Source organism: Herbiconiux daphne (assembly GCF_024979295.1).
Taxonomy (GTDB): Bacteria; Actinomycetota; Actinomycetes; order Actinomycetales; family Microbacteriaceae; genus Herbiconiux; species Herbiconiux daphnes.
The window spans coordinates 1-95,320 of record NZ_JANLCJ010000011.1 but is presented as its reverse complement, the minus strand read 5'-3'; the positions used below and the strand labels follow the sequence as shown (position 1 = coordinate 95,320).

Here is a 95,320-nt window from a genome sequence, read left to right as displayed (position 1 = left end):
GAACATGACACAAGTCAAACACCCAACACTGACATTCACTCACTTTCACGCCGCAGGCCAACAGGCCAGCGCGCCAGCAGGCCAGAACAGCGCACCTTCCCCCACACCGTGTCCGCCGGTATCCTGATCGGCTGCCCACTGATGCGACAGCCCGAGAAACCGAAACAGAACCAGAAACAGAAACGGAGACCACGGTGAACGACTACCTCGACACCAACCGCGCGAACTGGAACGACCGCGCCTCCGTGCACGCCGCCCGCAACGGCCTCGGCTACGGCGTGCAGCGCTACATCGACGACCCCACCGCCCTCAGCGACGTCGTGCGCTTCGATCGTGAACGGCTCGGCGACATCCGGGGCCTGCGCGCCGTGCATCTGCAGTGCCACATCGGCACCGACACTCTCTCGCTCGCGCGCCTCGGCGCCCGCGTCACAGGCCTCGACTTCTCCCCCGTCGCCATCGACGAGGCCCGCATCCTGATCGCCGAATGCGGGCTGACGGATGCCGCCGACTTCGTGGTCTCCGACGTCTACGACTCCCCTTCCGTGCTCGAGCCCGGCACCTTCGACCTCGTCTACACCGGCATCGGCGCGCTCTGCTGGTTGCCGAAGGTCGACGAGTGGGCCCGGGTCGTCGCGGCCCTGTTGAAACCCGGAGGCCGCCTGTTCATTCGCGAGGGCCACCCCATCCTCTGGTCGATGGACGAGACCCTGAGCGACGACCTCCACCTGCGCTTCCCGTACTTCGAACAGCAGACGCCCCTGGAATGGGACGACGACAGCACCTACGTCGCCACCGATCGCCCACTCACCGCCACCAAGACCTACGAGTGGAATCACGGCCTCGGCGAGATCATGACCGCCCTGCTCGACGCCGGCCTCACCCTCACCATGCTCGTCGAGCACGACAGCGTGCCGTGGCAGGCCCTCCCGGGTCAGATGATCGAGCGCGCCGACGGCGAGTTCGCCCTCGACGAGCTCGCCGGCGTGGCGCCGCTGAGCTACACGATTCAGGCGGTCAAGACGCATTAGTGCAACCAAGGGTTGCGTTGGCGGCATCCGGGGTCTAGCGTGATGTGCAACCGATAGTTGCAGAAAGCGAGAAGGTCATGGAATTCGGAAAGCTCGAGCGCGAGATCCACGTGAATGCGTCGCCGGAGGTCGTCTTCGACGTCATCAGCCGGCCCGAGCACATCAGGGAGTGGTGGCCCGACGAGGCCGTCTTCGAACCCGTCGAAGGCGGCAGCGGGCACATCGTCTTTCGCAACGACGCCCCGGCCGACGACAAGGTCGAGCCGCTCACCGTGGTGGCCGTGGAGCCGCCGCACCGGTTCTCGTTCCGGTGGGTCTACCGCGACGGCGAGACGGCCGATCCGGGCAACTCGCTGCTCGTGACGTTCGAGCTCGAGCCCGCCGGCGACGGAACGCGCGTGACGATGGTCGAGACCGGTTTTCGCGAGCGCGGCTGGCAGGCGGCCGAGCTCGAAGCCGCCTACAACGACCACGTGCAGGGCTGGGACTACTTCATTCCCCGCCTCGGCGCCTACGTCGACCGGCTGGTGGCAGCCTGATGAGCGCCGCGACGAGCGCCGCGATCGACGACGACCTGTGGTCGGCGATCGGCGACCCGACCAGGCGACGGATGCTCGACCTGCTGCTCTCGGGCGACGGCACGGCCACGAGCCTCAGCGAACACCTGCCGGTGACCCGGCAGGCCGTCTCGAAGCACCTCGGCGTGCTCGACCGGGTCGGGCTCGTGCACGCGACATCCGCGGGTCGAGAGATGCGCTACCGCATCGACGACGAGCAGTTCGCGCGGGCGGTGGCCCAGCTCGCGGCCGTGGGCACGGCCTGGGATGCGCGGCTGCAGCGCATCAAGCGCCTCGCCGAGTCGATCGAGCGGGCGCAGCGTGCGGCCGGGACGGGAGACGCGTGATCATGGTCGACATTCTGCATCGGGTGGGCGTGCAGAACGCCGCGCCCGACGACGTCTACGACGCCCTCACCACGCTCGACGGCTTGCGCGGCTGGTGGGCTAGCGACACCTCGGGGTCGGTCGAGCTCGGCGGGGTGATCGAGTTCCGGTTCGGGCCGGGCGGCATCGACATGCGCGTCATCGAACTCGATCGGCCGAACCGTGTGGTCTGGGAGGTCGTCGGCGGCCCGGCCGAGTGGATCGGCACCACCGTCACCTGGCGACTCTCCACCGCGGGCGACTACACGATCGTGCTGTTCAGTCATGCCGGCTGGGCCGAACCGGTCGAGTTCATGTATCACTGCAGCACGAAGTGGGCCGTCTTTCTGCTCAGCCTGAAGGCGCTGGTGGAGACCGGGGCGGGCAGCCCCGACCCGCGCGACCTGCGGATCAGCGACTGGCATTGACCGGCGAGCTCGCGGCGCTGCGGTTCACAGCCGGAGTTCACCCGAGCGGGGCTCTGGCGTGGGACCATGCTCAACATGCCTACGCCAGAGTCCGAGCCCGAGCTCGATCGCGACGGATTCACTCCGGAGCAGAACGTCAACGACCCCGACGAGCGCCGCCTGGCCGAAGAGGCCCTCGAGCGCGACGAGAAGCCCCTGTTCCCCACGCCGACGGCGGGGTCGCGGCTCACCGCCGACCAGCTGGCGGAGGAGCTGCGCGACGAGTAGCCGCTCGGGCAGGTGGCGGCGTCACCGCGCGACCGCTTCACCGCGCGACCGCGTCACCGCTCACGGCGCGACCGCGTCACGGCGCGCACTCGTAGAGCGACGCACTGCCGACCGCCGGGTCGGTCACCACGGAGCAGCTCGCGGTGATCCACGAGCGGATGTCGGCGACATCCGTCGATCCCGACGAACCGGCGTTCTGCGCACCACCGCCCGCCCCTGGCGCGCTCGACATGAGCACGAAGCGGAGTTGCCCTGACGCGACGAGCTGGTGGAACGCGGCGAGAGTAGGCGCGGGATCCTGGCCGCTGAACCCGCCGATCGGCAGAACGGAATCGCCGTCGGTCGCGGTGATGTAGTACGACGCGCTCTGGGCGCCGAAGGTCGCGAGCAGGTAGCTCGCCGAGCCGCGATTCGCCTGCACGTAGCCGAGCACGCCCTGGTCGACGGTCGCTCCCGCGCCCGCGAAGCCGCCGCCGCCCGCGAGAGCGCCGCCGCCCGCGAAACCGCTGCCGAGGCCGGGCGCGGTCGCGCCGCCATCCGGCGTTCCCGGCTGAGCCACCGAACCTCCGCCGGTGCCGTCGGCGTTCGCTCCCCCGCCGTCGGTGCCGTTCAGCCCCGACGAGCCGGAGCCTCCCGTCGCAGCAGGCCCGCCGCCCGCCCGCCCATCTGTGCCAGGCCGCTGACCGCCGTTGTCTAGCGCGCCCGGTCCGCCGGCTCCGCCGCGACCGGCACCGCCGCCACCGCCCGCGCCGAACCCACCAGCACCAAACCCGCCCGCGCCGATGCCCGACACCTCCCCCGCGATCGGGTTGATCGCGCTCGCGTGATTCATCGCGTCGAGCGACCACGCCGCCGGCGTCAGCAGCAGCGCGCCAGCCGCCAGAACCGACACCCACCACGAGCGCGCGTGCCGCCATCCGGAGGCCGTCGTCTCTCGGCGCGGCGCCCAGGGAGCGCGCCACCCGCGCCGTCCCGCCACGAGCAGTGCGGCGACGCCCACCGCGAGCGCCGCCTGAACAACGGCCACCCACGGCAGATACGCCGGGTAGTAGAGCGCGATCAGCAGCGCCGACGCCGCCGCGGTGCCGATCAGCGCGAGTTGTGCCCACAGCATGTCGGCCGCCCGCGCCTTCGCGAAGGCGAGGCCCACGAGCAACCCCATCGGCAGCGCGAGCGACGCCGTGTAGAACTGGTGCATTCCGGCCACGGCCGAGAACATCACCAGGAACGTCACCAGCCAGCCCCCGACGAACACCAGCACGGGCCGCGAGAACCGCAGTAGCCACAGCACGACGATGGCCAGGAGCGCCGCCGGAATCATCCAGGCCACCTGCCCCGCGACCTCGTAGCCGAACAGCCGCAGAACTCCCGCCGACCCCGAGAACGGCGGCGTGAGCGACCGGTAGTCGGCAGAGTCGGCCGTGGCCGCGAACCGCCCCAGGCCGTTGTAGCCGAACACCATCTCGAACGGGTTGTTGCCGTAGGTTCCGCCCACGTAAGGACGAGCGGATGCCGGCACCAGCCATACCGCGAAGATCCAGGTGAGTGAGAGCGCGAGGCTCGCCGCCCCCGCGATCAGCACGTCGCGGAGCTTCGCGAACCACGGCTTCGCGACGCACAGGTAACCGGCGGCGAGCGCCGGCCACACCGCCCAGGCTTCGAGCATGTACATCTGGAATGCGAGCGCCACGAACGCCCCCGCCACCACGAGCCAGCCGAGCGACTTCTTCTGCACCGCGATCGTCGCCGCCCAGGCCACGAGGGCGAGCGCGAGCACGAAGAACGACTCGGGCTGGTTCGTGCGGGCGACCGCGGCGACGATCGGCGTGGCCGCCACCACCGCACCGGCGAGCAACCCGGCGGTCGGGTTGAGCAGGCGTCGCGCGGTGAGGGCCACGAGCACCACGGCCACCACGGTGGCGATGGCGTTGGGGGCGTCGACCGACCAGGTCGAGAACCCGAAGGCCTTCACGAACAGCGCGGGCACCCAGTAGGAGCCGGGGATCTTGTCGAGCGAGACCGTTCCGGCGGGGTCGACGGCGCCGAAGAAGAAGTTCGAGAGGTTCTGGCTCATCGAGAGGGCGATGGCGGCGTAGTACTCCGAGCGCTGACCGAGGTTCAGCGCCCACAGCGTCGTGAACGCCGACGCCGCCGCGAGCAGCACGAGGCCGGTGTGGAAGGGCCGCCATCGCCGGCGCAGCGACTGGGCGCGGGCGGCCGGGGTGGCGGAGCTCGCAGGGCCGGCAGGGCTGGCAGGGCTCGCGGCACCCACGGCGCGCGCGGCGCGGTCCGGCGTGGGGTCGTCGGCGGGAACGCCACCCGTCAATGCGGTCACGTCTCGCAGGCTAGGCACCGCGACTGGGCCTCGACTGCGGTGACGCTATGGGTTGGGTAAGTGCGGGCGCGGCATCCGGCCCCGCTAACCTTGAGGCGATGACAATCACCGCTTCCGCCGACGGCTCGGCCCTCGGCAACCCCGGACCAGCAGGCTGGGCCTGGTACATCGACGACAACACCTGGGGCGCCGGCGGCTGGCCGCACGGCACCAACAACATGGGTGAGCTGAAGGCGGTGCTCGAGCTGTTCCGGGCCACGGCGCACGTCGACGACGACCTGCACATTCTCTGCGACAGCCAATACGTCATCAACACGATCACCAAGTGGATGCCGGGCTGGAAGCGCAAGGGCTGGCGCAAGGGCGACGGCAAACCGGTGATGAACCTCGAGCTGATCAAAGAGATCGACGAGGCCATCGCGGGGCGGCGCTACCGGTTCGAGTGGGTCAAGGGGCACGTCGGCCACGAGTTGAACGAAGCGGCGGATGCCCGCGCCCGCGGCGCTGCCGAGGCTTTTCAGCAGGGGCGCGCGCCCGACGAGGGCCCGGGTTTTCCGGGCGGGGTGGCGCCGCTCGTCGAGCCGGCGCCGGTGGCGCGGGCCGACGACACGTTGTTCTGACCGAGCACTGATTTCATGGGCTTGCCGGCGCACCTGCCGGCGTTGCTTTCATGCGCCTGCCGGCGCGCCCGCCGTCGTTGCGGCTGCCGCCGCCGAGGTCGCGGTGACCGCCGAGACGCGCAGGAAGTCGAGCTTCGCCGCCGCCTCCGACCCCGACGCCGCGGTGTAGGCCACGATGCGCAGGTCGGTGCCCGCCACGCTGAACACGTCGCAGTCGAGAACGAGGTCGCCGACCAGGTCGTTGTGCACCGTCTTGCGCTCCGACTGGTGCTCGCCCACGACGCCGCTCTCCCACAGCTCGCGGAACGGCGGGCTCACCGACAACAGCTCCTCGACCAGCGCACGCACCCCGCGGTCGTCGGGGTAGCGGCCCTGCACCCGTCGCAGGTCGGCCACGAGCGACGCCCGAAAGGCCTCGTTGCTGCCCGACCGGCTGACCACCGGGTTGCCCCCCTCGCCGAGCGAGGTGCCGGTGAACAGGGCGCGCACGAGGTTCGGCCGGCCCGCCGCCGGCCGCCGCGGCTCGCCGATCAGCGCGGCCCACAGCGGACTCCAGCTGAGCAGATCCCACGACGCCGTGAACACGGCCAGCGGCGTCTCGCCGAGACGCGCCACCAACCGCTGCACCCCCGGCGGGATGTGGGCGGGCACGTCGCCCGGCGACGGGGGCAGCAGCCCCGCCACGACGTAGAGGTGGTCGCGCTCGGCATCCGTCAGCTGCAGAGCGCGGGCCAGTGCCGAGGCGACCTGAACCGACGGATGCCGCGCACGGCCCTGCTCGAGCCGCACGACGTAGTCGACGCTGAGGCCGGCGAGCATGGCGAGCTCTTCGCGGCGCAGGCCGGCGGCACGACGGGCGTCGCCGCCCGGGAGGCCGACGTCGAGCGGCGAGAGCCGATCGCGCCACGAGCGCAGCAGCGCGGCGAGGTCGCCATGGGCATGGGGCGCAGAAGCGGCGTTCGGCGAAGACTCCATGGCCCCAGTGTGACAGGGGCGCTCGGCAGGTGGGTGGTACTGCCGTTCCTCCCGTCGAGGCGGGCCTGGTTGCCTCGCCGCCACGCGCCGAGACTCGCATCATGACAACAGCAACAGCAACAGCAACAACCCCCACGACAACCACACTCATCACCGGCGGCAACAAGGGTCTCGGCTACGAGACCGCACGCCGGCTCATCGACGCCGGCCACACGGTCTGGATCGGCGCGCGCGACGAGACCCGCGGCCGTCAAGCGGCCGACGAGCTCGGCGCACGGTTCGTGCAGCTCGACGTGACCGACGACGCCTCCGTCGCGGCCGCCGCCGACACCCTCGCTGCCGCGGGCGGACTCGACGTGCTCATCAACAACGCCGGCATCGCCGGGCCCTTCGTTCCGGCCGAGCAGCAGACCGCCGCCGACGCCGAGCGAGTCTTCGCCACGAACGTCATCGGCATCGTGCGCACCACCACCGCGTTCGTGCCGCTGCTGCGCGCGTCGAGCGCGCCGACCATCGTGAACGTCTCGAGCGGCATGGGATCGTTCTCGAGCGTGCTCGACCCCGAGCGCATCGAGTCGGGCATCGTGGCGCCGCTCTACCAGTCGTCGAAGGCGGCGGTCACGATGCTGACCGTGCAGTACGCCAAGGCGTTCCCCGAGATGCGCGTCAATGCCGCCGATCCGGGCTACACCGCGACCGATCTCAACGGCAACAGCGGCCACCAGACCGTCACCGAGGGAACGGATGCCGTCGTCGACCTCGCCACCCGCGGCGGCGCGGGCCCCACGGGCACCTTCATCGACCGCGACGGCCTCGCCGCCTTCTAGCTCCCCTTGCGTCGAGTTGCGCCAAAGTGCCCGACCCCGGCGGGGTCGTGGGCACTTTGGCGCAACTCGACGAGAGGGACGAGAGGGGCGCGGGGCTAGAGGCTCTGGCCAATGTCCCAGAGGCGGTCGGTGCGGCCGTTGAGGGCCTCGGCCACGGCGATCGCCTGCCCGTCGCTGAGCGAGGCGACGTAGTCGATCACCCCGCGCCCGCGGCCGAGGCGCTGGAGGCTCGCGGCATCCGTGTCGGTCAGCAGGTGCGGGCGTTCGCGGGCCAGGCGCAGGTAGCCCATCGTGGCCAGGTCGACCATCTCGAGCATGCGCCGCGGCACGCGCTTGCGGTCGTCGTCGTCGTCGAGCCAGTCCGAGAACGCCGTCACCAGGGTGACCAGCACCTGGCTGAGGCCGCGCTGGTACATCGCGATGTCGGGGCGGTTCAGAATGAAGTGCTTGTGCACGAACTTCAGCACCTTCACCTCGTGCCAGGCCCGGCGGTCGAGCGTGATGATGCCCGTGCGCGGAGTGTCAGGCGGCGCGGCGACGACCGAGCGCTCGAAGTGCGCGATCCAGCGGCTGGTGAAGGTCGACAGCCGTCGTTCGGCCGAGATGGAGCCGTCGAACTGGGTCGAGAGCAGGCCCTCGACGAGGTCTTCCGACACCACGGCGACGGCATCGGCGAAGGCGTCGTCTTCGGCGATCCACGGGTCGTCGCGCAGGATGCGCCGGCGCAGCGACTCGAGGGCCGCACCCGGCACGTTCTCGGCGATGTCGACCCCGGGCGCCACGAGTTGGCGCAGGGCGCTGGAGTTCTCGGTCCAGCCGCGGAATTCCCGCGCCACCGCCACCTGACTCAGGATGCCGGCCCGATAGAAGTCGTCGACGTCGTGGATCGAGTAGGCGATGTCGTCGGCGATGTCCATCACCGAGCATTCGAGCGACTGCTCGTAGGGGCGCAGGGTGGGGGCCGACATCCGGGCCTCGGCGAGGTCGTCGTGTTCGAGGTAGTAGGCCGAGTACTTGCGCGCCACGAGTTCGCCGCCTGACGGCTTGATGCCGCGAGGAAGAGCGGATGCCGCCGACTCCGCCACGATCGTGGCGCGGCTGATGCCGTCGAGCTCGGGCGTCCAGGGGTATTTCGCCACGGCGGTGCGCACGGCGGCGGTGAGGTTGAGGCCGAGGGCGGCGCCGTCGCACACGTCGAGGGCCGCAATGATGCGGTAGGTCTGGGCGTTGCCCTCGAAGCCGTCGGCGAGTCCGAGCGGGCCGCGGGCGATCTTGTTCAGCACGTTTTCGCCGAGGTGGCCGAACGGCGGATGCCCGAGGTCGTGGGCGCTGGCGGCCGCCTGCACGACGACGGCGTCGCATCCGCCGGGCTGGGAGAGGGCCGGTGTCGTGCCGACGAGCGACTTCTCGACGGCGACGGCGATGGCACGGGCGACCGCGGTGACCTTGAGCGAGTGGGTCAGGCGGTTGTGGATGAGCGGGCTCGCGCCGGCCTGCGAGATGACCTGCGTGACCGCCGAGAGTCGAGAGAAGTAAGGCGAGAAGCGCACCCGCTCGAGATCGATGCGGTACTCGGGGTTGTCGTCGGCCGCCTGGATCTCGTCGAGCACCTCGGGTTCGCGGCGGTGCACTCGGGCGTCGTCGGTCACAGGGTCTCCTTCTCGTTCCCCCCATTCTGTGCCACGGGAGTACGGTGTGGCGCATGGCCGATGACGACAAGCTCTCCCGTGGCGATGAGGTCTCGTGGCACACCCACGGCACCGAGACCTCGGGCAGGGTCGAGAAGAAGATCACGAACGACACCGAGGCCGCCGGTCGCACCGTGCGGGCGTCAGACGACGACCCCCAGTTCCTCGTGAAGAGCGACAAGAGCGGTCGCGAGGCCGTGCACAAGCCCGAGGCGCTCAAGAAGAAGAAGTAGCTGAGTTTTCGTCACATATCCCCTGTTCGGGGGTATACCTGAAGGAAGGGATCACCGAAGATCCCGTTCCAAGGAGTGATCATGCGAACTCACCGTATCGCCACCTACCCCGCCGACACTCGCACGCTGACGTGGAGTGGATGTACGCCGCCATCCAGAACATCGATGACGTCTGCAACATCCTGCCGCTCAGCTACTGGGCCGGTCTCGGTTGCTCTGCCAATCCGACACTAGAGGATGCCGTGGCGCAGGCCCACTATCAAGGCAAACGCATCCGGGCACTCTTCTATCAGTGCAAGGAATTGAATTCTGCGAGCTACTACAGCTACGAAGTGATCTGACAGAGGAAGGCCCGATCATGAAATATCGCATCACATCGGCGCAGGGGAAAGTCGTCTACATCGTGTTCGGGTACTTCGCGGTGGTGGCCCTGGCGGCCCTGGCGGGAGCCGTGGGCGGAGGGGCCGTCGGGGCACCGGTCGCGGTGGGGCTGCTCTGGTTGTGGATCGTGCTCGGGGGCCGGATGTTCCGGGGCGAGGACGAGCCGGTGGCTCCTCCCCGGGCGTGGTGGCGCCTGACGAGCGGGCCGACCGCCGGGTTCGTGATCGCGGCACTGTTCGCCGTTCAGGCGATCGGATCGGGGGTCAGCGCGGGCGCCGCAGCAGGCGCTGGCGCGGGCGCCGCAGCTGCCGCAGGCGCTGCCGGCGTCACCGCCGCCGGCGGCGCCCCTCTGACCCTCGTCGCCGCGGGGGTGGCGAGCGCCGTGGCCGCGGTCGCCTACGTCAACTCGTCGATCAGGCTCTCGTCGCGCGCTCCGCGACGGGCCTGACGACAGCGCCGCTACAGCGCGCCGCTGGCCGCTCGCTCGGTGACGTGGGGCGTGCCGTCGAAGATCAGCAGCCGGTCGGCCAGCTTGTCGACGAAGAACCGGTCGTGCGACACCACGAGAACCGCGCCCGGAAAGTGCGTGAGCGCCCGCTCCATCACCTGGGTGCTCGTGATGTCGAGGTGGTTCGTCGGCTCGTCGAGCACGATCACCGCCGCTCCCGACAGCAGGCACTGCGCGATCGCGACCCGCGCCCGCTGCCCGCCCGAGAGGGTGCCGATCTTCTGCTGCAGGTCGGCCTCTGAGAACTGCAGCATCGCGAGGAACCGGCCGACGCTCTTCTTCGTGGCGCTGAAGGCGAGCGAATCGGGGTAGGCGTTCACCGCGTGACCCACCGAATCCGTCAGATCCAGCGACGCATACACCCGGTTGTACGACACGAAACGCGCGCCCTTCGCCCATCGCACCTGGCCGGCATCCGGTTCGGTGTCGCCCGTCAGCACGTCGAGCAGCGTCGACTTGCCCGAGCCGTTCGAGCCGAGCACAGCCACCCGATCGCCCCGGTGCAGGCTGAACGTGAGGTCGGCGAACAACGGATCGCCGCCGTCGAAGCTCTTGGTGAGCTTCACCACCTCGAGCAGGTCGTTGCTCACCCGCAAGCCGCCGTAGATGTCGGTGATGATCTGGTCGATCGGCCGCGGCGCCTGCCGCTTCTTGATGTCGGCGAGACGCCGGGCCACGGCGTTCGAGGGGTTCCGCGCGGCCTCGCGTCGCGCCGCCGAGGCCGCCTGCTCGTAGGCCAGCAGCTCCTCCTCGTGCGCGAACTGGCGCTCGAGCATCTTCAGCCGCGACTGCTTCGCGTGCACGTAGGCCGAGTAGTCGCCCTCGTACTCCTGCAGCCGGTAGTTCTCGATCTCCACGATGCGCGTCACCACGCCGTCGAGGAACTGCCGGTCGTGCGACACCACGAGCACGGCGCCCTGGTAGCGCGCGAGCCAGTTCTCGATCCACCGCACCCCGTCGAGGTCGAGGAAGTTGGTCGGCTCGTCGAGCAGCAGCACATCGGGCGACTGCACGAGAATCTGCGCCAGAGCGGCGCGGTTGCGCCATCCGCCCGACAACCGGTCGACCGGCAGCACCCGCAGCGACTCGTCGAACCCGAGACTCGTCAGCACGGTGTCGATGGTGTTCTCATACGACCAGCCGTTGATGGCGTCCATGCGCTCGAACAGCTCGCCCTGCTCGGTCAGCAGCGCGGTCATCTCGTCGTCGCCCATCGGCGAGGCCAGCAGTTCGCCGATGGCATCGAGCCGGGCCTGCGCCTCGTGCACCGCCGCGAAGTGATCGCTCAGGATGTCGCGGATGCTGCGTTGCCCGTCGAGCTCCGAGAACTGCGAGAAGTAGCCGATGGTGGTGCCGAGCGTCACGTCGACCGTGCCGGTGGTGGGCTGCTGCCGGCCGAGGATGAGCTCGAGGAAGGTGGTCTTGCCGGTGCCGTTCTTGCCGATCAGGCCGATGCGGTCGCCGGCGCGCAGCTTGAGGAACGCCTCCCGCACGACCGGCCGGCCGTCGAACTCGATGCTCACGTCGTTCAGGCGGATCAGGCTCACGGTGTCCTCAGGGCTGGTGGCGCCGGCCGAGCGGCCGACGGTCAAGCCTACCCGCGCGCATCCTGAGCCGTCCGCGCCAGGGGTCCGGGCTCGAGCACACCGCCTGGCGCTACTCCCTCATGAACTGGGGCAACGACCCTCTGGCCTGACGCTCGAGCGCGCGCACGGTGTGCGGGTAACCCACCAGCTCGTGACCCACCACCTCCACCACGACGCTGAGGGCCACCAGCCCGATCACCACCACGAGCGCGCCGAGGTCGCCCAGATGCTCCGGGTCGAACGGCGACCCCTCGCTCGCGATCGCCGCCACCACCACGGCTGCGGCCAGCGGCACGAGGGTCACCACCAGCAGGGGCAGGTGGGTCAGGTCCCACGAGCGCACCAGCACGCTCCACAGCACGAACACGAGCACGATCACCGACGCCACCGGCACCACCAGGGCGACCGCGATCTGCAGCAACGAGAGCTCGCCGCCCTCCAGCGCCTCGGCCGCGAGCCGCAGCCCGGCGCCGACCGCCGGGATGGCGGCGAACAGCGGCAGATGCGTGTACCGCCAGGCGAACACGCGCTCGGGCCACCGGCGCAGGATCACACCCGACGGCACCAGGTAGTAGGCCCACCACAGGCCCGCCGCCAGCACGAGACCGGATGCCGCGATCATCACGGCCGCCACCGACCACCCCTGCTCCTCGGTCAGCACGGCGACCGCCCGCACGGTCGCGGCGACCACCTCGCCGAGGCAGATCAGGGTGAGCAGCCCGAACCGCTCGGCGATGTGACTGGCGTTCCACGGCGTCCAGCCGAGCCCGTTCTCGATCACCACCCGGGCGGCCATCTCGGCGAGCACCAGGGCGATCAGGGCGAGCACCGCCACGAGCGCGGGCATCGGCACGATCGCGATCAGCAGCCATCCCGTCTGGGCGATCGCGATGGTGATCGCGTAGGCGATGGCGGATTTGCGGTGCTCTTCGTCGTGCCGGGCGGCCCGCAGCCACAGCAGCATGAGCGGCACCCTCATCACGACGTACCCCACGACCACCAGCAGGTTGTTCGGGCTCAGCCCCTCGGCGGCGTCGTGGAAGCTCTGCGGCAGCCCGAAGATCAGCACGACGACGCCGACCATCTGCACGATCGTGGCCACGCGGAACAGGGCGTCGTCGTTGCCGTAGGCCGACGTGTACCAGGTGAAGTTCAGCCAGGCCCACCCGACGGCGAAGATCGCGAACAGGTAGGCGCCGACTCCGGATGCCGCGTGCCCCTCGGCCACGGCGGCGGTGAGCTCCTCGGCCGCCGCCGCGAACGCGATCACGTAGGTGAGGTCGTAGAGCAGCTCGAGCGGGGTGACGGCTCGCTCCTGACCTCTCGGCACGATGCCGGTCAACGGGCGCAGTCGATGCCGCAACTCCTTTCGCAGGCTCGACTCGAGCTCGGCCTCGCCGTCGCCCGTCCCGTCTTCGCCCGTTCCGCCGTCGCCCGTTCCGCCGTCGCCCCTACTGCCGTCGCTCATGCCGCCTCCTCGCCGGGAGCTTCTGCAGAAATCAGAGCACATGGCCCACCGGATGTCGAGAGGCGCGTTCAGACCCATCGACCGTCGACCTCGTGATCGGCCCATATTAGCGTTCACATTCCCGCGCATCCGTTGATCTGATGCTGTTTCAGGCGTTATGCATCCGTTACTCGATTGCTAATTGTGAAGGCTCACAATTTGTGATTACTATGACCCATCAGCCCCGACGTGGCGGCTGCTCCCGGCACCATCACGCAGCACTCCCGTGGCCGGGTCGTTGAACAGAGAGGTTCGTACGATGAAGAAGATCTTCGGTCTCGCGACCGCAGGGGTCATCCTGCTTACGCTCGCCGGCTGCGCCAGCGGCGGCTCCGGCGGTGGCGACGCTGGTGCGGCCGCCGGCCCCAAGCCCACCGACGAACTCGTCGTCGGCTTCGCCCAGGTCGGCGCCGAGAGCGGCTGGCGAACCGCCAACACCACCGACATCCAGAACTCGTTCAAAGACGCCGGCATCGAGCTCAAGTTCTCCGACGCCCAGCAGAAGCAGGAGAACCAGATCAAGGCGATCCGCTCTTACATCCAGCAGGGCGTCGACGTCATCGCCTTCTCGCCCGTGGTCGAGACCGGGTGGGACGCCGTGCTCAACGAGGCCAAGGCGGCGAACATCCCCGTGGTGCTCACCGACCGCGCCGTCGACTCGCAAGACGACTCCCTCTACGTGTCGTTCCTCGGCTCCGACTTCATCGAAGAGGGCAAGAAGGCCGGCCAATGGGTCGTCGACGAATACGCCGACTCGACCGACCCGGTGAAGATCATCCAGCTCGAGGGCACCACGGGTGCGGCTCCGGCCATCGACCGCGCCGAGGGCTTCGCCGACGTCATCGGCGCCGACGACAAGTTCGAGATCGTCGCGAGCCAGACCGGCGACTTCACCCGGGCCGGCGGCAAGCAGGTCACCGAGGCCCTGCTGAAGGCCAACCCCGACGTCGACCTCATCTACGCCCACAACGACGACATGGGTCTCGGCGCCATCGAAGCGATCGAGGCGGCCGGGCTCGTTCCGGGCGAAGACATCAAGATCGTCACGGTCGACGCCGTGAAAGACGGCATGCAGGCTCTCGCCGACGGCAAGATCAACTTCATCGTCGAGTGCTCGCCGCTGCTCGGCAAGCAGCTGGTCGACATCGTCAACCAGATCAACGAGGGTGAGACGCCCGAGAAGCGCATCATCACCGAAGAGACCACCTTCACCCAGGAGCAGGCCGTCGAGGCCCTGCCCGACCGGCAGTACTGATAGAGCGGTACTGATAAAGCAGTACTGATAAAGCAGTACTGCTACAACAGGTGACGGATGCGCGGACTCACTCCGCGCATCCGTCACCGCCCCTCGAAGAAGAGAGAGCTCATGACCGAACCCGTGGTCGAGATGACCGACATCACGATCACCTTCCCGGGGGTGAAGGCGCTCGACAGTGTGAGCTTCCGCATGTTCCCGGGCGAGGTGCACTCGCTCATGGGCGAGAACGGCGCCGGAAAGTCCACCCTCATCAAGGCCCTCACGGGCGTCTACGCCATCGACGGCGGCACCATCCGGCTGGGCGGCGAGACCGTGTCGTTCTCGGGCCCCGCCCACGCGCAGGCGGCCGGCATCTCGACCGTCTACCAAGAGGTCAACCTGCTGCCGAACCTGTCGGTGGCCGAGAACATCCTGCTCGGGCGCGAGCCGCGCCGCTTCGGCTCCATCGACGGGCGCGCCATGCGCCGCCGTGCCGCCGAACTGCTCGACGGCCTCAATCTCGACATCGACCCGGGCTCGCTGCTCGGCTCGCACTCGCTCGCCGTGCAGCAGCTCGTGGCCATCGCCCGGGCCATCAACGTCAACGCGAAGGTGCTCATCCTCGACGAGCCGACGTCGAGCCTCGACGCCGACGAGGTGGCAGAGCTCTTCCGCGTCATCCGGTCGCTGCGCGATTCGGGCGTCGCGATCTTGTTCGTGTCGCACTTCCTCGACCAGATCTACGAGATCACCGACCGCCTGACCGTGTTGCGCAACGGCCAGCTCGTGGGCGAGTACCTCACCGAAGAACTGCTGCGCATCGACCTGGTGCACAAGATGATCGGCAAAGAGATCACCGCCCTCGACGAGATCGGCAAGCGAGCACACGCCGCCACCGGTGCGGCCGTGGCGGATGAACCCGGCCTGCCGGCCTTCGCCGCCACCCACGACTACGGCCGCAAGGGAGCCATCGAACCCTTCGACCTCACCATCGGCGAGGGCGAGGTGGTGGGCCTGGCCGGCCTTCTGGGCTCCGGCCGCACCGAGCTCGCGCGCATCCTGGGCGGAATCGACCGAGCGGATGCCGGCACCCTCCAGATCGAGGGAAAGCCCACCCGCCTGCGCACCCCTCGTCAGGCCATCTCGAAACGCATCGCCTACTCGTCGGAGAACCGGCGCAGCGAGGGCATCATCGACGACCTCACGGTGCGCGACAACATCGTGCTCGCGCTGCAGGCCGATCGGGGCTGGTTCCGGCCGATTCCGAAGAAGCGGCAGGAGGAGCTGACCCAGAGCTACATCCAGGCCCTCAACATCCGGCCCGCCAACCCCGACGCCCTCGTGCGCAACCTCTCAGGCGGCAACCAGCAGAAGGTGCTGCTGGCCCGGTGGCTCGCCATCGCGCCGCGACTGCTCATTCTCGACGAGCCCACCCGCGGCATCGACATCGGGGCGAAGGCCGAGATCCAGAAGCTCGTCTACACGCTCGCCGAGAACGGCATGAGCGTGGTGTTCATCTCGGCCGAGCTCGAGGAGGTGCTGCGGCTGTCGCACCGGGTCGCCGTGCTGCGCGACCGCCGTCTCGTGGCCGACATCGAGAACGACGGGCTGACGGTCGACGCCCTGCTCGCCCTGATCGCCGACGGGTCGGTGGCCGACGAGGCTCCGCCACCCGACGCCCACCCCTTCGGGCCCGCCTACGACGAGCCCGCCACCGAGTCCCTCACATCACCGGCAGGAGACCTCCGATGAGCGCCGCCCTCACCCGCATCGTGTCGAGCCGGCTGTTCTGGCCGGTCGTGATGCTGATCGCCCTGGTGGCGATCAACGTCATCGCCTTTCCGGGCTTTCTGACCATCACGGTCAAAGACGGGCACCTGTTCGGCTCGGTGATCGACATCCTACGCAACGGCGCGCCCACGCTCATCATCGCGGTCGGCATGACACTCGTCATCGCGACCCGGGGCATCGACCTCTCGGTCGGCGCCGTCGCGGCGATCTCGGGCGCGGTCGCGTGCTCGATCCTGCTGTCGTCGCCCGACCCGGGCAACCCCGGCACGGTGGCCGTGGCCGTCGGCGCCGCGCTGGTGATCGCTCTGGTGCTGGGCGTGTGGAACGGGTTCCTGGTGTCGGTGATCGGCATCCAGCCCATCATCGCCACCCTGATTCTGATGACCGCCGGGCGGGGCATGGCGATGCTGATCACCGAGGGGCAGATCCTCACGGTCGACAGTGCGCCGTTCAAGGCGCTGGGCTCCGGATTCCTGCTCGGGCTGCCGGTGGCGGTGCTGATCGGCGTGGTGATCTTCGCGGTCGCGGCGCTCATCACGCGCCGCACGGCCCTCGGCATGCTGATCGAGTCGGTGGGCATCAACCCCGAGGCAAGCCGTCAGGCCGGCGTTCGAGCGCGCGGGCTGCTCTTCACCGTCTACACGTTCTGCGCCTTCTCGGCCGGCATCGCCGGGCTCATCCTCACCGCCAACCAGACGGCGGCCGACGCCAACAACACGGGCCTCTTCATCGAGCTCGACGCCATCCTCGCCGTGGTGATCGGCGGCACCTCGCTCGCCGGCGGCCGCTACTCGCTCGCCGGCACCCTGGTGGGCGCCCTCGTCATCCAGACCCTGGTCACCACGGTCTACACCGTCGGCATCCCGCCGATCGTCACCATGGTGTTCAAGGCCGCCGTGGTCACCGCGGTGTGCCTGCTGCAATCACCGGCCACCAACGCCGCCTTCGGCCGGCTCCGCCACCGACTCACCGCGCGCACGAGCAAGGGGATCGCCGCATCATGACCGCCACTCTCGACACTCCGTCACCCCGCCCCCAAGCGCCCACACCCGCGCCGGCTCCGAGGGGTTCGCTGTTCGACCGGCTGCGCGACGTGCTCACCAGCCCGAAGTCGGGCCCGGTGCTCGTCACCGCGGTGCTCTTTGTGGTGGTGTTCGTCATCGGCGGCGTGCGCTACCCCGGGTTCTTCTCGGGTCAGGTGTTCCTCAACCTGTTCGTCGACAACTCCTACCTGATCGTGCTCGCCGTCGGCATGACCTTCGTGATCCTCACCGGCGGCATCGATCTGTCGGTCGGTGCCGTGGTGGCCGTGTCGACCATGATCGCGGCGAGCCTGCTGCAGACCGGCTGGTCGCCCGGTGTGGTGATCGCCCTCATCCTCGTGCTCACCTCGGTGCTCGGGCTGCTCGTGGGACTGATGATCCACGTGTTCAAGGTGCAGCCGTTCATCGCCACGCTCGCGGCCATGTTCCTCGCGCGCGGGCTCTGCTACGTCATCTCTAAGGACTCGATCTCGATCAGCGAGCCCACCTTCGTGGCCCTCGCGGTCACCCGCATCCCCCTCGGCCCGGGCCTCAGCATCACCCCGAGCGTCGTGATCGCCCTCGTGGTGGTGGTGATCGCCGTGTGGGTGCTCGGCTTCACCCGGTTCGGGCGCACGGTCTACGCCATCGGGGGCAGCGAGCAGTCGGGCATGCTGATGGGTCTGCCGGTGGCGCGCACGAAGGTGATCGTCTACGTGGTGAGCGGCTTCTGCTCGGGGCTCGCGGGCGTGCTGTTCTCGTTCTACACGCTCTCGGGCTATCCCCTGACCGCCGTCGGCACCGAGCTCGACGCGATCGCGGCGGTCGTGATCGGCGGCACCCTGCTCACCGGAGGCTATGGCTTCGTGCTCGGGTCGGTGCTCGGCGTGCTGGTGCTGGGGGTCATCCAGACCATCATCACCTTCGAGGGCACGCTCTCGTCGTGGTGGACCAAGATCTTCATCGGCGCCCTGCTGCTCGTGTTCATCATTCTGCAGAAGGTGCTGACCTCGCGCAGGAGGTAGCGACCCGGGCCCGCGATAATCAATACAAGCGCGCTCTCCGCGCCCGACGAGGATCGACAGTGACAGAAGAAGAGAAGGCGCGCACCGCGACGATCTTCGATGTCGCGCGTCTGGCCGGGGTGTCGCACCAGACCGTGTCACGGGTGTTGAACGACATGCCGAACGTGCGGCCCGCCACCCGCCTGCGGGTCGAGAACGCGATCAAGCAGCTGCGCTACGTGCCGTCGCCGGCGGCGAGGGCCATGGTCACCCGCCGATCGCGCACGATCGGCCTCATCACCACGGGCTCGGCCGACTTCGGGCCGGGCTCGACCGCCCTGCACTTCAACGAGACGGCCCGGGATGCCCGCTACGCCGTGATCACCGCGGGTCTGCTCGAGGCCGACGCCGCGAACGTGCGCGCGGCGGCGGAGCTGCTCGTGCGGCAGAACGTCGAGGCGATCGTGCTGATCGTGCAGCAGCGCTCGGCCGTCGAGGGGCTCGGCGGGTTCGATCTCGGTGTTCCGGTGGTGGCCATCGCCTCGGAAGACCGGGGCCCGGCCCATCGGGTGTGGCTCGATCAATACGGCGGGGCGCGAGCGGCAGTCGACCATCTGGTGTCGCTCGGGCACCGCGACATCCGTCACATCGCCGGCCCGCTGGAGTCGATGGATGCCTCGGAGCGCACCCGCGGCTGGTTCGGTGCTCTGGCGGCGCACGGCCTCGTGAGCCGCGAACCGCTGGTCGGCGACTGGACCCCCGCGAGCGGCTACGCTCACGGTCGCACGATCGCGGCCGACGGCGCGACGGCCGTGTTCGTGGCGAACGACCAGATGGCGCTCGGGCTCATGCGCGCTCTGGCCGAGGCGGGATTGACGGTGCCCGAGGACGTGAGCGTGGTGGGCTTCGACGACATTCCCGAGGCGGAATACTTCTCTCCGCCGCTCACCACGGTGCGGCAGGACTTCGTGCGCCTGGGCCGCGAGGCCATGGAATCGGTGCTCGCCGTGCTCGGCGAGAACGCCGCCACCGACAAGGCGGCGGGCGGCACCGAGCTCGTCGTGCGCGAGAGCACGGCACCCCCGCGCACTGCGTCGGCCCACCTCGCGGCACGGGTCGACCCATCCGAGGTGCGGAGGAGTACGAATGTTCCGTGAGCGCCGCGTCAGCGGCCGGAAGGGAACGAATCCTCCATGTCAGAGATCACTGCTCACCACGGCATCCTGAACGACACCGAACTGCACGTCGACGACACCGGCGGGTCGGGCCGGGCGGTCGTGCTGATCCACGGCTGGCCCCTCTCGGGCGAGTCGTGGAAGAACCAGGTGCCCGCCCTCGTCGACGCCGGCTACCGGGTGGTGACCTACGACCGCCGCGGCTTCGGGCGAAGCGACAAACCGCTGACGGGCTACGGGTACGACACCCTCACCGACGACCTCGAGGCCGTGCTCGACGCCCTCGACCTGCACGACGTGACGCTCGTCGGCTTCTCGATGGGAGGCGGCGAGGTGGCGCGCTACTTCTCGCGCTACGGCATCGGGCGGCTGCACAGCGTGGTGTTCGCCTCGGCGGTGCCACCCTATCTGCTGCACACGCCGGGCAACCCCGACGGCCCGCTGTCGGCGGCCGAGGCCGCGAAGATGACGGCCGCCCTCACCGCGAACAAAGACGCCTTCTTCGACGACTTCCTCACCCAGTTCTTCTCGGTCGACGGTCGCCTCGTCGTGACGGAGCAGCAGCGCCAGGAGGCGCTCGCCCTCGCCGAGCAGGCCTCGAAGCTCGCCGCACTCGAGGCGATGGCCTCCTTCGCCAACACCGACTTCCGCGACGACCTCGCGCTGGTGAGCGTGCCGGCACTGGTGATCCACGGCGACAGCGATGCCACCGTGCCGTTCGAGGGGTCGGGAGCGCGCACGCACGCGGCGATTCCGGGGTCGGAACTGCACGTGATCGCCGGCGGGCCCCACGGCGTGACCGTGAGCCATGCCGAGGAGTGGAACCGGGTGGTGCTCGAGTTCCTGGCGAAGTAGCCGGGCTCGACGTCGACGACCTCGAGCGGCCTACTGACCGCGGCCGGTGAGCTTCTGCAGCCGGTCGATGTGCTCCGAGGCCTCGGCCTTGGTGAGGGTGGCCGGCAGCTCTTCTCCGGCCTCGCGCAGCAGGGTGTCGAGGTAGCTCTTCTGCGGGCCGGTCATCGGCTCGTCGCCGGTCACCCAGTCCTCCGGGTCTTTGCTGGCCGAGCGGCTCGGGTCGGGGCCGGCCCCGCCGAGCATCTCGACGTCGTCGTCGCCCGCGGGCTCCGGCACGATCTGCTCGCTCTCGGCGAAGCTCTCGCGGGCGTCGGGGCCGTTCGGGTTGTCGGTGGCTGCGGAGTCGGGTGCGGTGTTGTCGGTGTCGCTCATGCGCAGGAGCGTACGCCGGGCGACCGACACCCGCCAACGGATGCCGCCGCGGCACACCCCCGCGCCGAAAAGCGTGTTCGGGTGCACACTGATCCGCATGGCACACCAGTCAGCCGAGGGCATCGACGAGCGCCTGGAGTCCGCCATCCTCGAGCTGCTCGCGCGCCGCGCTCCCACGTCGACGATCTGCCCGTCGGATGCCGCCCGCCACGTGGGCGACGACGACTGGCGCGCCCTGATGGAGCCCGCCCGCCAGGCCGCCCAGCGTCTGGTCGAGAGCGGCGAGGTCGAGATCACCCAGCACGGCGAGGTGGTCGACCTCGCCTCCGCGCGCGGCCCGATCCGCATCCGGCGCCGCACCCGCTGAAGGCCGCCGGCGCTCGGGCCCGCCCCAGCGCGCCAGCGCGCCCAGCCCGTCAGCGTTGGAGCCAGGCGAGCGCCTCGTCGCGGCCGTCGAGCGCGAACACCCGCACGTCGGCCTTGATGAACATCGAGGCGGTCTTCGCCAGGGTGGCGAGCCAGCCGGCATCCGTCAGCAGCGCCGCGCGGCGCACCTTCTTCTCGAGCCCGGCCGAGCGCAGGTCTTCCCAGAGCGCCTTGGGCTCGATCTTCGTGAGCTCGATGTCGTCGTAGACGGCCAGCAGGTCGGCGGGGTCGTTCTCGTCGAGGAAGGTCACGAGCTGATCGCGCACCGCCTCGAACTCGGCGGCATCGAGCGCCCCCGAGTAGTGGATCTCGAAGATGTGGGTGCCGGGCAGTTCGTGAGCGGTGAGCATGACCCCAGCATGCCGCTCCCGCAGCTGCAGCACCACCGGGCCGGCGCGACCACCACGATCAGCGCGACCCAGCGCCCCGGATGCTCAGGGCGAGCCGACCGCGGCCGCCGCCTGGGTGCGCGAGAGGGCGACGACGCCGAGCACCGCCACCGCGCCGGCCACGACGAGCACGAGAATCGCCCAGATCGGGGCGTTGCGCGCCTCGCCGAGAATGGTGATGCCGAGGATCACGGCCACGAACGGGTCGATGACGGTGAGCCCGGCCACCACCACCTCGGGCCGGCTCGAGGTGTGCGACGTCTGCACGAAGTAGATGGAGAGCAGGCCCGCCACGGCGATGCCGGCGAGGCAGCCGATGGTGAGCAGGTTGGCGGAGTCGAGCTCGAGGTCGTGCGAGGCCAGGGCGGTCTGCACCCGCAGGATGACCGTCTTGCCGAGCGTGGCGACGAACCCCGAGAAGATGCCGCCGAGCAGCACGAAGAGAATGGGCGGAACGCTCCGGCCCCGGCGCAGCAGCAGCACGGCGAGCGATGCGACCAGCACCACGGCCAGCACGATCAGCACCGCCACGAGCTGGGTCTCGCCGATCGCGCTCTGCGTGCTCACCACCGCGGCCACGGTAACGAACACCCCGACGCTCACGATGCACACGGCGATGGCGCCGACCTCGCGTCGCGCGGGCGCCGCCTTCGTCACGAACGCCGTCAGCAGCGCGGCGAACACCAGCGCCGTGACGCCTACCGGCTGCACCACGATCAGCGGCGCGAACGCGAGACTCGCCAGCTGCAGCAGGATGGCCACCACCAGGAAGGCACTGCCGATGAGCCAGGCCCGATTGCGCAGCAGGCGCAGGATCTCGCGCGCCCCGAGCCCCGACGACGGGCCCGTCGCCCCTGAGCTGACCCCGCGCGCCTGAAAGAAGTTGCCGACGGCCAGAACGGCCGCGGCGATGACCGCCAGCACGATGCCGGCCAGCGGGAAGGTCGCGAGTGTCACAGGCAGGCCCCCTCCGCGAACGTGTCCTTGTACGCTACCGGCCCTCGAGCGCGGCGTGCACGCCCGACCTCGCGAGTCTCGGCGCGTCGGCCAGCACGTGCAACCCCACGATGCGGTCGGCGACGATCTCGAAGGCCATGACCGACACCACCCGGCCCGCCATCGTCGCCGCCACCCCGGGCAGGCCGTCGATGAGCACCGGCGTCGAGTGAGCGGCGAGTCGCGCCGAGAGCACGGCCTGGGCCGCGATCTCGTCGGCGCCCTCGATGCGCTGCCGGTTCGTGCCGAAATCGGCCTCCAACACGGCGCCCTCGTCGAGCAGGCCGATCAGCGCGGTGAAGTCGCCACCGGATGCCGCCGCGAGCCAGGCCTCGACGAGGCGCCGGCCGGTGGCCCGATCGGTCCTCTCCGGCGCCGGAGCGCCGCGCACCCGCCGGCGCGCCCGCGAGGCGAGCTGCCGGGCGGCATCCGGTGACCGGTCGAGCACCTCGGCGATCTCGTCGAACGGCTGCCCGAACACGTCGTGCAGCACGAACGCGACCCGCTCGGCCGCGCTCAGGCGTTCGAGCACCACGAGCAGGGCGACGCCCACCCGATCGGCTTCGGCCGCGGCATCCGCAGGGTCGGGCTGCGTCACGACCGGTTCGTCGCGCCACGGCTCGACCTGCCAGGGCCGCTCGCGCGAGCGCCGCGGGGCGCGAAGCAGGTCGAGGCTCACCCGCGACACCACGGTCGTGAGCCACGCGTCGAGATTCCGGATGCCGCCCGCGTCGACCCGCTCGAGCCTCAACCACGCCTCCTGAACGGCGTCGTCGGCGTCGGCGCTCGATCCGAGCAGCTGGGCGGCGATGGCCCGCAGCCTCGGACGCTGCGCGTCGAACCGGCGGGCCAGGTCGTTCCGGTCGGTCATGTCACATCTCCTCGCAGTCGATCGTCATGCTCTCGACGATCGTGCGCACCTCACTGTGACACGGCGCGCGCCCTCTCGTCACGTCACGTCACGTCTCGTCTCGTCCGTCACGTCTCGTCACCTCACGACCGAAAGGAACTCAGACCATGAACGCACCCATTCTCGTCACGGGCGGCACCGGCACCATCGGCAGCCGGGTCGTGCCGCTGCTGGCCGGCGAGGGGCGGCGCATCCGGGTGCTCAGCCGGCATCCGGAGCGCGGCGACCAACCCGACGCCGGTAACGCCGGTGACGCCGGCGTCGGCGACCTCGTGCAGCACGTCGGCGGCGACACCGTTCGCGACCAGGGGCTGGCCGAGGCTATGGCAGGCGTCGACGTGGTGCTGCATCTCGCCGGAGGTGCGAAGGGCGACGACGTCGCCGCCCGCAACGTCGTGGCGGCGGCCCGACGGGCGGGAGTCGACCGGCTCGTGCTGATCTCGGTGATCGGCGCCGACCGCATGCCGATCGGCTACTTCCGGACCAAGGCCGCCGCCGAGCGCACCCTCGAGCGGTCGGGCCTGCCGTTCACCGTTCTGCGGGTGGCCCAGCTGCACGACTTCGTGCGGCCCGTCGTGCGGGCGATGGCGAGACTGCCGTTGCTGCCGGCGCCCGGTGGTCTGCGCTTCGAGCCGGTCGATCGCGACGAGGTCGCCGCGCGACTCGCGGCCCTCACGCTGGGTGCCGCCGCCAGCCGGGTGCCCGACCTGGCCGGCCCCGAGGTGCTCGATCTGCCGCGACTCGCCGCGCTCTATGCCGAGGCGAGCGGTCGCCGCCGGCACGCGCTGCTTCCGGTGCGGCTGCCCGGGGCCGTCGGGCGCGCCTACCGCGCGGGCGACAATCTCGCCGACGAGTCGGCCGATCGGGGCCGGCGCACCTGGGCCCAGTCGTTAAGCTTCTGGCATGGCAGAGGAGCCGGAGCGGCTGTCACCGGATGACGCGCGCATCCTCGCGCTCGAATCGTCGGTGCTGACCGGGCACACGATGAAGCTCCTGGTGCTGGAGCCCGGCCCACCGCTCGACCTCGACGAGTTGCGGCTCGCGGTCGCGGCGCGGCTGAGCGACGAGCCCCGCGCCCGGCAGCGCGTCGAGACCGGCGGCGCGGGCAGGGCGGCGAGCAGCGGCGCGGGCATGGCGGCGAGGGCGACCGGGGGCGACGGGCCACGCTGGGTGGCGGCATCCGGTTTCGACATCGCACACCACGTGCGCCGGCGTGCGGGCGCCGAGTGCGCCACCGAGGCCGATCTGCGGCGCGAGCTGAGTGCGCTCATGTCGGAGCACCTCGACCGCGATCGACCGCTCTGGACGCTCGACCTGCTCGGCCCACTCGCCGACGGCACCGAGGTGATCGCCGCGCGCCTGCATCACGCCATGGTCGACGGCATCGCGGGCCTGCGGTTTCTCGAGGGCATCCTGCTCGACCCGCACGACGCTCCGCCGGTCGACGTGCCGCCAAGCGACGCCCCGCCCCACCAGGCGGCTGTCGGCGCCTCGGGGCAAGCCGCCGAACGGTCGCCCGCCGACGAGTGGCGACGGATGCCGGCGGCGCTGCTGCGCGAGCTCGGGCATCCGGTTGCGCGGTCGCCGTTCGACCGGCCGCTCACCAGCGCCCGCGAGGTCGCGTTCGTGTCGGTGCCGTTGCAGGGGCTGAAAGACATCGGGGCGAGTCGTCCCGACCACGCCACCGTGAACGACGTGCTGCTCGCGGCGGTGGCCGGCGGTCTGCGGTCGTGGCTGGATGCCGCGCGCGACGGGCACGGATCGCGAAGCGACGTGCGGGCGCAGATTCCGGTGAGCCTGCACCATCGCGACGAGAGCGCGGCCTCGCTCGGCAACCGCGACTCCTTCATCAACGTCGACCTGTTCCTCGGCGAGGCCGACCCGTTGCGCCGGCTCGACCGCATCAGCGCGCACACCCGCACCGAGAAGCAGCTCGACGACGCCGCGCTGCTCTACGACCTCTTCCACGCGCTCGGGCGGCTCGGGGCCGCGGGCGAGCTCGCGCAGCGCGCGGCGGGCAGCGCGCACGAGTTCAGCGTCGCCGTCTCGAACGTGCCGGGGCCGCGGCATCCGGTGGCCGTGAGGCGACGACGGGTCGACCGGCTGTTCTCGTCGGCCGAACCCGGCGCCCATCACGTGTTGCGCATCGCCGCCATCTCGAACGCCGGCGAGGTCGGCATCGGCTTCTGCACCGACCCCACCGCGCTGCCCGGCATCGGCGGCCTCGCCGACGCGGTCGACGCGTCATACCGCGAGCTGCAGCGCGCGTCGGGCACCGGCGACTCGCTCAGGGCCTAGGCCGCGGCGTCGAGTCGCGCCGAGCCGCGCCGCATCGCGCCTACGTACGTAGGCAAACATTTCGCGCCAGTAACGATCGTAACTACGGTGTAATCTGGCCGAAACGAACGAACCCTACTGTCGATGGGAGTCCTGCTCCCTCATTCCCCGATGACGCCGGAATCGAAGAAAGGTTTACCGCCGATGAACGACAGCCCGTATTGGAACCCCAAGACCGAGACGATGTCGCGCAGCGACCTGAAGGCCCTTCAGTTCGCGAAGCTGCAGCGGGTGGTCGAGTGGGCCGAGGCGCGCAGTGTCTTCTACCAGAAGTCGTTCGCCCGGGCCGGGTTCCGCTCTGACCAGTTGAGGAGCTGGGACGACTACGACCGCATCCCCTTCCTGACCCGCGACGAGTGGATGCAGAGCCAGACGGAGTTCCCGCCCTACGGCGAGCTGCCCGTGGCAGGCCACGAGAACGCCATCCGGTTCCACACCACGAGCGGCACCTCGGGCAAGACACCTCTGCGGGCGCTCGACTCCCGCAAAGACTGGGCCTGGTCGGCCGAGATGTGGTCGTATGCCCTGTGGGGCATGGGAGTGCGGCCGGCCGACATCGGCTATGTGGCCTTCGGCTACGGCACGTTCATCGGGTTCTGGGGCCTGCACAACGGCCTGGAGAAGATCGGTGCCATGACCATCCCGGGCGGGGCGCAGACCACCGCGGCCCGCGTGAAGCAGATCGTCGACTTCGACGCGACCGTCGTGGCCTCGACGCCGACCTACGCCATCCGGCTCGCCCAGGAGGCGGAAGCGCTCGGCATCGACCTCGCGGCGTCGAAGGTGCACACGATCGTGCTGTCGGGCGAGCCCGCGGGATCGATCGCCGAGACCAAGGCACTGATCGAGAACCTCTGGGGCGCGAAGACCTACGACACGGCCGGCATGACCGAGATCTCGACCATCTTCATGTTCGAGCCGCACGACCAGCCGGGCGGCGCGCACATCATCGAAGACCAGTTCATCGAAAGGGTCATCGACCCCGAGTCGGGCGCCGAACGGCCCTACGGCGAGAGCGGCGAGCGCGTCACGACGTCGTTCGGCCGCAGCATGATCCCGCTGATCAAGTACCGCACCTCCGACCTGGTGGTGAAGGTGCCCTGGACCACGTCGACCAACGGCCGCACCTGGGACATCTACGAGGGCGGCATCCTGGGGCGGGTCGACGACATGAAGCTCGTGCGCGGCACGAACGTCTACCCCCGGGCGGTGGAGGCGATCATCCGCACCTTCCCGGTGATCGAGGAGTTCCAGGTGAAGATCACCCGCGAGGGCATCCGCGACGAGATCACCCTCATCGCCGAGCCCAAGGCCTCGGTCACCGACGACGAGTGGAGCGGCCTCGTCACGCGCCTCGGCACCGAGCTGGCCGACGGCCACGAGGGCCTGCGTTTCATCATCGAGCGGGCAGACGCCAACACTCTTCCGCGCTTCGAGTTGAAGGCCAAGCGCCTTCAGGACCTGCGCTGAGAACCGACGATAGAAGGAGCACGACATGCCAACGGATCTCATCGGCAACCCCCTCACCGAGCAGGAGACGATGCTGCTCGGCGTCTACGAGCAGCTGAAGACGCTCGAGGCGGCCGACCTGGCCCCCTCCTCGACCGCGAACGTGCGCGTCGCCCTCAGCGCGATCGGCATCGCCGTCGGCGACCTCGGGCTCGTCTACGAGCACCTCACCGATCGCAGCTGCTGAGATGCGGCTCGCTCGGGTGCGGGTGTCCGGCGGCATCCGCACCGCGGTGGTGACTGACGAGGCCGTGCTCGTGCTCGGCCCCGACGCTCCCACGATCGACGATCTCGTGCGGCTCGGCCTCGAGGCGGCGCTGCACCTGGTCGAGGTGCTGTCGCCGACCGCCGAGGCGGTCGACCGCGCCGAGGTCGAATGGCTCGCGCCGCTCACGCGCTTCAACCGCGACATCCTGTGCACCGGCTGGAACTACTCCGACCACTTCTTCGAATCGCTCGGCAAGGGCGGCGGCCAGGGCCCGGCCGAGCTGCCCGAGCATCCGACGTTCTTCACCAAGGGTCCCGGCGTCGTGATCGGGCCGCACGACCCGATCGCGTTCGACCCCGCCCTGTCGTCGGCGTGGGACTACGAGGCCGAGATCGCGCTCGTGATCGGCTCGCCCGGCCGCTCGCTGACCGCCGCCACCGCCGAGTCGCACGTCTTCGGCTACTTCGTGGCGAACGACGTCTCGCAGCGCGACCTGCAGCGCCGGCACGGCGGTCAGTGGCTGAAGGGCAAGAGCATCGACGGCACCATGCCGATCGGGCCCTGGATCACGACGAGCGACGAAGTGGATGTCGCCGCCCTCTCGGTGTCGCTCACCCTCAGCGGCGTCACCCTGCAGAACGCCCCCGCCACGGCGATGGCCTTCCCGGTGGGGGTGCTGCTCGAGGAGCTCAGTCTCGGCATGACCCTGCAGCCCGGTGACGTGCTGCTCACGGGCACCCCGAGCGGCATCGGAAGCGCGCGCGAACCGGCCGTCTACCTGGCCGCGGGCGACGAGCTGGTCACCCGGGTGCACGGCCTCGGTGAACTGCGCAACACGGTCGCCCTCACCGACCTCACTTCGACCACGACGAACGGAACCGACGCACGATGAGAATCGCCTGCATCGGCGCGGGCCCCGGCGGCCTCTACAGCGCCATCCTGCTCAAGCTCCAGAACCCGGCCCACGAGGTCACGGTCTTCGAGCGCAACTCCATCGACGAGACCTTCGGCTTCGGCGTCGTGTTCTCGGAGGAGACGCTCGGCGGACTGCGGGAGGCCGATCCGGTGAGCTTCGAGCGCATCGAACAGCTGTGGCGCAAGTGGAGCGCGATGGACGTCGACTTCAAGGGCTACCGGGAGCGCTCCGACGGCCACGCCTTCGCCGCCCTCAGCCGCAAGGAGCTGCTGCTGGTGCTGGCCGAACGGGCGCTCGAGCTGGGCGTGACGCTGCGCCACGACACGCAGGCCCCGGATGCCGCCGAGCTGAGTCTCACCCACGATCTCGTGATCGCCTCCGACGGCGTGAACAGCCGCACCCGCACCGCGATGGCCGCGGAGTTCGGCGAGAGCGTCGAGGTGCGCCCGTTCAAATACGCCTGGTTCGGCACCGACCGCCCGGTCGACTGCTTCACCTTCGTGTTCGTCGACACCCCCTACGGCATGTTCTGGGCGCACATCTACCCCTACGGCGAGTCGAGCTCGACCTTCCTCGTCGAGACCGACCCCGACACCTGGCGCCGAGCCGGGCTCGACCGATCGGCATCCGTTCCCGGGCAGACGGATGCCGCGGCCCTGGCCTTCTGCGAAGCCGTCTTCGCCGACTACCTGCAGGGTCACCGGCTGCAGGGCAACAACTCCAACTGGCTGAACTTCCGCGACGTCACGAACGAGCGGTGGCACAGCGGCAACGTCGTGATCATCGGCGACGCCGCGCACACGGCGCATTTCTCGATCGGCTCCGGCACCAAGCAGGCGCTGGAGGACGCGGTCGCGCTGGTCGGCGCGATCGGCGCCGAGCCCACCGTCGAAGCCGCCCTGGTGAGCTACGAGAACACACGCCGCCCGGTCGCCGCCTCGCTCCGCCGGTCGGCGATGACGAGCCTGGGCTGGTTCGAGAACATCCACCGCTACGTCAGCCTGCCCCCGCAGCAGTTCGTCTTCCAGCTGCTCACCCGCAGCCAGCGCATCACCTACGACAACCTGCGCGTGCGCGACCCGCTCTACATGGCGCGCGTCGACGAGTGGTTCACCGCCGACCAGGCCGAGCGCGGTTACGAAGCCGCCCCGGGCACTCCGCCGATGTTCTTCCCGTTCCGACTGCGCGGTCTCGAGGTGAAGAACCGCGTCGTGGTGTCGCCCACCGCCCAGTACTCGGCGGTCGACGGTGTTCCCACCGACTGGCACCTCGTGCACCTGGGCTCGCGTGCCGTCGGCGGCGCCGGGCTGGTCTTCACCGAGATGACCTGCGTGTCGCCCGAGGGGCGCATCACGCCCGGCTGCCCGGGCCTCTGGAACGACGAGCAGCAGCTCGCCTGGAAGCGCGTCGTCGACTTCGTGCACGAGAGCAGCTCGGCCAAGATCGGCCTGCAGATCGGCCACTCCGGCCGCAAGGGCAGCACGAAGCTCATGTGGGACGGCATCGACGAGCCGCTGGATGACGGCAACTGGCCGATCGTGGGCCCCTCGCCGATTCCCTACCTGCCCCACGGACAGGTTCCGCACGAGCTGACGCAGGCCGAGATCGCGCGGATCGTGGCCGAGCACGCCGACGCCGCCCGACGCGGCGACCGCGCCGGGTTCGACATCCTCGAACTGCACTTCGCGCACGGCTACCTGGTGTCGAGCTTTCTCTCGCCCCTGTCGAACAAACGCACCGACGAGTACGGCGGCAGTCGCGAGGGCCGCAACCGCCTGGCGCTCGAGGTCTTCGATGCCGTGCGGGAGGTCTGGCCAGACGACAAGCCCATCAGCGTGCGCATCAGCGCCACCGACTGGGTCGACGGCGGTTTCGACGGAGACGACGCCGTGGCCCTCGCTGAGGCGCTCAAGCAGCACGGCTGCGACATCATCGACGTCTCGACCGGGCAGACCAGCACCGAGGCCAAGCCTGAGTACGGGAGGCTTTACCAGACCCCGTTCAGCGACCGCATCCGGCTCGAGGTCGGCATCCCGACGATGACCGTGGGCGCGGTGAGCTCGATCGACGACGTCAACACCATCCTCGTGGCCGGCCGTGCCGATCTCTGTCTGCTGTCGCGACCGCATCTCGTCGATCCGTACTGGACGCTCAATGCCGCCCTCGACCTCGGCTACCGCGATCGCACGGTGCCCAAGCAATATCGCTCGGGGTTGCGGGCGCGACGGCGGGCCCAGACCCCGTGAGCGGTAGTCGCTCGCGCAAAAAGCTCACATTCGTTACGAGCGAAAAGAAAGTGTGTCGTCTATGCCGCGCCCTGCTAGCGTGGCCGAGGAGGTAATCATGACCGCAGAAGTCGTTCCGATCGTCACCCGAAGCGGCGAGGAGCACCGCGAGACCGGGCAGTCCGGGGGCGCCGTGCGCGTCTCGGGAGTGAGCATCCAGCACACGCCGGCCACGAAGCTGTGGTTCGGCCAGGTGAGCAACGAGCCCGGCTACCGCTCGCTGCCGCACCACCACGGCGAGGCCGAGACGGGCGGCTACGTGCTGCGCGGCACCGCCCGCATCTACTTCGGCGAGGGCTTCTCGGAGTGGCTCGACATGACCCAGGGCGACTGGGTCTTCGTGCCCCCGTTCATGCCGCACGTCGAAGCCAACATGAGCGTCGACGAAGAGCTGGTCTGGCTCACCACCCGCACGCCCGAAAACATCGTGGTGAACCTCGACGACGTCGACGACTCGACCCTCGAGGGCTTCCGCCGCGCATGACGACCAGCGCTCCGTTCCTCGCCGCCGTCGAGCTCACGGCCGAGCCCGATGACCGGTTCACCGCCCGCACGCAGTACTGCCCGTGGCCGAAGGCCTACGGCGGAGACATGGTGGCGCAGGCTCTCGCCTCGGCGATCGCGACCGCCGGGCCCGACCGCCGGGTCAACTCGATGCACGGCCATTTTCTGCGGCCCGTCGACGTCGACAGCGAGGTGGAGTACACGGTCGACCGGGTGCGCGACGGGCGCGGCTACTCGACCCGCACGGTGACCGGGCGCCAGAACGGAAAGACCGCGTTCCTCGCGACGGTCTCGTTCCAGGTGCCGGAGAACGGACCGGGTATCCAGATCGGCATGCCCGACGACGTGCCCGATCCGGAGTCCCTGCCCTCCTCGGCCGAGGTGCTCGCGGGCGTCGAGGGGGCCGCGGCCCGTTACTGGGCCGAGGGCCGCAGCTTCGACATGCGGCACGTGCCGTCGCCGGTCTATGTCGACGTCGAGGGCGCCGCCGTGGCGCACCAGGCCGTGTGGGTGAAGTCGTTCTCGCCGCTGCCCGACGACCTCGACCTGCATCGACTCGCCCTGGCGTACGTCTGCGACTACACGATCCTCGAGAGCGCCCTGCGATCGGTCTCCACGCCGTGGGCGGCCGCCGGGCTCTCCACCGCGAGCCTCGATCACGCGATGTGGTTCCACCGCGACGGCCGCGCCGACGAGTGGGTGCTCTACACGCAGCAGGCGCAGTCGATGCAGAGCAATCGCGCCCTGGTGTCGGGGTCGTTCTTCGACGCCCGAGGGCACCTGCTGGCCTCGGTGGCGCAAGAGGGCATGATCCGGCTTCCCCCCGGCGCGGCTGCCCACCCGGGCACCCCGGCCGACCCCAGCACTTCGACCGTCTCGACCGCCTCTGGAGGCACCACATGACCAAGCAGACGATCAACCCGCCGTCCCTGCCCAAACCGTCGGGCTACGCGCACGGCATCAAGGTCGGGTCGACCGTCTACCTCGGCGGGCAGACCGCCATGGGCGCCGACGGCACGATCGTCGAGGGTGGCATCGTGGAGCAGTTCCGCCAGGCCTTCTCGAACGTGCTGGCCACGCTCGAGCACGCCGGCGGATCGCCCGACGACCTGGTCGAGGTCACGATCTATCTCACCGACGTGCCCGACTACCAGGCGCACGGCCGTGAGATCGGCCGCATCTGGCGCGAGCTGGCGGGCTCGCATTACCCTGCCATGGCAGGCATCGGCATCACGGCGCTCTGGCAGCCCGAAGCGCTGATCGAGATCAAGGGCGTCGCGGTTCTGCCCTCCTGACCGGCCGGGCGTCGCCGCTCCCAGCGGGTCAGTCGGTGGCGGCGGTGGTGGTGGCCGCGGGCCACTGCGCGGCGGCGTACGCTAGCGCCCGACCCTCCAGCAGCGTCACCAGGCGCTCGAACAGCAGCCCGGCCGCCGGCGCCGGCCAGTCGGCGGCCAGCACCTCCCGCGGCAGACCGGGATCGCGGAACGGCAGCTTGCGCCACTCGTTGATCACCGTGATGTAGGCCACGAACGCCTGCTCGCCGTCGATGTCCCCGGAGCCGTCAGCGCCCGCTGAGCCGCTAGCGCCCCCTGAGCCATCAGCGCCCACCGCAGCCTCGATGCGGTCGGCCTCGCCGGCGTGGGCTTCGATGAACTCGCGATAGCGGCGGTCGATCTCGGCGAGGTCCCAGCCGCTCGAGAGCAGCGCATCGAGATCTTGACCGGCGACATAGTCGCCGACGAAGACGGCCGATTGCGCGGTGAGCTCGAGTTCGTCGATCGCGCGCTTGGCGGCGTCGAGCATGCGGGCCGGCGCGATCCACACGCCGGAGCCGATGTTGCCGAACCCGAGCGAGGCGAGGTGGGCACGCAGTTTGTGCCGCTTCGCCCGCGCCGACTCGGGCACCGAGAAGTTCACGATGCACCAGCCCTCGTCGAGGTCGGCCGCCTGACGGGCGTGCCAGACGATCTCGTCGCCGGCCGCCAGCGACTCGAGGGCGAGATCGGTGAGCAGGTAGCCTTTGGCGCGAGCCCGGGTCTCCGGCACCAGCCAGCCGCGCTGCTTGAGCCGGAAGATGGCGGTGCGCACGCTCGACTCGTCGAGACCGCAGCGGCCCATTAGGTCTACGGCGCCCGCGATCGGCATCCAGTTGCCCATCGTGCGCACGACCGAGCCGAGGAACCCGACGAGGATCGTGCGCGACATCCGCGCCCCCGCGCTGGCCGGCAGCCGCCCCGTCTCGCTCATCGAACCATCATGTCAGGCGCGGGGCGGGCCCTCGTGATCGAGGGCCCTCGCGTCAGCGGTTGAACAGGTCGCCGAGCCCCGGAATGCCGAACCGCTCGCCGAGCCCGCCGACCTGCTGGCCGAGGCCGGTCAGCTGCTCGCCGAAGCCGCCCACCTGCTCGCCGAGCCCGCCGAGGGCCTCGCCCGCTCCGCCGCTCAGGTCACCGAGACCCGCACCGAGTGCCTCCACGTCGATCGACGAGGCGAGGGCGTCGAAGTCGACACCGAGGTTCGCGGCCTCGGCCAGCAACGGTGCCGCCACCGAGCTGACGACGGCGCCGCCGGCCACCGCCGCGAGCACGCCGCCGGCCGCCAGGCCTGCCCCGGCAACAGCGCCACCGGCCGCGAGGCCCGCTCCGGCGCCGGCGCCGCGACCGGCTCCACCGCCGGCTCCACGACCCACCGGTGCGTGCGATCCCGCCCGAGCCAGCAGCCCGCGCAGGCGCCCCGGCCGGCCCATCTCGGCCCGGGTCGCGGTGCGCGCCAGATCGTCGACTCCGGCGGAGTGCGGCCGTTCGTGCTCGGGGAGCTCCTCGCGCATCCGTTGCTCCACCTGCTGGCGTTGTGCGGGGGTCAGCCGCGCGAACGCCTCGCGGTGCACGAGCTCGAGCTGGTGCGGGTCGGCGGTCTGCACGAGATAGTCGTAGCGCGCGATCGCGGCGCGGTCGGCCGCCGTCAGATCGGCACCGCTTCGGTCGGCACCGCGCTGGTCGGCACCGCGCTGGTCGGCACCACGCTGGTCGGCACCGCGCACCGGCGCACTGTAGCGGTCGGCCGCACGGGAGGTCGGATGCGCGCCGCCACCGCTCGCGCCGGCGCCGGACGCGTCGAGGGCCTTCTTCGCCAGGCCGAGAAGTCGGTTGATGGTGCTCACAGGGATCCTTTCGTCGAGGTGGTCTCCACGGGCTCGATCGCCCGCTTGCGTTCGTCTCCGCGGGTCTTCGCGAGGCTCGCGATCGTGGCCACGGCGATGGTCGCGCCGATGAAGGCGAGCGAGAACCAGATCGGGATCTCGGGCACCCAGAGCACCGGCTCGCCGCCATTCACGAACGGCAGCTCGTTCACGTGCAGCGCGTGGAACACGAGCTTCACGCCGATGAAGGCGAGGATCACGGCAAGGCCCTGCGACAGGTAGACCAGGCGTTCGAGCAGTCCACCGATCAAGAAGAACAGCTGCCGCAGCCCCATCAGCGCGAACGCGTTGGCCGTGAACACGATGTAGGCCTCGTTGGTGAGTCCGTAGATGGCGGGGATGGAGTCGACCGCGAAGACGAGGTCGATGAAGCCGATCGCGATGATGGTCAGCAGCATGGGCGTGACGAACCGCGTGCGGCCCTTCTTCACCGTCAGCTTGTCGCCGTGGTACTCGTCGGCCACCGGGAGGTGGCGCCGCACGAAGCCCATGAATCGCCCGTTCGCCGGGTCGGACTCATGGCTCGAGAACGCCTGTCGGTAGGCCAGGAAGAGCAGCAGTGCGCCGAACAGGTAGAAGATCCAGGAGAAGTTCTCGATCAGGGTCGAACCGGCGGCGATGAATCCGCCGCGCAGGATGAGCGCGATCACGATGCCGATCATCAGCACCTTCTGCTGGTAGATCTTCGGCACCGCGAAGCCCGTCATCACGAGCAGGAAGACGAACAGGTTGTCGATCGACAGCGCCTTCTCGGTGAGGTAGCCGGCGAAGTACTCGCCGCCGTAGGTCCACCCCGACACCACGCCGATACCCACGCCGAACAGCACCGCGAGCCCGATGTAGAACGCCGACCAGCGGGCCGACTCGGCGATCGTCGGCTCGTGCGGCTTCCGCACGTGGGCGAAGAACTCGTAGACGAAGAACAGGATCGTGACGGCGATGGTGACGATCCAGATCAGGGGTGTGACCTGCACGGGGGAACTCCAAAGGGCTCGGCGTAGCGAATGACGCCAAGGTCTCCTCCACCCGGCCGAAGCCGGACCGATGACCCGGGATGCTGCGGAGCATCCGTATTGACGAGCCGATCGCGGGTGGGAGTACTCCCCTTGATGGCTCTACTCTACAACACCCGCCGCGGCCGGCTTCCCAGCCTCAGCCCAGGCGCGGGTCGCCCTCGACGACCGGAGCCACGATGCCGGCGCTCAGATAGGCCACGAGATCGTCGATCAGCACGTCGACCTGCGCCGGCAGGTGCTCGCGTTTGCGCTGGGCCGACTGGTAGCGCGCCAGGGTGTGCACCGCGCTCGTGAGCGTGACCCACCATCTCTCGTCGAGAACCTTCTCGGGCACCTCGGGCACGATGCGGGTGAGAAGAGCGCGCAGTGTCACGACCGAGGCGCCCGCGTGCGTGCCCCGGTCTCCGAGCGCCTCGTAGCCGCCCTCTTCGGTGATGAAGCGCGAGAGGAATCCCAGATAGTGGTTGTCCTCCTGCAGGTGCATGGCCAGTGGGCGCACGAAGGCGCCGATGATGTCGGTCACGCCGGGCGGAGTGCCCGTGAACATGAGGTCGGCGACCATCGTGGCACGCCGCTCATCGCTCGCGCCGCCGCGGAACTCGACGATCTCCTGGATCAACTGCATGCGGTCACCGAAATGGTATTGCACCGCGGCGTGGTTGCGCTGACCGGCAGCCATGCCGATGTCCCGCAACGGCACGGCCTCGATGCCCCGTTCGGCGAAGAGCCGCTCCGCTTCACCGAGGATGCGTTGCCTCGTCGCCTCACCCCGGGCGTTGGGTCGCTCGCCGGGCACCCGGGTGACCGGGCGGCTGGGGGATGGCGCGGGCGGCGGGGTCATGAGTCATAACCTAATGGCTCCGCGCGGCCACGGCCCGTCAGCCCGAGGCCCCTCCGCGAGGATGACTCGCCGGAAAACCCACGAGTCCTGGGTCGAGCTGAAGCCCGAGCGAGTTGAAGGCGAGACAGTGCATGTCGTAGGTGGCCACCATGAAGACGAAATCGATCAACTGGGGCTTCGAGAAGTGCCGAGCCAGTTCGGCCCAGGTCGGGTCGGAGATCAGGCGGTCGCGCACGAGTTCGTCGATGGCCTCGATGGCCACGGCATCCGCGTCGGACCACTCCACCGGCTCCCCGTCGGAGAGCGCGTCGATCTCGGCGTCGGTCAGTCCGGCGCTCTTGCCGAGCCGCCGGTGCTGGGCCCACTCGTACTCCCCTCCGTCGAGCCAGGTGGTGCGGATGATCGCGATCTCGCGCACCCGGTCGGTGAGGCTCGAGTGCTTGAGGTAGCTCGAGAACGGCATCCACCCGGTGACGAACGGCGGATGGTTGGCGTAGATGCCGAGGATGTTCGAGCTCGGGCCGGGCGGCGTGCCGGGTTCCGGCCGCTTGGCGCCGATCACCGAGATGGCATCCCACATCTCGTCACTCCACTCCGCGGCGGGGATCGGCTGAATTCGGGCGTCGGTCACGTCTGGTCCTCTCATCGGGCTCGGTTCGTTCGGTCTGTCGGTCGGGCTCCCGAGCTCAGCCGATGAACGAGCCGCCGTTCACACTGATCGTCTGGCCGGTGACATACGAAGCGCCGTCGGAGACGAGGTAGGAGACCGCCGCGGCGATGTCTTCTCCCCGGCCCATCCGGCCCACCGGGATGTACTTCGCCATCGCCTCGGCCGACGGCATGGCGCCCGCCTCCTGCTTGCGCTGCACGCTGCGCGACTCCACCGACGACGGCACCACGCTGTTGACCGTGATGCCCACGCCGGCGAACTCGACGGCGAGCGCTTTGGTCATCGACAGCTGGCCGCCCTTCGAGGCGGCATAGTGCGCCATGCGAGGGGCTCCGCGCTGAGCACTCGACGACGAGATGAGCACGACCCTCCCCCAGCCGGCGTCGACAAGGTCGCCCAGCGCCGCCTGCACCGTGTTGAAGGTGCCGGTCAGGTTGATCGCGATCGTGGTGTCCCACTGCTCCTGAGTCATCTCGAGGAACGGATGCTGAGGGGCGATGGCCGCGTTGGCCACGATCACCGAGATCGGCCCCAGCTCGGAGCGCACGGCGGCGATCGCCGCGTCGACCTGGGCCCGGTCGCTGACGTCGGCGCGGTAGCCCCGCACCACCGCGCCATCCTCCGACAGCGTCGCGGCGGCCGTCTCCGCGCCGCCCTCACCGCTGCTGATCACGGCCACGCGGAAGCCGTCATCCGACAGGCGCTCGGCGATCGCATAACCGATGCCCGCCGATCCGCCCGTCACCAGGGCGACCCGCCCGTCGCCGCTCACAGCGACGCCTGACGTCGTGGTCGAGTAATATACGCCACAGCCATGGGGGGCGTCCTCGCTTCCTCATCGGTCACGGTGCGTGAGGAGCGTCGCGTGACAACGCGCAGTGCACTACCGTTTTCTAGAACGGAACAGGTGTTCTGTTACGTCGCGAATAAGAATGTCCGCACGGCTCGCGCTTGTCAAGGCGCCGTGCCCGCCGTCGAGAGGAAAGAGATACCCGATGAGCGAGACGAGAACGGATGCCGCCGACGACGTCGAGGCCGGACCGGATGCCATCGAGGCTCGGCGCCGCCAGCCCCTCGCGCGCGGCATCGAATTGCTCACCCTCATGGTGGACAGCGACCAGGACACGCACGGCGTGCGCGAACTGGCCGGCCGGCTGGGCATCAGCCCCAGCACCGTGCACCGGCTGATCACCGATCTCGAGAAGCTCGGGCTGGTCAGCCGCACGCCCGCGGGCGCCTACCGGCTGGGCCTGGAGTTCTTGCGACTGGCCTGGACGACCAGCAACCGGTTCCCGCTGCAGGAGCTGGCCTCCGACACCCTCGACGACCTCACCGAGCAGACCGGCGAGTCGTCGTTCTTCGGCGTCTACAACGAGCAGCGCCGGCAGATGATGTTCACGCTCACGGTGGAATCGCCCCATCCGCTCCGCTACACCCTGCCGGTGCGCGAGTGGCTGCCGTTGCACGCCGGAGCGAGTGGCATCGCCATCCTCGCGTTCGTGCCCGAGGCCGTGCAACAGGCGGTCATCACCGCCCCGCTCGCGGCTCAGACCGATCGCACCCTGGTCGACGCGGAGAGCCTGACGGCCCGCCTGGCGGCCGTGCGCGAGGAGGGATACGCCATCACGCACGGCGAGCGCATCGAAGGCGCGATCGCCATCGCCGCGCCGGTGTTCGGTCCGTCGGGCGTCGTCGGCGTCACCGGCGTCTCGCTTCCGGAGTCGCGCTTCAACGCCGCGCACTCGACCTCCCTCGCCACGCTCGTGCGCCAGTCGGCGGCACGGCTGTCGGGCTACATCAGCGGCACGAGGAACGGCGACAACGACGCGACCCACGCCTGATCCCGCCCGGCACCAGGCGTGTTGACAGTGATCCATGTCTCGGAACATACTGAGGTGTTGCGTTATAGCGCTCGCTCGTTCCGTTCAAAAGAACAGTGAGTTATAGCGTTCGCACACCTTGACGACGAAGTGAGGATTCGAACGATGAGCGGAGTCGACTCCCGGGGCCACGTGGTGGTGGTCGGAGCATCCCTGGCCGGCACCCGCACCGCGCTGGCCCTGCGCACGCTGGGCTACACCGCCCCCATCACGCTGATCGGCGCGGAAGACGAACTCCCCTACGACCGGCCACCGCTGTCGAAGGATCTGCTGAAGGGCGCCTGGAGCGACGAGGCGGTCGCCGCTCTTCGTCTGTCGTCGGCCGACGAGCTCGCCGAGCTCGACATCGACCTGCGTCTGGGGTCGGCCGCGGTCGCCCTCGACCCGGCCGGCAAGACGGTGAGCCTGGCCGACGGCACCACGGTCGTCTACGACACCCTGGTGATCGCGACCGGAGCCGTGGCCCGGCCGTCACCGTGGCAACCGGAATCCGGAGTCTACCAGCTCCGCACCCTCGCCGATTCCCGGGCCATCGCCGGCCGACTCGCCCTCGGTGAGCCGGTCGTGGTGGTGGGCGGGGGCTTCATCGGCACCGAGATCGCCGCGGCCGCGCGCAGCCACGGCTGCCCGGTGGTGGTGGTCGACCCGGTTCCCGAGCCGATGGCGCGCCTGGTCGGCCCCGAGATCGCCGACGTGCTCGTTGGCCTCCATCGGCGGAACGGCGCCGAGACCCGCTTCGGGGTCGGCGTGGCCGGCATCTCCGGCACCGCCGGCGACCTGACGATCACCCTCGCCGACGGCACCGAGCTCTCGGCCGGCACGGCGGTGGTGGGCATCGGATCGGTGCCCTGCGACGGCTGGCTGGCCGGCAGCGGCCTGGCCATCGACAACGGTGTGATCACCGACGGCTTCCTGCGCGCCGAAGGTGCGGACGACGTGTTCGCCATCGGCGACGTGGCGCGCTGGCCGCATCCGGGCCGGGGCGTCGACGTGCGCGCCGAGCACTGGACGAATGCCGGCGATCAGGCGCGCTACATCGCCGCGGCCATCTCCGGCGGCGGCGCGGACGCCCCCTATGCGCCCACCGACTACGTCTGGTCGGACCAGTACGACTGGAAGGTGAACTCCGTCGGCTGGCGCGACCCCGAGGGCGCCTCCTTCGTCGTCGGCGACCTGGCCGACGAGGGGCGGGTCGCCGTCATCCACGAGGATGCGCACGGCGTGGCCTGCGGTGCGGTCACGGTCAACTGGGTGAAAGCACTCAACCAGGCCCGTCGTCTGCTCGCCTCGGGTGGCCCTGCCGCAACCCTCGTCGATCAGCTCCGGCAGCTGGCATGACACTCATCGGCCCCGAGCGCTACGGAAGGAATCCTTCATGGTCTACGTCGTAACCGAAGCCTGCGTCGACGTGCAGGACAAGAGCTGCATCCCCGTCTGCCCGGCCGACTGCATCTTCGAGGGCGGCCGGATGACCTACATCAACCCGGATCTCTGCATCGACTGCGGAGCTTGCGTCGCGGCCTGCCCCGTCGACGCCATCTTCTACGACGCCGAGCTGCCGCCGGAACAAGAGAGCTTCATCGAGGTCAACGAGCAGTTCTTCGAGGAGGTCGACGCCCCCAAGAGTGGACGCAAGGCCGGCAAGATCGATCACGACGTGGCGGTCGTCGCCGCCCTGCCCGACCGGAGCGCCTGATGAGTGCTCTGCGCGTGGCCGTGGTCGGCTCCGGACCGTCGGGCGCCTATTGCGCCCAGCTCCTCACCGAGGAGGCCGGGTTCCCGGTCGAGGTCGACGTCTTCGAACGCCTGCCGGCTCCGTTCGGCCTCGTGCGCTACGGCGTGGCTCCCGATCATCCGCGCATCAAGTCGATCACCACGTCGTTCTCGGAGGTGTTCGAAGACAGTCCCGGCGTGCGGTTCCTCGGGAACGTCGAGGTGGGCCGTGACATCTCGCTCGAGGAGCTCCGCGAGCACTACCACGCCGTGGTGTTCGCGAGCGGCGCGCCCCTCGACCGCCGTCTCGGCGTGCCGGGCGAAGACCTCGACGGCGTGAGCGCCGTGCGCGAGTTCGTGTCGTGGTACCAGGGCCATCCCGATCTCGCTCCCGATGCCTTCACCCTCACGGGCGACCGGGCGATCGTGATCGGCGTCGGCAACGTGGCGCTCGACGCGGCGCGGATGCTGGTGCGGTCGACCGAGGAGCTGCGCCGCACCGACGTGCCCGAGCACATCGTCGACGCGTTCGCCGCGAGCACGATCCGCGAGGTCGTCGTCGTGGGCCGGCGCGGCCCGGCGTTCGCGAAGTTCACCAACAAGGAATTCATCGAGCTGCTCGAGGTCGAGACGGCCGACGTCATCGTCGACCCCGCCGACCTGCAGCTCGATCCGGTGCAGCAGGCTCACGCCGACGGCAGTCCGACGGCGCGCCGACTGCTCGCCAGCTTCCAGAAGGCCGCCGACCGCGCGCCCGAGGGACGCGACCGCACGATCCGCTTCGTGTTCGACCGGTCACCGGTGGAGTTCGTCGGAGATGCCGCGGTGTCGGCCGTGCGACTCGGCCGCACCAGCGACCCCGACGACGACGGGCCGCACGAGAGCGTCGAGGCCCAGCTCGTGCTGCGCTCGGTCGGCTACGCGGGCAAGGCGCTCGACGGCCTGCCGTTCGACGTGGTCACCGCGACCGTTCCTCATGTCGACTCGCGGGCCGTCGGCGTTCCGGGCGTCTACGTGGCCGGCTGGATCAAGCGCGGACCCACCGGCGTCGTGGGCACGAACCGGGGCTGCGCACTCGAAGCCGTCACATCGATCCTGGCCGACGCCGACGAGCTCCGGAGTGCCGGCACGGCGACATCCGCCACCGAGGTCGACGGCCTGCTCGACTCGCGCGGAGTGCGCGTGGTCGACTGGCTGTCCTGGCGGGCCATCGACGAGGCCGAGCGCGCCGCCGGCGAAGCCGTGGGCCGCGAACGGGTCAAGCTGCACGACCGCGACGAGCTCTTGCGCGCCGCCGGCCGCGCGGGCTGAGCGAGCAGCATGAGCACCTCCGTCGACGACCTGGTGGCCGCGGCCACCGCGGCAGCTGGCTCGGTCGTCGATCCGGAACTCCAGCGGTCGCTCGCCGAGCTCGACATGGTGCGCCAGGTGGAGGTGGCCGACGGCCGGGCCGTGATCGGCATCGCCCTGACCATCGTGGGCTGCCCCATGGCCGACCGCATCGAGCGCGAGGTGACGGCAGCGGCATCCGCCGTTCCCGGCATCGATCGGGTGCACGTCGAGCTCACCGTGATGTCGACGGGCGAACGCGAAGCGCTGCTCGCCCGGCTGCGATCGGGGCGCACCCGGTCGACCACGCCGTTCACACCCGGATCACTCACCCGGGTGATCGCCGTCACGAGCGGCAAAGGGGGAGTGGGCAAATCGACGGTCACCGCCAACCTCGCGGTGGCCACCGCCCGCCGCGGGCTGCGGGTGGGACTGGTCGACACCGACGTGCACGGGTTCTCGATTCCGGCGCTCCTCGGGCTCGTCGACGACAGCGGTTTCGCCGTGCGGCCGACCCGCATCGACGATCTCGTGCTGCCGCCGGTGGCCCACGGCGTGAAGGGCGTGTCGATCGGGATGTTCCTGCCCGAGGGGTCGGAGAACAGCGCGGTGTCGTGGCGCGGACCGCTCCTGCACCGCACGGTGGAGCAGTTCATCACCGAGGTCTACTTCGGCGACCTCGACGTGCTCTTCCTCGACCTGCCGCCCGGCACGGGAGACGTCGCCATCTCGGTCGGGCATCTGCTGCCGCACTCGGAGGTGCTCGTCGTGACGACGCCTCAGCGCGCGGCCTCGGGGGTCGCGGTGCGCAGCGGCCTGCTGGCCCGCACGCTCGAGCAGAAGGTGATCGGCATCGTCGAGACGATGGCGGCCGACAGTTCCGGGTTCGCACCGTTCGGCACGGGCGGCGGCGCAGCGGTGGCCGCACAGCTCTCGGCCGGCCACGACGAGGTGCCGTTGCTCGGGTCGATCCCGTTCAGCGTGCCGTTGCGCGAGGCCGGTGACGCCGGCCTGCCGATCGGCATCGCCGCGCCCTTCGATCCCGCGGCGCGCGCGTTCGACGACCTGGCACAACGCCTCACCACCCGGCCGCGAGGGCTGGCCGGCCGCCGGCTGTCGCTGTCGGTTCGCTGACCGGATGCCGCCGAGCCCATGGAATTGAGCAGCGCGGCTCGTCCTGTGCCCGCGCCGCCGTCGCGCACGCGGGTCGTGCTGCTGTTCGTCGCCCTCGGTTTCGTCACCCTGCTCGCGTCGCTGTCGCAGCACCTGTTCGTGCCGGCGCTGCCGCTCATGGTCGCCGAGCTCGATGCCGGATCATCGAGCTCGTGGGTCATCGTCGCGTTCATCCTGGCGTCGATTCCGATGATGCCGATCTTCGGAAAGCTGAGCGACGTCTTCGGGCGCCGGGCTCTGCTGCTCGTGGCGGTGGCGCTGTTCACCGCCGGGTCCCTGGTGGGCGCCTTCGCGCCCGACATGGGATGGCTCATCGTCGGCCGGGTGTTGCAGGGCGCCGGGAGCGGCGGCCTGGTCATCCTGCCTCAGGCGGCGATCGCCGACGTCGTGCCGGCCCGGCAACGCGGCCGCTATTCCGGCATCCTGAGCGCCGTGTTCGCCGCCTCGAGCGTGGCCGGACCGTTCGTCGGCGGGCTCCTGGCGCAGGGGCCCGGCTGGCGCTGGGGATTCTGGATCAACCTCCCCCTGGGCGTGCTCGCCGGCCTGGGGGTGCTCCTGCTGCTGCGCATCCCGCGGCCGGCATCGAGCCGACGCGTCGTCGTCGACATCGCCGGCATGGTGCTGATCTCGGTCATCACGGTGGCGCTCGCCCTCGTGACCACGTGGGGAGGCGTGGTGCATCCCTGGAACTCGCCGATCATCATCGGCATCGCCGCGGCCGGCCTGCTCGCCCTGATCGCGTTCCCTCTGGTGGAGCGGCGCGTTCCGAGCCCCGTGCTGCCGTTACTGCTCTTTCGCGACCGCACCTTCGTGGTCACCGGCCTCGCGTCGATGGGCATCGCCGTCGTGATGTTCAGCTTCTTGGGCTACCTGCCCACGTTCGTGCAGGCCCAGCTCGGAGCGAGTCCCTCGGCGGCCGGTCTCGCGATGATCCCGATGGCCATCGGCAGCCTGCTTGCCTCGACCGCGTCGGGCCAGATCGTGGCCCGCACGGGCCGCTACAAGCTCGTGCTGGTCATCAGTGCACTCGTGGTGGCCGTGGCGCCGGCCACCCTCGCCGCCCTGCCCGACGACCCGACGCTGACCACCGCGGCCGTGGCGGGCGGGGTGGTGGGCCTCGGACTCGGCGGATGCTTCAGCAACATCGTCATCGTGGTGCAGAACGCCTTCCCGCACGCGATCGTGGGCGTCGCGACGGCGGCCACCAGTCTGTTCCGGCAGGTGGGCGGCATGTTCGGCACCGCCCTCGTGGGGGCGCTGTTCCTGCAGGGGCTCTCGATGCAGTCGGCCTACCTGCTGATGGTGCCGGTCGCGCTCGCGGCGGCGGCGGCGCTGCTGCTCGTGCCCGCGGTGCCGCTCGGCGAGACCATCGAACCGTTGGCGCCCGAGCCCGTCTCGCCCGAGCCGGTTCCGCCCGAGCGCGCCCCGGTGCGGTGACCAGGAGTCAGGCGCGGGGCAGCTCGGACACGTAGTCGGCGTCGTGCTCGATCTTGCCCATCTTGCGCCCGCCCTTCACGGGGCCGAGAGCCTCGAAGAATTGAGCATTGATGTCTAAAAAGATCTCGTCTTCGCCCTCGACCTCTTCGTCGAAGCGGATCGCCTCGGTGGGGCACACGGGCTCGCACGCTCCGCAGTTGATGCACTGCTCCGGGTTGATGTACATCATCCGCTCGCCCTCGTAGAGGCAGTCAGCGGGGCAGACTTGGATGCAGCTGCGATCCTTGACGTCGATACACGCCTGGGTGACGACAAAAGCCATGTTTTTCTCTCCCGAACATCTTCGTGCGATGGAAATTGGTGCCTAGGTCTCGTCAAGTGCGCGGTGCGCGGCTAAACTGATTACTAAGCCATGTGGCCCAAAAACCTTACCACGACGTGGGTTGTTTCCCACCAGAGGGAGAGCCTTCAATGCTGAAGACAGACTTCGACGACGCCCGCACCGAGCCCTATGGGCCGCCCGAGCAGCACCGCGAACTGCAGTCGACCAATCCGGTCGCCCTGCTCGACTGGGCGGGCCGGGGGCGGGGCGTCTGGGCCATCACGAAGTACGACGACGTGCGGGCCGTGCTGAGCGACTTCCGCTTCAGCTCCGACCGCTCCAAGCCCGATCATCCGGCTCATGCCGCCTACTCCCCCGGCACCATCCAGGGGCAGATCATCGCGATGGACCCGCCTCGCCACAGCCTCATCCGCGGCCGGGTGATGGGCGAGTTCACGGTGAAGAAGGTGGCCGCGCTACGCCCGCGCATCGAGCAGATCGTCGACGAGGCGATCGACGCCATGCTGGCCGGCCCTCACGAGGGCGACCTGGTCGAGGCGCTCGCGCTGCCCCTGCCGTCGATGGTGATCGGCGAGCTGCTCGGCGTGCCCTACGAAGACCACCACTTCTTCCAGACCAACAGCGCCATCTACACCGATCAGCGAGCCACTCCCGAAGAACGCACGGCGGCCACGGCCGCCATCCGGGAGTACATCGCCACGCTGGTCGATGCCCGGCTCGACACCCCCGGTGTCGACATCCTGAGCCGTCAGCTCGCCGCCGGCGCCACCCGCGACGAGGCGATCGGCCTCGGGTTCCTGCTGCTGATCGCGGGCCACGAGACCACCAGCAACATGATCTCGCTCGCCGTGATGACCCTGCTCGACCAGCCCGAACTGCTGCAGCAGCTGCGCGACGACCCGGCCATCCTGCCGAAGGCGGTCGAGGAGCTGCTGCGCTACTTCACGATCGCCGAGGTGGGCGGCCTGCGTCTGGCCACCGAAGACCTCGACGTGCACGGGGTCACCATCCCCGCCGGCTCCACCGTGTGGGCGCTCACCAACACGGCCAACCGCGATCCCGAGGTGTTCCCCGAGCCCGACCGCATCGACTTCAGCCGCGGGGCGCGCAACCACGTCGCCTTCGGCTTCGGGCCGCACCAGTGCCTGGGCCAGAACGTGGCGCGGCTCGAGCTGGAGGTGGTGCTGCAGCGCATCATCGACCGGCTGCCGAACCTGAGGCTCACCGTCCCCGTGTCGCAACTGCGCTTCAAGGAGCACGGCAACTTCGGCCTCTACGAACTCCCCCTGGCGTGGTGAGCATGAAGATCATCGCCAGCCGCACGGTCTGCATCGGGGCGGGCCAGTGCGTCTTCTCCGCTCCCGAGTCATTCGATCAAGACGACGACGGCAAAGTCGTGGTGCTCGACGATTCACCCGAGCCCGGCGCCGCGCTCGCCGCGGTGCGGGAGGCCGTGGAGGTCTGCCCGAGCCGCGCGCTGTCACTCGTGGCGGACTGAGATCCCGCGGGGCACCGAGATCGTCAGCGGGGCGAGCTCGGTGCCGGCGGGGTAGACGCCACCGAACAACTCCACCGCCGTCTCGAGCAGCTCGGCCGGCACGCCCGCCCAGGCCAGGCCCTCGGCCGTCTGCACCGCGTCGACAGGCGGGGTCGCCGCAACGGGGATGATCGTGCCGTGGTCGTCGGTGCGCGCGAGCACGATGCCGCCGACCGCGCCGAGCACGAACTCCGGCTCCGCGATGCGGATGTCGAGCAACCCGTTGTGCGCCGTCAGGCGCACCGCACCACCGCACGACACCGCCCACTCGCCGTCGCCGCGCACCACCTCGCGCACCGGGAACGCGAACACGCCGTCATCGTCGACGGTCGCACCGCCGTCGACCGTGATGGTGCCGCGCGAGATCACGGTCACGTAGCGCTGCAGCGACTCGCGCACCGCCCAGCGGAGGAAACCCCCGGTCTCGTCCGACGCCATCGCGCTATCCCGGTTGGCCGACGCCCGCGGGCGCCGACGAGCGAGCGGGCGTCGACGTTCCGGCCGCCGCGACCACGCGATCGACGATCAGCGCGTCGACGTCGCTCGGGCTGAGCCCGAGATCGTGAACCAGGATGTCGACGGTGTGCTCACCGAGCAGCGGCGGATAGTGCGACTCCACCTCCGCGGTCGCGACGAAGCGGATGGGCGTCGCCACGTTCTCGAACTCGGCTCCGCCGGCGCCGCCGTTCCCGACGGTGATGATCGACCCGTCGTCCGCGGCGCGGGCATCGGTGAGCGCCTCGAGCACGTCTTTCACCGGGGCCACCGGCACCTGGACGGCCGAGAGACGTCTGACCCAGTCCGCGGCACTGGACTCGGCGAACCGGCCCTCGAGCAGCTCCCAGAGCGCTTCGCGATTGTGCAAGCGGCTCGCGGCATCCACGAACCGTTCATCGGTGATGAGGTCATCGAGCCCGAGCGTGCGGCACAGGGCCTGCCACATGCGCGGCGTGTTCGCCGTCACCACGAATTCGCGCCCGTCCGCCCCCTGGAAGGATCGGTAGGTGGCGATCGAGTCGTGCCCGGCGCCTTGCGGGCCCGGAGCGACCTGGTTGATGAACGTGTAGAGCGCCTGATACGAGAGCATCGCCAGCTGGCCGCCGAGCATCGAGACGTCGACGATGCGGCCGCGGCCCGTCTCGGAGCGGGCCCTGAGCGCCGACACCACTCCGATCACGGCGTAGAGTCCCGCGACCACGTCGCCGGCCGGGATGCCGAGTCGCGCTGCCGGCGCACCCGGATGCCCGGTGAGGCTCATCACACCGCTCAGCGCTTGCACCACCATGTCGTAGGCCGGCTTCTCCCGAAGCGGCCCCTGCTGGCCGAACCCGCTGATCGAGGCCCAGACTAGGGCCGGATGCTCGGCCGTGACGGCCTCAGGGTCGATGCCCAAGCGTGCGCAGACACCGGGGCGGAAGTTCTCGATCACGACGTCGGCGCCGGCGATCAGGCGCTTCATGATGTCGAGTCCCTGGGCCGACTTGAGGTCGATGGCGATGCTGCGCTTGTTGCGGTTGTTCGCCAGGAAGTAGGCGCTCTGACCCGCGACCTCGGGGCCGGCGATCGCGCGGCTCGAGTCGCCGTCGAGCGATTCCACCTTGATGACCTCGGCGCCGAGATCGCCGAGCAGCTGAGTGGCCGACGGGCCCGAGAGGAACGTCGTGAGGTCGACGATCCGCACCCCCTCCAGCGGCGGCCGCTCCGGGCCGGTCATGCCGCCTCGAAGATGTGGATGGTGCAGGCGCCGTGGTCGAGGCCGGCGGTGCCGCCCCCGGTGACGTGGGTGAGCGCCCAGCGGGCGTTCTCGATCTGGCGCGCACCGGCCTCGCCCGTGAGCTGCCAGAACGCCTCGGCCGCCTGGGCCACCCCGCTCGCTCCCACCGGATGCCCCTTGGCGAGGAGCCCACCGCTGGGGTTGACGACGACGTCGCCCCCGAACGTGGTGCGGCCGTCACGCAGCAGGTCGACGGCGTGACCGTGCTCGGCGAGACCGAGGGCTTCGTAGTAGACCAGTTCGGCGATCGAGAAGGCGTCGTGGCACTCGATCATGTCGAGGTCCTTGGGCTCGATGCCGGCCTCCGCGTAGGCGTCGCGCGCCGAGTCGTAGGTGATCTCGGGTTTCGTCATGTCGCGGAAGCCCTCCTCGACGTGCCCCGAGTGCAGAACGGATGCCGCCACCCGCATGGCGCTCGTCGCGCCGAGCTTGTGGCGCGCCCGCTCGGAGACGAGGATCACGACCGCCGCGCCGTCGCCGGTCGGGCAGCACATGAGCAGCGTGAGCGGGTCGGCCACCGCACGGGAATTCAGCACTTCGTCGAGAGTGACTTCCGTGCGGAACTGCGCGAAGGGGTTGAGCGCCCCATGGCGCCGCGCTTTGACGCTCACCAGGGCGAGGTCTTCGGACGTCGCCTCGAAGTCGTGCAGGTAGCGGGTGGCGCGCATCGCGTAAACCGCCGGCATGATGATGCCCTGCTTCACCTCACGGTCTTCGGGCGAGAGCGGCAGAGCCCCGCCGCCGAACTGGGTGAGCTTCTCGACGCCGATCACCACGGCCACATCGATCAAGCCCTCCGCGATCGCGGTCGTCGCCTCGTGGATGGCGGTCGCACCGCTCGAGCACGCGTTGTCGACGTTCACGGTCGGCACGGTGCCGAGACCGATCTCCTTGCAGATGCGCTGACCGGTCATCATGCCGCCGTAGGAGTGGCCCACGTAGACCGCATCCACGTCGCTCTTCTCGATGCCGGCGCCCTTCATCGCGTCGATCAGGGGCGGAACGGCGAGCCCCACATAGGAGGAACTGCGGTGCTTGCCGAAGGGGATCATCGCGGCTGCGATGACGAACACATCTGTGGACATGGGGCTTCTCTCTGTCACACGCCGGATGCCGGCGCGAAAAACCAGTCGTCGCCGTCGACGCCGAGTTCGACCCGCATGCCCGGAACCAAGGGCGAGGTCTCACGCAGATCGGTGAGCGTGCGCACGCCGACCCCGTCGAGGTCGACGTAGCCGAGCGGCCGGATGTCGCCGCCGCGGCCGTGCAGCCGGGTGAACGAATACAACTCGCCGGTGGTCGGCAGGGCGAGCGCCGACACCTCGCGGCTCACGCACGAACTGCAGACCACCCGGCTGCCGATCATGGTGACGCCGCAGACGTCGCAGCGGGTGCCGACCAGGCGGGGCCCCTCGGGGAACGCGGCGAGCGGGCTGTCGCTGTCGAGGTCGGGAACGGGCTCCGACACCAGAGCTTCGGTCGTGGTGGTCATGCGGATTCTCCTTGGCCGGCCGCAGCCCGGGCGATCGCGCGGGTCGGGCAGACGTCGATCGCCATCTGCACTTTGTCGTCGGGGTCGCCGTGCTCGTCGGTGACGTAGGCGATGCTCAGGTCGTCGAGGTCGAAGGTGTTCGGCGCATAGAACGTGCACTGGCCCGAGCCCATGCAGCGGTCGCCGTCGACCGTGAGGTGCTCGGCCATCACGGCTCCGCCGGGGTGTACTTCAGGTACAGGTGGGTGTGACCGCGGAACTTGTAGCTGCGCATGAGGTCCCACTCGCGCGCCCCGGCCGGGCCATGGTGCTCCTCGTCGATCGTGATGCTCGAGGTGCGCTCCAGGATGCGCCGGATCGAGAACACGGCCTCGGCGCGGGCCAGCGGTGCACCGGGGCAGGTGTGGATGCCGCGGCCGAAGGCGAGGTGCTGACGGGCGTTCGCGCGCTTCACGTCGAACTCCCCGGGGTTCTCGAAGAGCCGGGTGTCGCGGCCGGCCGCGCCGTGCAGCAGCATCACGTTGGTTCCGGGGGCGAGCTGCAGCCCGCCGAGCTCGGTCGCCCGCTTCACCAGCCGGAACGAGCCCTTGATCGGCGCCTCGATGCGCAGCGTCTCCTCGATGAAGGCCGAGATGAGGTTCGGCTGTTCGCGCAACAGCTGCTGCAGCTCCTGGTCGTCGGCGATGCGCTGCAGCGTGATGCCGAGCAGTTGCACCGTGGTCTCCTGCCCGGCGGCGAAGAGGTTCGAGGCGATGCGGGCCACCTCGATCGGCTCGGGCAGCGAGCCGTCGGGGAAGGTCGCGAGCGCCATGCCGGTCAGGATGTCGTCCTGCGGGTTCGCTCGGCGCTCGACGATCTTCGCCACGAAGTAGTCGTAGAGCCGCTCGAGGCCGTTGTGATGCGCCTTCTGCAGCTCGAGGTTGCCGAGCACCGGGCCCTGGCCCGATGCGAGCAGCTCGAGCAGCATCGGGTGGTCCTCCACCGGCACACCCAGCAGGTCGGCGACGGCGAGCACCGTGTATTTCTTGGCGTAGTCCCAGATGAAGTCGCAGTGCGCGAGCGGCAGCAGCTCGTCGAGATAGCGGTCGGCCAGGTCTTTCAGGAACTGCTCGTTCTCTTTCAGCCGCTTCGGCGTGATCAGCCCCATCAGGATGGAGCGGTGGTCGGTGTGCATCGGCGGGTCGAAGGTGACCAGCTGATCATTCGACGCGAAGTGCTCGCGGTGCTGCTCGAGGATATCGGTGAGATCGTCGCCGACGAGCTCGACCGGGATGTCGATGATCGGGCCACCGGTGCGGTTGATCGAGGAGTAGACCTCGGGCTGGTGGTAGACCTGCAGCGCCTCCTCGTAGCCGGTGATGATGACGACCCCGTACTTCGGCTCGCGGAAGACCGGAGCGGTGGCCAGCAGGTGGTCGAAGTAGGGCTCGGCCTCGGCCGCGACATCCGGATCGGTGAAGAAGTCGACCGTGGTCGGGTCGATGTCGATGGTGCTCATCGGGCGCCGCCGTTCTGCTCGCGGAAGCGGGTGGGGGTGTCGTTGAAGAGCACGGTCTTCGGCTCGACGTAGGGGCCCACGCCACGGGCACCGCCTTCGCGGCCATAGCCCGACTGCTTCACACCCCCGAAGCCCACCTGGCTGTCGGTCTTGAAGCCGTTGTGTCCGACGGTGCCGGCGCGCAACCGGCGGGCGACGTGCCACGCCCGGTCGACGTCGTTGGTGAAGACGGCGGAATTGAGGCCGAAGACCGTGCCGTTCGCGAGCTCGATCGCGTGCTCCTCGCTATCGGCCGGGATGATCGACACCACCGGGCCGAAGATCTCCTCCTGCGCGATGGTCGAGGCGTTGTCGACGTTGGCGAACACGGTGGGCTCGACGTAGTAGCCGCGGTCGAGATGGTCGGGCACTCCGCCCCCCGAGACGAGGGTCGCGCCGTCGGCGACGCCCTTCTTGATGTACTCCTGCACGCGGTCGCGTTGCCGACTCATGGCGAGCGGACCCATCTGCGAGTCGGGATCGAACGGGTCGCCCACGCGCACTGCACCGAAGGCCGACCCGAGGGCGTCGGCGAACTCGTCGTGGCGGTGCTTCAGCACGATCACCCGGGTCAGCGACGAGCAGTTCTGACCGGTGAGCGAGATCTCCTGACCCGTGATCGCCGCGGCTGCCGCAGCGATGTCGTAGTCGTCGAGCACCACCGCGGCGGACTTGCCGCCGAGTTCGAGCGTGTAGCGGGCGAGCCGCTCACCGCAGATGCTGGCGATCCGCGTGCCGACGGCACTCGACCCCGTGAAGGCGATCTTGTCGACACGGGCATCGCGCACGAGCTGTTCCGAGACCTCGCGCCCCGCGGTCACCACGTTGAGCACGCCCGGCGGCAGGCCGATCTCGGCAGCCACCTCGGCGAGCACGAGCAGTTCGCCGGGGGCCTCCGGGGGCAGCTTCAGCACCACGGTGCATCCGGAGATCAGCGCGGGCCCGAGTTTGTGCCCGGCCAGCGAGAGCGGCGTGTTCCACGGAACGATCGCGCCCACGACACCGATCGGCTCGGCCACGACGGCCGCGAACGAGGCCATCTGCGATTGCTCGGGAACGATCCAGGGGTAGGTGTCGGCCAGATCGGCGTAGGCCTCGAACGCGGCCGGCACCCGGCTGATCGACATCGACGACATGGCGAACAGCGGTCCGGCCTGCCGGGTCCAGTAGGTGGCGGCCTCGTCCGACCGCTCGCGCAGCCCGGCGGCGAGGCGGCGCAGGTAGACGGCTCGCTCGGCCGGCTCGAGAAGCGGCCAGTCGGTGTGGTCGAAGGCGTAGCGTGCGGCCGTGATGGCGGCATCCATGTCGGCCGGCCCGGCTTCCGCCACCCGGTAGAACGGCTGCTCGGTCGCGGAGTCGATGATGTCGAACCCGGATCCGCTCGTCGGCAGCACCCAGTCGCCACCGATGAAGAGGCGGTCGGCGTGCTGGAGTTTGACCGGGGTGTCGCGGATGGTGAGAACGTCAGTCACAGGATGGACCTTTCGTGTCGGTCGGAGGGTGTCGGGAAGAACCGCGGATGCGCGCCGCGGCTACGCGGGCTGGGCCGAGAGGGCGTCGCGCATGGTCCAGCGCAACCGGTCGGGTTTCAGCCCGGCGAGCTCGAGGGAGTTCATGCCGAAGTCGACCGAGAGATGGGCTCCCGACACGTAACCGGCCAGGTCGCTGCCGAGGAACGTGAGCACGCGCGCCATGTCGACGGCCTCGGCCAGCCGGCCGGCCGGGCCGATGCTCGACTCTTCGAGCTTGTCCATGCCGCCACGCATCTCGGCGAAGTCGCCGATCATGCCCGAGACCGTCATGGCCGGGAGCACGGCGTTGATGCGGATCTTGCGCAGGCCGGCGAGCGGCCCGGCCTGCTCCGCCACCAGCAGGTTGAGGGCGCGCTTCGAGAGGATGTAGCCGCGGAAGCCCGGCAGCTCTCCTCCGAACTCCGCATTGAAGTCCTCGGTCACGCCCACGAGCTCCGCCCAGCCGACGGTCTGGGTGAACGGCACGAGCTCTTCGCGCAGCCCGGGCAGCTCCCAGCGCAGCCCCCCGTTCGAGGTCACGAACGTGATCGAACCGCCCTCGGCCAGGCGATCGCCGAGGTAGGTGTCGGTGATGTACTTGTTGGCGATGTAGTTGACCGTCATGGTCTCGAGGAAGGTGTTGTGCACCCCGGCGACGCCGGCCACCCCGAAGAAGGCGCCGATGGTGTCGGGGAGCCCGGCGAAGACCTCGTCGATCGAGTCCTTGTCTCCGAGGTTCGCCACGATGGAGCGGGTGACGCCGGGGATGGGCGATTCGACGCGGTCGATCGCGTAGACCTTGGCACCGAAATCGACGAGGATCTCGGTGAGGGCCCTGCCCATGCCCGACGCGGCGCCGGTGACGACGCAGACCTTGTCTGCGTATCCGAGGTAGTCCGACATGAAAAGACTTCCTTGTCTTGAGGTGAATGTCTGATTGTGGATGTCCGTTGAGGATGTCCGGTTTCTGGTGTCTGCTGTTTCTTTCAAGCGAACAGCGAGTCGCTTCAATGAAACACCTCTGTGAGTTTCGCACACGCTTTCCGACGCTGTCAATGTTGCCGAATCGTGTGTTGACACGACCGAGTCGCGTACTGCACACTCCTACCACGAGCGTTATCACGAACTGTTGTTCCGTTCAAGAGAACGCTAGAACCGCGACGAAGGAGTCGATGTGCGCGTCGAACACAGGGCAGGCAGCCGTGCTGCGTAGCGCCCTCCGCAAGATCGGGTACGCCGCGCTCGTCGTGCTGGTCGTCACCTTCGGGGTGAGCCTCATGCTGAGCCTGGCTCCCGGGTCGGTCGCCGAGACCATTCTGGGCGAGAACGCGACCCCCGAGAACGTGGCGCTGTTGAACAAGGAACTCGGCTACGACCGGCCCTTCATCGTGCAGTACCTCGACTGGCTGTCGCACGCCGTGCGCGGCGACCTCGGTGTCTCGCCGATCACGCACCTCCCGGTGACCGAGGCCATCCTGCAGCGCCTCCCCGTAACCCTCGAGCTCGCCGTGCTCGCTCTCGTGCTGTCGCTCGTCATCGCCGTGCCGCTCGCCATCGTCTCCGCGGCCCGCGCCGGCAGCGCGCTCGATCGTGGCATCAGCGCCGCGACCTCGGTGTTCCTCTCGGTGCCGGCATTCGTGGCCGGGCCGGTGCTCATCTACTTCTTCGCGGTGCAGCTGAGGGTGTTCCCGGCCCTCGGCTGGGTGCCGATCGAAGACGGGCTCGGCGCGAACCTCGCCGCCGCGTTCCTGCCGGCGCTCGCCGCGGCCCTGGTCGAGATCGCGGCTTTCCATCGCGTGCTGCGGGCCGACCTCATCGGCACCCTGCGGGAGGACTTCGTGGCTGCCGCCCGAGCCAAGGGCCTGTCGCCCTCGTACGTCATGTTCCGGCATGCCTTCCGGCCGTCGTCGTTCTCGCTGCTGACCATCTCGGCGCTGAGTCTCGCCCGACTGATCGGCGGCACCATCATCGTCGAGACCCTGTTCGTGCTCCCGGGCATCGGCCAGCTGATCGCCAACGCCGTGCTGCAACGCGACGTCGTCACGGTGCAGGGAGTGGTGGCGTTCATCGCGGTCACCTTTGTGGTGGTCAACATGATCGTCGACGTGAGCTACGGCCTGATCGATCCCCGCCTTCGTCGTGCACCGGCAGCCCGCAAGATCGCGCGAGGCAGGTCTCGCACCGTGAAGCCCGTGCAGAAGAAGGAGCTGACCGCATGACCGCCTCGACAGCCCTCCGCACCCGCAAGGCCGGCGACCTGCCGGCGCCCGGCATCCAGATTCCCGCCGTCGCCGCCATCCGCAAGCCGCGCTCGGTGCTGGTGTGGTTCTCCTACTTCTGGATCGTGCTGATCGTGGCCCTGGCCGTGCTCGCGCCGGTACTGCCGATCGCAGGCTACGACGCGGTCGCGGGCCCCCCTCGGCAGCCGCCCCAGTTCGGGCCCATCGATCTGCTGCTCGGCACCGACCGGGTCGGCCGCTCCCTGCTCTCGCGGGTGATCTACGGAGCGCAGGTGTCCCTGGTGGTCGGAACCGCCGCCGCCCTCGGCGGAGTGGTGCTGGGCCTCGTGCTCGGACTCATCGCCGGCTACTTCCGCAAGGGCGCCGATACCGTCATCGTCTTCGTGGCCGACGTCATCCTGTCGTTCCCCGCCCTCGTGCTGCTGCTCGCCATCTCGGCGATCTTCGCCCCGAGCCTGTGGACGATCCTGGTCGGCCTCGCCATCACCAGCACGCCCTCCTTCATCCGTCTCTCCCGGGCGAACACCATGGCCTGGGCCGGCCGCGACTTCGTGAAGGCCGCGCGCAACATGGGGGCGAGCGACACCCGCGTGCTCCTGCGTGAGATCCTGCCGAACGTCGTGCCGGCGATCGCCGCCTACCTGCCCCTCGTCATCGCCGCCCTCATCGTGGCCGAGGGATCGCTGAGCTTCCTGGGCCTCGGCATCCCCCCGCCCACGCCGAGCTGGGGCGGCATGATCGCCGCCGGAGCCGCCGACCTGCGCACGGCGCCCTACATGGTGTTCGTGCCGGCCGCCGTGCTGTTCCTCACCGTCTTCGCCTTGAACCAGGCGGGAGAGCACCTCCGTCTCCGGTTCGACCGCACGCTGCAGGACTGACCCCGGCAGCATCACCCCCTCACCCATCCCGCACCACACCACACAGAGAAAGCAGTGCCCCGTGATTTCAAAGAAGAGATCTGCGCTCATCGCCCTGATGGCCGCAGGAACGCTCGCCCTCGCGGCGTGCTCCTCCAGCAGCGCGCCCAGCGAGCCCACCACCTCGGGAGACCCGGTCTCCGGCGGAACGCTCCGAGTTCTCGAACTCGCACCACCCATCGGCTTCGACCCCGCGCAGGTGTTCAGCTCGAACTCGATGCCCGTGACCTACACCGCCCTCTACGGGCAGTTCATGGTGGCCGACGAGACGACGGGCGAGTACGTCTGCGGACTGTGCGAGTCGTTCACGAGCAGCGACGGCGGAGCAACCTACGACGTGGTGATGCCCGAGGGCCTCACGTTCACCGACGGCACCCCGCTCGACGCCGAGGCCATCAAGTACAACTGGGACCGGCTGAAAGACCCGGCCCTCGGTTCCGCGAGCGCGGGCTACGCCAGCCAGATCGATCACATCGACGTCGTCGACGATCTGACGGCGAAGCTCACCCTCAAGTCGCCCAACCCCGGCTTCGTCGGCAACATGCCGGTCTACGCACTGCAGTGGATCGCCTCGCCGACCGCGCTGGCCAAAGGCACCGAGGAGTTCAACAAGAACCCCGTCGGAGCCGGCCCGTTCGTGCTCGACAGCTGGACGCCCAACGGCACGCTCAAGCTCACCAAGAATCCCGATTACTACGACGCACCGAAGCCCTACCTCGACGCGCTCGAGATCCAGGGCGTGCCCGACAACGCGCAGCGGCTCAACGCACTGCTGTCGGGCCAGGCCGACCTCATCATGAACAGCGAGGCCTCGGTCTTCGAGGAAGGCAAGTCGGCCGGGTTCGTCGAGACCCGATACACCTTCAACGGCGGCGTCGGCTTCATGTTCAACACCTCTGCGGCCCCCTTCGACGACCCGCGGGCCCGTCAGGCCATCGCCTACGCCCTCGATCTCGACGCGCTCTCCGACGCGGCGACGGCCGGATACCCGTCGGCGCCGAAGACCCTGTTCTCGAAGGACTCGCCCTACTACGAGGACATCCCGCTGCAGACCTACGACCCCGACAAGGCTCAGGAACTCTTCGACGAGCTCGCCGACGAGGGCAAGCCGCTGGAGTTCAGCTACGCGCTGTTCCCCGGCAACGGGCAGTCGGTGTTCGACGCCCTGCAGGCCCAGCTGTCGAGCTACGACAACGTCACCGTCACCGCCGACCAGCGCGACTCCTCCGAGCAGGGCGTCATCGGCACCACCGGCGACTACCAGGTGCTCTCGTCGTCGCTGGCGTTCAGCGATCCCTCGGCGCGGCTCTGGGGCGCGCTGTTCAGCACCGCCGGCGCCACGAACTACTCCCGGTTCAACGACCCGGTCACCGACGCCGCCTTGACCGCGGCCGGTGCGGCCACCGATGTCGATGCGAAGAAGGAGCAGTACAGCATCGTGCAGCAGCAGGTCGCCGAGCTCGACCCCTACATCCTGTTCCAGGGCTTCTACAACGGGGCGCTCTCGACCGAAAAGGTGAAGGGCATCGAGATCGACGGCTGGACCACCCCGCCCGCCGCCGAGCTGTGGCTTCAGCCGTGATCCGATGAGCGAAGGACTGCTGCTGGAGGTCGAGAACCTCCACGCGTACATCGGTTCCCCCCGCGGAGTGGTGAAGGCCGTCGACGGCGTGTCCTTCACCCTCGGCCGGGGGGAGGCCCTCGGCATCGTGGGCGAGTCGGGGTCGGGCAAGTCGGTGATGGCCCGTGCTGTCATGGGGCTCATGCCGCCCCGTTCGGGCCGCACGGGCACGCTCCGCTTCGACGGCCGCGACCTGCTCGGCCTCGGGCGCAAACAGCTCGAGCAGATCTGGGGCACCCAGATCGCCATGGTGTTCCAAGACCCGGGCCGGTCGCTCAGCCCGGTGGTGCGGGTCGAGCGCCAGCTGACCGAGGGCATGCGGCGCCACCTCGGCGTCTCGAAGTCCGAGGCGTCGTCCCGGGCGTTGCGGTTGCTCAACGAGGTGGGTGTGCCCGATCCGGAGCGCCGGTTGCGCGCCTACCCGCACGAACTCTCGGGCGGCATGCGCCAGAGGGTGATGATCGCCGTGGCACTGGCCTGCGAACCCGAGCTGCTGATCGCCGACGAGCCCACCACCGCTCTCGACGTCACCATCCAGCGGCAGGTGCTCGACCTGTTGCGGCGCATCCAGCGAGAACGCCGGATGTCGCTGATGCTCATCTCTCACGACCTCCACGTCGTAGCCGGCCAGACCGACCGGGTCGCCGTGATGTATGCCGGGCGCATGGCCGAGACGGGCGCGAGCCGCACCGTGTTCGACCACCCGCGCCACCGCTACTCGAACGCTCTACTCGCGGCGACGCCGTCGATCGAGCACGTGCGGCACGCCTCGCTCAACGTCATCCCGGGAGCGCTCCCGTCGCCGACCGACCCTCCCGAGGGCTGCCGGTTCGCGGCACGGTGCACGGCGGCCACCGTGGAATGCACCACGACGCAGCCCCCGATGGCCCCGATCGGCATCGACCACGAGGTCGCCTGCTTCCATCCTGTGCACGAGAAGGAAGGTGAGCTCGTTGGCCGGTAGCGGAAGCGCGCATCTCCGCGGCGACGCCGCGATCCTGTCCGTCGAAGACCTCGAAGTGGAGTACCACACCGCGGCCGGCGCCTTCAAGGCGGTGGCGGGGGTGAGCTTCGACCTGCTGCCCGGTGAGACGCTCGGCATCGTGGGCGAGTCGGGCTGCGGCAAGTCGACCACCGGTCGTGCGGTGCTGAGGCTCGATCCCATCGCCGGCGGCACGGTGCGCTACCGCGACGACTCGATCGACACCGCGTCGCCGAGACGCCTGCGCGAGCTGCGGCGCGACATGCAGATGATCTTCCAAGACCCGGTGTCGTCGCTCAACCCTCGGCGTTCGGTGAAAGACGTCGTCACCGAGGGTCTGGCCATCGACGGCCGCTCCAAGAAGGAACGCGACGAGCGGGCCCCCGCCGTGCTCGAGCAGGTGGGCCTGCCGAGCGAGCGCTTCGCCGGCATGCTTCCCCGCCAGCTCTCGGGCGGTCAGGCCCAACGCGTCGCCATCGGCCGCGCGCTGGCCCTCCAGCCGGGGCTGCTCATCTGCGACGAGCCCGTCTCGGCCCTCGACGTGTCGGTGCAGGCGCAGATCCTCAACCTGCTCGAGGACCTCAAGAAGAAATACGAGCTCACCATCGTCTTCATCGCCCACGACCTCGGCGTCGTGCGCAGCTTCAGCGACAACGTGCTCGTGATGTATCTCGGCAAGACGTGCGAGTTCGGCGACGCCGTCGAGGTCTACGACCGGCCGGCGCATCCGTACACGCGGGGGCTGCTCGACTCGGTGCCGCGACCGGATGCGGAGGGCGGCTTCGAAGGCCCGGCGCTGACCGGTGACCTCCCGTCGCCGCTCAATCCGCCCTCCGGATGCCGCTTCCGGGCTCGTTGCCCGATCGCACAAGACCGCTGCGCCACCGAAGAGCCGGTGATGCGCGAGATCCGGCCCGGCCAGTATGCCGCGTGCCACTTCCCCCTCGACTGACCGACCACCTCGACCGACCGACTCCCTCCACCGACCGACTACTCTGAACCATCACGCAAGGAGCACCCATGCCCGACGTCGCCCTCGACCCTGTTCTGCCGTTCCTCCGCGAGATCGGAGCCGAGCACGACGCCGCACGTCACCGCGACGGCGTGCAGTGCCGCGGATCCGTGGCTCTCATCGACGCGGCGGCGCGCCTTCGCGGCGCCGCCGCCGTGAGACTCGGCCGGGCCGTGTCGCTCGAGCGCGAGATCGAGACCCGGCCTGACCGGCTGGCGCTGCTCACCGAAGCCGCCGAGCGTGAGAAACGCCAGTGGCAGGAACTCGCCGTGATCGAGCTGCCCGACGGCCACGGCAGCGTCGAACTCGACGTGCGGGTCGGGGTGCACGGGCGTTCCGCCCACGGCGGCGACGTCATCACCTACGACGCCCACGGCATCCACAACACCCACATGGACGGCCTCGCGCACCTCGGGGCCGACGCCAGCTGGCACGGGCCCATTCCCGTGGCGGCCTCGGCGACCGACGAGGACACCATCGTGAACTGGGCCCAGCACGGCATCGCCACCCGCGGCGTGCTGCTCGACATCCCGTCGGTGCGCGGCGTCGACTGGGTCACCACCGAAGAACCCGTCACCGCCGACGACCTGGATGCCGCCCTGGCGGCCACCGGCGTCACCCTCGAACCGGGCGACGGCCTGATCATCTATCAGGGTCGTGATCGTTTCGAGGCGGCCGGCAACACCTACACGCCCGGAGCGGTACTGCAGCCGCGCCCGGGAATCGGGCAGTCGGGCGCGAGCTGGATCGCCGCTAACGACCCGGGGCTGGTGGCGTGGGACTTCCACGACGCCCGCAGCAACCCGCAGGCTGCCCTGGAGGTGCACGGGCTCATCTACGCCATCGGCCTGTGCCTCATCGACAACTGCCTTCTCGGCCCCGCCGCGGCCGCGCTCAAAGAGGCGGGCACGTCCGTCGGTCAGCTGATCGCCGCACCGGCCGCCATCCACCGCTCGACGGGCGTCATCATCAATCCGCTGCTGCTGTATTGAGGTTCGGGGAGCCTGCGCCCTCCGGCTCCTGCGTGGCAGGCTGCCTGAGGGCCCAGGCTCCCGGGCCCTCAGGCGCCCAAGTGGGCCATGAACTTCGATGTCCAGTCCTGCAGACTGGCCGGCGCGTAGTAGCCCTCCGGGTCGTTGATCTCGGCCCAGTTCTCCACCACGTCCTCGATCATGGGCGCGTTCTCGCCGTCGGCGAGCCACCCGGGGGTGACACCGAGGAACCAGCGCGCGAACCGTCGGGCTCCCGCCACCAGGATCTCGCCGTTCACCGCGCACGACTCGTGGGCGAGGTAGGCCACCATGGGTGACACGAGTGTGGTGTCGAGGGCCTGCAGACGGTCGGAATTCACCTGTGACGCCGTGACGATGTTGGGCTTCTTCGCCGACTCGCTGGGCCTCGTGACGGCGTTGGGCGCCACGCAGTTGACGAGGATGCCCTTCGGAGCGGCCGCGACCGCGAGGCTCCGGGTGAAGCCGATCAGGGCTCCCTTCGCCGTAGCGTAGGCGAGATTGTCGGGCAGGCCGAGCATGCCGGTCGACGTGGTGGTGATCACCCGGCCGTAACCCTGCTCCTCCATGTGCGGCCAGGCGGCGCGGGTGGTGTGCCAGGTTCCGCGCAGGTGCACGTCGAGCGTGCGCTCGAGGTTCTCGGAGTCGGCCTCGGGGAACGTCGCCCAGCGCGAGATGCCGGCGTTGTTCACCACGATGTCGATGCGGCCGAACTCGCGCACGGCCGTCGCCACGAGGGCGTGGCACTCCTCCTCGACGCCGACGTTGCCGGTGTCGACGACCGCGGTGCCGCCCGCAGCGCGGATCTCCTGCACGACGTCGTTCGCAGGGCCGCTGTCGCTGCCCTCCCCCTCTTTGGAACCGCCGAGGTCGTTCACCACGACCTTCGCGCCGCGCGACGCCAGCAGCAGGGCGTGGGCTCGGCCGAGGCCGCGGCCGGCTCCGGTGACTATGGCGACCCGGCCGTCGAAGCGGAGCTCTGGTCTGGCGTTCATCATTCTCCTTTGAAAGCGATCGTGGCCAGATTTCATCACATCTACTCAGTTTCTGCAATGCATCCGCTGGCTGCTTCCATTGTAGCTGCGTCCCTCCGTTGTCTTTTTTCAGCACATATGCTTAGCTATGGCGCGAGGCCGAAGCAGGCCCGCTACGGATGAGGAGCACGCCGGATGTCCGCTGAGTCGCACAACGATGTCGACGTCGAAGTACTCGTGATCGGGGCCGGGGTGGTGGGCATCTACGCCCTCTACCGGGCGATCGACGCGGGCTTCACCGCCCAGGCGCTGGAGGCCGGCGACGGCGTCGGCGGGGTCTGGTACTGGAACCGCTACCCGGCAGCCCGGTTCGACTCCGAGAGCTACACCTACGGTTACATCTTCTCGAAGGAGCTGTTCGACGAATGGCGCTGGAAGGAGGAGTTCGCGACCCAGCCCGAGATCGAGAGCTACCTGAACTTCGTGGTCGACCGGTTCGGCCTGCGTTCGAGCATCCGTACCGGCCAGCGGGTGGTCTCAGCGGCGTTCGACGACGACGCCGGCCACTGGGTCGTGACGACCGGAACAGGAGACGTCGTGCGGGCCCGATGGGTGATCTCGGCAACCGGCGGTCTCTCGGTTCCCCACTACCCCGAGATCGACGGACTCGAGACCTTCGAGGGTGAGGGCCACCACACGGGTGCCTGGCCGCACACCCCCATCGACTTCACCGGCAAGCGCGTCGCCATCATCGGCAACGGCCCGAGCGGCGCCCAGCTGTTGCCGGCCATCGTCGACGTGGTCGAGCAGGTCGACCTCTACCAGCGCACCCCCACCTGGACCACCCCGCTCAACAACGCGCCCCTCTCCGACGAGCGGTTCACCTGGCTGCAGCAGAACTTCGACGAGGTCGTGCGCATTCTGAGCACCTCGCCGTCGGGCTTCCTGCACACACCCGCCGGCAAGTTCTCGACCGACGACACCCCCGAGGAACGGCGCGAGTTCTACGAGAAGATCTGGACCAGTCCCGGGTTCGCCAAGCTCACCGCGAACTACTACGACATGACCACCAATCGCGAGGTGAACCTGGAGTTCTGCGAGTTCCTCGCCGAGAAGATCCGCGGCATCGTCGACGACCCGGTGACCGCCGAGCGGCTCATCCCGAAAGACCACCTGTTCGGCGCCAAGCGGCCGCCGTTCGTGAGCGGCTACTTCGAGTCGTTCAACAAGCCGAACGCCTCGCTCATCGCGCTGCGGGAGACCCCAATCCTGCGCATCGACGCGACCGGCATCGAGACCACCGAGGGGCATCGCGACTACGACATCATCGCCTACGCCACGGGCTTCGACTTCGGCACGGGCGCACTCACCCGCATGGGAGTCACGGGCCGTGAGGGCCTCGACCTCAGCACCGACTGGGAAGACGGGCCCACCGATTTCGGCGGCTTCAGCGCGCACCTGCTGCCCAACTTCTTCTTCCCCGGCGGGCCCCACGGCGCCGGCGGCGGCAACTACCCGCGCTACTCGCAAGACCAGATCGACTGGATCTTCGACACCCTCGACTACGCCCGCTCCAACGGCTACGACCGCTTCGAGCCGACGGCAGCGCAGCAGGAGGCCTGGATGACGATGATCGAGACCCTGGCCCCGCGCTCCATCTTCTCGGCCGAGCACAGTCACTACTACGGGGCGAACGTCGAGGGCAAGGTGCGCAAGTTCCTGCTCAATCCCGGCGGTCGCGCGAAGCTGCACGAGATGCTCGACGAGGTGTCGTCGACCGCCGACTACGGCGGAGCGTTCACGCCGGCCCGCGAGATCGTCGCGGCCGGTTTCACCACCGAATCGACCTCAGGAGACGCACGATGACCACTGCAGACCAGCCCGCGCGCGAAGTGCTGATCGGACTCGTCAACCCCGTGGAGGGCAAAGACGAGGAGTTCCGCACCTGGTACTGGCAGACGCACATCCCCGAGGTGCTGACGGTTCCCGGGTTCGTCGGCGCCCAGTGCTACCGGCTCGACGGCGAACCCGGCCAGGGAGCGCCCTACCGCTACGCCACGGTCTACGAGGTGGAGGGGTCGGCGGCCGAGGCGCGCGGCCGCCTCTACACCGCCGGACTCGGGTTCAGCGACCTGCTCGATCTGAACGACATGATCATGGCCCCGTTCGGCGCCCCGCTCTCCGTGAGCCCGTAGACGAAGAATCTCTCGACATCCGTCCCGGATTCGGACCATCTGCTCAGGGTTCGGTGAACCTATCGTTGGTGTGGACGCCCGAAAGGACCGAGGATGTCGACCACACCTGCTTCTCCGGCCAGCAGTCATCCCCTCGCCTCCGCCTGGGCGCCGATGGCGATCACGGCGTTCCGGGTGCTGTGGTTCGCGCAGCTCGGCAGCAACATCGGCACCTGGATGCAGACGGTCGGCGCCCAATGGTTCCTGGTCGAAGCGGCCGCGAGCGCGACCGTCATCGCTCTGGTGCAGACCGCGAGCCTCGCTCCCGCCATCCTTTTCTCGCTGCCGGCGGGCGTGCTCGCCGACTCGCTCGATCGCCGCAAGCTGCTCATCTGGGGTTCCGCAGTCAGCGCGGTGATCGCGGCCGCGCTGACGGTGATCGCCGCGGTCGACGGACTCACTCCCTGGACTCTGCTCGTCTTCACCTTCCTGCTCGGCGTCACCTCGACCCTCACGTCTCCGGCCTGGCAGGCCATCCAGCCGGAGCTCGTGCCCCGCGAGTTGATCGGGGCATCATCGGCGCTGGGCGGAGTGACGGTCAACGGGGCGCGGGCCATCGGGCCGGCCTTGGCCGGCGTGCTTCTCTCGTTGGCCGGGCCGTCGGTCGTCTTCGGCATCAACGCGCTCAGCTTCGTCGCAGCCGTCGTGGCACTGCTCTGGTGGAAACGGCCCGCGCAACCGGGACTGGACGACCGCGAGCCGTTCGGCGCGGCGCTCCGAGCGGGCGTGAGGTATGTGGCATCCGCGGGGCTGGTGCGCCGCATCCTGCTGAGGTCGACCCTGTTCGCTCTGCCGGCGAGCGCTCTCTGGGCCCTTCTGCCGGTCACCGCGCAGAGGCTCGCGCTCGATTCGACCGGGTACGGATTGCTGCTGGGTGCCCTGGGTCTCGGAGCGATCATCGGAGTCTTCGTATTGCCGCTCGCCCGCAAGCGGTTCCCCGACAACATGGTCATCGCCGCGAGCGCAGTGCTCTACGCGGCCGGAACCGCCGGCGCGGCGATTCTGCCGTTCGTGCCCGCGATCGCCCTGTTGGTGCTCGCGGGCCTGGCGTGGATCGGCACGCTGACCGTGCTCAACGCCGCTCTGCAGCTGACGTTGCCGCAGTGGGTGCGCTCCCGCGGCGCGGCGACCTACATCCTCGTGTTCATGGGCACGATGGCGATCGGTTCCTTCGCCTGGGGAATCGTGGCCCAGTCGGTCGGAACGCCCACGGCCCTCGCCGCCGCGGCTGCACTGCTCGTGCTCGTGGCCATCAGCGTGCGGGTTCTGCCGTTGCTGCCCGGCACCGGTTCCGTCGATCGCACGATCTCGCTCACCTGGGCGACTCCGATGCTCGTGTTCGAGCCGGCTCCGACCGATGGTCCGGTGCTCGTGCAGCTGACCTACGTGGTGCATCCGGCAGCGGTCGCGGAGTTCCTCTCGTCGATGCGACTGGTCGAGGGCTCACGCCGCCGCACGGGTGGCTACCGATGGCAACTGCTGCGCAACGGTGAGAACGAAGACACCTTCCTCGAGAGCTTCATGGTGCCGTCGTGGGGCGAATTCCAGCGTCAGCAGACGCAACGGCTGACCGGGCGCGACCGCGAGATGCGCGCCGATGCGCTGCGTCACGCCGAGGGACCCCCCGTCGAAGAGCACTACTTCCCGGCATCCGCACAGCCGCGCTCTGACGCCTGATCGGCTACGTGGTGGCGGGCTTCGTCGCCTTGCCGTCGAGCCAGAGCTCGGTCGACTCGTCGCGGTGCACGCCGTCGGTGCCGACGTGCTTCTCGCTGATCGTGCCGCCGTTCTTGATGACGTGCACGATCGCCATGGCGTGGCCGCGCCCGAGGCCGTAATCGGCCGCGAGCCACTCGACGATCGGCCCCGCCTTCACCGGCGTCGCGTCGAGACCGCGCTCGGCGGCGATCGCGACGAGCTCGCGCGGGGTGAGGCCGGTCTTCTCCTCGATGGTGTCGAGATAGGCCTGGAACGACATGGCGACTCCTTCGCTCGGGGTTAATATGCTCCCATGCCCGCGCGCCCGAGTCGATCGACGGGCGGGGCGGGTCGATGACCGCCTGGATCGGCACCTCGGGCTGGAGCTACGACCACTGGCAACCCGAGCTCTACCCGCCGGGGCTGCCGAGCGCGAGCCGGCTCGGCGCCTACACCGCACGCTTCGACACCGTCGAGCTCAACGCCTCGTTCTACCGCTGGCCGCGCGACAGCACGTTCGCGAGCTGGCACCGACGACTGCCCGACGGGTTCCGGATGTCGGTGAAAGCACCCCGAGGGCTCACTCACGCCAAACGGCTCTACGCTCCCGAGGTCTGGATCGACCGCATGACCGGCGCGCTGCACGAACTCGGCAGCAGTCGCGGGATGCTGCTCGTGCAGCTGCCACCCGCGATGGAACGTGACGACGCCCGCCTCGGCTACTTCTTGAGCCGCCTGCCCGGGTGGATGCGCGTGGCCGTCGAGCTGCGGCATCCGAGTTGGCACGATCCGGCGGTCTTCGACCTGCTCGAGCGGCACGGTGCGGCCTACTGCGTGATGAGCGGCGCCGCGCTGCCCTGCATCTTGCGCGCCACCGCCCACGAGGTGTTCGTGCGCCTGCACGGGCCCGATCACGGCTCGCTCTACGCCGGGTCGTACTCCGACGACGACCTGCGCTGGTGGGCCGACCGCATCCGCGAGTGGGAGCAGGCGGGCCATGAGGTCTACGCCTATTTCAACAACGACGGCGGCGCGAACGCCGTGCGCAACGCGTCGACGCTTCGCGCACTGCTCTCGACCTGACCGGCCACCTCATCGCCGGGCGGCCGCCCGCGCCCGCGCCGTCACGTCCGCACGCTCGAGTGCTCGCTGAGCCTCCTCGAGCGCCGGGAAGGTGCCGAGATCGCGACCGATCGACGTCGTGACCTGAAACCCCTCCGACCAGCGTTCGACGACGATGCCGGCAGGGCGCCCGTCGTCGCGGGTGGCGATCCACAGCCCGGCCTGGGCGCACCGCCAGCTGACCGCCTTCGTGGTGTTGTCGTGTTCTCGGAGCATCGTTCTCCGGCCTTCTCTCCTGCATCGGCCCGCCTCATTGCGTGACCTCGATCTCAGCAAATCCCGACCGGCCGAGGGCGTGCTGGGCTTGACTTCACAGCTTCGGCGGGATCCGGCACCGGCACGGCACCGGCATCGGCGCCTGCGCAATTGTGCATGCAGCGCAAGTCTGCGCTTGCGCAAACTTGCATAACGTGCAACAATGCATCTATGCAAGAAACGTACGGTACCGGCGGACTCCGCGAGCGCAAGCGCGCGCAGACCGCCGACGCCATCCACCTGGCCGCCGCGGGGCTCGTGCTCGAACGCGGCCTCGAGGCCACCACCATCGACGCCATCAGCGAGCGGGCGGATGTCTCGAACCGCACCTTCTTCAACTACTTCCCCTCGAAAGAAGACGCCGTGCTCGGCATCGACGAGCAGGCCGTGGCGGCCGAGCTCGACCGGGTGCGCGACAGCACCGGCGACCCGGTGCGCGCCACCTTCGACCTCATCTACGCGGTGTTCGAAGCCAGCGGCGGCCGGCACAAGAACGCCGCTCTCACCCGCGAGGTGCTGCAGAAGCATCCCTCGTTGATGACCCGGCAGATGGTGCGCGTGGCCGAACTCGAAGACCGGCTGAGCGCCATCGTCGCCGGCTGGCTCGGCGACGACCCCCGCTTCGCGGGCGACACCGAGTCGCAGCGGCTCGACGAAGCCCGCGTCATCCTCGGCATCTGCCTCGCCACCGTGCGGGTCAGCATGAAGAAGTGGGCGAGTCAGACCGACGGCGACCCCGGTGGCGCGGCATCCGCCCCCACCGACCCCCGCACAACGTACGAGCGCGCGATCACGACGCTCAGAACCGTATTGGAGAAACTCAGATGACGACCACCGTCGCCCCACCGCGAGAGACGCACACCGAGGCCAATCCCTCGACGCGCAGCGTTCTGCTCGTGTTCGCCGGTCTGATGGTGGCGATGCTGCTCGCATCGCTCGACCAGACCATCTTCAGCACCGCGCTGCCCACCATCGTGGGGCAGCTCGACGGCGTGGAGCACATGCTGTGGGTCACCACGGCCTACATCCTCGCCTCGACCATCGTCATGCCGGTCTACGGCAAGCTCGGCGACCTCATCGGCCGCAAGTGGCTCTTCATCGGCGCGATCTCGATCTTCCTGGTCGGCAGCGTCGTGGGCGGCCTGGCCGACTCGATGGGCACGCTCATCGCGGGCCGCGCCATCCAGGGTCTCGGCGGCGGCGGACTGATGATCCTGGCCCTCGCCATCATCGCCGACGTGGTGCCCGCCCGTCAGCGCGGCAAGTACTCCGGCATCATGGGCGCGGTGTTCGCCGTGTCGAGCGTCGCCGGTCCGTTGCTCGGCGGGTTCTTCACCGACGGCCCCGGCTGGCGCTGGGCGTTCTGGATGAACATCCCGCTCGGCATCCTGGCCATCGCCTCGGCCGTCTTCTTCCTCAAGCTGCCGAAGAAGGCGTTCGCCAAGCCCCGCATCGACTACCCGGGCATGATCGTGCTCGCCCTCGCCGCGACCAGCCTCGTGCTGTTCACCACCTGGGGCGGCAACACCTACGACTGGAACTCCCCCGTCATCATCGGCCTCATCGTCGCGACGGTCGCGTTCGCGGGCATGTTCGTCTTCATCGAGAGCCGCGCCGCCGAGCCGGTCATCCCGCTGAAGCTGTTCAAGAACCGCAACTTCAACCTCACCACCGGCGCCGGTCTCATCACCGGTGTGGCCATGTTCGGCGCACTCGCCTACATGCCCACCTACCTGCAGATGGTCACCGGGGTCGGAGCGACGGATGCCGGCCTGCTGATGATCCCCATGATGGGCGCCCTTCTCGTCGCCTCGGTGGGCTCCGGCCAGATCGTGTCGCGCACCGGGCGCTACAAGCTCATCCCGATCGTCGGCATGTTCGTCACCGCGCTCGGCCTGTTCCTGCTCTCGACCCTCACGGCCACCACAGCCCTCTGGATCGTCTGCGTGTTCCTGGCCGTCATGGGCCTCGGCCTCGGCCTGTCGATGCAGATCCTCGTGCTCGTCGTGCAGAACTCGTTCCCCCGGGCGATCGTCGGAACAGCCACGTCGTCGAACAACTTCTTCCGCCAGATCGGCTCCTCGCTCGGAGCCGCGATCGTCGGCAGCCTGTTCGTGTCGCGACTGACCGACATCCTGGCGTCGAACCTGCCCGCCGGTGGCACCGGAGACGCGGGCACCAACTCGCTCACCCCGGCCATCGTGAACGCGTTGCCCGACGCCGCTCGCACGATCATCGTCAACGCCTACAACGACGCCTTGACCCCGATCTTCCTGCTCATGGTGCCGCTCGTGCTGGTGGCCGCCGTGCTGCTGATGTTCGTGGTCGAGAAGCCGCTGGCGACGCAGATCGAGCGCACCGACGGCGAGCGCACCGACGGCGAGCCGTCTTTCAACGCCGAGGTGCTCGACGAGTCGCTCTCGGTCGGCGCCAACCCCACGGTGGAACCCGTGCTCTCGCAGCGAACGGGCTCGATCAGCCTGGTCGACGCCGACACCGCGGATGCCGCCACCGATGCCCCCCGGCGCCAGCCGGTGCGCTGACCGCACGCCCACAGAAGGGCCCGTTCTCCTCCCGGAGACCGGGCCCTTCTCGGCGTCGGGGCGGTGTGCGAGGGTTGCACCATGAAGAACGCCTCCACCGCCTATCTGCTGACCTGTGCCGTGCTGGGCGTCGCCGGGGGCCTGCTGCTCGCCCCGGCCAACTGGCTCTCCACGGTGCTGTTCGCCACCGTGCCCTTCGCGAGCGTCGCCCTGGCAGGGCTGTGGCTACTGCCCGCGGTGATCGCGTTGCGGCTGCTGCAGCGCCCGGGCGCCGGGCTCCTGGTGGGACTCATCTCGGGGCTCGTGCTCGTGCCGTTCTCGGGCTACGGCTTCTCGACCGTGCTCACCAACGTCTTCTGGGTGTTCTTCGCCGAGTTGGGCTTCCTCGTCGTCTTCTACCGCTATTGGACCCTCTGGCAGCACTATGCCGGTGCCGTGGTCGCGGGTGTGGCCTATCCCCTTCTCGCCTGGCAGGCCTACGACCTGGGTGCGTTCGCGCCCGGCCCGCGCGTGGCGTTCATCGCGCTCACCCTGGTGAGCTGTCTCGCCGGCACGGCGATCGGTGTGGGCGTGGCGGCGGCCCTCCGTCGCGCCGGCGTCGGTCGATCGGCCCGCCGGCCGTCGCCGACCGCCACACCCCTCCGCGCCCGCCCGTAGACAGGCGGAGTCGGGAATAAGTCCCTGCGGTGTTTAGTTGTTGCTACAAGTAATAGCCAATGACATCACCAGGAGGAACACCATGACGAACGTCACCATCTTCGGCACCGGCAACATGGGCAGCGCGATCGCGAGCATCGCCGCAGCCGGCGGCGCATCGGTCGAGCACCTCGGCAAGGAGCCGGGGGGCACCGTGACCGGCGACATCGTCGTGCTGGCCGTGCCCTACCCCTCGGTCGCCGACATCCTCGCGACCTACGGCGACCAGCTCGCCGGCAAGGTCGTGGTCGACATCACGAACCCGCTCGATTTCTCGACCTTCGACTCGCTGGTCGTGCCGGCCGACGGCTCGGCCGCCGCAGAGATCCAGAAGGCCCTGCCGACCGCCTCGGTGCTGAAGGCGTTCAACACGAACTTCGCCGCGACCCTGTCCACCAAGAAGATCGGCGACCTGGCGACCACGGTGCTGATCGCGGGCGACGACCAGGCCGCGAAAGACCAGCTCGCAGGCGTGCTGACCGCGGGAGGCCTGCTCACCATCGACGCCGGCTCGCTCAAGCGGGCGCGCGAGCTCGAGGCGATCGGCTTCCTTCAGCTCACCCTCGCCGCGGGCGAGCAGATCAGCTGGACCGGTGGCTTCGGCGTGGTGCGCTGACCCGCCCCCCCCCCCCCCCCCCCGCACGACGAAGGCCCCGGTCGATCGACCGGGGCCTTCGGGGTGTTCAGCGGGGCATCACGCCTCGCTCATCACAGCCTTCTCGGCCTGACCGCGCGCGGCGAGCGCAGCGGCACGGGCGGCGAGGCGACGGGTCTGCTCCGCCTGGCCGGCGTCGAGCACGTCCTGCTCCACCTCGAAGTTCTCGACGTGGCCCACGCCGTTGTACTTCTCGATGTAGGCGTCGAGCTCGGGGCCCGAGGTCCACGAGGTGATGAGGCAGTAGCGCGGGTCGGTGCCGTAGTGGGCGGCGGCGTGCCAGAGGCGCTGGGTGTCGACGATCAGCTGGGCGCCGGCGGGAAGGGCGATGCGCACCTCGCCGTCGGGGTCGGTGCGGTTGTCGCGCAGCACGAAGTAGCTCGTGGTGTCGTCGGTCAGGTTGAAGAACCCGCGCACGACCCAGCCGGTTCCGTCGGGGTTCAGGCGGTTGTTGTCGTCCTGGTGCAGGTTGTAGAGGGCGTCGGCGTAGGTGTTCGGCTGCAGCTCGATCACGCGGCACCGGCCGATGTTGGCACCCGGCTCCTGCGCGCGGCGCGTGAGGTTGGGGGCCTTCTCGACCTGCGACTCGATGAACACGCCGTCTTTGTCGGTGCGCGGCGGCTTGTGGTTCCAGAAACCGTTGCACTCGATCTCGCCGAAGGCGCTCGCGAGAGGCGCGAACCGGGTGTCGCCCGACGACTTCCAGTCGTTGTACTCGATGTCGAGCCATTCCTTGGGGTCGAGCTCCTGGTTGTAGCGGTCGAGTACGACGTAGCCGGTCTCTTCGAGCGCGGCAGATTTGATGTAACCCATGATGAAGATCATGCCCTTTCGTCTTGGACCAGCACGTTTTAACAGGTCCAGGTTAGGTCAGCCTAACATCCTGCCTCTGAGAGCTTCCTCCGGCAGGCCGACGCGACACGAACATCCCGTAAACTCGTCGCCTATGGTCACAGCTCTGGTCACTGCCACGAACGTCGACGCCACCGCGGTCAACACCATCGCGTGGCTCTCGGCCCCCGAGACCACCATCGTCGTTCCGGTCTACCAGCGCCAGTACCGGTGGGACATCGGCGGCTGCGAGCAGTTGCTCGGCGACATCCGGGCCGTCTCCGACCTGCACGACCGCCACACGCACTTCATCGGCTCGATCCTCTCGACGGCCGCCGACGACGAGACGGATGACTCCGAGCTCGTGCTCATCGACGGCCAGCAGCGCATCACCACCCTGATGCTGCTGGTCGCGGCGCTGCACCACACCGTGTCGGCCGACCCCGACGGCGATCCCGCTCTCGCCGCCGAGCTCGAGCGGGTGCTTGTGCGCCGTCAGCTGCCGGGATCGACGGATGCCACGCGCACCAAGCTGCGCCCGCACCGCGCCTGGGCCCAGGTGTTCGAGAGCGTCGTGCTCGACCGCCGCTCGCCCGACGACGTCTCGCGCGAGTCGCGCTTCGACGACAACTACGCCTTCTTCCGCAGCCAGGTGCGCCCCGACGAGGTGCCCCGCATCTGGCGCGGCCTGCAGAAGCTCGAGCACGTCGCCATCACCCTCGGCGCCGACGCCAACGCCCAGCAGATCTTCGAGAGCCTCAACTCCACCGGCGAGCCGCTGCGCGACCACGAACTCATCCACAACTACGTGCTGATGGGGCTGTCGCACACCGAGCAGAGCGAGGTCGAAGACGACTACTGGCTGCCGATCGAGCAGAACACCGGCGAGCAGATCGCGAGCTTCTGGCGGCACTACCTGGTCATGAAGACCGGCCGCGAGGTCGCCGTCGCCGGCGAGCGCGGCGTCTACGACGCCTTCCGCCAGCAGTTCCCGCGCCTCGACCTCGACACCCTGCGCACGCACGCCGCCGAGTGGCGCGCCTACTCCGAGGCCTACCGCGTGCTGCTCATGCCCGCCGACGCCCCCGACGCCGACGTCGCCCGGCAGCTCACCTACCTCAACACCTTCGGCCGCGGCATGTATCCGCTCGTCATGCGCGCCTATCACGACCACTCCGAGGGCACGGTCTCGCGCGACGAGCTCATCGCCGTGCTCGAGCACGTGCAGTCGCTGCTGCTGCGCCGCACCGTTTCGGGGCTCGGCAACGAGCGCCTGGTGGCCCGCCTCTGCCGCGCCCGCGACGACGGCCCCGAGAGCCTCGTGCTCGCGATCGCCCGCATCACCCCCTCTGACGAGCGGGTGCGGGTGGCGCTGAAGTACAGCGAGCTGCCCCACCCCGCCTACGTGCTCGGCCGCATCGCCGGGGTCGACGGCATCGACGAACTCGACCTCGAGCACATCTTTCCGGTGGCCCCGGCCGACTCGTGGACGGGCGACGGCGTGCGCGAGTGGGCCGACTACTCCGACGACGAGCAGAACAGCCACCGCGCCCTCGCTCAGACCCTCGGCAATCTCGCCCTGCTCGAGCAGCCCCTGTTCGAGCGCGCCCTCGACAAGTCGTTCCCCGAGAAGCGCGCCCTCTACGCCCAGAGCGCCGTGCCGACGACGGCGGATGTCGCCGCCACCCCGTCCTGGACCACCGCCGCCATCGCCGACCGCACCGTGCGCCTCACCGACGTCTTCCTGCGTGTCTGGGCCCGCCCCAGAACCGTCGGCATCGACGACGACGGCCTCACTCCCGTGCTCGACGCCGTCAAGCGCCGCGGCTGGCCGCGCGGCTGGGAGCGCGAGTTCGAATACGTCGAATACCGCGGCGAGCACTGGGAGGTCTACGACGTCAAATACCTGTTCAACCGCATCTTCAGGCGGCTGTGGGCCGACTCCCGCGAGGCGGTGGTGGCGTTCAGCGCGCGCCGCGGCGGCCCGATCTATGAGGCCCAGGCGTGGAACGGGCACTGGGATCAGCTCGACGAGGCCAACTACCTCTACATGGGCTGGGACTCGAAGTACATGCTCACCGCCGTGCAGGGCGTGCTCGAAGAGGCCGGCATCGCGGCCGAGGTGTTCGTGAAGTACTCCTACTTCGGCGCGGTGATGTAGCTCCTCCCAAAGGGAGGGCCTGCGGCATCCGCTGGTCAGACAACGACGAGCTGCGTGCGCAGGAAGGCCACCACCCGTTCGCGCGCGACGAGGGCCGGATGGCCCGGCACCTCGCGCACCTCGCTCGTGAGCACCGAGTGCGCGCGCTCCGAGAACCCGCCGGCGTTGCCCGGCGAGGAGTCGAGTTCGATCACCTCGAACGCCCCACCGAGTGCGCGCTCGATGGTCTCGAACCGGGCGCGCGGCGAGTTCGCGTCGGCCGAGAACCGCAGACCGAGGGCGCAGAAGTCGCTCGTCTGCGAGCGGCGGGCCACCTCGCCGAGTTCGGCCTGCGACATTCCGGGGTCTCGCCGCCGCGCGGCTCCCACCGGAAACGGCGCGGCCGGCTGGCTCACGACCGAGGCCGCCACCGCGTCGTCGACCGCGGCCGCGAGCGCGAAGCCGCCGGTGAAGCACATGCCGATCACGCCCACGCCGGCGCCGGGCGTCCGGGCGTTGAGGTCGGCGGCGAGCGCGCGCAGGAATGCGGTGATCGGCCGCTCGGCGTTCACGGCGAACGCCCGGAACTCGGCGCTGACGCAGATGCGCGCGACCGAGCGGAGCGTGTAGCCGACGGATGCCTCCTGCCCCGGTGTGCCGAACGGCGACGGCACCACGACCGTGAAGCCCTCGTCGACGAGGTGTTCGGCGAGCCCCAGCACCTGCGGGGTGATGCCGGGCAGCTCCGGAATGAGCACCACCCCGGGCCCCGATCCCTTCTCGAAGCAGTCGTGCGTGCGGCCGGCGGCCGAGAACGGCGACCGCACCCAGCCGTCGAGGGTGGCCCGGGGTGCGTCGCGCGTCATGTGCCCACTCTGCAACAGGCGCACAGCGACGACGCGGCGCCGCGCAGGGCGGGGCCCCATCCGCGGATGATACGGTGCCCAGGCGCGTGCAACACCGGCAAGTTCCCCGTCCTCGGTCACGATCCCACTCTCGGAGGCACGTAATTGGCAGCACAGATCGATCGCCGCGTTCTGCTCAAGGGCTCGTTCATCGTGGCCGCCGCCGGCGTTCTGGCGGCCTGCACCGCCGATGAGGCGCCGTCGTCGCCCACTCCCTCCGCGTCGAGGCCACCCGCGACGCCCACCCCGACACCCGAGCCCACGCGTTCGGGCGGCGCTCGTCCCGCGGCGGCCGTCTCGTTCGGTCCGAACGGCACCCACTACCCCGCCGAACTGCCCTGGTTGGGCGAGCAAGCGGCCACCGAGCTCGTCGCCGAATGCGACTGGGCCGACATCGCCGCCAAGATCGCGACCCTGGATGCCGCGACCACCGCTGCGGGTGCGATCATCCGGGTGAAACCGGGCGTGCTGCCGGGTGAGGGCTCGAAGTCGTCGTCGCCCGCCGCGCTGACCGAGGTCGGCGGAGCGGACTGGACCGTGCCGGTCGTGATCTGCCCCCTCGAGGGCTTCGGCTCGGTCACGGTCGCGGCCGAGGGCATCCGGCTCGACAAGTGCGCGGGGCTGGCCTTCTACGGTCTGCTCAGCACCGGCGCGTTCACCCTCACCCAGTGCTCGAACCTGCAGATCGGCTGGAGCCGGTTCGACGGCATGGGCATCACCCAGGGCGGCACCGCCATCGCGATGTACGAGCTGGTGCTCGGCTTCCGCCAGAACGAGACCGACACGGCGGCGGTGCGGCCCACCGAGGCCTACGCCATGACCGACATCTCGCGGCACGGCTGCGTCTTCGGCCCCTCGGTCAAGCCCGAGGGCAGCGAGGCCCACTGCGACACCATCCAGCTCGAGGGCACCGGGTCAGGCCCCTTCGGCCCCTTCACCTCGGTCGACTGCGTCGACTACGGCTCGTCGAACAGCGCCGAGCTGCTGAAGGACAACCTGATCTACGCCGACTACCAGCACTGCCTCATCCTGGGCGGCCTGCTGCCGTGGCTCGTGCAGCCGCTCAAGCCGGGCGACTACTCCGGTGAGCCGAACGCCTTCGCGGGCGGCTGCCGCGACGTGCGCCTCACCGACTCGGTGGTGTCGGGCGCGGTGGGCCGCATGGGCTTCACGACGGTCGAGAACACCACGTTGAGCTACGAGCCGGTGGCGAAGCAGCAGCCCAGCCAGTCGGGTTCGTGGACCTTCGACCCTGCCATCAAGGGCTGGACCCGCGACGACATCCTCGGCCTCCAGTCCGTGCCCGACTACGAGGTGGCCACCCTCACGAAGCTGTGGGCCTGGTAGAACCGGGTCACCAGTCGCTGTCGTCGCGCCAGGCGGCGACGTCGACCTCGTTACCCTCCGGGTCGGCGAGGGTCCACCACGCGGGGGCGTTGTCGTCATTCACGATGCTCCCGCCCGCTGCCAGCGCCGCCGCGATGCGTGCCGGAGCCTCGGAGCGCGGCACCGACAGATCGATGTGGATGCGGTTGCGCCCGGTGCGCGGAGGATCCATCTGCTGGAACCAGATGTTCGGGCCCCGGCCGAACGGATCGAGGAGGTCGTCGTCGCCGTGCCGGCGGTAGCCCGTGACGGCCTGCCAGAAGGGCAGCACCGTTGGGATGTCGGCGGCATCGATGGCGATCTGCACGGCGTGCAGCCCCACGACGTCGGCGGCGATCCCGAGGTCGGCGGCGGCCTGCGACACGGCCTGCGCGAGCGCAAGGTCGCGTTCGCTGATGTCGGTGATGTCGTGGCTGAACAGCCGCACGGTCACCGTCGCGTAGCGCAGGTCGACGTCGGGGTGGTGGCCGGCGGCATCGGCGAGCCGGGCGATCTCGGCAACGAAGGCGGCGCCCCGCTCGAACGACCCGGTCGCGAAGCGGGCGGTGGCGGCGTCGAAGAGCACGCCCCAGTCGGAGACGCCCTGCGCAGCGTGGAATCGGGCGGGTGAGATGCGGTCGTTCATGTCGGCTCCTCCTGATGGGGCTCGGCGGGGTGATGGGTCTCGGTGGGCCGACGGGTCTCGGTGGGCGTCTCGCTGGGCCCGTGGGGCTTCGCGGGCAGGCGGGGCTTCGCGGGGCGGTAGCTGCTGACAGTCGGGTCTCCGGCGATCCAGTAGCGCCACGGAAAGGCGACCGCGTCGCCGGCCGGGCCGCTCACGCCCACACGCGGGCCGGTGGCGATCGTGGGGCGGGCGGCATCCGGGCCCGCACCCGTCGGCACGAAGAACTGCCACGCGCTGCCGAAGAGGTCGTCGCCGTCGTCGGCCAGGGTCGCTCCGAGCGCTTGCGCCACGTTTCCCGGCCCACGCGCGAGTGCCCGGTCGGGCAGCGGCGAGCGCCGCCCGCCCGCCTCGCGCCGCCGCCGCGCGAGTTCCACACCCTCCACCACCCGGCCGGCGCGCACGAGGCATCCGTAGGGCTGGCCCACCCGGCCCGTCACGAGGTTGACGGCGTGGTGGAGTCCGTAGCTGAAGTAGCAGTAGACGTGCCCGGCGGGCCCGAACATGGTGGCATTGCGGGCGGTGCGGCCCCGGTAGGAGTGCGACCCCGGGTCGCGTTCGCCGGCGTAGGCCTCGACCTCGGTGATGCGCAGGGCGACGGTGCCCGCGGCATCCGTGCGGCGCAGCGCGCAGCCGAGCAGTTGCGGGGCGACGTCGAACACGTCGCGCGCGAAGAACGCGCGATCGGTGTCGGTGAACCCCACCGGAGCATCCACGGTGCCACCCTAGCGCGGCCGGGAAAGACGGGCCTCGGCGCGCGAGGCTTGTCGCGCCCCGGGCCCGGTGGCAGGGTGGCTGCATGGCGATCGAGGTGCGTGCGGCGACACGGTTCGCCGACGTGAAGACGATGGTCGGCCCCAAACGCCCCGATGCGAACGTGTGCTGGTGCCTCAGCTATCGCATCCCCTCGACGCAGAACAACGACCTGCACGGCACCGCGCGCGGCGATCTGGTGAAGAAGCTCGTGGCACAGAAACCACCGCCCGGGGTGCTCGCCTACGACGGCGACGAGGTGGTGGGCTGGGCCGGCGTGCACCCGCGCGCCGACACGACCTTCGCACGCAACCGCAGGATCCCGCACGTCGACGACCTCGATGTGTGGTCGGTGTGGTGCATACGGGTGCGCCCCGGGCACCGCGGCGAGGGCATCTCGCACCGGTTGCTCGCCGGTGCCGTCGACTTCGCCCGCGAGCACGGCGCCCCCGCGATCGAGGGCTACCCGGTCGACAACCGCGGCAAGAAGGTCGACCTCACCATGGCCTACGTCGGCACCCGCTCCCTGTTCGAAGCCGCGGGTTTCACCGAGGCGGCGGTCACCGACTCGGTGCTGAACGGGTTTCCCCGGTTGCTGATGCGGTTCGACCTGAACTGACCGCGTAGCCTGGGTGATCGTGGACATCGACCAGCTCCGGCACTTCCTCGCGGTCGCCGACGAGGGCGACTACTCGCGCGCCGCGAACGCCGCGCACGTCTCGCGGGCGACGATCCAGGCATCCGTCGCCGTCGTCGAAGCCGAGGTGGGCGACGCGCTGGTGGCCGACGACGAGCACGGTGTCAGCCTCACCCCGGCGGGCCTCGCGTTCCGGTCGGTGGCGCGGTCGCGCGTCGCCGCCGCACCCGCGACCCCGGCGAAGAAGGCGGGCGGCAAGGCCAAGGCCTCGAAGGGCAAGGGGCGGGCTCCCGTGGTGAAGGGCGAACCGAAGCCGTTCAAGAAGCGCCAGGGCCGGTGAGCGGCGAGGGTCCGAACGAGGCCGGCCGGCTGCTCGCGGCCTACGACGCGCAGCTGCGAACGGATGCCGAGACCCCGAGCGCCATCGCCGTGACCCGTCTCGGCCCGCTGCGGCTGGTGACGTTCGCGGGCGGGCGGGGGTTCGTCACCTATCGCGACCTGGGGGAGGCCGCAGCCGCCAGTCAGGCCACTGACGCCGCAGCCCCCGCGCCCGCCGACGAGGCCGCAGCCACCGCCGACGTCGCCGGTCTGGTCGCGGCCGCGCTCGCCCACTACCGCGCCGACCCGGCCATCACCCGGGTCGAGTGGAAGACCCGCGGTCACGACCGCGCGCCGGGGCTGCACGACGCCCTCGTCGCCGCGGGGTTCGCGCCCGACGAGACCGAGTCGATCATGATCGGCGAGGCCGCGGCGCTCGCGGTCGACGTCGCGCTCCCTGACGGGGTGCGCCTGCGCCGGGTCACGGCCGAGCACGACGTGCGCGCCATGAGCGCGATGCAAGACGAGGTGTTCGGCGACGAGCCCTCCGACGAGATGGCGAACGCGCTGCTGCGGCGGCTCGCGCTGGATGACGGCATGGAGTTGTGGGTGGCCGAGTCGGGCCGCGAGATCGTCAGCGCCGGTCGCCTCGAACCGGTCGCCGGCACCGACTTCGCGGGCATCTGGGGCGGCGCGACCCGGCCGGCGTGGCGTGGTCAGGGCATCTACCGGGCGCTCACCGCGGCTCGGGCGAGATCGGCGCTCGAGCGGGGCAAGACCCTCATCCACAGTGATTCGACCGAGTTCTCGCGGCCGATTCTCGAGCGGTCGGGGCTGCTGAAGGTGTCGACCACGACGCCCTACCGCTGGCGCCGCTGAGCCGAACGACCCAGCCTGCCGCACCCGTTCACGGCGCCGTGCACCGCGACGAACTCGTGATGGTCGCCTCGACGCCCTCCCCCGCCGTCGACGCCCCGGCGTCGGCCGAGGGCTGCACCACGATCGTGATCGGAATCAGGTTCTTCCCCACCACCTGCGCCTGCACGCCCCCGTCGGCCCCGCGCGGCGACACGCTGACGTTCCACTCGCGGGCCTCGTAGGCAGCCTTCACGATGTCGATCACCTCCGCCGGCCGCGCCGTGGCCGGCAGCAGCACGGTGCGCTCGAGGGTGAACTGCTCTCCGGCACCGCCGTCGGGGCACGGTGACACGCTCGTGGAGTCGCTCGGCGGCTCCACCGGGTCGCCGAGCAGTGTCGTCAGCGTGTCGGCCTCGCCGACCACCTCGGCCGTGACGCCCTCGAGCGTGGTCGGCGCGCTCGGCCTCGACACCGTCACCCCGATGCCGACCGCCACGATCAGCGCGGCGACGGCCGCCGCGGTCACCAGCGTGGCCGGCCGCAGTAACCCACTCCACTTCTCGCCTTTCGGAGGAAGTCTCGGGGGCTTCTTGGGCGGAAAGAACCGCCAGGTGCTCACGCCACGTCCCTCCTTCGGCGCTCACGCCACCGCCCGTACAGCACCGCCAGGGCGCCCAGGGCGACCAGCACGGCGGTCAGCCCCACGATGTACCCGACCACGCTTCCCCAGCCCGCCGTGCGCGGGTCGAGAAACGGGTAGGGATAGATGCTGCCACCGCTCGCCGCAGCCCGCGCGAAGGAGTACACCGCCCACGCCACCGGATAGATCGGCACCAGCCACAACGACCGCCACGGCAGCGCGGGTCGCCCCGGCGCCAGCAGCCAGTCGATCACGAGCAGCAACGGCACCCACACGTGCACGACCTCGTTCGGCCAGTCCAGCCCGGGGTAGCCGACGGGCGGGATGTTGCGCAGCAGCAGGTTGTAGACCGCGGCGGTGATCACCGCATAGGTGAGGGTCGACATCCGCACGGCTGTGAAGAGCACCGTGTCGCGGGGCAGCCTCAGCGCCAGGATGCCGCCCACCACCAGCACCACGATGTTGAACAGACTCGTCTCGATGGTGAAGTAGCTGAAGTACTGCCACGGATCGAACGCGTCGTTCGCCACCCGGTCGCCGATTTGAACGCCGATGGTGACCGCGAGCCCGACGCCCACGATCAACCGGAGGATGCCCGCGATTCGTCTGCCCATGAGAACTGTTCGTAGCCTAAGCCGAATCCGTTCATGGGGTGATTGATCGAGGCTTTCCGAAGTGCCGATTTATTTTGCTAGATTGTCTAGATAAATCTTCGCGCTTCCTCGTGTCGCCGCGGCCCGAAAGAGATGGTGACGAGTGGGAAAGTTCATCTACGGCCCCGATGGGCTCGAGATCGAGATGGACGACCGCACCCTCGCCCATGTCAAGCTCGCCATGTTCACGAAGCTCCGGCGCAACGAGTCGTTCTCGTTCTCATGGCAGGTCGGCCCCGACAGCGGCACCGGGCGGCACTCCATCTGGATCAGCCCTGCCTCGATGGTGCACTTCCATTTCTTCGACAGCCGCCCGGCCGCGCTCAACAAGGCCTGGCTGAAGCTCATGGTCGGCGCCGCGAACGACGGCGACCTGCGCCTCATGCAGGAGCCGCACGACGAGGGGCACTCAGGGCAGGATGCGCAGAGGCACGTCATCACCGAGGCACGCTAGCACTGAGGCCCGGCAGCACTGAGGCCCGGCAGCACTGAGGCCCGACAGCGCTGAGGGCTTCACACCCCCTCGAGCGTCCACTCCTCGATGCTGAACCCCCACGACGTCGTGCGGTCCATCGCCTCGATGGCGGCATCGCGCGACGCGAACACGCCGATCACATCACGCGTCCACTCGGTGACGTCCATCACGACCCAGACCTGCAACTGATCACCGACTTTCCGACGACGGGGTGCCTCGCCGGCCCCGCGCGCGATGGCGGCCGACGTGCCTCCGACCCTACGCTCGTGTTCCGGCGATCGGCAGGGCCCCGACTCGTCCGATGTCAGCCGGCCGCCGCCCGGATGGCGGAAGGGTCGTTCACCGCATATCGAGGCCGCTCTCCGCGCAGCACGCGGGCCGCCTCTTCATGGGCCTTTCGGCGGGTCTCCTGCCACGACTCCTGGCTGAAATGCGCGGCGTGCGGGCTGAGCAACACCCGGTCGAGCCCTCGCAGCGGGCTGCCGAGCTCCAGCGGCTCGTGCGCGAAGGCATCAAGCCCTGCACCCGCCAGGTGACCGCGAATGATCGCGTCAGCCAGCGCCCGTTCATCGACGAGGCCGCCTCGCGATACGTTGATCAAGATCGAACCGCTGGGCATGCGCTCCAGCACCGGACGGTCGATGATGTTCTGCGTGTCGCCGGTGAGCGGAACGTGCAGTGACAGGATGTCGGACACCTCCACCAGCTCGTCGAACCCGACGCTCTCCACTCCCGCCTCTTCGATCGCGCCGCTCGGCAGACCGGGGTCGAACGCCACCACCCGGTAACCGATCGCGGCCGCGATCTCAGCCACTCGGCGGCCTATCCGGCCGAGACCGAGCAGCCCGAACGTCTGATCGTCCGCGCGCCGCATTCCGGCGCCGATCGCGAACGTGCTCGCCCAGCCGTCGGCGTCGATCGCTCGGTCGAATTCCACCAATCGTCGGGCGAGTCCGAGGGCCATCGCCACCGCGTGGGTCGCGACCTCGCGATAGTTCGCATCGGGAACGTTGGTCACCCAGATGCCGCGCTCGGTGGCAGCGCCGATGTCGACGGTGTCCACCCCCACGCCGAGGCGTGTGATCGATCGGCACCGGCGGAGGTTCTCGATCACTCCGCGCGAAATGTGCTCAGCGAGCACGATCAGGGCGTCCGCGTCGGCGGTCTCCCGCCGCAACGCATCCGGATCGGTTCCGTCGACAGCACTCACCGCCACGTCGAGACCCCGGTATGCGTCCAGGTCACTCTCGCCGATCGGCACGGCGGTCGACGTCAGCACCACCTTCATCGAGCCACGGCCACCCGTCGAGCCGCGGCCGGTCATCGACCCACCGCCGGTCCGTCGCTGCCGACGAGCGTGTCGTGCGGTGCCCTCAAGGCCGCGACGTCAGCCCAGGCCTGGTCGGCGCCTGCGGTGATCGACCCGAGATCGGAGCCGACGAACAGCAGGCGTGCGCCCGCGTCGAGGTAGCGCCGGGTGTCGTCGGAGGTGAAGCTGAAAGCGCCTTTCGCCAGCCCGTTCTTCTCGGCAACCTGGAAGATGTGATCGATCGCCGCCCGGTGCTCGCCGCCCCCGACCTCGACCCCGAGCGCGAGCGCGAGGTCGAACGGGCCGATCACCACCGCGTCGAGTCCCGGCGTCGCGAGAATCTCGTCGACGCCCTCGAAACCGGCCCGGGTCTCGACCTGGATCGTGACGAGAACAGCCGCGTTCGCCGCCCTCACGTGCTCGGCGAGATCGGCGCCGTACCCCGAACCGCGACCAGGTCCGGCCCCTCGCGCACCCTCCGGTGCGTAGCGTGCCCGACGCACCACCTCGGCGGCCTCGGCGGCGCTGTCGATGCGCGGAACGACGATGCCCGCCGCGCCGCAATCGAGCACCCGGTTGATGTGCACGCCCACCTCGGGAACCCGCACGATCGCGGGCTTGCGGTGCACGTCGGCCGCCCGGATCATCTCTTCCACTCCGCCTATCCCCACCGGAGTGTGCTCGCTCTCGATCAGCAGGGCATCGAACTCCGAGCGACCGAGTGACTCGACGACCATCGGCGAAGGAATGAGAACGGATGTCGCGATCAGCGGTTCGCGGCGAATGCGGTGCCGAAGCTCGTGGAATGTCATCGGGGGCTCCTCTGTATCGATGGGCAGGCGGTGAACGGGCGCCCCTCGGCCGGGTGTCCGGTGGTCACGATCGCGGCTCGATTCCGGCGTAGGCGGGCGTCTCGGCTCGGTCCCGGGCCGAGATGAAGGGGCGACCGAGCAGGATGCCGGTCAGACTCAGCAATTGCGACACCACGATCAGACAGGCCACCAGCCAGGGCTGGCCGCCGAGCGCCGCCACCAGCGCGGTCGCGATGAACGGAGTGGGGCCGGCGATGATGGCGCCCTGCAGCTCCCGCGACGACGACAGACCCGACGACCGGTATTCCGCGCGGAACAACGCCGGCATGAGCACCGTGTGGCCCGCGGCGCCCGGGCTCCAGCCGAGCACCGTCATGATCACGCTCGCCAGCATCACCAGGGCGAGCTGGCCCGTCTGCAGGATCATGAAGTAGGGAAAGGCGAACAGGATGCTGCCGGCGATGCCGATGAACATCACTCGCTTGGCACCGATGCGGTCGGCCAGCAGGCCGAACGCCGCGCAGAACACGATGTTCGCGACCACGATGGCGAGATTCACGAACAACGCGTCGCTGCTGGTGAGCCCGATCTGATTCACGATGTAGGCGATACCGAATGAGAGCACCACGAATCCGGTCGCGTTGAGCCCGGTGGGCAGCAGGAACCCGGCCACGAAGTTGCGCGGGCTGGCACGGAACGCTCGCGCCATGGCGACGAGGGCGTTCGCCCGAGCGGGCGGCAGTTGCCCGGCCGCGCGCTCGGCCTGCACCCGTTCGAACTCGGGTGATTCCACCATCTTCCGCCGCAGCAGCAGTCCGATCACCGTGAGCACGGCGCTGAGCAGGAACGGCACGCGCCAGCCCCACTCGACGAACGTCTCGGGGGCGAGCGATGAGCTGATGACGGCGAACAGGATCGACGCGAGCAACGTGCCCCCCATTCCCGCACTCATGGCGATCGATGAGAAGAACCCCTTGCGCTTGTGGGTTGCGCTCTCGTTCATGATGGTGATCGCCCCGGCCAGTTCGGCGCCTGCCCCGAAGCCCTGGGTGAGCCGCAGCAGCACCAGAAGTGCCGGTGCCCAGACCCCGATGGTGGCGAACCCGGGGATGAGCCCCATCAAGGTCGTCGAGACTCCGATCATCAGGATCGACAAGATGAGCACCGGGCGCCGGCCGATCCGGTCGCCGAGCGCCCCGAGAACGATGCCGCCGATGGGCCGGGCGATGAATCCGACCGCGAAGGTGGCGAAGGCGGCGAGAACTCCGGTGAATCCGGTCGCCTGCGGAAAGAAGACCGGAGCGATCACCAAGCCGGCCACGAGGCCGTAGAGCCCGTAGTCGTACCACTCGATCACGGTGCCGATTCCGCCGGCGAGTGAGGTGCGGATGGATTGCTGCCGGGTAGGCCCGGAGGGCTGTCGGCGCTCCTCGAGCGGGATCTGTTCTGACGACGTGGACACGGGAGCTCCTTTGCTCTGATCATCTTTTCCGTTGTGGAGCGGATCTGCGAGGAGGCTATCAGCAATTCTGCATTCTGTCGATTGTCGACAGAATGCGATCAAGTACGATGGGGACGTGACTTCCTCGACTACGGGCTTCCAGGTCATCCGATCGGCGTCTTTGGTCGACGAGGCGTTCCGGCAGATCCGGGTCGGCATCCTCAACGGCGATCTTGCGGCCGGTTCACCCCTTCGCGACTCGGTGCTCGCGGAACAGATGGGAATCAGCCGTTCCCCGGTTCGGGAGGCGCTGCGTCTGCTCGAGCAGTCCGGTCTCGTCGAGAAGTCGGCGAATCGCTCGTACCGCATCTCCGATCTCGCCGCCGCCGACATCCCTGAGCTCGCCACCCTGCGGCTCGCCGACGAGATCGTCGCGGTGCGCACCATCGTGCAGCACAAGGTCGCGCTCGACCCGCTCGACGCCGCGCTCGAGCGACTCGGCAGCCCGGGCACCACGGCGCTTGAGATCGCGGCGGCCGATGCCGCGTTCCATGCCGCCGTGGTGGCGCTCGCCGGCATGCCGCGCCTGAACGCCCGCTACGCCGACCTCACCGACCAGATCCGCCTCGTGCTCCTCGCCGGCGACCTGGAGCAAACCGGGTCGAGCAGCGTTCTCGTCGAGCGGCACACCGCCCTCCGCGATGCGCTGCGCACGGCGATCGACTCCGGCGATCCGCTTCCGGCCATCCGCGCGTGGGAGGCCCACCTGCTTCAAGGCATGCAGGTGCCGGATCTGCTCGACCCGCTCTGAGCGTCATCCCTCCACGGGAACGTGCACGCTCTCGTCGGGCGACCGCCGCTGCCCGTTCAGCGAGCGCCGCCGTCGACCGAGCGCGACGAGCGGAAAGACCAGCACCGAGAGCATCCCCGCCCCCACCAGCGCCGACGCCGTGCCCGGTTGCAGAATGCCCTGGTCGAGACCGATGTCGGTCACGGCCACGATGATCGGCAGCCCGGTCGCGCTGAACAGCGCCACGGCCGCCCGATCGTTGCGCGACGCCCCCACGGGCGCGGCGAGCAGGCCGGGCAGCCCCCGCACCACGAGCAGCAGCACGAAGAACACCGGTAGCAGCAGAAGCGCGTTGGGCTGCGTGATGAGCGAGGTGAGGTCGAAGGTCACGCCCGTGTAGATGAAGAACACCGGCACCAGAAACCCGAACGCCACCGCCTCGAGCTTCGACTCGATGAACTCCATGTCGGGCTTCGAGGCCCCCGACAGCAGCACGCGATACAGGATGCCGGCCGCGAACGCCCCGAGCAGCATGTCGAGTCCCAGGGCGATGCTGAGGCACACCAGCGCCGCCACGATGAGCAGCACGAGCCGCACCGCGAACTGCCCGCTCGTGTGCAGCGTCGCGGTCACGATCGCGTGCAGCCGGGTGTTGGGCCCTCGCGACGCGAGCCAGATGCCGAGACCCGCGACCAGCGCGAACCCCACCAGCACGAGAGCCGCCACGAGCGGACTCCGGCCGCTGAGGAACAGCGAGATCGCCACCAGCGGCCCGAACTCGCCCACGGCGCCCACCGCGGTCACGGCGCGGCCGAACGGGGTCGACATCTCGCCGGCATCCCGCAGCATCGGCATGATCGTGCCGAGAGCGGTCGACGTCAGTGCGATGCCGATGAACACCCCCGCCTCGATCGAGGGGGCGAGCACGATGCCGATCACGAGGCCGAGGGCCAGCGAGATCAGCCAGCCGAGGCCCGCGCGGGCGAGCGGGCGGCCCCGGATGGCGGCGAAATCGATCTCGTTCCCGGCCATGAAGAACAGCATCGCGAGACCGAAGTTCGCCAGCAGGCTCGTGAAGTCGCTCTCGGGCACCCAGCCGAGCAGGCTGGGCCCCACGATCAGACCCAGCAGGATCTCGAACACCACGAGCGGCACCTTGGCCACCCGGCCCACCGCGGCGGCGACGATGGGAGCCACCACGGCGAGCAACGGCACGAGCACGACGGCCAGCAACGACGTCACCCGCCCCACCTCCCCGGTCAGGGCTCAGTCAACCCGACTTCACTCCAGATGCCGCTCCGGCACACCGTTGTAGAGGCTCAACGGGCGGATCAGCGCGTTCGACGCGAGCTGCTCCATGATGTGCGCGGTCCAGCCGGTGACCCGGCTGGCCACGAACAGGGGAGTGAACATCTCGGTGTCGAACCCGATCAGGCGGTAGGCCGGGCCCGACGGGTAGTCGAGATTCGGTTTGATCGCCTTGCGGTTCTGCATCGCGTCATCCAGGGCCGTGTAGAGCTCGCCGAGCTCGGGCGCGTCGTACTCCACGATCAGGGTGTCGAGCGCGGCCTTCATCGTGGGAACGCGCGAGTCGCCGTTCTTGTAGACGCGGTGGCCGAAGCCCATGATCTTGCGCTTCTCGGCGAGCGCGGCATCCAGCCATTCCTCGGCGCGGTCGGCCGAGCCGATCTCGTCGAAGATGTGCATCACGGCCTCGTTCGCGCCGCCGTGCAGCGGCCCCTTGAGGGCGCCGATCGCCGCCACCACGGCCGAGTAGAGGTCGGCGAGGGTCGACGTCACCACGCGTGCCGTGAAGGTCGAGGCGTTGAACGAGTGCTCGGCATAGAGGATCATCGACACGTCGAACGCGTCGACCACGACCTTCGACGGCACCTCGCCGAACGTCATCGCCAAGAAGTTGGCCGAGTAGCCGAGCTCCGCGTCGGGCTCGACGAGGTCGAGTCCGCGTCGCCGCCGCTGGTCGTAGGCCACGATCGCCGGCAGCTTGGCGAACAGCGACACCGACTTCGTGAGGTTGCCCTCGGGCGAGGCGTCCGCCCACGTGGGGTCGAGCGCGCCGATCACGCTGACGGCGGTGCGTACCACGTCCATCGGATGCGCCGTGAGGGGCAGTTCGTCGATTACGCGCTTCACGGCGTCGTCGAGCGAGCGCTGCGACCGCTCGTCGGCCGCGAACGCGGCGAGCTGCTCGGCGTTCGGCAGTTCGCCGTTCCAGAGCAGGTAGGCGACCTCCTCGAACGAGCACGACGCGGCGAGCTCCTGCACGGGGTAGCCGCGGTAGAGCAGCGAGTTGGTCTCGGGATTGACCTTCGAGATCGCGGTGTAGTCCACGACCACGCCGGCGAGCCCCTTGCGGATCTCTGGTTCGGTTGTCATTTCACTCCTTCGTGAGCGGGTGCTGCCGCGAGCGCTCAGCGAGCGGCCGGAACATCGAAGTTGAACACGGATGTGTCGAAGGCGTTGTACGCCTCGTAGTCAAGCAGTTCGTAGAGCCGGGCGCGCGTCTGCATCTGCGCGACTTCGCCCTTCAGCGATCCCTCGTCGACCAGGCGGTCGAGGCCGCGCTCGGCCGCACCCATGGCGATGCGCAGCAGCGACACCGGGTAGATCACGAGGTTGACGCCCACGTCGGCCAGCTGCTGATTGGTGAACAGCTCGCTCTTGCCGAATTCGGTCATGTTCGCGAGCAGGGGCACGTCGACGGCCGCCCGCACGGCCTCGAACTCGCCGAGGTCGGCCATCGCCTCGGGGAAGATCGCGTCTGCGCCGGCATCGACGAGCTGCTTGGCCCGATCGATCGCGGCACCCAGGCCGTCGACGCCCCGGATGTCGGTGCGCGCCATGATCAGCAGGTTCGGGTCGCGCCGCGCATCCGCCGCCGCCCGGATGCGCTTCACGGCCGTGTCGGCATCGACGACCGCTTTGCCGTCGAGGTGGCCGCAGCGCTTCGGATTCACCTGGTCCTCGATGTGCAACCCGGCGATGCCCGCGTCTTCGAGCGTCTGCACGGTGCGGGCCACGTTCATCGGCTCGCCGAACCCGGTGTCGGCGTCGATCAACGTCGGCAGGTTCGTCATGCGGGCGATCTGCGCACCGCGCCCGGCGACCTCGGAGAGGGTCGTCAGCCCGATGTCAGGAAAACCGAGATCGGCGGCGATCACCGCGCCCGAGATGTAGACGCCCTCGAAGCCCTTCTCCTCGATCAGTCGCGCCGAGAGCGGGTTGAACGCCCCCGGCATCCGCTGCAGCACGCCCGAGTTCAGGGCGGCGCGGAAGGCGGCGCGCTTCTCGGCGGCCGGAATGGTGGAATACAGCATCAGAACAATCCCTTCGGGGTGGGGAACGACTCGAGCAGGCCCGGTCGCGCGGTCACCGTGAGGCCGCCGAGCTCGTCGGCACGCAGCTCGGGCAGACGCTGCACGAGCTCGAGGAACCGGTCGATCTCGGCCTGCTCCACCACGCCCTCGGCGAGGGTCACGAACTTCTGCACGTAGTCGGCGCGGGCGAACGGACGCGCGCCGAGCGGGTGGGCGTCGGCCACCGCGATCTCGTCGACGATGGTGGTGCCGTCGGCGAGCACGATCTCGACCCGGCCGCCGAATGCCTTCTCGGCGGGGTCGTTCGAGTGGTAGCGGCGCGTCCACTCGGGGTCTTCGAGGGTGTGCACCTTGTTCCAGAGCTCGACCGTGTCGGGGCGGCCCGCGCGCTCGGGAGCGTAGGAGTCGACGTGGTGCCACCGGCCGTCCTGCAGCGCCACGGTGAAGATGTAGGGAATGGAGTGGTCGAGCGTCTCGCGCGAGGCCGTCGGGTCGTACTTCTGCGGGTCGTTCGCGCCCGAGCCGATCACGAAGTGGGTGTGGTGGCTGGTGTGGATGGTGACACTGCCGATGTTCGCCGGGTCGACGAGCTCCGGATGCTCGTGGTGCAGCTTGCGGGCCAGGTCGATCCAGGCCTGCGCCTGATATTCGGCCGAGTGCTCCTTCGTGTAGGTGTCGAGGATGCCGCGCTTCGCCTCTCCGGCCGCCGGCAACGGCACTTCGTAGCGTGCGTCGGGCCCGTCGAGCAGCCAGGCGATCACGCCATCCTCGCCCTCGTAGATCGGCGTCGGGCTGGTCTGCCCGCGCATCGCCCGGTCGACGGCCTCGACGGCCATCTTTCCGGCGAACGCCGGGGCGTACGCCTTCCAGGTCGAGATCTCGCCCTTGCGCGACTGCCGGGTGGCGGTGGTGGTGTGCAGCGCCTGCCCGATGGCCTGAAAGATCGTCTCCACGTCGAGACCGAGCAGCGTGCCGATGCCGGCGGCGGCCGACGGGCCGAGGTGCGCGACGTGGTCGATCTTGTGCTTGTGCAGGCTGATGGCCTTCACCAGGTCGACCTGCACCTCGTAGCCGGTGGCGATGCCCCGCACCAGATCGGCGCCCGAGCGACCCACGTGCTGGGCCACGGCGAGGATCGGCGGGATGTTGTCGCCCGGGTGGGAGTACTCCGCCGCGAGGAAGGTGTCGTGGTAGTCGAGCTCGCGCACGGCCACGCCGTTGGCCCACGCGGCCCACTCCGGGCCGAACCGGCCGTCGACCCCGAACACGGTCGAGCCCGGGCTGTAGGGGTGGTCGAGCGCCTGGGCGCGCGCCGCGATGGCGGGCGCGCGCGCGATCGACGCGGTCGCCACGGCGGCGTTGTCGATCAGGCGGTTGATCACCATCTCGGTGACCTCCTCGGTCACCTCGACGGGGTCGGCCGCCACCTCGGCGATCTTGTAGGCGAGCTGGTCTTCGCGGGCGAGGTTCTCGTCGCTTCGGTGCACGCGCACCTCATGCAGATTCATCGGGTCGTCGCATCCTTCGTTGTCGTGATGAGGGTGGGAATGGGGTGGTCGTCGTGCTCAACGTCGCTCTGCGCCACGAGCGAGCCGAGCGTCGATCGCAGGCTCCGGTAGAGGTGCACGCGCGTGGCGTCGGCCGCCAGACGAGGGTCTCCGTCGACGATGGCGTCGACGATCAGCAGGTGTTCGCGGGCCGCCTCGAGCAGGCGTGCCGGGTTGTCGTGCGACAGCCGACGGATGCGCACCAGATGGGTGCGCACGGCGTTCAGCGCCGACACGAGAAAGGGGTTCTGCACCGCCTGGTCGACGGCGTCGTCGAATCGGGCGACCAGGTCGTAATAGGCGTGCCGGCCGGGATCGGGGTCGGCGAGCAGCAGGGGCACCTCGCGGAACTCGTTCTGCAGCGCCACGAATCGCGCCGCATCACGCCGCTCGGCGGCCAGGGCCGCGGCCTGGGCCTCGAGCGCCTGCCGCAGCTCGAACAGCTCGGTGACGTTCTCGGCCGACACCGGCGACACCACCAGGCCGCGGCCGCCGAGCGGCTCGGCGAGACCGTCGCCGACGAGTCGGGCCAGAGCCTCGCGCACCGGTGTGCGCGAGATGCCCAGGCGGCTCGAGAGCTCGACCTCAGCGAGCACCGAGCCGGGCACGAGCTCCCACGAGAGAATCTCGGCGCGCAATGCCTCGTAGGCGATCTCGCTGGCGCGGGCCACTACGCCCTCACCCCTGATGTATACATTGATGCCAGCGTACGCTCCATCCCTCTCGAATTCAACGCCCCCACGGTCACTCTGTATACACAACGGATGCCGCCGCCGATGTGATTGAGTTTCACCATGCTCACCTCCACCACCCGACGCACCCTCGATCTCGCGGGGGAGTGGCTCTGGCGGGCCGACCCGCACGACCTCGGCGAGCACTACCCCGCCCAGCTCGCCTACACGCACGCGCACGATGCCCGCTGGCCCGAACCGCCCGCCGGCACCACGACCGGTTGGGCGGCGACGGCCGTTCCCGGCCGATGGCCGCGCCCTGAGGCCGACGGCGACGTCGTGTGGTTCCGGCGGTCGTTCGACGCCGGCGACGGGCTCGCGAACGCGGCGGCCGCCGATGCCTCGCTCCGCACCGTGCTGCGCTTCGAGGGCGTCAACTACCTCGCCGACGTGTGGCTCAACGGCCACTACCTGGGCAGTCACGAGGGCTACTTCGGCGCGTTCTCGTTCGAGGTCACGGGTGAGCTCCGGCCGGTCAACGACCTCGTGGTGCGGGTCGTGCGCGCCACCGACGTGCTCGGCGAAGAAGACCAGATGGGCCAGTTCAAACGGGACTTCGTCGGGGCGCTCGGCCGCTGGGACATGAACGACCCCGACCACAAACCCGCGGGCATCTGGGGCGCCGTCACTCTTGTGCGACTCGCCGCGGTCTCGGTCGACGACTGGTCCTCGGCCGGCGGCCCGCGCGTCGACTACTCCGTCGCCGCACTGTCGCCGTCGACCGACGGCGACGCTCTGGTCGAGGTGTCGGGCACCATCACGGCAACCCTCACGGCCGCCCGCACGGCAGCCCTCACCGCGGCCGACACCGCCGCCGTCATGAGCCCTCCTGGCGGGGTCACCCTGGCCTGGAGCATCGCTCCGTCGGGCTTCGACGCCCCCGCAGCATCCGGCAGCACCTCCGTCGTCGTGCACGGCGGCCGGCGCACCGCGACCGTCGACTTCACGATGCCGGCGCGCCTCTGGTACACCTGGGATCTCGGTGCCCCCCGCCTCTACGACGTGACCCTCACGGTCACCGACGCCGCCGGCACCGTTCTCGACGACGTGCGCTGGACCACCGGTTTCCGCAGCATCACCCGCGGCGCCGGCTGGTCGACCGAGCTCAACGGCCTTCCGTTCTACCAGCGCGGCGCGAACTACCTCTCCGACCTCGACCTCTCGTCGATGACGCCCGAGCGCTACGCCACCGACGTCACCTTGCTGCGAGAGGCCAACCTCAACGTCGCGCATCCGTTCTGCCACGTCGAGGCCGACGCGTTCTATGCCGAATGCGACCGGCAGGGCATCGCGGTCTACCAGGACTTCCCGGTCTGGCTCATGGCCGACACCTCGGGCGACACCGTTCGCCGCGCCCTCGGCCAGTTCGACCAGCTGCTCGACCGCCTGCACGAGCACCCGGGCGTCGTCATCTGGAACCTCGGCTCGCAGCCGAGCGAGGCGAACGCCGAGAAGCTCTGCGCCGCCCTGGTGCGGCGGGCGACGGATGCCGACCCCTCGCGCATCGCGAACCTCGGCAATGCCGCCATCTCCTACGAGCCGCACGACGACGTGCACCCCACCCGCTCGTTCTTCTGGAGCCGCGAGACTGCCGAACGACTCGAGCGGCGGAGCGACTGGCGGCGCGACACCCACATGTATCCCGGCTGGTACTTCGGAGGCCTCGACACGATCGCCGACCTCCCGCTCGACGACTTCCAGCTCGTCACCGAGTTCGGCGGCCAGTCGCTGCCCCGGCGCGAGCTGCTCGAGCGGTTCCTCGACTGCGACGCGCCGATCGACTGGGCCACGATCGCCCGCCGATGCGGGCAGCCGGCGTTGCTCCAGCGGCACAACCCCGAGGCCGCGACCGTCGACGAGTTGATCGAGTCGAGCCAGCGGCACCAGTCCGAGCTGGTGCGGCACCACGTGGAGTTCATCCGGGCGCGGAAGGGGGCGCCGGGGCACGGACTGCACCTGTTCGCGTTCAACGACTGCTGGCCGTCGATCACCTGGTCGGTCGTCGACCACGATCGGGTCACCAAACCCGCCTACGACGCGCTCCGCACGGCCATGGCGCCGGTGCAGGCGTTCCTCCTCGACCACGACGACGCCCTGCGGCCAGGCGCGCAGGCTGTCACGGTGCACGTCGTGAATGACACCGGCCGCGCACTGACGGATGCCGCCCTGCAGGTCACCCTCGACCCCGGCACCGACGCCGCCACCGTCCTCGCCGAGCACATCTACGCGACGCTGTCGCCCAGCGACGTCACGTCGACCGTCCTCGACATCGACCTCCCGGCGGCCGGTCTGCACGGCCGGCACGAAATCGAGCTCGGATTGGAATGGTCGAACGGGTCAACCCTCAACCGGTACACGTTAGTGTCAAGAGACAGATAGTCGCAAGAGAGGAACACCCATGGTGTACACGGTTATGGCGACACGAGGTCCGGGTGATGCGCGTGATGCGCTCTACCCCACGGTCGATGCACGGCTTTCGATCGCCAGTGAAGATCGCGACGGCGGCAGGGTGAAATGGCTTCCCGTCGCCGCCGTTCGGGTCGACGACAACGAGACCCCGATCGAACCGGCGCCCGCGGCCGCCGAGAGCGGCGACACCACGATCGCCGTGACGAACGCCCGCGTGCTGCTCCGCCGCCTCGGCACCGACGGCTCCAAGACCATCGCGGTGGGTCACCTCCGCTTCCCGTGGATCGAAGAGGTCGGGTTCCACAACTCCACCGGCCCTGACGACCCGGCGCTCGTGCGCTTCAGCACCCACCTCCGCGGCGACGACGGCTCCGTCGTGCACCGCGTGGTCACCATCGACGTCGGCCCCACCATCGACGCCCGCGACATCGCGCTGTCGGCCGCCGTCAAGGTCGCCGATTTCCGCCTCGCCACCATGCCGAACCTCAGCGACGACAAGCGCTGGACCCTCGCCAAGCTGCGCACCCCGAAGAAGCCGGCCCGCGAAGAGCCCGGCATCACCAGCATCCGCCTGCCCGGCTCGGTGCACGTCAGCGCCGAGACCGCGATTCCCGCCGAGGTCAGCTGAAGGTGACTCCGGCGAGGGTCTTCTTCCCTCGCCGCAGCACCGCGAACCCTCCGGCGAGCTCGGAGCCCTCGAGGGTCGCGGTGTCGTCGGCCACCTTCTCGTTGTTGAGGTAGACGCCGCCCTGCCCGATGGCGCGTCGCGCCTCACCGAGACTCGACACGAGCCCCGTGTCGAGCAGGGCTTGAACCACGGATGTCGCGGCGGTGGCCTTCGCCGACGGCAACTCCGCCACGGCCGCGCCCAGAGTCTCGGCGTCGAGCTCGGCGAGTTCACCCTGCCCGAACAGCGCTCCCGCCGCGGCGATGGCGGCCTCGGTCGCGGCCACACCGTGCACCAGAGAGGTCACCTCGAACGCGAGTGTTCGCTGGGCCTCCCGTCGGAACGGTTCCGCCTCCACCGCGCGCTCGAGTCGCTCGAGGTCATCACGGGTGAGGAACGTGAAGATCTTGAGACGCTCGACGACATCGGCGTCGTCGGTGTTGAGCCAGAACTGGTAGAAGGCGTAGGGGCTGGTCAGGGCCGGGTCGAGCCAGACGGCGTTGCCCTCGCTCTTGCCGAACTTCGTTCCGTCGGAGTTGGTGATGAGCGGGGTGCCGATGGCGTGAACGCTCGCGTGCTCTGCACGGTGGATCAGGTCGGTGCCGCTCGTGAGATTGCCCCACTGATCGCTGCCGCCGGTCTGCAGCACGCAGCCGTAGGTGCGGTAGAGCTCGAGAAAGTCCATACCCTGAAGAATCTGGTAGCTGAACTCGGTGTAGCTGATGCCGGCATCCGAGTTGAGGCGTGCCGACACGGCATCCTTCTTCAGCATCGTTCCGACCCGGAAGTACTTTCCGACGTCGCGCAGGAAGTCGATGGCCGAGAGCGGCGCCGTCCAGTCGAGGTTGTTGACCATGCGCGCGGCGTTGTCGCCCTCGAAGCTGAGGAAGCGGGCCACCTGGGCCGACAGGTAGCCCACCCATTCAGCCACGGTCTCCCGGGTGTTCAGCGTGCGCTCCGCCGTCGGGCGGGGGTCGCCGATGAGACCGGTCGAGCCGCCGACGAGGCCGAGCGGCTTGTGGCCGGCGAGCTGCAGGCGGCGCATGACGAGAATCTGCACCAGGTTGCCGAGGTGGAGGCTCGGGGCTGTGGGGTCGAAGCCGCAGTAGAAGGTGATCGGGGGGCCGGCCAGGAGCGTCTTGAGCTCCGCGGCATCCGTCGACACGTGCACGAGTCCCCGGTAGTTCAACTCTTCCCAGATGTCGGCGAACGACGGGTCGTTTTTCTGTTCCACGAGAGCCCAATCTACTAGGCGTGTTAAACCAAAAGAGGCCAGCCCTAGGGCTGGCCTCTTTCGAAAGAAGTCCGGCGGTGTCCTACTCTCCCACAAGGTCCCCCTTGCAGTACCATCGGCGCAGAGAGTC

At 69.5% G+C, this 95,320-nt stretch carries 99 protein-coding genes and 1 pseudogene; 57 read left to right on the top strand and 43 right to left on the bottom strand.

What is annotated here, in order from left to right; all coding sequences use genetic code 11:
* Nucleotides 1-194 precede the first annotated feature (194 nt).
* The 5 genes from N1032_RS20485 to N1032_RS20465 all read left to right on the top strand — a co-directional run bounded on the left by N1032_RS20485 (nucleotide 195) and on the right by N1032_RS20465 (nucleotide 2,648).
* Nucleotides 195-1,031, top strand: a complete 837-nt coding sequence (locus tag N1032_RS20485; RefSeq protein ID WP_259541877.1) for a class I SAM-dependent methyltransferase — start codon at nucleotides 195-197, stop codon at nucleotides 1,029-1,031.
* 77 nt (nucleotides 1,032-1,108) lie between these two features.
* Entirely contained in the window at nucleotides 1,109-1,570 is a 462-nt protein-coding gene (locus N1032_RS20480) for an SRPBCC family protein (RefSeq protein ID WP_259541876.1), read from the top strand.
* Nucleotides 1,570-1,935 (top strand): ArsR/SmtB family transcription factor, encoded by a 366-nt coding sequence (locus N1032_RS20475; RefSeq protein WP_259541875.1) that lies wholly within the window; start codon nucleotides 1,570-1,572, stop codon nucleotides 1,933-1,935. The genes N1032_RS20480 and N1032_RS20475 overlap by 1 nt, the downstream gene beginning before the upstream one ends.
* Nucleotides 1,936-1,937: 2 nt before the next feature.
* Entirely contained in the window at nucleotides 1,938-2,381 is a 444-nt protein-coding gene (locus N1032_RS20470) for an SRPBCC family protein (RefSeq protein WP_259541873.1), read from the top strand.
* A gap of 75 nt (nucleotides 2,382-2,456) precedes the next feature.
* Entirely contained in the window at nucleotides 2,457-2,648 is a 192-nt protein-coding gene (locus N1032_RS20465) for a hypothetical protein (protein ID WP_259541871.1), read from the top strand.
* Nucleotides 2,649-2,724: 76 nt separating this feature from the next.
* Here the strand turns inward: N1032_RS20465 and N1032_RS28330 are convergent, their stop codons facing one another.
* Nucleotides 2,725-4,983: an ArnT family glycosyltransferase gene (locus N1032_RS28330; protein WP_310795975.1), complete on the bottom strand. Its 2,259-nt coding sequence runs from the start codon at nucleotides 4,981-4,983 to the stop codon at nucleotides 2,725-2,727.
* 98 nt (nucleotides 4,984-5,081) lie between these two features.
* On the opposite strand from N1032_RS28330, the pseudogene N1032_RS20455 reads away from it, so the two are divergent.
* A pseudogene (locus N1032_RS20455) lies at nucleotides 5,082-5,555 on the top strand (RNase H family protein); the annotation flags it as partial.
* 96 nt (nucleotides 5,556-5,651) lie between these two features.
* Here N1032_RS20455 and N1032_RS20450 read toward each other — a convergent pair.
* Nucleotides 5,652-6,578, bottom strand: coding sequence for a helix-turn-helix transcriptional regulator (locus N1032_RS20450; RefSeq protein ID WP_259541870.1), 927 nt, complete (start codon nucleotides 6,576-6,578; stop codon nucleotides 5,652-5,654).
* A 101-nt stretch (nucleotides 6,579-6,679) separates the two neighbouring features.
* On the opposite strand from N1032_RS20450, the gene N1032_RS20445 reads away from it, so the two are divergent.
* Nucleotides 6,680-7,405, top strand: coding sequence for an SDR family NAD(P)-dependent oxidoreductase (locus N1032_RS20445; protein ID WP_259541869.1), 726 nt, complete (start codon nucleotides 6,680-6,682; stop codon nucleotides 7,403-7,405).
* A 95-nt stretch (nucleotides 7,406-7,500) separates the two neighbouring features.
* On the opposite strand, the gene dgt is transcribed toward N1032_RS20445, so the two are convergent.
* Complete coding sequence (gene dgt, locus N1032_RS20440; RefSeq protein ID WP_259541868.1) at nucleotides 7,501-9,054, bottom strand: dGTP triphosphohydrolase; 1,554 nt, start codon at nucleotides 9,052-9,054, stop codon at nucleotides 7,501-7,503.
* A 53-nt stretch (nucleotides 9,055-9,107) separates the two neighbouring features.
* On the opposite strand from dgt, the gene N1032_RS20435 reads away from it, so the two are divergent.
* The 3 genes from N1032_RS20435 to N1032_RS20425 all read left to right on the top strand — a co-directional run bounded on the left by N1032_RS20435 (nucleotide 9,108) and on the right by N1032_RS20425 (nucleotide 10,155).
* The gene (locus tag N1032_RS20435; protein WP_259541867.1) at nucleotides 9,108-9,326 is read left to right on the top strand and encodes a hypervirulence associated TUDOR domain-containing protein; all 219 of its coding nucleotides are present in this window, start codon (nucleotides 9,108-9,110) and stop codon (nucleotides 9,324-9,326) included.
* Between the two features lie 140 nt (nucleotides 9,327-9,466).
* Nucleotides 9,467-9,667, top strand: a complete 201-nt coding sequence (locus N1032_RS20430; protein WP_259541865.1) for a hypothetical protein — start codon at nucleotides 9,467-9,469, stop codon at nucleotides 9,665-9,667.
* A 17-nt stretch (nucleotides 9,668-9,684) separates the two neighbouring features.
* Nucleotides 9,685-10,155 (top strand): hypothetical protein, encoded by a 471-nt coding sequence (locus tag N1032_RS20425; RefSeq protein WP_259541864.1) that lies wholly within the window; start codon nucleotides 9,685-9,687, stop codon nucleotides 10,153-10,155.
* 11 nt (nucleotides 10,156-10,166) lie between these two features.
* On the opposite strand, the gene N1032_RS20420 is transcribed toward N1032_RS20425, so the two are convergent.
* Both N1032_RS20420 and N1032_RS20415 read right to left on the bottom strand, forming a co-directional pair.
* Nucleotides 10,167-11,807 carry an ABC-F family ATP-binding cassette domain-containing protein gene (locus N1032_RS20420; RefSeq protein WP_259541862.1) on the bottom strand — a complete coding sequence of 547 codons (1,641 nt, stop codon included), beginning with the start codon at nucleotides 11,805-11,807 and terminating at the stop codon, nucleotides 10,167-10,169.
* 64 nt (nucleotides 11,808-11,871) lie between these two features.
* The gene (locus tag N1032_RS20415; protein ID WP_259541861.1) at nucleotides 11,872-13,269 is read right to left on the bottom strand and encodes a low temperature requirement protein A; all 1,398 of its coding nucleotides are present in this window, start codon (nucleotides 13,267-13,269) and stop codon (nucleotides 11,872-11,874) included.
* Between the two features lie 298 nt (nucleotides 13,270-13,567).
* On the opposite strand from N1032_RS20415, the gene N1032_RS20410 reads away from it, so the two are divergent.
* From N1032_RS20410 to N1032_RS20385, 6 genes are all read left to right on the top strand, one after another.
* A complete protein-coding gene (locus N1032_RS20410) occupies nucleotides 13,568-14,563 on the top strand; it encodes an ABC transporter substrate-binding protein (protein WP_259541859.1) in 996 nt (331 codons plus the stop codon).
* Nucleotides 14,564-14,674: 111 nt separating this feature from the next.
* A complete protein-coding gene (locus N1032_RS20405) occupies nucleotides 14,675-16,297 on the top strand; it encodes a sugar ABC transporter ATP-binding protein (RefSeq protein WP_259541881.1) in 1,623 nt (540 codons plus the stop codon).
* Nucleotides 16,294-17,340: an ABC transporter permease gene (locus tag N1032_RS20400; RefSeq protein ID WP_259541858.1), complete on the top strand. Its 1,047-nt coding sequence runs from the start codon at nucleotides 16,294-16,296 to the stop codon at nucleotides 17,338-17,340. Before N1032_RS20405 ends, N1032_RS20400 begins: the two co-directional genes overlap by 4 nt.
* The gene (gene yjfF / locus N1032_RS20395) at nucleotides 17,337-18,383 is read left to right on the top strand and encodes a galactofuranose ABC transporter, permease protein YjfF (protein ID WP_259541857.1); all 1,047 of its coding nucleotides are present in this window, start codon (nucleotides 17,337-17,339) and stop codon (nucleotides 18,381-18,383) included. The genes N1032_RS20400 and yjfF overlap by 4 nt, the downstream gene beginning before the upstream one ends.
* A 59-nt stretch (nucleotides 18,384-18,442) precedes the next feature.
* On the top strand, nucleotides 18,443-19,519 hold the full coding sequence (locus N1032_RS20390; protein ID WP_259541856.1) for a LacI family DNA-binding transcriptional regulator: 1,077 nt from the start codon (nucleotides 18,443-18,445) through the stop codon (nucleotides 19,517-19,519).
* Between the two features lie 36 nt (nucleotides 19,520-19,555).
* Nucleotides 19,556-20,392 (top strand): alpha/beta fold hydrolase, encoded by an 837-nt coding sequence (locus tag N1032_RS20385; RefSeq protein ID WP_259541855.1) that lies wholly within the window; start codon nucleotides 19,556-19,558, stop codon nucleotides 20,390-20,392.
* Between the two features lie 30 nt (nucleotides 20,393-20,422).
* Here the strand turns inward: N1032_RS20385 and N1032_RS20380 are convergent, their stop codons facing one another.
* A complete protein-coding gene (locus N1032_RS20380; protein ID WP_259541879.1) occupies nucleotides 20,423-20,635 on the bottom strand; it encodes a DUF3072 domain-containing protein in 213 nt (70 codons plus the stop codon).
* A gap of 226 nt (nucleotides 20,636-20,861) precedes the next feature.
* On the opposite strand from N1032_RS20380, the gene N1032_RS20375 reads away from it, so the two are divergent.
* Nucleotides 20,862-21,131 carry a DUF3253 domain-containing protein gene (locus N1032_RS20375; RefSeq protein WP_259541854.1) on the top strand — a complete coding sequence of 90 codons (270 nt, stop codon included), beginning with the start codon at nucleotides 20,862-20,864 and terminating at the stop codon, nucleotides 21,129-21,131.
* Nucleotides 21,132-21,180: 49 nt separating this feature from the next.
* Here N1032_RS20375 and N1032_RS20370 read toward each other — a convergent pair whose 3' ends face one another.
* From N1032_RS20370 to N1032_RS20360, 3 genes are all read right to left on the bottom strand, one after another.
* The gene (locus tag N1032_RS20370; RefSeq protein ID WP_259541853.1) at nucleotides 21,181-21,540 is read right to left on the bottom strand and encodes a SpoIIAA family protein; all 360 of its coding nucleotides are present in this window, start codon (nucleotides 21,538-21,540) and stop codon (nucleotides 21,181-21,183) included.
* Between the two features lie 84 nt (nucleotides 21,541-21,624).
* Nucleotides 21,625-22,536, bottom strand: coding sequence for a DMT family transporter (locus N1032_RS20365; RefSeq protein ID WP_259541851.1), 912 nt, complete (start codon nucleotides 22,534-22,536; stop codon nucleotides 21,625-21,627).
* Between the two features lie 34 nt (nucleotides 22,537-22,570).
* Nucleotides 22,571-23,446, bottom strand: coding sequence for a sigma-70 family RNA polymerase sigma factor (locus N1032_RS20360; protein ID WP_259541849.1), 876 nt, complete (start codon nucleotides 23,444-23,446; stop codon nucleotides 22,571-22,573).
* A gap of 146 nt (nucleotides 23,447-23,592) precedes the next feature.
* Here N1032_RS20360 and N1032_RS20355 point away from each other — a divergent pair, with 146 nt between their 5' ends.
* The 9 genes from N1032_RS20355 to N1032_RS20315 all read left to right on the top strand — a co-directional run bounded on the left by N1032_RS20355 (nucleotide 23,593) and on the right by N1032_RS20315 (nucleotide 32,539).
* Nucleotides 23,593-24,423, top strand: a complete 831-nt coding sequence (locus N1032_RS20355; RefSeq protein WP_259541847.1) for an SDR family oxidoreductase — start codon at nucleotides 23,593-23,595, stop codon at nucleotides 24,421-24,423.
* On the top strand, nucleotides 24,389-25,783 hold the full coding sequence (locus N1032_RS20350) for a wax ester/triacylglycerol synthase domain-containing protein (RefSeq protein WP_259541845.1): 1,395 nt from the start codon (nucleotides 24,389-24,391) through the stop codon (nucleotides 25,781-25,783). The genes N1032_RS20355 and N1032_RS20350 overlap by 35 nt, the downstream gene beginning before the upstream one ends.
* A 183-nt stretch (nucleotides 25,784-25,966) precedes the next feature.
* Complete coding sequence (locus N1032_RS20345) at nucleotides 25,967-27,292, top strand: phenylacetate--CoA ligase family protein (protein WP_259541843.1); 1,326 nt, start codon at nucleotides 25,967-25,969, stop codon at nucleotides 27,290-27,292.
* A gap of 25 nt (nucleotides 27,293-27,317) precedes the next feature.
* Nucleotides 27,318-27,518, top strand: coding sequence for a hypothetical protein (locus N1032_RS20340; RefSeq protein ID WP_259541841.1), 201 nt, complete (start codon nucleotides 27,318-27,320; stop codon nucleotides 27,516-27,518).
* Between the two features lies 1 nt (nucleotide 27,519).
* Nucleotides 27,520-28,431 carry a fumarylacetoacetate hydrolase family protein gene (locus tag N1032_RS20335; protein ID WP_259541840.1) on the top strand — a complete coding sequence of 304 codons (912 nt, stop codon included), beginning with the start codon at nucleotides 27,520-27,522 and terminating at the stop codon, nucleotides 28,429-28,431.
* Complete coding sequence (locus tag N1032_RS20330) at nucleotides 28,428-30,701, top strand: bifunctional salicylyl-CoA 5-hydroxylase/oxidoreductase (RefSeq protein WP_259541838.1); 2,274 nt, start codon at nucleotides 28,428-28,430, stop codon at nucleotides 30,699-30,701. Before N1032_RS20335 ends, N1032_RS20330 begins: the two co-directional genes overlap by 4 nt.
* A gap of 97 nt (nucleotides 30,702-30,798) precedes the next feature.
* Nucleotides 30,799-31,224, top strand: a complete 426-nt coding sequence (locus N1032_RS20325) for a cupin domain-containing protein (protein ID WP_259541836.1) — start codon at nucleotides 30,799-30,801, stop codon at nucleotides 31,222-31,224.
* Nucleotides 31,221-32,147 carry an acyl-CoA thioesterase gene (locus N1032_RS20320; RefSeq protein WP_259541828.1) on the top strand — a complete coding sequence of 309 codons (927 nt, stop codon included), beginning with the start codon at nucleotides 31,221-31,223 and terminating at the stop codon, nucleotides 32,145-32,147. The genes N1032_RS20325 and N1032_RS20320 overlap by 4 nt, the downstream gene beginning before the upstream one ends.
* Nucleotides 32,144-32,539 carry a RidA family protein gene (locus N1032_RS20315; protein ID WP_259541826.1) on the top strand — a complete coding sequence of 132 codons (396 nt, stop codon included), beginning with the start codon at nucleotides 32,144-32,146 and terminating at the stop codon, nucleotides 32,537-32,539. Before N1032_RS20320 ends, N1032_RS20315 begins: the two co-directional genes overlap by 4 nt.
* A gap of 28 nt (nucleotides 32,540-32,567) precedes the next feature.
* Here N1032_RS20315 and N1032_RS20310 read toward each other — a convergent pair whose 3' ends face one another.
* From N1032_RS20310 to N1032_RS20285, 6 genes are all read right to left on the bottom strand, one after another.
* Nucleotides 32,568-33,491: a PaaX family transcriptional regulator gene (locus N1032_RS20310; protein ID WP_259541819.1), complete on the bottom strand. Its 924-nt coding sequence runs from the start codon at nucleotides 33,489-33,491 to the stop codon at nucleotides 32,568-32,570.
* A gap of 52 nt (nucleotides 33,492-33,543) precedes the next feature.
* The gene (locus tag N1032_RS20305) at nucleotides 33,544-34,404 is read right to left on the bottom strand and encodes a hypothetical protein (protein ID WP_259541817.1); all 861 of its coding nucleotides are present in this window, start codon (nucleotides 34,402-34,404) and stop codon (nucleotides 33,544-33,546) included.
* Nucleotides 34,401-35,417, bottom strand: a complete 1,017-nt coding sequence (locus N1032_RS20300) for a TerC family protein (RefSeq protein WP_259541815.1) — start codon at nucleotides 35,415-35,417, stop codon at nucleotides 34,401-34,403. Before N1032_RS20300 ends, N1032_RS20305 begins: the two co-directional genes overlap by 4 nt.
* A 178-nt stretch (nucleotides 35,418-35,595) precedes the next feature.
* Nucleotides 35,596-36,300 carry a TetR/AcrR family transcriptional regulator gene (locus N1032_RS20295; RefSeq protein ID WP_259541814.1) on the bottom strand — a complete coding sequence of 235 codons (705 nt, stop codon included), beginning with the start codon at nucleotides 36,298-36,300 and terminating at the stop codon, nucleotides 35,596-35,598.
* Nucleotides 36,301-36,337: 37 nt separating this feature from the next.
* Nucleotides 36,338-36,931 carry a carboxymuconolactone decarboxylase family protein gene (locus N1032_RS20290; protein ID WP_259541812.1) on the bottom strand — a complete coding sequence of 198 codons (594 nt, stop codon included), beginning with the start codon at nucleotides 36,929-36,931 and terminating at the stop codon, nucleotides 36,338-36,340.
* Nucleotides 36,932-36,986: 55 nt separating this feature from the next.
* Nucleotides 36,987-37,742: an SDR family oxidoreductase gene (locus N1032_RS20285; protein WP_259541810.1), complete on the bottom strand. Its 756-nt coding sequence runs from the start codon at nucleotides 37,740-37,742 to the stop codon at nucleotides 36,987-36,989.
* A 223-nt stretch (nucleotides 37,743-37,965) separates the two neighbouring features.
* Here N1032_RS20285 and N1032_RS20280 point away from each other — a divergent pair, with 223 nt between their 5' ends.
* The 6 genes from N1032_RS20280 (at nucleotide 37,966) to N1032_RS20255 (ending at nucleotide 44,502) form a co-directional block, all read left to right on the top strand.
* On the top strand, nucleotides 37,966-38,811 hold the full coding sequence (locus N1032_RS20280) for an IclR family transcriptional regulator (protein WP_259541808.1): 846 nt from the start codon (nucleotides 37,966-37,968) through the stop codon (nucleotides 38,809-38,811).
* 144 nt (nucleotides 38,812-38,955) lie between these two features.
* Complete coding sequence (locus tag N1032_RS20275; protein WP_259541806.1) at nucleotides 38,956-40,188, top strand: NAD(P)/FAD-dependent oxidoreductase; 1,233 nt, start codon at nucleotides 38,956-38,958, stop codon at nucleotides 40,186-40,188.
* 37 nt (nucleotides 40,189-40,225) lie between these two features.
* Entirely contained in the window at nucleotides 40,226-40,546 is a 321-nt protein-coding gene (fdxA, locus tag N1032_RS20270) for a ferredoxin (RefSeq protein WP_259541804.1), read from the top strand.
* Nucleotides 40,546-41,874 carry an FAD-dependent oxidoreductase gene (locus N1032_RS20265; protein ID WP_259541802.1) on the top strand — a complete coding sequence of 443 codons (1,329 nt, stop codon included), beginning with the start codon at nucleotides 40,546-40,548 and terminating at the stop codon, nucleotides 41,872-41,874. Before fdxA (N1032_RS20270) ends, N1032_RS20265 begins: the two co-directional genes overlap by 1 nt.
* A gap of 9 nt (nucleotides 41,875-41,883) precedes the next feature.
* Complete coding sequence (locus tag N1032_RS20260) at nucleotides 41,884-43,026, top strand: Mrp/NBP35 family ATP-binding protein (protein ID WP_259541801.1); 1,143 nt, start codon at nucleotides 41,884-41,886, stop codon at nucleotides 43,024-43,026.
* 18 nt (nucleotides 43,027-43,044) lie between these two features.
* Nucleotides 43,045-44,502, top strand: a complete 1,458-nt coding sequence (locus tag N1032_RS20255) for an MFS transporter (protein ID WP_259541800.1) — start codon at nucleotides 43,045-43,047, stop codon at nucleotides 44,500-44,502.
* A 7-nt stretch (nucleotides 44,503-44,509) separates the two neighbouring features.
* Here N1032_RS20255 and fdxA (N1032_RS20250) read toward each other — a convergent pair whose 3' ends face one another.
* On the bottom strand, nucleotides 44,510-44,824 hold the full coding sequence (gene fdxA / locus N1032_RS20250; RefSeq protein WP_259541799.1) for a ferredoxin: 315 nt from the start codon (nucleotides 44,822-44,824) through the stop codon (nucleotides 44,510-44,512).
* A 149-nt stretch (nucleotides 44,825-44,973) separates the two neighbouring features.
* Between fdxA (N1032_RS20250) and N1032_RS20245 the strand changes: the two genes are divergently transcribed.
* Both N1032_RS20245 and N1032_RS20240 read left to right on the top strand, forming a co-directional pair.
* Nucleotides 44,974-46,143 carry a cytochrome P450 gene (locus N1032_RS20245; RefSeq protein WP_259541797.1) on the top strand — a complete coding sequence of 390 codons (1,170 nt, stop codon included), beginning with the start codon at nucleotides 44,974-44,976 and terminating at the stop codon, nucleotides 46,141-46,143.
* A 2-nt stretch (nucleotides 46,144-46,145) separates the two neighbouring features.
* Nucleotides 46,146-46,343, top strand: coding sequence for a ferredoxin (locus N1032_RS20240; protein WP_259541792.1), 198 nt, complete (start codon nucleotides 46,146-46,148; stop codon nucleotides 46,341-46,343).
* Here the strand turns inward: N1032_RS20240 and N1032_RS20235 are convergent.
* Genes N1032_RS20235 through N1032_RS20200 form a run of 8 tightly spaced genes read right to left on the bottom strand, consistent with a single transcriptional unit; the run spans nucleotide 46,326 to nucleotide 53,599 of the window.
* The gene (locus N1032_RS20235) at nucleotides 46,326-46,820 is read right to left on the bottom strand and encodes an HtaA domain-containing protein (RefSeq protein WP_259541790.1); all 495 of its coding nucleotides are present in this window, start codon (nucleotides 46,818-46,820) and stop codon (nucleotides 46,326-46,328) included. The two genes, N1032_RS20240 and N1032_RS20235, sit on opposite strands and share 18 nt — an antisense overlap.
* A 4-nt stretch (nucleotides 46,821-46,824) precedes the next feature.
* Nucleotides 46,825-48,096 (bottom strand): CaiB/BaiF CoA transferase family protein, encoded by a 1,272-nt coding sequence (locus N1032_RS20230; RefSeq protein WP_259541788.1) that lies wholly within the window; start codon nucleotides 48,094-48,096, stop codon nucleotides 46,825-46,827.
* A complete protein-coding gene (locus tag N1032_RS20225; RefSeq protein WP_259541786.1) occupies nucleotides 48,093-49,241 on the bottom strand; it encodes a thiolase family protein in 1,149 nt (382 codons plus the stop codon). The genes N1032_RS20230 and N1032_RS20225 overlap by 4 nt, the downstream gene beginning before the upstream one ends.
* Nucleotides 49,242-49,255: 14 nt before the next feature.
* Entirely contained in the window at nucleotides 49,256-49,648 is a 393-nt protein-coding gene (locus tag N1032_RS20220; protein WP_259541784.1) for a Zn-ribbon domain-containing OB-fold protein, read from the bottom strand.
* Nucleotides 49,645-49,857 carry a ferredoxin gene (locus N1032_RS20215; RefSeq protein ID WP_259541774.1) on the bottom strand — a complete coding sequence of 71 codons (213 nt, stop codon included), beginning with the start codon at nucleotides 49,855-49,857 and terminating at the stop codon, nucleotides 49,645-49,647. The genes N1032_RS20220 and N1032_RS20215 overlap by 4 nt, the downstream gene beginning before the upstream one ends.
* Nucleotides 49,857-51,146: a cytochrome P450 gene (locus N1032_RS20210; RefSeq protein WP_259541772.1), complete on the bottom strand. Its 1,290-nt coding sequence runs from the start codon at nucleotides 51,144-51,146 to the stop codon at nucleotides 49,857-49,859. Before N1032_RS20210 ends, N1032_RS20215 begins: the two co-directional genes overlap by 1 nt.
* The gene (locus N1032_RS20205) at nucleotides 51,143-52,657 is read right to left on the bottom strand and encodes an aldehyde dehydrogenase (RefSeq protein WP_259541771.1); all 1,515 of its coding nucleotides are present in this window, start codon (nucleotides 52,655-52,657) and stop codon (nucleotides 51,143-51,145) included. Before N1032_RS20205 ends, N1032_RS20210 begins: the two co-directional genes overlap by 4 nt.
* A 60-nt stretch (nucleotides 52,658-52,717) precedes the next feature.
* Nucleotides 52,718-53,599, bottom strand: coding sequence for an SDR family oxidoreductase (locus N1032_RS20200; RefSeq protein WP_259541769.1), 882 nt, complete (start codon nucleotides 53,597-53,599; stop codon nucleotides 52,718-52,720).
* Nucleotides 53,600-53,868: 269 nt separating this feature from the next.
* On the opposite strand from N1032_RS20200, the gene N1032_RS20195 reads away from it, so the two are divergent.
* The 6 genes from N1032_RS20195 (at nucleotide 53,869) to N1032_RS20170 (ending at nucleotide 60,460) form a co-directional block, all read left to right on the top strand.
* Nucleotides 53,869-54,915, top strand: a complete 1,047-nt coding sequence (locus tag N1032_RS20195) for an ABC transporter permease (RefSeq protein ID WP_259541767.1) — start codon at nucleotides 53,869-53,871, stop codon at nucleotides 54,913-54,915.
* Nucleotides 54,912-55,814: an ABC transporter permease gene (locus tag N1032_RS20190; RefSeq protein ID WP_259541764.1), complete on the top strand. Its 903-nt coding sequence runs from the start codon at nucleotides 54,912-54,914 to the stop codon at nucleotides 55,812-55,814. The genes N1032_RS20195 and N1032_RS20190 overlap by 4 nt, the downstream gene beginning before the upstream one ends.
* 61 nt (nucleotides 55,815-55,875) lie before the next feature.
* A complete protein-coding gene (locus N1032_RS20185; RefSeq protein WP_259541763.1) occupies nucleotides 55,876-57,435 on the top strand; it encodes an ABC transporter substrate-binding protein in 1,560 nt (519 codons plus the stop codon).
* A gap of 4 nt (nucleotides 57,436-57,439) precedes the next feature.
* Entirely contained in the window at nucleotides 57,440-58,438 is a 999-nt protein-coding gene (locus tag N1032_RS20180; protein ID WP_259541762.1) for an ABC transporter ATP-binding protein, read from the top strand.
* A complete protein-coding gene (locus N1032_RS20175; protein ID WP_259541761.1) occupies nucleotides 58,428-59,408 on the top strand; it encodes an ABC transporter ATP-binding protein in 981 nt (326 codons plus the stop codon). The genes N1032_RS20180 and N1032_RS20175 overlap by 11 nt, the downstream gene beginning before the upstream one ends.
* A gap of 68 nt (nucleotides 59,409-59,476) precedes the next feature.
* Complete coding sequence (locus N1032_RS20170) at nucleotides 59,477-60,460, top strand: cyclase family protein (RefSeq protein WP_259541758.1); 984 nt, start codon at nucleotides 59,477-59,479, stop codon at nucleotides 60,458-60,460.
* A 68-nt stretch (nucleotides 60,461-60,528) separates the two neighbouring features.
* On the opposite strand, the gene N1032_RS20165 is transcribed toward N1032_RS20170, so the two are convergent.
* Nucleotides 60,529-61,473 carry an SDR family NAD(P)-dependent oxidoreductase gene (locus N1032_RS20165; protein WP_259541757.1) on the bottom strand — a complete coding sequence of 315 codons (945 nt, stop codon included), beginning with the start codon at nucleotides 61,471-61,473 and terminating at the stop codon, nucleotides 60,529-60,531.
* A 174-nt stretch (nucleotides 61,474-61,647) separates the two neighbouring features.
* Between N1032_RS20165 and N1032_RS20160 the strand changes: the two genes are divergently transcribed.
* The 3 genes from N1032_RS20160 to N1032_RS20150 all read left to right on the top strand — a co-directional run bounded on the left by N1032_RS20160 (nucleotide 61,648) and on the right by N1032_RS20150 (nucleotide 65,363).
* Nucleotides 61,648-63,318, top strand: a complete 1,671-nt coding sequence (locus N1032_RS20160) for a flavin-containing monooxygenase (RefSeq protein WP_259541755.1) — start codon at nucleotides 61,648-61,650, stop codon at nucleotides 63,316-63,318.
* Nucleotides 63,315-63,647 carry a DUF4286 family protein gene (locus tag N1032_RS20155; protein ID WP_259541752.1) on the top strand — a complete coding sequence of 111 codons (333 nt, stop codon included), beginning with the start codon at nucleotides 63,315-63,317 and terminating at the stop codon, nucleotides 63,645-63,647. Before N1032_RS20160 ends, N1032_RS20155 begins: the two co-directional genes overlap by 4 nt.
* 93 nt (nucleotides 63,648-63,740) lie before the next feature.
* The gene (locus tag N1032_RS20150) at nucleotides 63,741-65,363 is read left to right on the top strand and encodes an MFS transporter (RefSeq protein WP_259541750.1); all 1,623 of its coding nucleotides are present in this window, start codon (nucleotides 63,741-63,743) and stop codon (nucleotides 65,361-65,363) included.
* Nucleotides 65,364-65,367: 4 nt separating this feature from the next.
* Here N1032_RS20150 and N1032_RS20145 read toward each other — a convergent pair whose 3' ends face one another.
* The gene (locus tag N1032_RS20145) at nucleotides 65,368-65,664 is read right to left on the bottom strand and encodes a DUF4287 domain-containing protein (RefSeq protein WP_259541748.1); all 297 of its coding nucleotides are present in this window, start codon (nucleotides 65,662-65,664) and stop codon (nucleotides 65,368-65,370) included.
* Between the two features lie 74 nt (nucleotides 65,665-65,738).
* On the opposite strand from N1032_RS20145, the gene N1032_RS20140 reads away from it, so the two are divergent.
* Nucleotides 65,739-66,467, top strand: a complete 729-nt coding sequence (locus N1032_RS20140) for a DUF72 domain-containing protein (RefSeq protein WP_259541745.1) — start codon at nucleotides 65,739-65,741, stop codon at nucleotides 66,465-66,467.
* Between the two features lie 9 nt (nucleotides 66,468-66,476).
* On the opposite strand, the gene N1032_RS20135 is transcribed toward N1032_RS20140, so the two are convergent.
* A complete protein-coding gene (locus N1032_RS20135) occupies nucleotides 66,477-66,722 on the bottom strand; it encodes a hypothetical protein (RefSeq protein ID WP_259541742.1) in 246 nt (81 codons plus the stop codon).
* Between the two features lie 210 nt (nucleotides 66,723-66,932).
* On the opposite strand from N1032_RS20135, the gene N1032_RS20130 reads away from it, so the two are divergent.
* From N1032_RS20130 to N1032_RS20115, 4 genes are all read left to right on the top strand, one after another.
* Entirely contained in the window at nucleotides 66,933-67,589 is a 657-nt protein-coding gene (locus tag N1032_RS20130) for a TetR/AcrR family transcriptional regulator (RefSeq protein WP_259541740.1), read from the top strand.
* Complete coding sequence (locus tag N1032_RS20125) at nucleotides 67,586-69,304, top strand: MDR family MFS transporter (protein WP_259541739.1); 1,719 nt, start codon at nucleotides 67,586-67,588, stop codon at nucleotides 69,302-69,304. The genes N1032_RS20130 and N1032_RS20125 overlap by 4 nt, the downstream gene beginning before the upstream one ends.
* A gap of 81 nt (nucleotides 69,305-69,385) precedes the next feature.
* Nucleotides 69,386-69,961 (top strand): ECF transporter S component, encoded by a 576-nt coding sequence (locus N1032_RS20120; protein WP_259541738.1) that lies wholly within the window; start codon nucleotides 69,386-69,388, stop codon nucleotides 69,959-69,961.
* 82 nt (nucleotides 69,962-70,043) lie between these two features.
* A complete protein-coding gene (locus tag N1032_RS20115; protein WP_259541731.1) occupies nucleotides 70,044-70,616 on the top strand; it encodes an NADPH-dependent F420 reductase in 573 nt (190 codons plus the stop codon).
* Between the two features lie 78 nt (nucleotides 70,617-70,694).
* Here N1032_RS20115 and N1032_RS20110 read toward each other — a convergent pair whose 3' ends face one another.
* Nucleotides 70,695-71,468 (bottom strand): hypothetical protein, encoded by a 774-nt coding sequence (locus N1032_RS20110; protein ID WP_259541698.1) that lies wholly within the window; start codon nucleotides 71,466-71,468, stop codon nucleotides 70,695-70,697.
* Nucleotides 71,469-71,601: 133 nt separating this feature from the next.
* On the opposite strand from N1032_RS20110, the gene N1032_RS20105 reads away from it, so the two are divergent.
* Entirely contained in the window at nucleotides 71,602-73,647 is a 2,046-nt protein-coding gene (locus N1032_RS20105) for a DUF262 domain-containing protein (protein ID WP_259541696.1), read from the top strand.
* Nucleotides 73,648-73,682: 35 nt separating this feature from the next.
* Here N1032_RS20105 and N1032_RS20100 read toward each other — a convergent pair whose 3' ends face one another.
* A complete protein-coding gene (locus N1032_RS20100) occupies nucleotides 73,683-74,492 on the bottom strand; it encodes a dienelactone hydrolase family protein (RefSeq protein ID WP_259541695.1) in 810 nt (269 codons plus the stop codon).
* Nucleotides 74,493-74,636: 144 nt separating this feature from the next.
* Between N1032_RS20100 and N1032_RS20095 the strand changes: the two genes are divergently transcribed.
* Nucleotides 74,637-75,878, top strand: a complete 1,242-nt coding sequence (locus N1032_RS20095) for a hypothetical protein (protein ID WP_259541693.1) — start codon at nucleotides 74,637-74,639, stop codon at nucleotides 75,876-75,878.
* A 7-nt stretch (nucleotides 75,879-75,885) separates the two neighbouring features.
* On the opposite strand, the gene N1032_RS20090 is transcribed toward N1032_RS20095, so the two are convergent.
* Together N1032_RS20090 and N1032_RS20085 are read right to left on the bottom strand one after the other, a co-directional pair.
* Nucleotides 75,886-76,542: a VOC family protein gene (locus tag N1032_RS20090; protein ID WP_259541691.1), complete on the bottom strand. Its 657-nt coding sequence runs from the start codon at nucleotides 76,540-76,542 to the stop codon at nucleotides 75,886-75,888.
* The gene (locus N1032_RS20085) at nucleotides 76,539-77,294 is read right to left on the bottom strand and encodes a DNA-3-methyladenine glycosylase (protein WP_259541685.1); all 756 of its coding nucleotides are present in this window, start codon (nucleotides 77,292-77,294) and stop codon (nucleotides 76,539-76,541) included. The genes N1032_RS20090 and N1032_RS20085 overlap by 4 nt, the downstream gene beginning before the upstream one ends.
* A gap of 83 nt (nucleotides 77,295-77,377) precedes the next feature.
* Here N1032_RS20085 and N1032_RS20080 point away from each other — a divergent pair, with 83 nt between their 5' ends.
* The 3 genes from N1032_RS20080 to N1032_RS20070 are packed head-to-tail and all read left to right on the top strand — an operon-like array spanning nucleotide 77,378 to nucleotide 79,165.
* Nucleotides 77,378-77,950, top strand: a complete 573-nt coding sequence (locus tag N1032_RS20080) for a GNAT family N-acetyltransferase (protein ID WP_259541682.1) — start codon at nucleotides 77,378-77,380, stop codon at nucleotides 77,948-77,950.
* 19 nt (nucleotides 77,951-77,969) lie between these two features.
* Nucleotides 77,970-78,308 (top strand): helix-turn-helix domain-containing protein, encoded by a 339-nt coding sequence (locus N1032_RS20075; protein ID WP_259541681.1) that lies wholly within the window; start codon nucleotides 77,970-77,972, stop codon nucleotides 78,306-78,308.
* On the top strand, nucleotides 78,305-79,165 hold the full coding sequence (locus N1032_RS20070) for a GNAT family N-acetyltransferase (RefSeq protein ID WP_259541678.1): 861 nt from the start codon (nucleotides 78,305-78,307) through the stop codon (nucleotides 79,163-79,165). Before N1032_RS20075 ends, N1032_RS20070 begins: the two co-directional genes overlap by 4 nt.
* Before the next feature lie 28 nt (nucleotides 79,166-79,193).
* Here N1032_RS20070 and N1032_RS20065 read toward each other — a convergent pair whose 3' ends face one another.
* Nucleotides 79,194-79,763, bottom strand: coding sequence for a hypothetical protein (locus tag N1032_RS20065; protein WP_259541676.1), 570 nt, complete (start codon nucleotides 79,761-79,763; stop codon nucleotides 79,194-79,196).
* Entirely contained in the window at nucleotides 79,760-80,398 is a 639-nt protein-coding gene (locus N1032_RS20060) for a Pr6Pr family membrane protein (protein ID WP_259541675.1), read from the bottom strand. Before N1032_RS20060 ends, N1032_RS20065 begins: the two co-directional genes overlap by 4 nt.
* Before the next feature lie 142 nt (nucleotides 80,399-80,540).
* On the opposite strand from N1032_RS20060, the gene N1032_RS20055 reads away from it, so the two are divergent.
* Complete coding sequence (locus N1032_RS20055; protein ID WP_259541673.1) at nucleotides 80,541-80,891, top strand: DUF7882 family protein; 351 nt, start codon at nucleotides 80,541-80,543, stop codon at nucleotides 80,889-80,891.
* A 59-nt stretch (nucleotides 80,892-80,950) separates the two neighbouring features.
* Here N1032_RS20055 and N1032_RS20050 read toward each other — a convergent pair whose 3' ends face one another.
* The 4 genes from N1032_RS20050 to N1032_RS20035 form a co-directional block, all read right to left on the bottom strand.
* The gene (locus N1032_RS20050) at nucleotides 80,951-81,082 is read right to left on the bottom strand and encodes a hypothetical protein (RefSeq protein WP_259541671.1); all 132 of its coding nucleotides are present in this window, start codon (nucleotides 81,080-81,082) and stop codon (nucleotides 80,951-80,953) included.
* 134 nt (nucleotides 81,083-81,216) lie between these two features.
* Nucleotides 81,217-82,236: a C-terminal binding protein gene (locus N1032_RS20045; RefSeq protein ID WP_259541669.1), complete on the bottom strand. Its 1,020-nt coding sequence runs from the start codon at nucleotides 82,234-82,236 to the stop codon at nucleotides 81,217-81,219.
* The gene (locus N1032_RS20040) at nucleotides 82,233-83,033 is read right to left on the bottom strand and encodes an HpcH/HpaI aldolase family protein (protein ID WP_259541659.1); all 801 of its coding nucleotides are present in this window, start codon (nucleotides 83,031-83,033) and stop codon (nucleotides 82,233-82,235) included. The genes N1032_RS20045 and N1032_RS20040 overlap by 4 nt, the downstream gene beginning before the upstream one ends.
* Nucleotides 83,034-83,097: 64 nt before the next feature.
* Entirely contained in the window at nucleotides 83,098-84,495 is a 1,398-nt protein-coding gene (locus N1032_RS20035) for an MFS transporter (protein WP_259541649.1), read from the bottom strand.
* Nucleotides 84,496-84,610: 115 nt separating this feature from the next.
* Here N1032_RS20035 and N1032_RS20030 point away from each other — a divergent pair, with 115 nt between their 5' ends.
* The gene (locus N1032_RS20030; protein ID WP_259541646.1) at nucleotides 84,611-85,285 is read left to right on the top strand and encodes a GntR family transcriptional regulator; all 675 of its coding nucleotides are present in this window, start codon (nucleotides 84,611-84,613) and stop codon (nucleotides 85,283-85,285) included.
* 3 nt (nucleotides 85,286-85,288) lie between these two features.
* Here N1032_RS20030 and N1032_RS20025 read toward each other — a convergent pair whose 3' ends face one another.
* From N1032_RS20025 to N1032_RS20005, 5 genes are read right to left on the bottom strand one after another with little or no spacing between them, the layout of a single operon-like run.
* Nucleotides 85,289-86,506 carry a cation:proton antiporter gene (locus tag N1032_RS20025; protein ID WP_259541644.1) on the bottom strand — a complete coding sequence of 406 codons (1,218 nt, stop codon included), beginning with the start codon at nucleotides 86,504-86,506 and terminating at the stop codon, nucleotides 85,289-85,291.
* A 39-nt stretch (nucleotides 86,507-86,545) separates the two neighbouring features.
* On the bottom strand, nucleotides 86,546-87,661 hold the full coding sequence (locus N1032_RS20020; RefSeq protein WP_259541643.1) for a bifunctional 2-methylcitrate synthase/citrate synthase: 1,116 nt from the start codon (nucleotides 87,659-87,661) through the stop codon (nucleotides 86,546-86,548).
* A gap of 35 nt (nucleotides 87,662-87,696) precedes the next feature.
* A complete protein-coding gene (prpB, locus tag N1032_RS20015; RefSeq protein WP_259541642.1) occupies nucleotides 87,697-88,602 on the bottom strand; it encodes a methylisocitrate lyase in 906 nt (301 codons plus the stop codon).
* Entirely contained in the window at nucleotides 88,602-90,110 is a 1,509-nt protein-coding gene (locus tag N1032_RS20010; RefSeq protein WP_259541641.1) for an MmgE/PrpD family protein, read from the bottom strand. Before N1032_RS20010 ends, prpB begins: the two co-directional genes overlap by 1 nt.
* Nucleotides 90,107-90,820 carry a GntR family transcriptional regulator gene (locus N1032_RS20005; RefSeq protein WP_259541639.1) on the bottom strand — a complete coding sequence of 238 codons (714 nt, stop codon included), beginning with the start codon at nucleotides 90,818-90,820 and terminating at the stop codon, nucleotides 90,107-90,109. Before N1032_RS20005 ends, N1032_RS20010 begins: the two co-directional genes overlap by 4 nt.
* A 123-nt stretch (nucleotides 90,821-90,943) precedes the next feature.
* Here N1032_RS20005 and N1032_RS20000 point away from each other — a divergent pair, with 123 nt between their 5' ends.
* Both N1032_RS20000 and N1032_RS19995 read left to right on the top strand, forming a co-directional pair.
* Nucleotides 90,944-93,259, top strand: coding sequence for a glycosyl hydrolase 2 galactose-binding domain-containing protein (locus N1032_RS20000; protein ID WP_259541638.1), 2,316 nt, complete (start codon nucleotides 90,944-90,946; stop codon nucleotides 93,257-93,259).
* Between the two features lie 19 nt (nucleotides 93,260-93,278).
* On the top strand, nucleotides 93,279-93,917 hold the full coding sequence (locus tag N1032_RS19995) for a hypothetical protein (protein WP_259541635.1): 639 nt from the start codon (nucleotides 93,279-93,281) through the stop codon (nucleotides 93,915-93,917).
* On the opposite strand, the gene tyrS is transcribed toward N1032_RS19995, so the two are convergent.
* Entirely contained in the window at nucleotides 93,910-95,232 is a 1,323-nt protein-coding gene (tyrS, locus tag N1032_RS19990) for a tyrosine--tRNA ligase (RefSeq protein WP_259541878.1), read from the bottom strand. The two genes, N1032_RS19995 and tyrS, sit on opposite strands and share 8 nt — an antisense overlap.
* Nucleotides 95,233-95,320 lie beyond the last annotated feature (88 nt).

Coding starts and splice junctions, on each gene's coding strand:
- N1032_RS20120 (WP_259541738.1), top strand. CDS start 69,386: ATGAAGAACGCCTCCACCGCCTATCTGCTGACCTGTGCCGTGCTGGGC.
- N1032_RS20080 (WP_259541682.1), top strand. CDS start 77,378: ATGGCGATCGAGGTGCGTGCGGCGACACGGTTCGCCGACGTGAAGACG.
- N1032_RS20320 (WP_259541828.1), top strand. CDS start 31,221: ATGACGACCAGCGCTCCGTTCCTCGCCGCCGTCGAGCTCACGGCCGAG.
- fdxA (WP_259541799.1), bottom strand. CDS start 44,824: ATGGCTTTTGTCGTCACCCAGGCGTGTATCGACGTCAAGGATCGCAGC.
- N1032_RS20480 (WP_259541876.1), top strand. CDS start 1,109: ATGGAATTCGGAAAGCTCGAGCGCGAGATCCACGTGAATGCGTCGCCG.
- N1032_RS20280 (WP_259541808.1), top strand. CDS start 37,966: ATGAGCGAGACGAGAACGGATGCCGCCGACGACGTCGAGGCCGGACCG.
- N1032_RS20045 (WP_259541669.1), bottom strand. CDS start 82,236: ATGACCGGCCGCGGCTCGACGGGTGGCCGTGGCTCGATGAAGGTGGTG.
- N1032_RS20295 (WP_259541814.1), bottom strand. CDS start 36,300: ATGACCCCGCCGCCCGCGCCATCCCCCAGCCGCCCGGTCACCCGGGTG.
- N1032_RS20410 (WP_259541859.1), top strand. CDS start 13,568: ATGAAGAAGATCTTCGGTCTCGCGACCGCAGGGGTCATCCTGCTTACG.
- N1032_RS20435 (WP_259541867.1), top strand. CDS start 9,108: ATGGCCGATGACGACAAGCTCTCCCGTGGCGATGAGGTCTCGTGGCAC.
- yjfF (WP_259541857.1), top strand. CDS start 17,337: ATGACCGCCACTCTCGACACTCCGTCACCCCGCCCCCAAGCGCCCACA.
- N1032_RS20110 (WP_259541698.1), bottom strand. CDS start 71,468: ATGGGTTACATCAAATCTGCCGCGCTCGAAGAGACCGGCTACGTCGTA.
- N1032_RS20315 (WP_259541826.1), top strand. CDS start 32,144: ATGACCAAGCAGACGATCAACCCGCCGTCCCTGCCCAAACCGTCGGGC.
- N1032_RS20155 (WP_259541752.1), top strand. CDS start 63,315: ATGACCACTGCAGACCAGCCCGCGCGCGAAGTGCTGATCGGACTCGTC.
- N1032_RS20330 (WP_259541838.1), top strand. CDS start 28,428: ATGAGAATCGCCTGCATCGGCGCGGGCCCCGGCGGCCTCTACAGCGCC.
- N1032_RS19995 (WP_259541635.1), top strand. CDS start 93,279: ATGGTGTACACGGTTATGGCGACACGAGGTCCGGGTGATGCGCGTGAT.
- N1032_RS20325 (WP_259541836.1), top strand. CDS start 30,799: ATGACCGCAGAAGTCGTTCCGATCGTCACCCGAAGCGGCGAGGAGCAC.
- N1032_RS20115 (WP_259541731.1), top strand. CDS start 70,044: ATGACGAACGTCACCATCTTCGGCACCGGCAACATGGGCAGCGCGATC.
- N1032_RS20240 (WP_259541792.1), top strand. CDS start 46,146: ATGAAGATCATCGCCAGCCGCACGGTCTGCATCGGGGCGGGCCAGTGC.
- N1032_RS20195 (WP_259541767.1), top strand. CDS start 53,869: ATGTGCGCGTCGAACACAGGGCAGGCAGCCGTGCTGCGTAGCGCCCTC.
- N1032_RS20445 (WP_259541869.1), top strand. CDS start 6,680: ATGACAACAGCAACAGCAACAGCAACAACCCCCACGACAACCACACTC.
- N1032_RS20145 (WP_259541748.1), bottom strand. CDS start 65,664: ATGTCGTTCCAGGCCTATCTCGACACCATCGAGGAGAAGACCGGCCTC.
- N1032_RS20260 (WP_259541801.1), top strand. CDS start 41,884: ATGAGCACCTCCGTCGACGACCTGGTGGCCGCGGCCACCGCGGCAGCT.
- N1032_RS20220 (WP_259541784.1), bottom strand. CDS start 49,648: ATGACCACCACGACCGAAGCTCTGGTGTCGGAGCCCGTTCCCGACCTC.
- N1032_RS20170 (WP_259541758.1), top strand. CDS start 59,477: ATGCCCGACGTCGCCCTCGACCCTGTTCTGCCGTTCCTCCGCGAGATC.
- N1032_RS20465 (WP_259541871.1), top strand. CDS start 2,457: ATGCCTACGCCAGAGTCCGAGCCCGAGCTCGATCGCGACGGATTCACT.
- N1032_RS20475 (WP_259541875.1), top strand. CDS start 1,570: ATGAGCGCCGCGACGAGCGCCGCGATCGACGACGACCTGTGGTCGGCG.
- N1032_RS20090 (WP_259541691.1), bottom strand. CDS start 76,542: ATGAACGACCGCATCTCACCCGCCCGATTCCACGCTGCGCAGGGCGTC.
- N1032_RS20470 (WP_259541873.1), top strand. CDS start 1,938: ATGGTCGACATTCTGCATCGGGTGGGCGTGCAGAACGCCGCGCCCGAC.
- N1032_RS20215 (WP_259541774.1), bottom strand. CDS start 49,857: ATGGCCGAGCACCTCACGGTCGACGGCGACCGCTGCATGGGCTCGGGC.
- prpB (WP_259541642.1), bottom strand. CDS start 88,602: ATGCTGTATTCCACCATTCCGGCCGCCGAGAAGCGCGCCGCCTTCCGC.
- N1032_RS20165 (WP_259541757.1), bottom strand. CDS start 61,473: ATGAACGCCAGACCAGAGCTCCGCTTCGACGGCCGGGTCGCCATAGTC.
- N1032_RS20180 (WP_259541762.1), top strand. CDS start 57,440: ATGAGCGAAGGACTGCTGCTGGAGGTCGAGAACCTCCACGCGTACATC.
- N1032_RS20385 (WP_259541855.1), top strand. CDS start 19,556: ATGTCAGAGATCACTGCTCACCACGGCATCCTGAACGACACCGAACTG.
- N1032_RS20345 (WP_259541843.1), top strand. CDS start 25,967: ATGAACGACAGCCCGTATTGGAACCCCAAGACCGAGACGATGTCGCGC.
- N1032_RS20255 (WP_259541800.1), top strand. CDS start 43,045: ATGGAATTGAGCAGCGCGGCTCGTCCTGTGCCCGCGCCGCCGTCGCGC.
- N1032_RS20210 (WP_259541772.1), bottom strand. CDS start 51,146: ATGAGCACCATCGACATCGACCCGACCACGGTCGACTTCTTCACCGAT.
- N1032_RS20010 (WP_259541641.1), bottom strand. CDS start 90,110: ATGAATCTGCATGAGGTGCGCGTGCACCGAAGCGACGAGAACCTCGCC.
- N1032_RS20100 (WP_259541695.1), bottom strand. CDS start 74,492: ATGACGCGCGACGCACCCCGGGCCACCCTCGACGGCTGGGTGCGGTCG.
- N1032_RS20430 (WP_259541865.1), top strand. CDS start 9,467: ATGTACGCCGCCATCCAGAACATCGATGACGTCTGCAACATCCTGCCG.
- N1032_RS20350 (WP_259541845.1), top strand. CDS start 24,389: ATGGCAGAGGAGCCGGAGCGGCTGTCACCGGATGACGCGCGCATCCTC.
- N1032_RS20275 (WP_259541806.1), top strand. CDS start 38,956: ATGAGCGGAGTCGACTCCCGGGGCCACGTGGTGGTGGTCGGAGCATCC.
- N1032_RS20060 (WP_259541675.1), bottom strand. CDS start 80,398: ATGGGCAGACGAATCGCGGGCATCCTCCGGTTGATCGTGGGCGTCGGG.
- N1032_RS20360 (WP_259541849.1), bottom strand. CDS start 23,446: ATGACCGACCGGAACGACCTGGCCCGCCGGTTCGACGCGCAGCGTCCG.
- N1032_RS20265 (WP_259541802.1), top strand. CDS start 40,546: ATGAGTGCTCTGCGCGTGGCCGTGGTCGGCTCCGGACCGTCGGGCGCC.
- N1032_RS20425 (WP_259541864.1), top strand. CDS start 9,685: ATGAAATATCGCATCACATCGGCGCAGGGGAAAGTCGTCTACATCGTG.
- N1032_RS20160 (WP_259541755.1), top strand. CDS start 61,648: ATGTCCGCTGAGTCGCACAACGATGTCGACGTCGAAGTACTCGTGATC.
- N1032_RS20140 (WP_259541745.1), top strand. CDS start 65,739: ATGACCGCCTGGATCGGCACCTCGGGCTGGAGCTACGACCACTGGCAA.
- N1032_RS20230 (WP_259541788.1), bottom strand. CDS start 48,096: ATGACCGGCCCGGAGCGGCCGCCGCTGGAGGGGGTGCGGATCGTCGAC.
- N1032_RS20040 (WP_259541659.1), bottom strand. CDS start 83,033: ATGACATTCCACGAGCTTCGGCACCGCATTCGCCGCGAACCGCTGATC.
- N1032_RS20380 (WP_259541879.1), bottom strand. CDS start 20,635: ATGCTCGGCGGGGCCGGCCCCGACCCGAGCCGCTCGGCCAGCAAAGAC.
- N1032_RS20000 (WP_259541638.1), top strand. CDS start 90,944: ATGCTCACCTCCACCACCCGACGCACCCTCGATCTCGCGGGGGAGTGG.
- N1032_RS20340 (WP_259541841.1), top strand. CDS start 27,318: ATGCCAACGGATCTCATCGGCAACCCCCTCACCGAGCAGGAGACGATG.
- N1032_RS20375 (WP_259541854.1), top strand. CDS start 20,862: ATGGCACACCAGTCAGCCGAGGGCATCGACGAGCGCCTGGAGTCCGCC.
- N1032_RS20415 (WP_259541861.1), bottom strand. CDS start 13,269: ATGAGCGACGGCAGTAGGGGCGACGGCGGAACGGGCGACGGCGGAACG.
- N1032_RS20450 (WP_259541870.1), bottom strand. CDS start 6,578: ATGGAGTCTTCGCCGAACGCCGCTTCTGCGCCCCATGCCCATGGCGAC.
- N1032_RS20370 (WP_259541853.1), bottom strand. CDS start 21,540: ATGCTCACCGCTCACGAACTGCCCGGCACCCACATCTTCGAGATCCAC.
- N1032_RS20135 (WP_259541742.1), bottom strand. CDS start 66,722: ATGCTCCGAGAACACGACAACACCACGAAGGCGGTCAGCTGGCGGTGC.
- N1032_RS20405 (WP_259541881.1), top strand. CDS start 14,675: ATGACCGAACCCGTGGTCGAGATGACCGACATCACGATCACCTTCCCG.
- N1032_RS20400 (WP_259541858.1), top strand. CDS start 16,294: ATGAGCGCCGCCCTCACCCGCATCGTGTCGAGCCGGCTGTTCTGGCCG.
- N1032_RS20130 (WP_259541740.1), top strand. CDS start 66,933: ATGCAAGAAACGTACGGTACCGGCGGACTCCGCGAGCGCAAGCGCGCG.
- N1032_RS20125 (WP_259541739.1), top strand. CDS start 67,586: ATGACGACCACCGTCGCCCCACCGCGAGAGACGCACACCGAGGCCAAT.
- N1032_RS20355 (WP_259541847.1), top strand. CDS start 23,593: ATGAACGCACCCATTCTCGTCACGGGCGGCACCGGCACCATCGGCAGC.
- N1032_RS20245 (WP_259541797.1), top strand. CDS start 44,974: ATGCTGAAGACAGACTTCGACGACGCCCGCACCGAGCCCTATGGGCCG.
- N1032_RS20150 (WP_259541750.1), top strand. CDS start 63,741: ATGTCGACCACACCTGCTTCTCCGGCCAGCAGTCATCCCCTCGCCTCC.
- N1032_RS20190 (WP_259541764.1), top strand. CDS start 54,912: ATGACCGCCTCGACAGCCCTCCGCACCCGCAAGGCCGGCGACCTGCCG.
- N1032_RS20335 (WP_259541840.1), top strand. CDS start 27,520: ATGCGGCTCGCTCGGGTGCGGGTGTCCGGCGGCATCCGCACCGCGGTG.
- N1032_RS20020 (WP_259541643.1), bottom strand. CDS start 87,661: ATGACAACCGAACCAGAGATCCGCAAGGGGCTCGCCGGCGTGGTCGTG.
- N1032_RS20105 (WP_259541696.1), top strand. CDS start 71,602: ATGGTCACAGCTCTGGTCACTGCCACGAACGTCGACGCCACCGCGGTC.
- N1032_RS20235 (WP_259541790.1), bottom strand. CDS start 46,820: ATGGCGTCGGACGAGACCGGGGGTTTCCTCCGCTGGGCGGTGCGCGAG.
- N1032_RS20200 (WP_259541769.1), bottom strand. CDS start 53,599: ATGTCGGACTACCTCGGATACGCAGACAAGGTCTGCGTCGTCACCGGC.
- N1032_RS20310 (WP_259541819.1), bottom strand. CDS start 33,491: ATGAGCGAGACGGGGCGGCTGCCGGCCAGCGCGGGGGCGCGGATGTCG.
- N1032_RS20225 (WP_259541786.1), bottom strand. CDS start 49,241: ATGTCCACAGATGTGTTCGTCATCGCAGCCGCGATGATCCCCTTCGGC.
- fdxA (WP_259541804.1), top strand. CDS start 40,226: ATGGTCTACGTCGTAACCGAAGCCTGCGTCGACGTGCAGGACAAGAGC.